This window comes from Bradyrhizobium sp. WSM2254 (assembly GCF_000472645.1).
Taxonomy (GTDB): Bacteria; Pseudomonadota; Alphaproteobacteria; order Rhizobiales; family Xanthobacteraceae; genus Bradyrhizobium; species Bradyrhizobium niftali.
Genome location: NZ_KI421445.1, coordinates 173,015 through 288,357, shown reverse-complemented (window position 1 = coordinate 288,357; position 115,343 = coordinate 173,015). Strand labels below are relative to the sequence as shown.

At 65.5% G+C, this 115,343-nt stretch carries 100 protein-coding genes (2 of these 100 running past the window's edge); 61 read left to right on the top strand and 39 right to left on the bottom strand.

Annotated elements, in window-relative coordinates:
• The 11 genes from A3M7_RS0140255 to A3M7_RS0140200 form a co-directional block, all read left to right on the top strand.
• Positions 1-983: the 3' portion of a pyridoxal phosphate-dependent aminotransferase gene (locus A3M7_RS0140255; RefSeq protein ID WP_027548965.1), read on the top strand. 163 nt of this gene lie to the left of the window's left edge; the window shows 983 of its 1,146 coding nt (coding positions 164-1,146); its start codon lies beyond the left edge, outside the window; it ends in the stop codon at positions 981-983.
• An 11-nt stretch (positions 984-994) separates the two neighbouring features.
• Positions 995-1,876, top strand: a complete 882-nt coding sequence (locus A3M7_RS0140250; protein WP_027548964.1) for an alpha/beta fold hydrolase — start codon at positions 995-997, stop codon at positions 1,874-1,876.
• A gap of 4 nt (positions 1,877-1,880) precedes the next feature.
• The gene (locus tag A3M7_RS0140245) at positions 1,881-3,134 is read left to right on the top strand and encodes a Zn-dependent hydrolase (protein ID WP_027548963.1); all 1,254 of its coding nucleotides are present in this window, start codon (positions 1,881-1,883) and stop codon (positions 3,132-3,134) included.
• A gap of 8 nt (positions 3,135-3,142) precedes the next feature.
• The gene (locus tag A3M7_RS0140240; RefSeq protein WP_049824007.1) at positions 3,143-3,673 is read left to right on the top strand and encodes a flavin reductase; all 531 of its coding nucleotides are present in this window, start codon (positions 3,143-3,145) and stop codon (positions 3,671-3,673) included.
• Between the two features lie 118 nt (positions 3,674-3,791).
• Positions 3,792-5,270 (top strand): PLP-dependent aminotransferase family protein, encoded by a 1,479-nt coding sequence (locus tag A3M7_RS0140235; RefSeq protein ID WP_245284436.1) that lies wholly within the window; start codon positions 3,792-3,794, stop codon positions 5,268-5,270.
• Positions 5,271-5,696: 426 nt separating this feature from the next.
• Positions 5,697-7,706 (top strand): hydantoinase/oxoprolinase family protein, encoded by a 2,010-nt coding sequence (locus tag A3M7_RS0140225; RefSeq protein ID WP_027548960.1) that lies wholly within the window; start codon positions 5,697-5,699, stop codon positions 7,704-7,706.
• Positions 7,703-9,283, top strand: coding sequence for a hydantoinase B/oxoprolinase family protein (locus A3M7_RS0140220; protein ID WP_027548959.1), 1,581 nt, complete (start codon positions 7,703-7,705; stop codon positions 9,281-9,283). The genes A3M7_RS0140225 and A3M7_RS0140220 overlap by 4 nt, the downstream gene beginning before the upstream one ends.
• Before the next feature lie 10 nt (positions 9,284-9,293).
• On the top strand, positions 9,294-10,589 hold the full coding sequence (locus A3M7_RS0140215) for an aminotransferase class III-fold pyridoxal phosphate-dependent enzyme (protein WP_027548958.1): 1,296 nt from the start codon (positions 9,294-9,296) through the stop codon (positions 10,587-10,589).
• The gene (locus tag A3M7_RS0140210; protein WP_027548957.1) at positions 10,586-12,268 is read left to right on the top strand and encodes a long-chain-fatty-acid--CoA ligase; all 1,683 of its coding nucleotides are present in this window, start codon (positions 10,586-10,588) and stop codon (positions 12,266-12,268) included. Before A3M7_RS0140215 ends, A3M7_RS0140210 begins: the two co-directional genes overlap by 4 nt.
• A 103-nt stretch (positions 12,269-12,371) precedes the next feature.
• On the top strand, positions 12,372-13,304 hold the full coding sequence (locus A3M7_RS0140205) for an N-carbamoyl-D-amino-acid hydrolase (RefSeq protein ID WP_027548956.1): 933 nt from the start codon (positions 12,372-12,374) through the stop codon (positions 13,302-13,304).
• Positions 13,305-13,309: 5 nt separating this feature from the next.
• The gene (locus tag A3M7_RS0140200) at positions 13,310-13,978 is read left to right on the top strand and encodes a flavin reductase family protein (protein WP_198033908.1); all 669 of its coding nucleotides are present in this window, start codon (positions 13,310-13,312) and stop codon (positions 13,976-13,978) included.
• On the opposite strand, the gene A3M7_RS0140195 is transcribed toward A3M7_RS0140200, so the two are convergent.
• Positions 13,975-14,637, bottom strand: a complete 663-nt coding sequence (locus A3M7_RS0140195) for an aspartate/glutamate racemase family protein (protein WP_027548954.1) — start codon at positions 14,635-14,637, stop codon at positions 13,975-13,977. The genes A3M7_RS0140200 and A3M7_RS0140195 overlap by 4 nt on opposite strands.
• Positions 14,638-14,693: 56 nt before the next feature.
• Here A3M7_RS0140195 and hydA point away from each other — a divergent pair, with 56 nt between their 5' ends.
• The 13 genes from hydA (at position 14,694) to A3M7_RS0140130 (ending at position 30,267) form a co-directional block, all read left to right on the top strand.
• Positions 14,694-16,163, top strand: coding sequence for a dihydropyrimidinase (gene hydA, locus A3M7_RS0140190; RefSeq protein WP_027548953.1), 1,470 nt, complete (start codon positions 14,694-14,696; stop codon positions 16,161-16,163).
• Positions 16,164-16,179: 16 nt separating this feature from the next.
• Positions 16,180-17,154 carry an NAD(P)-dependent oxidoreductase gene (locus A3M7_RS0140185; protein WP_027548952.1) on the top strand — a complete coding sequence of 325 codons (975 nt, stop codon included), beginning with the start codon at positions 16,180-16,182 and terminating at the stop codon, positions 17,152-17,154.
• A gap of 1 nt (position 17,155) precedes the next feature.
• Positions 17,156-17,905 carry an SDR family oxidoreductase gene (locus A3M7_RS0140180; RefSeq protein ID WP_027548951.1) on the top strand — a complete coding sequence of 250 codons (750 nt, stop codon included), beginning with the start codon at positions 17,156-17,158 and terminating at the stop codon, positions 17,903-17,905.
• Positions 17,902-19,338: an NAD(P)-binding domain-containing protein gene (locus tag A3M7_RS0140175; protein WP_027548950.1), complete on the top strand. Its 1,437-nt coding sequence runs from the start codon at positions 17,902-17,904 to the stop codon at positions 19,336-19,338. Before A3M7_RS0140180 ends, A3M7_RS0140175 begins: the two co-directional genes overlap by 4 nt.
• A gap of 119 nt (positions 19,339-19,457) precedes the next feature.
• A complete protein-coding gene (locus tag A3M7_RS0140170) occupies positions 19,458-21,077 on the top strand; it encodes an ABC transporter substrate-binding protein (protein WP_027548949.1) in 1,620 nt (539 codons plus the stop codon).
• Between the two features lie 28 nt (positions 21,078-21,105).
• Positions 21,106-22,140: an ABC transporter permease gene (locus A3M7_RS0140165; protein WP_027548948.1), complete on the top strand. Its 1,035-nt coding sequence runs from the start codon at positions 21,106-21,108 to the stop codon at positions 22,138-22,140.
• The gene (locus A3M7_RS0140160) at positions 22,137-22,985 is read left to right on the top strand and encodes an ABC transporter permease (RefSeq protein ID WP_027548947.1); all 849 of its coding nucleotides are present in this window, start codon (positions 22,137-22,139) and stop codon (positions 22,983-22,985) included. The genes A3M7_RS0140165 and A3M7_RS0140160 overlap by 4 nt, the downstream gene beginning before the upstream one ends.
• Entirely contained in the window at positions 22,982-24,652 is a 1,671-nt protein-coding gene (gene nikE, locus A3M7_RS0140155; protein ID WP_027548946.1) for an ABC transporter ATP-binding protein, read from the top strand. The genes A3M7_RS0140160 and nikE overlap by 4 nt, the downstream gene beginning before the upstream one ends.
• A gap of 142 nt (positions 24,653-24,794) precedes the next feature.
• Positions 24,795-26,399 (top strand): ABC transporter substrate-binding protein, encoded by a 1,605-nt coding sequence (locus A3M7_RS0140150; protein ID WP_027548945.1) that lies wholly within the window; start codon positions 24,795-24,797, stop codon positions 26,397-26,399.
• A 17-nt stretch (positions 26,400-26,416) separates the two neighbouring features.
• Complete coding sequence (locus A3M7_RS0140145) at positions 26,417-27,358, top strand: ABC transporter permease (RefSeq protein ID WP_027548944.1); 942 nt, start codon at positions 26,417-26,419, stop codon at positions 27,356-27,358.
• Positions 27,355-28,278 carry an ABC transporter permease gene (locus A3M7_RS0140140; protein WP_027548943.1) on the top strand — a complete coding sequence of 308 codons (924 nt, stop codon included), beginning with the start codon at positions 27,355-27,357 and terminating at the stop codon, positions 28,276-28,278. Before A3M7_RS0140145 ends, A3M7_RS0140140 begins: the two co-directional genes overlap by 4 nt.
• Positions 28,279-28,297: 19 nt before the next feature.
• The gene (locus tag A3M7_RS0140135; protein WP_027548942.1) at positions 28,298-29,287 is read left to right on the top strand and encodes an ABC transporter ATP-binding protein; all 990 of its coding nucleotides are present in this window, start codon (positions 28,298-28,300) and stop codon (positions 29,285-29,287) included.
• Positions 29,284-30,267 carry an ABC transporter ATP-binding protein gene (locus A3M7_RS0140130; RefSeq protein ID WP_027548941.1) on the top strand — a complete coding sequence of 328 codons (984 nt, stop codon included), beginning with the start codon at positions 29,284-29,286 and terminating at the stop codon, positions 30,265-30,267. Before A3M7_RS0140135 ends, A3M7_RS0140130 begins: the two co-directional genes overlap by 4 nt.
• 15 nt (positions 30,268-30,282) lie before the next feature.
• Here A3M7_RS0140130 and A3M7_RS0140125 read toward each other — a convergent pair whose 3' ends face one another.
• Positions 30,283-31,623, bottom strand: coding sequence for an aspartate aminotransferase family protein (locus A3M7_RS0140125; RefSeq protein ID WP_049823993.1), 1,341 nt, complete (start codon positions 31,621-31,623; stop codon positions 30,283-30,285).
• 24 nt (positions 31,624-31,647) lie between these two features.
• Positions 31,648-32,559 carry a GntR family transcriptional regulator gene (locus A3M7_RS0140120; protein WP_245284434.1) on the bottom strand — a complete coding sequence of 304 codons (912 nt, stop codon included), beginning with the start codon at positions 32,557-32,559 and terminating at the stop codon, positions 31,648-31,650.
• A 100-nt stretch (positions 32,560-32,659) separates the two neighbouring features.
• On the opposite strand from A3M7_RS0140120, the gene A3M7_RS0140115 reads away from it, so the two are divergent.
• The 5 genes from A3M7_RS0140115 to A3M7_RS0140095 are packed head-to-tail and all read left to right on the top strand — an operon-like array spanning position 32,660 to position 38,752.
• Positions 32,660-33,820: a C45 family peptidase gene (locus A3M7_RS0140115; RefSeq protein ID WP_027548938.1), complete on the top strand. Its 1,161-nt coding sequence runs from the start codon at positions 32,660-32,662 to the stop codon at positions 33,818-33,820.
• Entirely contained in the window at positions 33,820-35,385 is a 1,566-nt protein-coding gene (locus tag A3M7_RS0140110) for an ABC transporter substrate-binding protein (protein WP_049823992.1), read from the top strand. The genes A3M7_RS0140115 and A3M7_RS0140110 overlap by 1 nt, the downstream gene beginning before the upstream one ends.
• A gap of 9 nt (positions 35,386-35,394) precedes the next feature.
• Positions 35,395-36,339: an ABC transporter permease gene (locus A3M7_RS0140105; RefSeq protein ID WP_027548936.1), complete on the top strand. Its 945-nt coding sequence runs from the start codon at positions 35,395-35,397 to the stop codon at positions 36,337-36,339.
• Entirely contained in the window at positions 36,336-37,148 is an 813-nt protein-coding gene (locus A3M7_RS0140100) for an ABC transporter permease (protein ID WP_027548935.1), read from the top strand. Before A3M7_RS0140105 ends, A3M7_RS0140100 begins: the two co-directional genes overlap by 4 nt.
• Positions 37,145-38,752 (top strand): ABC transporter ATP-binding protein, encoded by a 1,608-nt coding sequence (locus A3M7_RS0140095; protein ID WP_027548934.1) that lies wholly within the window; start codon positions 37,145-37,147, stop codon positions 38,750-38,752. The genes A3M7_RS0140100 and A3M7_RS0140095 overlap by 4 nt, the downstream gene beginning before the upstream one ends.
• Positions 38,753-38,814: 62 nt before the next feature.
• Here the strand turns inward: A3M7_RS0140095 and A3M7_RS0140090 are convergent, their stop codons facing one another.
• From A3M7_RS0140090 to A3M7_RS0140080, 3 genes are all read right to left on the bottom strand, one after another.
• Positions 38,815-39,753: an acetamidase/formamidase family protein gene (locus A3M7_RS0140090; RefSeq protein WP_027548933.1), complete on the bottom strand. Its 939-nt coding sequence runs from the start codon at positions 39,751-39,753 to the stop codon at positions 38,815-38,817.
• A gap of 9 nt (positions 39,754-39,762) precedes the next feature.
• Entirely contained in the window at positions 39,763-41,181 is a 1,419-nt protein-coding gene (locus tag A3M7_RS0140085) for a cytosine permease (RefSeq protein WP_063629492.1), read from the bottom strand.
• A 288-nt stretch (positions 41,182-41,469) separates the two neighbouring features.
• Positions 41,470-41,964 (bottom strand): MarR family winged helix-turn-helix transcriptional regulator, encoded by a 495-nt coding sequence (locus A3M7_RS0140080; protein ID WP_027548931.1) that lies wholly within the window; start codon positions 41,962-41,964, stop codon positions 41,470-41,472.
• 158 nt (positions 41,965-42,122) lie between these two features.
• Here A3M7_RS0140080 and A3M7_RS0140075 point away from each other — a divergent pair, with 158 nt between their 5' ends.
• From A3M7_RS0140075 to A3M7_RS0140030, 10 genes are all read left to right on the top strand, one after another.
• Positions 42,123-43,400: an amidohydrolase/deacetylase family metallohydrolase gene (locus A3M7_RS0140075; protein ID WP_027548930.1), complete on the top strand. Its 1,278-nt coding sequence runs from the start codon at positions 42,123-42,125 to the stop codon at positions 43,398-43,400.
• 12 nt (positions 43,401-43,412) lie between these two features.
• Positions 43,413-45,803, top strand: a complete 2,391-nt coding sequence (locus A3M7_RS0140070) for a xanthine dehydrogenase family protein molybdopterin-binding subunit (RefSeq protein WP_198033910.1) — start codon at positions 43,413-43,415, stop codon at positions 45,801-45,803.
• The gene (locus tag A3M7_RS0140065; RefSeq protein ID WP_027548928.1) at positions 45,800-46,636 is read left to right on the top strand and encodes a xanthine dehydrogenase family protein subunit M; all 837 of its coding nucleotides are present in this window, start codon (positions 45,800-45,802) and stop codon (positions 46,634-46,636) included. The genes A3M7_RS0140070 and A3M7_RS0140065 overlap by 4 nt, the downstream gene beginning before the upstream one ends.
• A complete protein-coding gene (locus tag A3M7_RS0140060) occupies positions 46,633-47,832 on the top strand; it encodes a 2Fe-2S iron-sulfur cluster-binding protein (RefSeq protein ID WP_027548927.1) in 1,200 nt (399 codons plus the stop codon). The genes A3M7_RS0140065 and A3M7_RS0140060 overlap by 4 nt, the downstream gene beginning before the upstream one ends.
• 74 nt (positions 47,833-47,906) lie before the next feature.
• On the top strand, positions 47,907-49,061 hold the full coding sequence (locus tag A3M7_RS0140055; RefSeq protein ID WP_008140618.1) for an ABC transporter substrate-binding protein: 1,155 nt from the start codon (positions 47,907-47,909) through the stop codon (positions 49,059-49,061).
• Positions 49,062-49,131: 70 nt separating this feature from the next.
• Positions 49,132-50,004: a branched-chain amino acid ABC transporter permease gene (locus tag A3M7_RS0140050; protein WP_027548926.1), complete on the top strand. Its 873-nt coding sequence runs from the start codon at positions 49,132-49,134 to the stop codon at positions 50,002-50,004.
• Complete coding sequence (locus A3M7_RS0140045; protein ID WP_027548925.1) at positions 50,001-51,047, top strand: branched-chain amino acid ABC transporter permease; 1,047 nt, start codon at positions 50,001-50,003, stop codon at positions 51,045-51,047. The genes A3M7_RS0140050 and A3M7_RS0140045 overlap by 4 nt, the downstream gene beginning before the upstream one ends.
• The gene (locus tag A3M7_RS0140040) at positions 51,047-51,829 is read left to right on the top strand and encodes an ABC transporter ATP-binding protein (RefSeq protein ID WP_027548924.1); all 783 of its coding nucleotides are present in this window, start codon (positions 51,047-51,049) and stop codon (positions 51,827-51,829) included. Before A3M7_RS0140045 ends, A3M7_RS0140040 begins: the two co-directional genes overlap by 1 nt.
• Positions 51,822-52,526 (top strand): ABC transporter ATP-binding protein, encoded by a 705-nt coding sequence (locus tag A3M7_RS0140035; RefSeq protein WP_027548923.1) that lies wholly within the window; start codon positions 51,822-51,824, stop codon positions 52,524-52,526. The genes A3M7_RS0140040 and A3M7_RS0140035 overlap by 8 nt, the downstream gene beginning before the upstream one ends.
• Positions 52,519-52,869, top strand: a complete 351-nt coding sequence (locus A3M7_RS0140030; RefSeq protein ID WP_245284433.1) for a Rieske (2Fe-2S) protein — start codon at positions 52,519-52,521, stop codon at positions 52,867-52,869. The genes A3M7_RS0140035 and A3M7_RS0140030 overlap by 8 nt, the downstream gene beginning before the upstream one ends.
• Before the next feature lie 106 nt (positions 52,870-52,975).
• On the opposite strand, the gene A3M7_RS0140025 is transcribed toward A3M7_RS0140030, so the two are convergent.
• From A3M7_RS0140025 to A3M7_RS0140015, 3 genes are all read right to left on the bottom strand, one after another.
• Entirely contained in the window at positions 52,976-53,836 is an 861-nt protein-coding gene (locus A3M7_RS0140025; RefSeq protein ID WP_027548921.1) for an alpha/beta hydrolase, read from the bottom strand.
• A 123-nt stretch (positions 53,837-53,959) separates the two neighbouring features.
• Positions 53,960-55,495 carry a hypothetical protein gene (locus tag A3M7_RS0140020; protein ID WP_027548920.1) on the bottom strand — a complete coding sequence of 512 codons (1,536 nt, stop codon included), beginning with the start codon at positions 55,493-55,495 and terminating at the stop codon, positions 53,960-53,962.
• A 29-nt stretch (positions 55,496-55,524) separates the two neighbouring features.
• Positions 55,525-56,715: a glycosyltransferase family 4 protein gene (locus A3M7_RS0140015; protein ID WP_027548919.1), complete on the bottom strand. Its 1,191-nt coding sequence runs from the start codon at positions 56,713-56,715 to the stop codon at positions 55,525-55,527.
• A 276-nt stretch (positions 56,716-56,991) separates the two neighbouring features.
• Here A3M7_RS0140015 and A3M7_RS0140010 point away from each other — a divergent pair, with 276 nt between their 5' ends.
• Positions 56,992-59,088, top strand: coding sequence for a GumC family protein (locus tag A3M7_RS0140010; protein WP_027548918.1), 2,097 nt, complete (start codon positions 56,992-56,994; stop codon positions 59,086-59,088).
• 107 nt (positions 59,089-59,195) lie between these two features.
• On the opposite strand, the gene A3M7_RS0140005 is transcribed toward A3M7_RS0140010, so the two are convergent.
• Positions 59,196-60,542, bottom strand: a complete 1,347-nt coding sequence (locus A3M7_RS0140005; protein WP_027548917.1) for a lipopolysaccharide biosynthesis protein — start codon at positions 60,540-60,542, stop codon at positions 59,196-59,198.
• Between the two features lie 432 nt (positions 60,543-60,974).
• Between A3M7_RS0140005 and A3M7_RS0140000 the strand changes: the two genes are divergently transcribed.
• Positions 60,975-62,198 (top strand): NAD(P)/FAD-dependent oxidoreductase, encoded by a 1,224-nt coding sequence (locus A3M7_RS0140000; RefSeq protein WP_027548916.1) that lies wholly within the window; start codon positions 60,975-60,977, stop codon positions 62,196-62,198.
• Positions 62,199-62,228: 30 nt separating this feature from the next.
• Here the strand turns inward: A3M7_RS0140000 and A3M7_RS0139995 are convergent, their stop codons facing one another.
• Positions 62,229-63,365 carry a GNAT family N-acetyltransferase gene (locus tag A3M7_RS0139995; RefSeq protein WP_027548915.1) on the bottom strand — a complete coding sequence of 379 codons (1,137 nt, stop codon included), beginning with the start codon at positions 63,363-63,365 and terminating at the stop codon, positions 62,229-62,231.
• 222 nt (positions 63,366-63,587) lie between these two features.
• On the opposite strand from A3M7_RS0139995, the gene A3M7_RS0139990 reads away from it, so the two are divergent.
• Both A3M7_RS0139990 and A3M7_RS0139985 read left to right on the top strand, forming a co-directional pair.
• Positions 63,588-64,874, top strand: coding sequence for an O-antigen ligase family protein (locus tag A3M7_RS0139990; RefSeq protein WP_027548914.1), 1,287 nt, complete (start codon positions 63,588-63,590; stop codon positions 64,872-64,874).
• A gap of 20 nt (positions 64,875-64,894) precedes the next feature.
• Positions 64,895-65,920 carry a glycoside hydrolase family 5 protein gene (locus tag A3M7_RS0139985; protein ID WP_027548913.1) on the top strand — a complete coding sequence of 342 codons (1,026 nt, stop codon included), beginning with the start codon at positions 64,895-64,897 and terminating at the stop codon, positions 65,918-65,920.
• Between the two features lie 38 nt (positions 65,921-65,958).
• On the opposite strand, the gene A3M7_RS0139980 is transcribed toward A3M7_RS0139985, so the two are convergent.
• From A3M7_RS0139980 to A3M7_RS0139880, 21 genes are all read right to left on the bottom strand, one after another.
• Complete coding sequence (locus A3M7_RS0139980) at positions 65,959-66,585, bottom strand: FMN-dependent NADH-azoreductase (protein WP_027548912.1); 627 nt, start codon at positions 66,583-66,585, stop codon at positions 65,959-65,961.
• A gap of 3 nt (positions 66,586-66,588) precedes the next feature.
• The gene (locus tag A3M7_RS0139975) at positions 66,589-68,166 is read right to left on the bottom strand and encodes an isochorismatase family protein (RefSeq protein ID WP_027548911.1); all 1,578 of its coding nucleotides are present in this window, start codon (positions 68,164-68,166) and stop codon (positions 66,589-66,591) included.
• A gap of 74 nt (positions 68,167-68,240) precedes the next feature.
• On the bottom strand, positions 68,241-69,089 hold the full coding sequence (locus A3M7_RS0139970; RefSeq protein WP_011086154.1) for an MBL fold metallo-hydrolase: 849 nt from the start codon (positions 69,087-69,089) through the stop codon (positions 68,241-68,243).
• A gap of 31 nt (positions 69,090-69,120) precedes the next feature.
• A complete protein-coding gene (locus A3M7_RS0139965) occupies positions 69,121-70,005 on the bottom strand; it encodes an amidohydrolase (RefSeq protein ID WP_027548910.1) in 885 nt (294 codons plus the stop codon).
• Positions 70,002-71,123: a VWA domain-containing protein gene (locus A3M7_RS0139960; protein ID WP_027548909.1), complete on the bottom strand. Its 1,122-nt coding sequence runs from the start codon at positions 71,121-71,123 to the stop codon at positions 70,002-70,004. Before A3M7_RS0139960 ends, A3M7_RS0139965 begins: the two co-directional genes overlap by 4 nt.
• Positions 71,120-72,001: a MoxR family ATPase gene (locus A3M7_RS0139955; protein ID WP_027548908.1), complete on the bottom strand. Its 882-nt coding sequence runs from the start codon at positions 71,999-72,001 to the stop codon at positions 71,120-71,122. The genes A3M7_RS0139960 and A3M7_RS0139955 overlap by 4 nt, the downstream gene beginning before the upstream one ends.
• Before the next feature lie 10 nt (positions 72,002-72,011).
• Complete coding sequence (locus A3M7_RS0139950) at positions 72,012-73,034, bottom strand: xanthine dehydrogenase family protein molybdopterin-binding subunit (protein ID WP_027548907.1); 1,023 nt, start codon at positions 73,032-73,034, stop codon at positions 72,012-72,014.
• Complete coding sequence (locus A3M7_RS0139945) at positions 73,035-74,621, bottom strand: xanthine dehydrogenase family protein molybdopterin-binding subunit (RefSeq protein ID WP_027548906.1); 1,587 nt, start codon at positions 74,619-74,621, stop codon at positions 73,035-73,037. It lies immediately after the preceding gene.
• An 11-nt stretch (positions 74,622-74,632) separates the two neighbouring features.
• Entirely contained in the window at positions 74,633-75,109 is a 477-nt protein-coding gene (locus A3M7_RS0139940; RefSeq protein ID WP_027548905.1) for a (2Fe-2S)-binding protein, read from the bottom strand.
• A gap of 6 nt (positions 75,110-75,115) precedes the next feature.
• Positions 75,116-75,934 (bottom strand): xanthine dehydrogenase family protein subunit M, encoded by an 819-nt coding sequence (locus A3M7_RS0139935; protein ID WP_027548904.1) that lies wholly within the window; start codon positions 75,932-75,934, stop codon positions 75,116-75,118.
• Positions 75,935-75,936: 2 nt separating this feature from the next.
• On the bottom strand, positions 75,937-76,380 hold the full coding sequence (locus tag A3M7_RS0139930; RefSeq protein ID WP_027548903.1) for an SRPBCC family protein: 444 nt from the start codon (positions 76,378-76,380) through the stop codon (positions 75,937-75,939).
• 2 nt (positions 76,381-76,382) lie between these two features.
• Positions 76,383-76,820: an SRPBCC family protein gene (locus tag A3M7_RS0139925; protein WP_011086163.1), complete on the bottom strand. Its 438-nt coding sequence runs from the start codon at positions 76,818-76,820 to the stop codon at positions 76,383-76,385.
• 11 nt (positions 76,821-76,831) lie between these two features.
• A complete protein-coding gene (locus A3M7_RS0139920) occupies positions 76,832-79,732 on the bottom strand; it encodes a flotillin family protein (RefSeq protein WP_027548902.1) in 2,901 nt (966 codons plus the stop codon).
• Positions 79,733-79,759: 27 nt separating this feature from the next.
• Positions 79,760-80,593 carry a phosphoenolpyruvate hydrolase family protein gene (locus A3M7_RS0139915; protein ID WP_027548901.1) on the bottom strand — a complete coding sequence of 278 codons (834 nt, stop codon included), beginning with the start codon at positions 80,591-80,593 and terminating at the stop codon, positions 79,760-79,762.
• Positions 80,594-80,596: 3 nt separating this feature from the next.
• Positions 80,597-82,813 (bottom strand): ABC transporter permease, encoded by a 2,217-nt coding sequence (locus A3M7_RS0139910; protein WP_027548900.1) that lies wholly within the window; start codon positions 82,811-82,813, stop codon positions 80,597-80,599.
• On the bottom strand, positions 82,806-83,588 hold the full coding sequence (locus tag A3M7_RS0139905; RefSeq protein WP_011086167.1) for an ABC transporter ATP-binding protein: 783 nt from the start codon (positions 83,586-83,588) through the stop codon (positions 82,806-82,808). The genes A3M7_RS0139910 and A3M7_RS0139905 overlap by 8 nt, the downstream gene beginning before the upstream one ends.
• Entirely contained in the window at positions 83,581-84,663 is a 1,083-nt protein-coding gene (locus tag A3M7_RS0139900) for a branched-chain amino acid ABC transporter permease (RefSeq protein ID WP_027548899.1), read from the bottom strand. The genes A3M7_RS0139905 and A3M7_RS0139900 overlap by 8 nt, the downstream gene beginning before the upstream one ends.
• 1 nt (position 84,664) lies before the next feature.
• On the bottom strand, positions 84,665-85,675 hold the full coding sequence (locus tag A3M7_RS0139895) for a branched-chain amino acid ABC transporter permease (protein WP_027548898.1): 1,011 nt from the start codon (positions 85,673-85,675) through the stop codon (positions 84,665-84,667).
• 190 nt (positions 85,676-85,865) lie between these two features.
• Positions 85,866-86,693 carry an AraC family transcriptional regulator gene (locus A3M7_RS0139890; RefSeq protein ID WP_027548897.1) on the bottom strand — a complete coding sequence of 276 codons (828 nt, stop codon included), beginning with the start codon at positions 86,691-86,693 and terminating at the stop codon, positions 85,866-85,868.
• Between the two features lie 123 nt (positions 86,694-86,816).
• Complete coding sequence (locus A3M7_RS0139885; protein ID WP_027548896.1) at positions 86,817-88,067, bottom strand: ABC transporter substrate-binding protein; 1,251 nt, start codon at positions 88,065-88,067, stop codon at positions 86,817-86,819.
• Positions 88,068-88,299: 232 nt separating this feature from the next.
• Complete coding sequence (locus A3M7_RS0139880; RefSeq protein ID WP_027548895.1) at positions 88,300-89,058, bottom strand: SDR family NAD(P)-dependent oxidoreductase; 759 nt, start codon at positions 89,056-89,058, stop codon at positions 88,300-88,302.
• 166 nt (positions 89,059-89,224) lie between these two features.
• Here A3M7_RS0139880 and A3M7_RS0139875 point away from each other — a divergent pair, with 166 nt between their 5' ends.
• Genes A3M7_RS0139875 through A3M7_RS0139850 form a run of 6 tightly spaced genes read left to right on the top strand, consistent with a single transcriptional unit; the run spans position 89,225 to position 95,090 of the window.
• Entirely contained in the window at positions 89,225-90,484 is a 1,260-nt protein-coding gene (locus tag A3M7_RS0139875; protein WP_027548894.1) for an extracellular solute-binding protein, read from the top strand.
• A gap of 2 nt (positions 90,485-90,486) precedes the next feature.
• Complete coding sequence (locus tag A3M7_RS0139870; RefSeq protein ID WP_027548893.1) at positions 90,487-91,428, top strand: carbohydrate ABC transporter permease; 942 nt, start codon at positions 90,487-90,489, stop codon at positions 91,426-91,428.
• A complete protein-coding gene (locus tag A3M7_RS0139865; RefSeq protein WP_027548892.1) occupies positions 91,421-92,269 on the top strand; it encodes a carbohydrate ABC transporter permease in 849 nt (282 codons plus the stop codon). Before A3M7_RS0139870 ends, A3M7_RS0139865 begins: the two co-directional genes overlap by 8 nt.
• Positions 92,270-92,291: 22 nt before the next feature.
• The gene (locus A3M7_RS0139860; RefSeq protein ID WP_027548891.1) at positions 92,292-93,389 is read left to right on the top strand and encodes a Gfo/Idh/MocA family protein; all 1,098 of its coding nucleotides are present in this window, start codon (positions 92,292-92,294) and stop codon (positions 93,387-93,389) included.
• 10 nt (positions 93,390-93,399) lie between these two features.
• Entirely contained in the window at positions 93,400-94,044 is a 645-nt protein-coding gene (locus tag A3M7_RS0139855) for a ThuA domain-containing protein (protein WP_027548890.1), read from the top strand.
• Positions 94,041-95,090, top strand: coding sequence for a LacI family DNA-binding transcriptional regulator (locus tag A3M7_RS0139850; protein WP_027548889.1), 1,050 nt, complete (start codon positions 94,041-94,043; stop codon positions 95,088-95,090). Before A3M7_RS0139855 ends, A3M7_RS0139850 begins: the two co-directional genes overlap by 4 nt.
• A gap of 12 nt (positions 95,091-95,102) precedes the next feature.
• Here the strand turns inward: A3M7_RS0139850 and A3M7_RS0139845 are convergent, their stop codons facing one another.
• Positions 95,103-95,981 carry an IclR family transcriptional regulator gene (locus A3M7_RS0139845; RefSeq protein WP_084302935.1) on the bottom strand — a complete coding sequence of 293 codons (879 nt, stop codon included), beginning with the start codon at positions 95,979-95,981 and terminating at the stop codon, positions 95,103-95,105.
• 173 nt (positions 95,982-96,154) lie between these two features.
• On the opposite strand from A3M7_RS0139845, the gene A3M7_RS0139840 reads away from it, so the two are divergent.
• The 8 genes from A3M7_RS0139840 (at position 96,155) to A3M7_RS0139805 (ending at position 104,681) form a co-directional block, all read left to right on the top strand.
• Positions 96,155-97,789, top strand: a complete 1,635-nt coding sequence (locus tag A3M7_RS0139840) for an MFS transporter (RefSeq protein ID WP_049824005.1) — start codon at positions 96,155-96,157, stop codon at positions 97,787-97,789.
• Positions 97,790-97,852: 63 nt separating this feature from the next.
• Positions 97,853-98,815, top strand: coding sequence for a nitrilase (locus A3M7_RS0139835; protein WP_049823989.1), 963 nt, complete (start codon positions 97,853-97,855; stop codon positions 98,813-98,815).
• A 7-nt stretch (positions 98,816-98,822) separates the two neighbouring features.
• Positions 98,823-99,440 (top strand): flavin reductase family protein, encoded by a 618-nt coding sequence (locus tag A3M7_RS0139830; protein WP_027548885.1) that lies wholly within the window; start codon positions 98,823-98,825, stop codon positions 99,438-99,440.
• 104 nt (positions 99,441-99,544) lie between these two features.
• Complete coding sequence (locus A3M7_RS0139825) at positions 99,545-100,495, top strand: PDR/VanB family oxidoreductase (RefSeq protein ID WP_027548884.1); 951 nt, start codon at positions 99,545-99,547, stop codon at positions 100,493-100,495.
• 17 nt (positions 100,496-100,512) lie between these two features.
• Entirely contained in the window at positions 100,513-101,853 is a 1,341-nt protein-coding gene (locus A3M7_RS0139820) for a Rieske 2Fe-2S domain-containing protein (RefSeq protein WP_027548883.1), read from the top strand.
• Complete coding sequence (locus tag A3M7_RS0139815) at positions 101,850-102,326, top strand: aromatic-ring-hydroxylating dioxygenase subunit beta (protein WP_027548882.1); 477 nt, start codon at positions 101,850-101,852, stop codon at positions 102,324-102,326. Before A3M7_RS0139820 ends, A3M7_RS0139815 begins: the two co-directional genes overlap by 4 nt.
• A gap of 7 nt (positions 102,327-102,333) precedes the next feature.
• The gene (locus A3M7_RS0139810; protein ID WP_027548881.1) at positions 102,334-103,950 is read left to right on the top strand and encodes an ATP-dependent acyl-CoA ligase; all 1,617 of its coding nucleotides are present in this window, start codon (positions 102,334-102,336) and stop codon (positions 103,948-103,950) included.
• Between the two features lie 2 nt (positions 103,951-103,952).
• Positions 103,953-104,681: an SDR family NAD(P)-dependent oxidoreductase gene (locus A3M7_RS0139805; protein ID WP_027548880.1), complete on the top strand. Its 729-nt coding sequence runs from the start codon at positions 103,953-103,955 to the stop codon at positions 104,679-104,681.
• Positions 104,682-104,687: 6 nt separating this feature from the next.
• On the opposite strand, the gene A3M7_RS0139800 is transcribed toward A3M7_RS0139805, so the two are convergent.
• From A3M7_RS0139800 to A3M7_RS0139785, 4 genes are all read right to left on the bottom strand, one after another.
• Positions 104,688-105,170 (bottom strand): MarR family winged helix-turn-helix transcriptional regulator, encoded by a 483-nt coding sequence (locus A3M7_RS0139800; RefSeq protein WP_027548879.1) that lies wholly within the window; start codon positions 105,168-105,170, stop codon positions 104,688-104,690.
• On the bottom strand, positions 105,170-105,664 hold the full coding sequence (locus A3M7_RS0139795; protein WP_027548878.1) for a MarR family winged helix-turn-helix transcriptional regulator: 495 nt from the start codon (positions 105,662-105,664) through the stop codon (positions 105,170-105,172). The genes A3M7_RS0139800 and A3M7_RS0139795 overlap by 1 nt, the downstream gene beginning before the upstream one ends.
• 153 nt (positions 105,665-105,817) lie before the next feature.
• Positions 105,818-107,383, bottom strand: a complete 1,566-nt coding sequence (locus tag A3M7_RS0139790) for an indolepyruvate oxidoreductase subunit beta family protein (protein WP_027548877.1) — start codon at positions 107,381-107,383, stop codon at positions 105,818-105,820.
• Positions 107,380-109,539 carry an indolepyruvate ferredoxin oxidoreductase subunit alpha gene (locus A3M7_RS0139785; protein ID WP_027548876.1) on the bottom strand — a complete coding sequence of 720 codons (2,160 nt, stop codon included), beginning with the start codon at positions 109,537-109,539 and terminating at the stop codon, positions 107,380-107,382. The genes A3M7_RS0139790 and A3M7_RS0139785 overlap by 4 nt, the downstream gene beginning before the upstream one ends.
• Before the next feature lie 363 nt (positions 109,540-109,902).
• On the opposite strand from A3M7_RS0139785, the gene A3M7_RS0139780 reads away from it, so the two are divergent.
• Genes A3M7_RS0139780 through A3M7_RS0139765 form a run of 4 tightly spaced genes read left to right on the top strand, consistent with a single transcriptional unit; the run spans position 109,903 to position 113,117 of the window.
• A complete protein-coding gene (locus A3M7_RS0139780; protein ID WP_027548875.1) occupies positions 109,903-111,009 on the top strand; it encodes a cupin domain-containing protein in 1,107 nt (368 codons plus the stop codon).
• Between the two features lie 43 nt (positions 111,010-111,052).
• Positions 111,053-111,961 (top strand): fumarylacetoacetate hydrolase family protein, encoded by a 909-nt coding sequence (locus A3M7_RS0139775; RefSeq protein ID WP_027548874.1) that lies wholly within the window; start codon positions 111,053-111,055, stop codon positions 111,959-111,961.
• Positions 111,961-112,398, top strand: a complete 438-nt coding sequence (locus A3M7_RS0139770) for a thioesterase family protein (protein ID WP_027548873.1) — start codon at positions 111,961-111,963, stop codon at positions 112,396-112,398. Before A3M7_RS0139775 ends, A3M7_RS0139770 begins: the two co-directional genes overlap by 1 nt.
• A complete protein-coding gene (locus A3M7_RS0139765) occupies positions 112,395-113,117 on the top strand; it encodes a hypothetical protein (protein WP_027548872.1) in 723 nt (240 codons plus the stop codon). Before A3M7_RS0139770 ends, A3M7_RS0139765 begins: the two co-directional genes overlap by 4 nt.
• A 50-nt stretch (positions 113,118-113,167) precedes the next feature.
• On the opposite strand, the gene A3M7_RS0139760 is transcribed toward A3M7_RS0139765, so the two are convergent.
• Both A3M7_RS0139760 and A3M7_RS48040 read right to left on the bottom strand, forming a co-directional pair.
• The gene (locus tag A3M7_RS0139760) at positions 113,168-115,012 is read right to left on the bottom strand and encodes a caspase family protein (protein ID WP_027548871.1); all 1,845 of its coding nucleotides are present in this window, start codon (positions 115,010-115,012) and stop codon (positions 113,168-113,170) included.
• A 286-nt stretch (positions 115,013-115,298) separates the two neighbouring features.
• Positions 115,299-115,343: the 3' end of a tetratricopeptide repeat protein gene (locus A3M7_RS48040; RefSeq protein WP_156937119.1), read on the bottom strand. The gene runs 669 nt beyond the window's last position; 45 of the gene's 714 nt are visible here — the last part of the coding sequence; the start codon falls outside the window, past its right edge; it ends in the stop codon at positions 115,299-115,301.

The window sequence follows — 115,343 nt, the reverse complement described above, 5'->3', positions numbered from 1 at the left end:
CCTATGCCCCGCCGCTCGGCTTCGAGGCGTTGCGCGCTGCGATCGTCGCCGACCTCGGCACACCGGGCGCAGAGGCGCTGGTGACCGAGGGCGGCGTCAACGCGCTGGCGATGATCTGTCGCGCGCGCTGCAAGCCCGGCACGACGCTGGTGACGACCGATCCGACCTGGAAATGGCCGTGCCTGTTCGCGCGCCAGCAGGGCGCCGAGGTGATCGAGATTCCGATCTACGATCCGGCCTGCAGCTACCGCCTGACGCCCGAGGCGTTGAGGGCGAATGTCGATGAGCGCACCGCGATCATCTATCTCGTCGATCCCAACAATCCGCTCGGCATCCGCTACACGCGCGAGGAGATCGAGAGTTTTGCGGCGATTGCGCGCGATTGCGGCGCGCTGCTGGTGCACGACTGCACCTACCGCGATTTCGCCGATGGCCACACGCCGGCGCTTCACGTGGCGCCGCAAGGCTCGGTCGTTTCGACCAGCTTTTCGAAATGGCTCGGCCTTGCCGGCCTCCGCATCGGTGCTCTGGTCGCTGCTCCCGATCTGTTCGAGGAACTGGCGCTGACGTCCACGAGCGTGCTCGGCGCGAGCGTCATCGCCCAGCGCGCGGCGCAGGCGGGGTTGTCGGTCAAGGCCGAATGGATGAAGAAGGTCCGAAGCACCGACCGGGCCAACAAGGCGATGATCCAGGAGGCGGCTGCGGCGATTGAAGGATTGGCGCTGCCGATCATGCCTTCGCACGGAAACTTTCTGGTGCTGGAGACCATCGCGGCGGGCATCCGTCCCGAGGCGCTGGTCGAGTGCTATCGCCGGCAGGGCATCATGATTCGCCAGGGCACGTATCACACGCAGCGCTTCGGCGACCGTTTCGTCAAGATCAGCACCTCCGTGCCGCAGGCGTGGGTCGAAAAGCTCTGCACGCTGCTGCCGGACATGGTTGCACAAGCGCGCACGCTCAACGACCTGCCGGCGCAATTCTAGGGATGATGCCGATGACGATGATCTCCACCAAAGACGGTGTGAAGCTCCATGTGGAGGAGGCGGGCGAGGGCACGCCGATCCTCTTCATCCACGAATTCGGCGGCAATCACGAAAGCTGGGAGCCGCAGCTGCGTTATTTCAGCCGGCGCCACCGCTGCATCACCTACGCCGCGCGCGGCTATCCACCGTCGGATGTGCCTGACAGCGTGGAGGCCTATTCGCAGGCGATCGCCGCTGACGATGCGGTCGCCGTGCTCGATGCGCTCCGAATCGAGAAGGCGCACATCGTCGGCCTGTCGATGGGCGGCTTCTGCACGGTGCATTTCGGCCTGCGCACGCCGGAACGCGCCTTGTCGCTCACCGTGGCTGGCGCAGGCTATGGCTGTGAGAAGGAGTTCGAGGAGTATTTTCGCGGGGTCTCGCGCGAAGTCGCCGACCATTTCGAGAAACAGGGCGCCAGGGAATTCTCGAAGATCTATGCGCTTGGCGCGAGCCGCGTGCAGTTCCAGAACAAGGATCCGCGCGGCTGGCAGGAATTCGCCGATCGCCTCGCCACCCATTCCGATCGCGGCGCTGCCAACACCATGCGCGGCGTCCAGGCGCGGCGGCCGTCTTTCTACGATCTCGAAGACGGCTTGAAGAAGATGATGGTGCCGACGCTGGTCGTCGTCGGCGACGAGGACGATCATTGTCTCCAGCCCGGCATCTTCCTGAAGAAGACCATTCCGGCCTGCGGTCTCTCCGTCTTCCCCAAGACCGGCCACACGCTCAATCTGGAAGAGCCGGCGGCGTTCAACGCGCTGCTCGCCGAGTTCATCGCTCAGGTTGAGGCCGGGCGCTGGCTGCCGCGCGATCCGCGCGCGCTGCCGGGGCAGATCATGCGCACGAAGTAGGTCGATGGGATCGAGCACGTTGATCAACGCCGATCGGCTCTGGACCCGCCTCATGGCACTCGCCGAGATCGGCGCGACGCCCGCCGGCGGGGTCAACCGTCAGGCACTGAGTGACGGCGAGATTGCCGCCTGGCGCCGCGTCATCGGCTGGGCACGCGAGGCGGGCCTGACGCCGTCGACGGATGCTGCGGGAAATCTGTTCCTGACGCTGGCCGGGCGCGATCGCGACGCGCCGCCGCTCCTGCTCGGCAGTCATCTCGACAGCCAGCCGACCGGGGGGAAGTTCGACGGCGCGGCCGGTGTCATGGCGGCGTTAGAGGCGGCGGTCTCGCTCGTCGAGCAGGGTGACGCGCCGGCACGCGATGTCATCATCGTCGCCTGGATGAACGAGGAAGGCTCGCGCTTTGCCCCGGGCATGATGGGCTCGGAGGCCTTTACCGGCGAACGCGACATGGACGCAATCCGCGCCGCGCGCGATGCAGACGGCATCAGCGTCGGCGAAGCGCTCGATCGTCTCCACCAGGCCTTTCCTGATCTGCCGCACCGGCCGCTCGGCTTCGCAGTCGGGTCCTATCTCGAATTGCACATCGAGCAAGGGCCGCTGCTGGAGGCGGCCGCCTGCACCATCGGTGTCGTCACCGGCATCCAGGGCAAGAAGACGTTTCAGGTGGTGGTCGAGGGCGCCGAAGGACACGCCGGCACGCTGGCGCAGCAGGAGAGGCGGGATGCGCTCGCGGCCTTTGCCCGGATGGCGACCGCGCTCCATGCGGAGATCGGCACGGTCGATGCCGACATCAAGTTCACCATCGGCCGGGTCACCGTCACGCCGAACGCGCCGTCGGTGGTGCCTTCGCGCGTCAGCTTCAGCATCGATCTGCGCCATCCTGACAATGCGGTGCTCGATGCGGCGGGTGTGCACATCGTGGCTCTTTGCCAGGAGAATGCCGCACCTTGCACGGTCACGGTAACACCGCTCGTCGATGCGCCGTCAAACGTGTTCGATGCGCGCCTGCGGGCAAGCATCGCAGAGGCCGCGCGAGGGCAGGGGCATCCTGCGATGGCCATTCTCTCGGCCGCCGGTCACGACGCCCGCCATCTCGCCAAGATCTGTCCCGCCGCGATGATCTTCATTCCGTGCCGCGACGGCGCAAGCCATGTCGAGCACGAATGGGCTGAGCCAAATCATGTTGCCGCCGGCGCCTCCGTGTTGGCACAGGTGCTGCGCGAACTGGCGTTTGCGCCTGCCATCGAGGGGTGAAGACGCCGATGCAGGACGTGGCCCCACAGGACTACCGCGACGCGATGGCCTGTCTCGGTGCGGCCGTCAACATCGTGACGACCGACGGCAGCGCGGGTCGCGCCGGATTTACCGCATCCGCGATTTGCAGCGTCACCGACGATCCGCCGACGCTTCTGGTCTGCATCAACCGCGCGTCCTCGGCCTATGCCAGCGTGACGCAGAACGAGGTGGTGTGCGTCAACGTGCTCGCGGCCCGGCACGAGCCACTGTCCCGGCTGTTCGGCGGCAAGGTGCCCGCCGAGGAACGGTTTGCCGCGGCCGCGTGGTCGACACTCGCAACCGGTGCGCCGGTGCTGGCCGATTGCGCCGCGGCGTTCGACTGCCGGATTGCCGATATCGTCAATGTCGGCACGCATGACGTGCTGTTCTGCCGCGTCGTGGCCGTGCAACGATCCGGCTGCACCGACAATCTAATCTATTTCGGCCGCGCCTACCACACGGTCGGGGTGACTGATCCAGCCGAGGCTGGACCCGAATCCGCTCTTGACGCATCCTGAGGGAACGCTGGCGGCCATCGCCGGCCGATCCAACAGCCGCCTCCATGTGATGGACAGAGATCGTCAGCCGCACCAGCGCGTATCCCTAGCGGGGATGCATATCGACCGGAATTCGGCCGTGCCGCTGCACTTGCAGATCGCGGCCCACATCCGGGGCTGCATCCTGCGCGGCGTCTTTCCGGCCGGAACGCAATTTCTGGGATCGCGCGAGATCGCGCGGGAGTTGGGCTGCTCGCGCACGGTGGTGTTGACCGCGTGGGACCTGCTCTACGCCGAGGGCTATCTTGAATCGACCCCGCGCGGCAGCGTCATGGTGGCATCGGTCGCAACACCGCATGCGGAGCCGCCGTCGGTCGCGTCGCCCGCGGCCGCGCCTGCCCATATGTCGAAGCGCTGGCAATCGCTGCTCGCCTTCGACTACGAGACCAACTGGTCGTCGGAGTTCAGTCCCGGCGCGCCCGATATTTCGACGTTTCCCTTCAAGGACTGGTCGCGCCTGCTGCGCCAGGCCTGGCAAAATCCGCGCGAGCAGGAGTGCCTCGATCTCCCGCCCGAAGGTCATCCGCGGCTGCGCAGCGAGATCGCAAATTTCCTCGGCTCGGTGCGCGGCCTGGTCTGCTCGCCGGACGAAGTCGTGGTCACATCGGGCACATCAGGCGCGCTGGATTTCTGTAGCCGGATGATCCTCGATCCCGGCGATGAGGTCTGGGTCGAGGAGCCCGGCTTTGTCGAGGCGCGATGGGCGCTCACGGCGGCCGGCGCGAAGCTCGTTCCGGTTCCGGTCGACGACAAAGGGCTGGTCGTCTCGGAAGGTATCAGGCGCGCGCCGGGGGCGCGGCTGATCGTGGTCACGCCATCGCATCAATATCCGCTCGGCGTCAGCATGGGGCTGGAGCGGCGTCTCGAGCTGCTCGACTGGGCCAACAAGAACGATGTCTGGGTGATCGAGGACGACTACAATTCGGAGTTCAGGCATCAGGACAGCATGATCGCCTCGCTGCGCTCGCTCGATCGCGAGGGGCGGGTGATCTATTTCGGCGCCTTCTCGAAGATCATGATGCCGGCCTTGCGGCTCGGCTACATCGTCGCCAACAGGCATTTCATCGACGGGTTTTCCCGGGGCCGCGCGCGGATCGACGTCCACACCTCCGGCGTCGGTCAGCTGGCGCTGGCTGAGTTCATGCGCGAGGGGCATCTGCTGCGGCATCTGCGCGGGATGCGCCGGGTCTATGCCGTCAGGCGAAAGGCGTTGATCGATGCGATCGCCGCGCTGATGCCTGACGATCTGACCGTGTCCGCGGCGGTGACGGGACTGCATCTGGTGGCGCTGTTCACCGATGCGATGCGGGCGCGGATGAGTGATCGCGAGGCGGCCGCGGTCCTGAAGCAGGCCGGCATCCACGTGCAGCCACTGTCGCAGAATTTTCTGGCGCAGCCGACGCTGCAAGGCCTGGTGTTCGGCTACGGGCGGCTGCGCGTCGAGGATGCATCTCCGCTGCTTGCGAGAATCGCGGCTTGCATCGGCAGCGGCCGCCGCAATGCACCATCCGACCCGGCAATCTCGTCTCTGACTGTTCGTACAATAAAGAGAGGCTGAGGCGACCGCCGTGCATAGCTCATAGGCAGGCGAATATCCCATCATGCCGTTCGATCGCCTGCAAATTAGACAGACGATTTTGAGCGCTCCGATTGCGGTGCAGCAGGCGTCATGATTTGTGCGGAGAAATCCGTGGTGCGCTGCACTTTTCTCGCGTGGAACAGTCCTCATTGATGTGCTCCTTGCGCGGGCAGCGTTGCACCAAAACGTGCAGCAGGTGGCGCGGTGCGCGGCGTCGCTCGCGCGCTGGTCTAGTGGTTTGCGACAACTCTGGCCCTATCCCGCGCCCATCGCTCTGTCGCACGCTCGCTCATGGTGGCATGACAGGGGATGCATGATGAGCGGTCTCGGTTTGGCATTGGACGTTGCGATGGACGGGAAGGACCCGGCGTCCGGTCAGGACGTCATCCGTAGCTGACCCTGCACATGAGCGAATCCGAAAATCACTGGGAAGTCGGCACCGATATCGGTGGCACCTTCACCGATATCATCGCGATCCGGCGTGGCTCCGCGGAGGCACGGATCGCGAAGGTGCCGTCGCGCCCGCAGGCGCCCGTTCAGGCGATGCTCGAGGCCATCGAGGCGGTGGGCCTGCGCAAGAGCGAGGTCAAGCGCTTCGTCCACGGCACCACGCGCGTCACCAACGCCATCGTCGAGGGCCGGCTGCCGAAGGTGGCGCTGGTCGCGACCCAAGGCTTTGCCGATGTGCTGGAGATCGCACGTTATCGCCGCCGCGATCTCTATCGTCTCGACATTCCGCCGAAATCGCCGCCCCTTGTGCCGCCCGAACGATGTTTCGGGCTCGCCGAGCGCCTCGATCACGAAGGCCGGGTTCTGAAGGCGCTGGATGAATCGGAGATCGAGCGGCTGGTGGCGTGGCTGAAACAGACCGGCGTGCAGAGCGTCGCGGTGGCCCTGCTGCATGCCTATGCCAACCCCGTGCACGAAAAAATGCTCGGCGAGCGTCTCAAGGACGTCGTTGCCCACGTCTCGCTGTCGCACGAGGTCAATCCCGAGGCGCGCGAATATGAGCGGACCTCGGCAACCGTGTTCAACGCGGCCGCGATGCCGATCGCGGTGGAATATCTGAGCGAGCTGGAGCAGCGGCTGCCGATCGGCCCCGGCTTGCAGGTGTTTCATTCGGCCGGCGCGATGATCCCGATTTCGGCGGTGAAGCGGCGGCCGTTGGTGATGGCGATGTCGGGCCCCGCGGCTGGCGTTTCGGCCTCCGTCAGCATCGCGCGTCAGCTCGGCACATCACGCATGCTGACCTTCGACATGGGCGGCACCACGACCGACGTGTGCCTGATCGTGGACGGCCAGGCCGAGATGACCGACGGCCGCATGCTCGGTGACAAGCCGCTGCGCCAGCCGATGCTCGCGGTTCATTCCATCGGTGCCGGCGGCGGATCGATCGTGCGCAACGGTCCGGGTGGCCTGACGGTCGGCCCGGAGAGCGCCGGCTCCGAGCCGGGGCCGGCCTGCTACGGCCGCGGCGGCACCGAGCCGACGATCACGGATGCCAACGCGGTGCTCGGCTATCTCAATCCCGAAACAAAACTCGGTGACCGCATCGGGATCGATATCAAGGCCGCCGCTGATGTCATCGCCCCGATCGCCCGCGCGCTTGGACTGAGCCTGACCGAGACCGCGCTCGGCATCATCAAGGTCGCAAACGCGACGATGGCGCGTGCGCTCCGCCGCGTCACCGTCGAGCGCGGCATCGACGGGCGCGACTGCACGCTGCTCGCCTTCGGCGGCGGCGGCCCGATGCACGCCGCGGGCCTTGCCGATCTCTACGGGATTGCAGCGGTCGTCGTGCCCAGCGCATCGAGCGCGTTCTCGGCGCTGGGCTGCCTCACCGCCGATTTCAGCTTCCTCCAGCAGCAGACCTTTCGCGCGGCGCTCGATGGCATCGATCTCGCGCGCGTGTCGGAACGGATCGGGACCTTGATCGCCGATGCGTCCGCACCGCTCATCGCGAATGGGGTTGCGAAGGCGGAGATCCAGGTCGAGCTGGTAGCCTTGATGCGCTACGCGGCGCAGAACGACGCCATTCCGGTGCCATTCGCGTTGCCGCTCGACGTCGGCAGGCTCAAGAAGGATTTTCTGGCGCGGCATCACGAGCTCTTCGGCTACGCGACGAGCGAGCCCTGCGTCATCGAATCCGTGCGTGTGCAGGCGCGCCGCCCGTCGACGACCGTTGTCAGCCGGCCGGCGACCGTGGCCCGCGCGGTGTCCACCGGACAGCGTACCTGCTCGTTCGACGGCTTCCACGACATCGCAACCGCGATCATCGACCGCGCCGCAATGACCGACATCGTCAGCGGTCCCGCCATCATCGAAGACGCCTGGTCCACGGTGGTGGTGCCGCCCGGCTGGCAGGCGCGGCCCGATGCAACTGGCAATCTGTTCCTGACGCGGAGGGCGGCATGAAGCTCGATCCGTTCGTCGTCGAAGTCATCAGGCACGGGCTTTCCGCCGCCGCCGAAGAGATGAGCCTGGTGATGACGCGCTCGGCGCGTTCGCCGCTGCTGCGCGAGGCCGGCGATCTGTCGTCGGCGATCACGGACGGCCGCGGCGGTCTGGTCGGGCAGGGCCGCGACATCCCGATCCATCTCGGCGCGATGGCCTACACCGTTCCGGAACTTCTGAAGGTCGTGCCGATCGAGACCCTGAACGACGGTGACGTGCTGATCTACAATGTCGGCGCGCTCGGCGGCAATCATCTCAACGACGTCAAGGTCGTGCGTCCCGTCTTCGTCGACGGCGAGATCGTGGCGTTCGCGGTCAGCCTCGCGCACTGGCCCGATATCGGCGGCACCTGGCCCGGCAGCTATTTCGCAAAAGCCATCGACACGTTCCAGGAAGCGATGCGCATTCCGCCGGTGCTGATCGCGACTGCGGCCGGCGTCAACGCCCCGATCGTGCAGCTGCTCAAGGCCAACGTTCGCGATGCCGAATCCTGCGAGGGCGACCTGCTCGCGCAGATCGCGGCGACCAAGGCCGGCGAGAAGCGCATCGTCGAGCTCTGTCGCGAGCACGGCAAGGCGGTCTTCACGGCGACGCAGTCGCGCCTGCACGATCTCTCCGAGATCGAGATGCGCGAGGCGCTCCGCGCGCTGCCGGATGGCGTCTACGAAGGCGAGGATTACCTCGACGACGGCGGCGAGAACAACGCGCCCGCGCGCATCCACGTCAAGATCACGATTCGCGGCGATGAGGCGACCTTCGACCTCTCCGGAAGCTGCGACCGCGTCTCGAACTTCTGCAACACCACGCCGTTCATGGCGCGCTCGGCCGTCGCCTATGCCGCGCGCATCATGAGCGGACGCGACATGAACCAGAATGCGGGTGCACTCCGGCCCCTGACCATCATCACGCGCCCGGGCTCGATCCTGGAGCCGGGCTGGATGGCGTCCGTTGCCGCCGGCAACCACGAGACCTCCATGCGCATCGTCGATGCGATCTTCCGCGCGATGCAGGACACGATTCCCGAGCGGCTGTCGGCCGGCGGGGCGACCACCGCGGGCGTGCTGTTCTTTGCCGAGCCGCGGCCGAACGGTTCCTGGAAGATGCTCTACGAGGTCCATGGCGGCGGCGAGGGCGCGCGGCACGATCGGGCCGGCATGTCGGCGACCCGCGTGCATCTGTCCAACACGTCGAACACGCCGGTCGAGGTGATCGAGGCGAGCTACGCGATCCGCCTCGAGCAGCAGGCCATTCGCCGACGGTCCGGCGGCGCGGGGGCTCATCGCGGCGGTGACGGCTCCGTGCGCACCTATCGCATCCTCGCACCCTCGATGCATCTGACCACCTGCATCGAACGCATGGTGATTGCGCCGTTCGGCATGCAGGGCGGCGAGGCCGGCAAGGCCTGCCGCATCTCGCTGCTCCGGCAGGGCGCAAACGTTGCGATCGACGGCAAATCAAATCTTGTGTTGCAGCAGGACGATCTCGTCACGATCGAGATGTGCGGCGGCGGTGGCTACGGCGCCGTGGCCGCGGAATGAAGGGATTGCGATGAGCAGATTGTTGCGAACCGGGCTGAATGCGGGCGACAGCGCGCCGATGGCCGTGGTCGGCGGCGAGGGCGTCTACTTTCACCTCGCGGACGGTCGCAAGCTCATCGACGGCAGCAACACCGGCGGCGGTCTCGGGCATCGTCATCCCGCGATGGTGGAGGCGATCCGCCGTGCAGCCGATACGCCGGTCGTGAACGAAGGCTGGACCTGGGTCGGCCGCGAGCAGGCCGCCGACGACCTGATGACCACTGCGTTCAGGGGTGAAGAGGATTGGGTCGGCGCTGTCCGCTTCTGCATCAGCGGCAGCGAGGCTAACGACATGGCGCTCTCGCTCTGCCAGGCGCTGACGCAGCGTTCGGCATTGGCGACGCGCGAGCGCGCCTATCACGGCATCACCGGCCTGTCGCGCAGCATGACCGTGCAGCCGCAATGGCATGGCGGGCTCGCGGTGCACTCAGGCGGCTCGCAGCTGCCGGCACCGATGGCGCCGGTACGGATTTTGCCGGCGCCGGATGGCGCGATCTACGGCGCACCGGCCAACAATACGCCGCCGAGCGAATATCTGTCGGATGCCCCGCGCCTGCTCTCCGACACCGCGGCGACGATCATCGACTACACCCAAGGCGGCATCTATTACGACGGCGACTATCAGGACGAGGTGGCGCGCTGCGCGCGGCAGGCGGGCTCGTACTGGATTGCGGACGAGGTCGTGACCGGGGCAGGGCGCGCGGGACGCTGGTTCGCATTTCAGGGTGCCGAAAGCCGCCCCGACATCGTCACGCTCGGGAAGTCGCTCGGCGGCGGCGCGGCAGCGGTGGCCGCGGTCGTGGTGTCGAAAGATGTCGTCGAGCGGCTCAAGGGCACGAGCTGGCAGAATTACGGCACGCTGCGCGGCCATCCCATCAGCATGGCCGCCGTCAGCGCCTATCTGAAGGTCGTCAGCGACGACAGGATTTTGGATCGCGTAGCGAGCCTCGAAAAGCTGTTCGCCCGCCGCCTGCTCGCGATCGCGCAGAAGCATCCGAGCGTGCAGCGCGTGGCGGGGCAGGGGCTGCATTGGACGGTCGAGCTGCACGGTCCGGACTGGCGCACTTGGCATGCCGACACCACCGAGGTGCCGATCGCCTCGCGTGTCGCGGAGCGAGCGCTGGAGGCCGGCGCGGTGATCGGCACCAGCGGCGAGCAGACCTCACTGTTCCTGGCGCCGCCGCTGGTCATCTCCGAGCGCGAGGCTACGCTGCTGCTCGATGCGCTCGACCACGGCCTCGATATTGCCGACGAGGAGCACGGGTGAGCGCGGACCACGCAACTCCCCATCGCTCGCCGGCCTGGCCGGCGGATGAGCCCTGGCATCTCGTGATGCCGGAAGGGACGCTTTACGACGCACTGGCACGCGCGGCGAATGACCGGCCGTCCCATTCGGCGACGGTATTCTACGGCGCGAGCCTGAGTTACGCCGAGCTGCGCGCGCGCGTCGATGCCTTGGCCGGCTTCCTGCAAGGTGCTTGCGGCGTGAAGCGCGGCGACCGCGTCATGATCGCGCTTCAGAATTCGCCGCAATATGTCATGGCCTACTACGCGGTGATGCGGGCGGACGCCGTGATCGTGCCCGTCAGTCCCATGAACAAGACCGCCGAGATCGCGTATCTCGCCGAAGACAGCGGCGCCAGGGTCGCGATCCTGGGCAGCGAGCTGAGCGATGTGTTTGCGCCGCTGGTGGGTAACGCCATCACCCATGCGATCGTCGCGCAGTATCGCGACGAAGTTCCGGTCGCGACCCCCTATACGCTGCCGTCCTGCGTGACCGAAGCGCCGGCGGAGGTGCCGTCGTCGCCGGGTTGGCATTCCTGGTCGTCCGCAATCGCGCAAGGCCTGCGTCCCGGTGCAATGACCGCGGGGCCGGACGATCTGATGATCCTGCCCTATACGTCGGGCACGACGGGCAAGCCCAAGGCCTGCATGCACAGCCATCGCAGCGTGCTCTTCACGGCCGTGCTGCAGGCGCGCTGGTATAGGCTCGGTCGCGGCGACGTGATGACCGGCTTCATGCCGCTGTTCCACGTCGCGGGTATGCAGGGCTCGATGAATGCGGCGATGGTGACGGGCGCCACGCTGCTGCTGATGGCGCGGTGGGACAAGGATCTGCTGCCCGATCTGTTCGAGACCTATGGCGTGACGTTCTGGAACGCAGCCCCGACCATGATCGTCGACGTCCTCGCAAGCGCCCGGTTCCGCGACCGGTGTTTTGCGAAGCTGAAGGTGCTGACAGGCGGCGGCGCTGCGATGCCGGCGGCGGTGGCCGAGCGGCTGAAGGGACGCTTCGGCCTCGATTTCGTCGAGGGCTACGGCATGACCGAGACCATGTCGCCGACCCATCTCAACCCGATGACCGCGCCGAAGCGGCAATGCCTCGGCATCGCCGTGCAGGAGACCGACGCGCGGATCGTCGATCCCGAGAGACTGATCGAGCTGGACGACAGCGTGGTCGGTGAGATCGTCGTGCACGGGCCGCAGGTGCTGCAAGGCTACTGGAACCGCCCGCAGGCCGACGCTGAGGCGTTCATCGAACTCGCCGGCAAACGGTTCCTGCGCACGGGCGATCTCGGTTATCGCGATACCGACGGCTATTTCTTCGCCGTGGACCGCCTGAAGCGGATGATCAATGTCAGCGGCTTCAAGGTGTGGCCGGCCGAGGTGGAGGCGGCCATGTACCAGAACCGCGCCATCCGGGAGTGCTGCATCGTCTCGGCGCCGGACGATTATAGCGGCGAGACCGTCAAGGCCCTGGTGGTGCTGGACGAGGCGATGCGCGCGACGACATCGGCGGACGACATCGTTGGCTGGGCGCGTGGTGCCATGGCGAGCTACAAGGCGCCGCGCGCCGTGGTCTTTGTCGATTCCCTGCCGCGCACCGCGAGCAACAAGATCAACTGGCGGCTTTTGCAGGACGCCGAATGGGGGCGGACCGCATGAGGTGTGCCCGGCTGGAAATTCGGTGCGAGGCTGCGTTATGCTGCGCGCGTCGGACAATCATCGAAGCTGCGGCTTCGCCCAAGAGATCACCAGGAAATCGCTGATGCGTATCGTCAATGTTGCCGCCGCCCAGATGGGCCCGATTCAGAAAGCCGACAGCCGCGAGGTCGTGGTCAAGCGCATGATCGCGCTGATGGACGAAGCCAAGGCGAAGGGGGCCGACCTGATCGTCTATCCGGAACTGGCGCTGACGACATTCTTTCCGCGCTGGTACGTGGAGGACCGCGCCGAGTTCGACAACTGGTTCGAGCGCGAGATGCCGAGTGCGGCGACGAAGCCGCTGTTCGAGCGCGCTGCGCAGCATCAGATGGCGATGAATTTCGGCTATGCGGAGCTGACGCCCGACGGCCATCACTTCAACACCGCTGTTCTCACCGACAAGTCTGGCAAGATCGTCGGCAAATATCGCAAGGTCCATCTGCCGGGCCACGTGGAATACGACACCAAGCGCTCCCACCAGCACCTGGAGAAGCGCTATTTCGAGCCGGGCGATCTCGGCTTCAAGGTCTGGCGCGAGCTGGGCGGCATCATCGGCATGGCCATCTGCAACGACCGGCGTTGGCCCGAGACCTATCGCGTCATGGGCTTGCAGGGCGTCGAGATGGTGCTGATCGGCTACAACACACCGTCCGTGAATGCGGAGAAGAGCGAGGAGGGCGTCGAGAAGCGCCTGTTTCACAATCGCCTCTCGGTGCAGGCCGGCGCCTATCAGAATTCAACCTGGGTGGTCGCGGTCGGCAAGGCCGGCAATGAGGATGGCCACCCGCTGTTCGGCGGCAGCCTGATCGTCGATCCCAATGGCGAGATCGTCGCGGAGGCCAGGACGGAGGACGACGAGGTTCTGGTTCACGCGTGCGATCTCGATGCCACCATTTTCGGCAAGACCACGATCTTCGATTTTGCCCGGCATCGCCGTATCGAGCATTACGGCCTGATCACCAGCCAAACCGGCGCGGTGCCGCCGCCGGAGAAGTGACGCCGATGGCAGGCAAGGACTCATCGGGCATTCCCCTGCGCGAGCTCGATCCGCGCGACCGCTACAAGCTGCTCTGCGGCGTGGTGGTTCCGCGGCCGATCGCGCTGGTGACGACGCTGGACGAGAACGGGGCGGTCAATGCCGCGCCGTTCAGCTTCTTCAACGTCTTCTCCGAGAGCCCCGCGCTGATCGTGCTGGGGCTTCAGCACAAGGCGGATCACAGCCCGAAGGACACGACCCGCAACATCCATCGCGACGGCGAGTTCGTGGTTCACATGGTGGACGAGGGACTGTCGGGGGCAATGAACGACTGCGCGGTCGATTTTCCCTCCGGAGACAGCGAGGTCGCCGCGACCGGGCTTGCCACGCTGCCCTCCATCGATGTGAAGGTGCCGCGCCTTGCCGCGGCACCCTTTGCGCTGGAGTGCCGGCGCCACGTCGTGCTGACCTTCTCGCCCGATCGCGAACTGCTGGTCGGGGAGGTGCTCAGGATTCATGCCCGCGAGGGCCTCGTCGACGAGGCCAACATGTATGTCGATCTCGACGCCTACCGGCCGATCGGGCGCATGTTCGGCAATCTCTACACGACACAGCGGGACACGTTTGCGCTGATGCGCGAGAGCCACGCGCAATGGCTCGCGCGGCAGGACGCCAAAGAGCTGAAGGACGCCTAGTGAGCCGAGAACCGCACGGTACCCAGTGCCATGGTGACGGCCGCCTGTGTCGGGTCGATCACGGGAATACGAAGCGCGTCTTCCAACGGGCGGCGGTGGCGGGCCATGCCGGCGCAGCCCATCACGATGGCGCGGGCGCCGTCCTCGTCGCGCAGTGCGCGGCCGATATCGATCATCTTCGCCAAAGTGCCTTCGCCCGAGGCGGTTTCCGCAACGCTCATGTTGAGCGGCCGTTCGCCGGCGAGACGGTCGGTCAGTCCCATCTGCCTGAGATAGCGCATGTGTCGGGGGATCGAGCGCTGGGCAATGGCGATGACGCCAAACGTCTCGGCGCGCGCCAGCGCCGTCAGCACGCCGCACTCGGCGATGCCGAACACCGGCCGGTCGGTGCCCTCGCGGCAGACCTGAAGACCGGGATCGCTGTAACAGGCGATGACGAACGCAGCCGAGCTGTTGTCGCTTTCCACCAGCCGGCGCAGCGGCATCGCGACGCTGTCAACGTCGGCCTGGCTTTCAATGCCGAAGGGACCCTCCGCCAGGCTCTGGCAGACCAGTTCCGGCCCGCTCGCGAAACCGAGCGGCTTCAAGGCATCCTCCAGCCCTTGCGTCACCACGGGATTGGAGTTCGGATTGATAACGAGAATGCGTGGCCGGGGCATGCTGGTCTTTCTACGAAATTGCGATCACATGCCTCAAGCCTATCACGGAGTGCCTCATGACTGAACCCACCTACGACCTGATCATTCGCGGCGGCCGCGTCGCGACCACGACGGACGTGTTCGAGGCCGACGTCGCCATCTCCGGCGAGACGATCGCAGCCGTGGGCCGCGGCCTTCCGCCCGCCAAGCGCGAGATCGACGCGCGCGGCAAACTGGTGCTGCCCGGCGGCGTCGACAGCCACGCCCATATCGAGCAATTGTCCGCGGCGGGCATCATGAATGCCGATACGTTCGAGAGTGCGACCGTCTCCGCCGCGTTCGGCGGCACCACCACGGTGATCCCGTTCGCCGCCCAGCATGTCGGCATGAAGCTGCCGCAGGTGGTGGAGGACTATCACGCGCTGGCGAAGAAGGGCGCTGTGATCGACTACGCGTTCCACATGATCATTGCGGACGCGACCAGGGAGACGGTCGAGGAGCACATCCCGGCACTGGTGAAGCAGGGGCATGCCTCGATCAAGATCTTCATGACCTACGACCGGCTCAAGGTCGACGACGAGCCGCTGCTCGACATCCTCCTCGCCGCGCGGCAGTCTGGCGCGATGCTGTGCGCGCACGCCGAGAACCACGGCATCATCGCCTGGATGGTGAAGCGCCTGCTCGCGCGCGGCTACACGCTGCCGAAATACCACGCCGTCAGCCACGCCCGCGTGTCGGAGGCGGAAGCGTTCACGCGGCTGATCGGGATGGCGGCGCTGATCGATCAGCCCATCATGATCTTCCACGTTTCCACCGCCGAGGGTGCCAAGGTGATCCGCGACTCGCGCGGGCAGGGGCTCAAGGTCTTCGCCGAGACCTGTCCGCAATATCTGTTCCTCACCGCCGCCGATCTCGACAAGCCCGGCGCGGACGGCGCCAAATGGATGTGCAGCCCGCCGCCGCGCACGCATTCCGACCAGGAGGCGCTGTGGCAGGCGCTGTCGCTCGGCGATCTCCAGACCATCTCGTCGGATCACGCACCCTATCGCTTTGACGAAACCGGCAAGCTGCGCGCAGGGCCCAATCCCAACTTCAAGCAGGTCGCCAACGGCTTGCCGGGACTGGAGCTGCGCTTGCCGCTGCTGTTCGACGCGATGGTGTCGAAGGGACGCTTGGGCTTGGAAAAGTTCGTCGAGCTCACGGCGACGGCGCCCGCCAAGATCTACAATCTGCATCCGCGCAAGGGCTCGATTGCGGTTGGCGCAGACGCCGATATCGCGATCTGGGATCCCAACCGGGAGACCACGATCGCCGACGAGATGATGCACGACCTCGCCGGCTACACGCCGTTTGCAGGCCGCAAGCTGAAGGGGTGGCCTGTGTCGGTGTTGTCGCGCGGCCGCGTGATCATCGACGGCAATAAGTGCCTGGCGAGCGCCGGCAGCGGCAAGTTCCTCGCGCGCAGCGGCGGTGAGGCGGCCAGGCCCACCGGCCGGCTCGTCGCCGATATGGATCCGGAACGGAATTTTGGAGCGAAGTTGCTGTGACGGTGGATCGCTCCCGATGAAGATCGTCATCTTCGGCGGTACCGGCTTTGTCGGCCTCAATCTCGCGGAGGTGTTGCTCGCGCGCGGCCATGACGTGACGCTGTATGATCGCAAGCAATTGCCACCGGGAGCGGAACGATCCTTTGTCGATCACCGGGACCGGCTCACGGTTGTTCAGGGCGAGATCACGGACGTCGAGAGGATCGACGCGCTCGTCAAGCAGGGCTTTGATACGATCGTTCTCGGGGCCGCCATAACTGCCGGGGACCAGCTCGAACGGTCCACCACCTCGAGCATCCTCGAGATCAACGTGATGGCTCAAATACCGATCTTGAGCGCAGCGATCCGTCGTGGCGTTCGACGCGTGGTCAACCTCTCGTCCGCGTCCGCCTACGGTGCGGCGGGACAGCGCTATTCGGTATTGGACGAGGAGACGCCGTGCGATCCCGTCTCGTTCTACGCGATCAGCAAGTTCACCTCGGAGCGCTCGGTGGCACGGCTGGCCGAGCTATGGGGCGGCGATTTCCTCAGCGTCCGTCTGAGCGCCGTGTTCGGTCCGTGGGAGCGGATCGGAAAGGTACGCGACACGCCAAGCCTCCAGTTCCAGATTCTGGCCGAGTTCGCTCGCGGCGAACCGGCCCTCATGCCGGGACCCGGGATCAAGGATTGGATCTACGCTCCGGATGCGGCGGAAGCCGTGGCGGTGCTGATCGAAGCCGAGCGGCCGCGCCACCGGCTCTACAACATCTCGACCGGCGAGGCATGGTCGGCCCTGCAATGGGGCGAGGCCTTTGTGGCGCTGCACCCCGGCCTGCAATGCCGGCTGGCGGCGCCGGGCGAGAAGACGTTCATCAGGCTGCACGGCGCCGATCGCGCGCCGATGTCGGTCAAGCGGATGGCGGATGAGTTCGGCTGGCACGCGCGGTCCGGCTGCGCGGAGTCGGCCGCTGCGATGAGCGCCTGGTGGATACAGCACAAGGAAGGGATCTGACATGCGGCTGCAGGGGCGCACAGCCATCATCACCGGCGCAGGCTCCGGCATCGGCCGCGCCAGCGCGAAGCTGTTTGCGGAGGAGGGCGCCCAACTTGCTTTGGTCGATCGCGATGCCGCAGGTCTTCAGGAAACGCTGAGCCTCGTGCGCGAGGCAACGACGCATGTCGGCGACGTCGGTGATGCCGGTTTCGCCGAGAGCGTTGTCGGTGATGTCGTAGGGCGGCATGGACGGCTCGATATCCTCATGACGGCGGCCGGCTTCTCCTGCGGCGGCACGGTGCTGACGACGAGCCCGGACGATTGGGACGCGGTGTTCCGCACCAATGTCGGCGGCACCTGGCTGTGGGCGCGGGCCGCCGTGCCTCACATGCAGCGGCAGAAGAGCGGCTCGATCATCACGCTGGCGTCGCAACTCGCCATTGCCGGCGGCAAGGGTAACAGCGCCTATGTCGCCGCCAAGGGCGCGATCGTCAGTCTGACGCGGACGATGGCGGTGGATTTCGCCACCGACGGCATCCGCGTCAATGCGATTGCGCCGGGCGCGATCGACACGCCGATGCTTCGCCGCAGCTTTGCCCGTCACGCCAATGCGGAGGAGGTGCGCGAAGCCTCCCGCAACCGCCATGCCATGAAGCGGTTCGGCCAGGCGGAGGAAATCGCGCAGACGGCGCTGCATCTCGCCAGCGATGCGTCCTCGTTCACGACAGGCACCGTGATGGTGGTTGACGGAGGCTGGCTCGCGGCATGAGTGACGCGCTGACAGAGCTCGAAGCCGATATTCGCGCCGATCTCGCCATGATCGCGCATCCGGGCGCGGCATGGCTCGAACCGAAGATCGGGCCTGATGGCAAGCCGGCGCTGGACGTGCTCATCATCGGTGCCGGCCAATCCGGCATCGCCATCGGCTTCGGCCTCATGCGCTCCCGCGTCAGCAATATCCTGCTGCTCGACAAGGCCGCGGAGGGGAAGGAGGGCCCGTGGCTCACCTATGCCCGCATGCCGACGCTGCGCAGCCCGAAGGACTACACCGGCCCGGACCTCGATATTCCCAGCCTGACCTACCAGTCCTGGCACGAGGCCCGCTTCGGCAAGCAGAGCTGGCAAGAGCTCGGCCTGATCGAACGCGGTCATTGGGCCGAGTATCTGCTGTGGCTGCGCCGCACGGTCGGCTTGCCGGTGCGCAACGCTTGCGAGCTCCTGGAGATCGCGCCTGCGTCTGACGGCTTGCTCACCGCGCGCGTGAAACGGGCAGACGGTGTCGAGACGCTTTATGCGCGCAAGATCGTGCTGGCGACGGGGCAGGAGGGGATGGGCGACTGGATGATCCCGGAGCCGCTCCGCCATCTGCCATCAACCTCGGTCGCGACCGTCGCCGACGACATCGACTTCGAAAAGCTCCGCGGCAAGCGGGTCGTCGTGATCGGCGCCGGTGCATCCGCCTTCGACAACGCGGCGACCGCGCTCGAGGCTGGCGCTGCCGAGGTGCATCTGCTGTGCCGCCGCGCGCAGATCCAGGTGATCCAGCCCTATCGCTGGCTGACCTTTCGCGGCTTCCTGCGCCATCTCAGCGATCTCGACGATGCCTGGCGCTGGCGCTTCATGCGCACCATCCTCGAAATGCGGGAAGGCTTTCCGCAGCCGACCTATGATCGCTGCGCGCGTCATGCCAATTTCACATTGCACGAGGGCGCGCCGGTCGAGGCGGCCCGGGAGACGGGCAAAGGCGTCGAATTGCAGACGCCGCGCGGCGCTATCGCGGCGGATTTCGTCATCTGCGGCACCGGGATCGACATGAACTTTGCCGGGCGCGGCGAGCTCTCCACCTTCGCCGGCAACATCGCGACCTGGGCCGACCGCTATCAGCCGCCGGAGGGCGAGCGCAACCAACGGCTCGGCCGCTTTCCCTATCTCGCCGACGATTACGCCTTCACCGAGCGCGTAGCCGGCGAGACGCCGTGGATCTCCGACATCCATCTCTTCGCCATCGCCTCCACCATGAGTTTTGGCCCGTCGGGATCGTCGATCAACGCGATGACGACCGCTGTTCCGAAGCTGGTCCACGGCCTGACGCGCGGCCTGTTCCGCGCCGATATCGCGCGGCACTGGGCCTCGCTCAGCGCCTATGACGTGCCGCAGGCCGTGGTCACGCGGCCGGCACGAAAAATGGGGGAAACGCGATGATCATCCATGCGCCGCCGCGACGAAGCGCCCCCAGGAGCGCACCATGAGACTGGCGCGCAACTTGCTTGTTTCTTGACCTGCCTTGCTGGCGTTCTCTTTCGAAATTCAGGGAAAAACGAATGCGTTTTGTGTCTTTCAGGCCGGCATCCTCCGTGCTCGCCACTGTCGCGCTGCTGCTCATCACGAACGCACCTTCGCAGGCCCAAACCAGGGCGGAAACGCTGCGCTATGTGACGGGCGCATCCGTCAACACGCTTGATCCCAACATCCCCGGCTCGACGCGCGAGTCCTTCGCGCTGAGCATGAGCACCTATGACCGGCTGGTGGCGTTCGGCCGCAAGCAGCTCAACGGCAAATGGGTGTTCGATCTCGACAAGATCACCGGCGAGCTCGCCGAGTCCTACGACGTCAGTCCCGATGGACTGAAGCTCACCTTCCGCCTGCGCAAGGACGCCAAGTTCCAGGACGGCTCGCCCGTGACGGCCGAGGACGTGAAATGGTCGCTCGATCGCTGCGTCACCGCGCCGATCCTCGGCAAGGCGCAGCTCCTGACCGGCTCCTTGACGTCGGCCGATCAGTTCAAGGTGATCGATCCGCTGACCATCGAGGTGACGCTGCCGAAGCCCGACAAGCTCGCGCTGCCGAACTTGGCGACCGTCTACCCCATGATCATCAACTCGAAGTTGGCGAAAGAGCATGCGACCGCGGATGATCCCTGGGCCACCGCCTGGCTGAAGGAGCACACCGCCGGCAGCGGCGCCTATGTGGTCGAGACTTTCAAGCCGGGCGAGCAGGTCATCCTCAAGCGCGACGAGGCCTGGAACCGCGGCTCGGCCAACAAGCCCGCCTTCTTCAAGCGCGTGATCGTGCAATCCGTGCCGGAGCCGGCGACCCGCGCCAACCTGGTCGAGCGCGGCGATGCCGACATCGTCGTCGATCTCCAGGCCAGCGACGTGCAGTCGCTCGAGGCCAAGGGCAAGCTCAAGGTGATCTCCACGCCGCAATACAATGCGATCACCTTCGTCTCGATGAACAACCAGATCCCGCCCTTCGACAACGTCAATGTCCGCCGCGCCATCGCCTTTGCGCTGCCCTATGACGACATGTTCAAGGCCGCGCTGTTCGGCCGCGGCGCGCCGCTGTTCGGCGCGACCTGGGCGGACGGCAAGCCGGCGAACGGCATCTATCCGTTCCAGGCGCCGGTGAAGACCGATCTCGACAAGGCCCGCGAATATCTCAAGGCCGCCGGCCTTCCCGAAGGTTTTGCCACCACGTTCAGCTTCAATGTCGGCCAGGCCTCGACGGCCGAGCCGATGGCTTCGCTGGTGAAGGAATCGCTTGCGAAGATCGGGATCAAGGTCGACATTCAGAAGCTGCCGGATGCGCAGATGTCGACGCAGATCAACGAGAAGAAGCTGCCGTTCTTCACCGAGGGTATCGTCGCCTGGCTGCCCTCGACCGACTATTTCTACCGCAACTTCTACACCGGCAATCAGCGCTGGAATTACAGCTCCATCAACAATCCCGAGATCGCCGCGATCGCGCAGGAAGCCCGCTTCGAGCCGGACAAGGCCAAGTACGAGGAGGACGGCCGCAAGCTCAACGCCATCCACTTCAGCGAGATGCCGCAGATCCCGCTGTGGCAGCCCAACCAGGACGCGGTGATGGCGTCGTCGATCGAAGGCTATACGTACGAGTTCCATCGCCAGGTGGATTATCGCGACGTCAGCCGCAAGTGAGATCGGCAAACGAGAGAGGCTCCGAAAGGTGATGACCGGACTTGGCGCAACGATGGTGCGGGCGGGCAGGCGGCTTCTGTCGTCGCTGCCGGCGCTGTTCGGCGTGCTGGTCTTCACCTTTCTGCTGATGCGTGTCCTGCCCGGCGATCCCGCGGTGTTCTTCGCCTCCGGGCCCAACGCCGGCAAGGAGGAGATCGAGCAGATCCGCAAGCAGATGGGGCTCAACAGGCCGGTGCCGGAGCAGCTCGTGTACTATCTCTCCGACATCGGCCACGGCAATCTCGGCCGCTCCATGATGACCGGGCAGCCGGTGCTGAAGGATTTGCGCGAGCGGCTGCCGGCCTCGCTCGAGCTCACCTTCACCGCGCTCCTGATCGCGCTGATCGCGGCGGTGCCGCTCGGCGTCGTCGCGGCGCTGCGGCCGGGATCGGTCGTCGATCACGGCGTGCGGCTGTTCTGCGCGCTCGGCGTCTGCGTGCCGACTTTCGTCTCGGGCCTGCTGCTGATCTATGTCTTCTATTATCTGCTCGGGCTTGCGCCTGATCCCACCGGGCGGATCGACGTCTTCACCTCGCTGCCGCCGCAGCGCACCGGCTTTCTGTCGATCGATTTCCTGCTGGCCGGCGATTTCGAGGGCTGGTGGGCGGCCTGCAAGCAGCTGGTCCTGCCGGCCGTGAGCATGGCCCTGTTCGTCATCGCGCCGCTGGCACGGATCACGCGCGCCTCGATGCTGGTGTCGCTCGGCAGCGATTTCGTGCGCACCGCGCGCTCGGTCGGGCTGTCCTGGCGCAAGGTCGTCGTCACCTACGCGCTGCGCAATGCGATCCTTCCCGTCATCACCATCGCCGGCATCGTGTTCTCGACCATGCTGGGCGCCAACGTCCTGGTGGAGAGGGTGTTCTCCTGGCCGGGCGTTGCCTCCTACGCGCTCGATGCGTTGCTATCGTCCGACTATGCGCCGGTGCAGGGCTTCGTGCTGCTGATGGCCAGCCTGTTCGTGCTGGTCAATCTGGTCGTCGATGTCTGCTACGGCATCGCCGATCCCAGGGTATCGATCGAATGACCAGCGCCACTCTCCGTCATTCGGTCTGGATCCTGCGCGGCAATCCGCTCACGGCCGTCGCCGCGACCGGCGTTCTGCTGTTCATCGTGGTTGCGATCTTCGGCCCCTGGATCGTGCCTTACGATCCCGTGGCCTCCAACGTTTCGGAAGCGCTGCTGCCGCCGAGCGCGGCGCACATTGCCGGCACCGACCAGCTCGGGCGCGACGTGTTCAGCCGCCTCGTCATCGCGGCGCGGCTCGATCTCGCCATAGCAGTCTCGGCAGTGGGCATCTCCTTCGCGATCGGTGCCGTCGTCGGTGCGTTCTGCGGCTATGCCGGCGGCAGGCTCGACCGTGGCGTCGGCCGCTTCGTCGACGTCATGATGGCCTTTCCGCTGTTCGTGCTGGCGATGGCGATGGTTGCGGCCCTCGGCAACCGGATCGAGAACATCGTGATCGCGACCGCGATCATCAATCTTCCCTTCTACATCCGCTTCGCGCGGGCCGAGGTCAACGTCCGGCGCAATGTCGGCTGGGTCGAAGCTGCGCGCGCCTGCGGCGAGAGCCATTTCTCGGTGGTGCTGCGCTTCCTGCTGCCGAACATCCTGCCGGCGATGGCGGTGCAGATCTCGCTCAACCTCGGCTGGGCCATTCTGAATGCGGCCGGCCTGTCCTTCATCGGCCTTGGCGTCAAGCCGCCGACGCCGGAATGGGGCATCATGGTCGCGGAGGGCGCGCGCTTCATCTCGACCGGGCGGTGGTGGCTGGTGGCCTTCCCGGGCCTCGCGCTGATGCTCGCCGTGCTGTGCTTCAATCTGCTCGGTGACGGGATGCGGGACATTCTCGATCCCCGCATGCGCACATGAGCGAGGAACTGCTCAGGATCGACGATCTCCACGTCTCGTTCTCGACGCGGCGCGGCATGGTCGAGGCCGTGCGCGGCGTGACGCTCACGGTCAAGGCCGGCGAGATGCTCGGCCTCGTCGGCGAGAGCGGCTCGGGCAAGTCGGTCACCGGTTTTGCGACCACGCGGCTGCTGGATGCGGCCGGGCGCGTCACCGGCGGCAAGATCCTGTTTCGCGGGCAGGACGTGACAAAACTCCGGGGCGACGATCTCCGTCAGCTCCAGGGCGCCGCAATGTCGATGATCTTCCAGAACCCACGGGCGGCGCTCAACCCGATCCGGGCGATCGGCTTGCAGATCGCGGACGCGATCCTCACGCACAAGCGGATCTCGAAGGACGCCGCGCGCACCGAGGCACTGGAGCTGCTTCGCGCCGTCCAGATCCGCGACCCCGAGACGCGAATGAACGCCTATCCGCACGAGCTCTCCGGCGGCATGTGCCAGCGCGTCATGATCGCGATCGCGATCTCCTGCAATCCCGCGCTGCTGATTGCCGACGAGCCGACCACCGGCCTCGACGTCACCACGCAGAAGGTGGTGATGGACCTGCTGGCCGACATCGCCGCGGCGCGGGGCATGGCGACGATCCTGATCACGCACGATCTCGGGCTCGCGGCCCGCTATTGCCGCCGCATCGCGGTGATGGAGCGTGGACGCATCGTCGAGGAGGCTGGTCCCAGGACGCTCTTCTCCACGCCGCAGCACGCCTACACCAGGCGCCTCGTGGCGGCATCGCCGACCGCGACGTCACGGATCGAGGACCTCGTGACGGTGGAGGAGCGGGAGCGCCAGGCGACCTTTGTCAGCAAGCCCAGGCCGGAGCCCGCGCACGGGACGCCGCCGCTGCTGGAGGTGCGCAAGCTTGCGAAACGCTTCGACCAGGGTTCTGCGGCGGTCGCCGACTTCTCGATGACGATGGCCGGCGGCGAGAGCGTCGGCCTCGTCGGCGAGTCCGGCTCGGGCAAGAGCACGACGTCGCGGATGATCTGCCGCCTGATCGATCCGAGCGAGGGCGACATTGTGTTCGACGGGCAGTCGATCGGCCATGTGGCGTCGCGTGATTTTCACCGCTCGCCCTTGCGCAAAGACATTCAAATGGTCTTCCAGGACCCTAACGAGAGCCTCAACCCGCGCTTCACCGCCTTCGACTGCATCGCCCATCCCCTGATGCGGCTCGGCGGCATGCGGGTGGGCGAGGCGCTGCGCACGCGGGTCGAAGAATGCGCCGAGCGCGTGGGACTGCCGCTCGATCTCTTGCCGCGCTTTCCGCACCAGCTCTCGGGCGGTCAGAAGGCGCGCGTCGGCATTGCGCGCGCCATCGCCTGCCGGCCCCGGCTTCTGGTGCTGGACGAGCCCACCGCCGCGCTCGACGTCTCCGTGCAGGCGGTGGTGCTGCAACTGCTCGACCGCTTGCGGCGCGAGAACGACATCGCGCTGCTGTTCGTCAGCCACGATCTCAACGTGGTGCGCATGCTCTGCGATCGCACCATCGTGCTGCGCAATGGCGGCATCGTCGAGCAGGGCGAGAGCCGGGCGCTGTTCGACAATCCGAAGACCGACTACACGCGCAAGCTGGTCGAGGCGATCCCCCATATCGAGACCGGGCCGACGCTGGCGGCGGCGCTTTGAGGCCAGGATCGTCCAAAATGGCGGTGAGATCCCGCTGGCGAAGGCCTGGTTACTGGCATACCATTTGCACGCCAATGGGCTTCGGTTTCACCTGCTCTTGGCCAATGATTGGCCGGCATCACGGCATTACTGGGAGGACTTAATGGATCGCAGGACCGTATTGAAGGGACTGGCTGGCGCGAGCGGTCTGGCATTGACGGGTGGCCTTTCGGCCCCGGCGATCGCCCAGGGCGCAGCGGCGCGCACCCTGCGCTTCGTGCCGCAGGCCAATCTCGCCAATTTCGACCCGATCTGGGGCACGCAATATGTCGTACGCAACGCCGCGGCGATGGTCTGGGACACGCTTTACGGCGTCGATTCATCGCTCCAGCCGCAACGTCAGATGGTCGAGTCCGAGGAAGTCACCGACGACGGTATGACCTGGACGTTCAAGCTCCGATCAGGGCTCAAATTCCATGACGGCGAGCCGGTGCTGAGCAAGGACGTCGTCGCGAGCCTTGTGCGCTGGTCGGCGCGCGATCCGATGGGGCTCATGATCAAGGCGCTCCAGCAGGAGTTGACCGCCGTCGATGACCGCACCTTCAAGTTGGTGCTCAAGCAGCCCTTCCCGAAGCTGCTCTATGCGCTCGGCAAGAACAACTCGCCGTGCGCCTTCATCATGCCGGAGCGGATCGCGCAGACCGATCCGTTCAAGCAGATCACCGACTATGTCGGCTCCGGGCCGATGAAGTTCGCCAAGGGCGAATGGGTGCCCGGCGCGAAAGCGGTGTTCGAGAAGTTCGCCGACTACGCCCCGCGTCAGGAAAAGGCCTCGTGGCTCGCCGGCGGCAAGCAAATGCTGGTCGACCGCATCGAGTGGGTGGTGATGCCGGATCCGGCCACCGCTGCTGCGGCATTGCAGAATGGCGAGATCGACTGGTGGGAGAACCCGATCGCGGACCTCGTGCCGGTCCTGAAGAAGAACAAGAACATCAGCGTCGATATCGGCGATCCGCTCGGCAATGTCGGCTCGTTCCGCATGAACTTCCTGTATCCGCCCTTCAACGACGTGCGGGCGCGGCGCGCGGTGCTGATGGCGCTGAGCCAGGAAGACTACATGCGCGCAATCGTCGGCGACGACACCGCGCTCTGGAAACCGCTGCCGGGCTACTTCACGCCGGATACGCCGCTCTACACGGAAGTGGGCGGTGAGATCCTGAAGGGCAAGCGCGATCTCGACGCGGCCAAGAAGCTGCTCGCCGAGAGCGGCTATTCCGGCCAGCCGGTGACGTGTCTGGTGGCGCAGGACCAGCCGATCACCAAGGCGATGGGCGATGTGACCGCCGACCTCCTGAAGAAACTCGGCATGAATGTCGATTTCGTCGCGACCGACTGGGGCACAGTCGGCTCCCGTCGTGCGCAGAAGACGCCGCCGGGACAGGGCGGCTGGAACATGTTCCACACCTGGCATGCGGGTGCGGACTGCATCAATCCGGCCCCGTACACCGCCATTCGCGCCAATGGCGACAAGGCCTGGTTCGGCTGGCCCACCAGCCCCGGCACCGAAAAGGAGGTCACATCCTGGTTCGAGGCCAAGAACCTCGACGAGGAAAAGGCCACCATCAACCGCCTCAACAAGGCGGCGATGGATGACGTCGTCTATGCGCCGACCGGCTTCTTCCTGAGCTACACGGCGTGGCGCAAGAACGTCTCCGGCATCACAAAGGGGCCGTTGCCGTTCTTCTGGGGCGTATCGAAGTCCGCATGATCGTGCACTGAAGCCAGATGCTCTCCTACATCCTCCGTCGCATCGTCGCGACCTTGCCGGTGATGGCAATCGTCGCGCTGTTCGTGTTCAGCCTGCTTTACATCGCGCCGGGAGATCCGGCCGTGGTGATCGCGGGCGATCAGGCAAGCCCGGAGGATGTGGAGCGCATCCGCCAGAGCCTCGGTCTCGACCGGCCGTTCCTGATCCAGTTCGGAAGCTGGGTCTGGCGCATCCTGCACGGCGATCTCGGCACCTCGATCTTCACCAATCTGCCGGTCTCGACGATGATCGGGCAGCGTCTCGGACCGACGCTGTCGCTGATGATCGTCACGCTGCTGCTCACGATCGTGGTCGCGGTGCCGCTCGGCGTGGTGGCGGCGTGGAAAGCCGGCAGCCTGATCGACCGCGTCATCATGGGCTTTGCCGTGTTCGGCTTCTCGCTGCCCGTCTTCGTGGTCGGCTACATGCTTGCCTACATCTTCGCGCTCGAACTGGAATGGCTTCCGGTGCAGGGCTACACGCCGCTTGCCCAGGGCTTCTGGCCCTGGCTGGAGAATTTGATTCTGCCGGCGGTCGCGCTCGGCTGCGTCTACATCGCGCTGATCGCGCGCATCACCCGCGCCACCATGCTCGAAGTGCTGCAGCAGGACTATATCCGCACCGCGCGGGCCAAGGGCCTCGGGCAGGGCGGCATCCTGTTTGTCCACGCGCTGAAGAACGCGGCGGTGCCGATCGTGACCGTGATCGGGATCGGCATCGCGCTCCTGATCGGCGGCGCGGTCGTCACCGAAAGCGTGTTCGCGATTCCCGGCCTCGGCCGGCTCACCATCGACGCGATCCTGCGCCGCGACTATCCCGTCATCCAGGGCATCGTGCTGCTGTTCAGCTTCGTCTACGTCCTCGTCAATTTGATGATCGACGTCATCTATACGCTCGTTGACCCGAGGATCCGCTATTGACCGACACCACCGTCAATCCGCAATCGCTTCCGGCCGGCTTCGTCCTCGCGCCGCAACTGCCGGAGATCCTTCGGCCGGTCAAGATCCGTCGCGGCTTCATCGGTTTTCTGCGCGGTCATCCGACGGTCGCCATCGGCGGCGCGCTGCTGCTGATGCTGGTCCTGATCGCGATCTTCGCACCTTATCTCGGAACGGTCGATCCGACCGCGCTCGCGCCCGCCAAGCGCACGCGTGCGCCGTCGGCGGACTACTGGTTCGGCACCGACGTGCTCGGCCGCGACATCTATTCGCGCGTGCTGTTCGGCGCGCGGGTCTCGCTCACGGTCGGCCTGTCCGTTGCGATATGCGCGTCCGCTATTGGCCTTGCGATCGGCATCGTCTCCGGCTTCGTCCGCTGGGCCGACGGCATCCTGATGCGCTTCATGGACGGCCTGATGTCGATCCCGCCGATCCTGCTGGCGATCGCGCTGATGGCCTTGACGCGCGGCAGCGTCGGCAACGTCATTCTGGCCATCACCATCGCCGAGATCCCGCGCGTCTCGCGGCTCGTACGCAGCGTGGTGCTGTCGCTGCGCGAGCAGCCCTACGTGGATGCGGCGGTGGCGTGCGGCACGCGCACGCCGATGATCATCCTGCGTCATATCCTGCCCAACACGCTCGCGCCCATGCTGGTCCAGGCGACCTATATCTGCGCCAGTGCCATGATCACGGAGGCGATCCTGTCCTTCATCGGTGCCGGCACGCCGCCCACCATTCCGTCCTGGGGCAACATCATGGCCGAGGGCCGCGCGCTCTGGCAGGTCAAGCCCTATATCGTGTTCTTTCCGGCGGCCTTCCTGTCCGTCACCGTGCTTGCCGTGAATCTGCTCGGCGACGGCCTTCGCGATGCGCTCGATCCGCGCATGGCCAAGAGCCTCTGATGTATCGAGGCTGATCACCATGGCGTTGCTCGAAGTCGAGAACCTTCAGACCCACTTCCGGACGCCCAGCGGAATCAACCGCGCGGTCGACGGCGTGTCTTTCCATGTCAACGAAGGCGAGACGCTCGCCATCGTCGGCGAGTCCGGCTGCGGCAAGTCGGTGACCTCGATGTCGCTGATGCGGCTGATCCCGGAGCCGCCGGGCAGGATTGCCGGGGCCATCCGTTTCGCGGGCAGGGACCTCCTCAAACTGTCCGACCGCGAGATGCGCGCGATCCGCGGCAACGACATCTCGATGATCTTCCAGGAGCCGATGACGAGCCTCAATCCGGTCCTGACCGTCGGCCGCCAGATCCGCGAGACGCTGATGATCCACCAGGGCCTGGACAAGCAGGCCGCCGAAGCGCACGCGATCGAGATGCTGACGCTGGTCGGCATTCCCGAGCCGAAGCGGCGCGTGCGCGAATATCCGCACCAGCTTTCCGGCGGCATGCGTCAGCGCGTGATGATCGCGGTTGCGCTGGCGTGCAATCCAAAACTTCTGATCGCGGACGAGCCGACCACCGCGCTGGACGTGACCATCCAGGCGCAGATCCTGAAGCTGATGCTCGATCTCAAGAGCCGGGTCGGGGCTGCGATCATCCTCATCACGCACGATCTCGGCGTCGTCGCCGAGATCGCCGAACGCGTCATGGTGATGTATGCCGGCCGCAAGGTCGAGGAGGCGCCGGTCGCCGAGCTGTTTCGCTCGCCGCGGCATCCCTATACGCAAGGTTTGCTCGGCGCCGTGCCGCGGCTTGGCTCGTCGCTGACAGGCACCGCGAGACGGCTCGCCGAGATTCCCGGTCAGGTGCCGGATCTCCGCAAGCCCATCACCGGCTGCGTCTTCGCCGGGCGCTGTGCGCTCGCGACCGATCTCTGCCGCCAATATGCACCGGGGCTCGAAGAGAAGGCGCCTCGCCACGTCGCCGCCTGTCACTATGCGGCCAAGGGAGCCGTCGCGGCATGAGTCCTCCTCTGCTCCAGGTCAACGACCTCAAGAAGCATTTTCCGGTCAGCAAGGGTCTGTTCGGGCGCAAGTCCGAATGGGTCTATGCGGTCGACGGCGTGTCCTTCGAGATTGCGCGCGGCGAGACGCTGTCGCTGGTCGGCGAGTCCGGCTGCGGCAAATCGACGGTCGGCCGCGCCATCCTGCGGCTGTTCGACATCACTTCGGGCCAGGTCATCCTCGACGGCCAGCGCATCGACGACGCGCATCCGAGCACGATGCGCCAGATGCGCCGGCGCGTGCAGGTCGTGTTCCAGGATCCGTTCTCCAGCCTCAATCCGCGCATGCGTGTGCGCGACATTCTCGCGGAGCCGATCCGCAATTTCGGCCTCGCCAAATCCGCGGAAGATCTCGAGGTGCGCGTCACGGCGCTGATGGACACCGTTCGTCTGCCGCGCGAGGCGCTGAACCGCCGGCCGCACGAATTCTCCGGCGGCCAGCGCCAGCGCATCGGGATCGCGCGGGCGCTCGCGGCCGAGCCCGAGCTGATCGTCTGCGACGAGGCGGTCTCCGCGCTCGACGTCTCGGTCAAGGCGCAGATCGTCAATCTGCTCCAGGACCTCCAACAGAAATTCGGCCTCGCGCTGCTGTTCATCAGCCACGACCTCGCCATCGTCGAGCACATGACCCATCGCGTTGCGGTGATGTATCTCGGCAAGATCGTCGAGGTCGCGCCGCGCCGCGAGATCTTTGCCGCGCCAAGGCATCCCTACACCAAGGCGTTGCTCTCCGCGGTGCCGCTGCCCGAGCCGGGCGCCCAGCGCAACCCGATCATTCTCGGCGGCGACGTGCCGAGCCCGATCAATCCGCCGAGCGGATGCCGCTTCCACACCCGTTGTCCGTACGTGTTCGACCGTTGTCGCACGGAAGAGCCGCAGCTCCGCGCCGCCGAAGGCGATCAATGGGTGGCGTGCCATTTGGATGCATTGCCGGCGGGATGAGTCCCGGGAACGGCGTCAGCCGATGGCGGTCAGGGCCCGGCGGATGGCGGTGAAGATGTCGTTGATCTGCTCCTCAGTGATGATCAAAGGCGGCGAGACCAGGAGCGTATCGCCGCTGCCGCGGATCAGGATGCCGTCCTCATAGCAGCGGCTGGCGCACTCGGTGCCGCGCGCCCCCGGTGCGCCCTCGCGCGGCTTCAAGTCGATTGCGGCCAGCAGCCCGATGTTGCGGATGTCGACGACATGGGGAAGGTCGCGCAAGCCGTGCGCGTGGTTTTCCAGAACCGGCGCGAGGCGGCGCGCCCGCCCGAACAGGTCGAGATCCTGGTACACGTCGAGCGCGGCAAGACCCGCCGCGCAAGCGAGCGGATGGGCCGAATAGGTGTAGCCGTGGAACAGCTCGATCGCGTTGTCCGGCCCCTGCATGAGCGCGTCGTAGACCTTGCCGCTGACGATGACGCCGCCCATCGGCACGGCAGCGTTGGTCATGCCCTTGGCGCAGGTGATGAGGTCGGGCGTCACGCCGAAGGCGTTGGCGCCGAATGCGGCGCCGAGGCGTCCAAACCCTGTGATCACCTCGTCGAAGATCAGGAGGATGCCGTGCTGGTCGCAGATCTTGCGCAGCCGCTCGAGATAGCCGACCGGCGGCGGCAGCACGCCGCCGGAGCCGGTCACGGGCTCGACGATGACGGCGGCAACGGTCGAGGGATCGTGCACTTGCAGCAGCTTTGTCAGCTCGTCGGCAAGATGCGCGCCCCATTGCGGCTGGCCCCGTGAGAGCGCCATGTGCTCCGGATCATGCGTGTGCGGGAGGTGGTCGACTTCAGGGAGCAGCGGGCCGAAATCCCTGCGGTGGCGGACGATGCCGCTCACCGACAGGCCGCCCCAGCCCATGCCGTGATAGGCCTTGGCGCGCGAGATGAAGCGGATCCGGCTGGCCTCGCCGCGGGCGCGGTGATAGCCGCGCGCGATCTTCAGCGCGGTGTCGACCGATTCCGATCCCGAATTGGTGAAGAAGACATGGTCGAGCCCCGCGGGCGCGATCTCGGTGATGCGCCGGGCAAGCTCGAAGGCGGCCGGATGGCTCATCTGGAACGAGGAGACGAAATCGAGCTTCGCCGCCTGCGCCTGGATCGCCTCGACGATGCGCCGCTGCCCGTGTCCCGCGTTCACGCACCACAGCCCCGCCATGCCGTCGAGAATGCGCCTGCCGTCGTCGGTGATGTAGTGCATGCCTTCGGCGCCGACGAAGATGCGCGGCTTCGACTTGAACTGCCGGTTCGGCGTCATCGGCAGCCAGAACGGCTCCATGGCCTCGCGGGTGAGGGGGCTGTTGGAGGAAGCGAAGGCGCTCATGGGCATGACAACTCTTGTACGTGTTCAGGAGGATTTTGACGGAGCGGAATTGGCGGGGCTGCGTTTGAGCTTGGCGGCGCCTTCGAGATGCCGGCGCAGCAGGGCGGCGGCGGCCTCGTTCTGGCCGGCTTCGAGCTGGTCGAGGATGGCGAGATGCTCGCGGCAGTTCACGATCACGCGCTCATGGCCGAAGGTCCAGTCGTAGTTTCCGAAGCGCCGCAGCCGGTTCTGCTGCTGAACCGCGACCAGCAGATAGCGGTTGCCCGACGCGGCGGCGAGGCCTTCGTGAAAGGCCGCGTTCATCTCGTAGAGCGCGATGCTGACCGTGTCGCTCCACGGCATCGCCAGCATCTCCTGATGACGGCGGCGCATCTCGGCAGCCCATGCCGGATCGAGCTGAAATCCCGGCTCGAGCAGGCCCGCAGGCTCGATCAGCAAACGGTAGCGATAGCTTTCATCGCGCGCCTGTGAATCTGCGAGGGTGGGCTGGAAGCGCCAGCCATGTCCCGGCTTGCGCTGGACCGCGGCAACTTCGGCAAGCCTGGTGAGGACGCGCTGCACGATCGGCCGCGTCGCATCGTAGCGCTGCATCAGGTCGCGTTCCGAAACCTCATCGGGCAACCGGCCGGCGCGGCGATCGCGCGCGATGGCGAGGAACAACCGGTCGGTATCGTCGGGGCTTGGCTTCGGCGGCGTCTTGTGCGGGGCAGGTGCGGTCTCGGCGACGAAATAGCCGCGGCTGGCGCCGGCGTGGACGAGCTTGCGTCGTGCCAGGAACTTCAGCGCGGCGCGCACCGGCGTGCGTGAGACCTGGAGGCGCGCGGCCAGCGCAACTTCGGCAAGACGTGTTCCGGGTGCGAGCTGTTCGCTCCGGATCAGGTTCATGATCCCGGCGGACAGTTCGCGCTGAAGACGGCTTGGGGACGCTTTTTCCAAGGTCGATTTCGCGGCTGAAGATTTTTGTTTCATGTAATTACAAAATACATTAGGCTTCGCCGGAAAGCAAAAGGAACTTCAAGAAGGAATTTGGCGTCCCATGGTCGAGCCCTTTCCCCTCATCGAAATCTCGGGTCCTCCGCGCGAGCGTGGGCGTCAGTACGGGCAGAAGGCGGCGGGCCGCATCAAGAAGGGGACGACCCATTACTTCGCGCAGTTGAAGGAGCTTTCGCTCGATGCGAAGGGCGTGGCCGCGCTGGTGCGCGACTATCTGCCCGTCATCGAGGCGTTCGAGCCGAGCTATATCGAGGAGATGCGCGGCATCGCCGAAGGCGCCGACGTTCCGTTCGAGGACGTCGTCCTGCTCAACGCCCGCACCGAGATCATCAAGCTCGCCAACCCGGCCATCCGCGCGCGGCTGAAGACGCCCGACGAGCCCGACGGCTGCACCGGCGTCGTTGCGCTGCCGGCGGCGACCGCCAATGGTCGCCTGATCCATGCCCAGAACTGGGACTGGAAGCGCGAATGCGCGGAGACGGCGGTGGTGCTGAAGGTGCGCCGCGACGACGGGCCGGATCTGATGACCTTCACCGAGGCCGGCGCGCTCGGCCGCTGCGGCTTCAATGCCGTCGGCATCGCGATCACCGCGAACTATCTCCAGAGTGACCGTGACTATCGCGAGGTCGGCGTGCCGCTGGCGCTGATCCGCCGCAAGGTTCTGGAGCAGGAGCATCTCGCGCTCGCCATGCGTGCGGTCTACTGCACGAAGAAATCCGCGGCCAACAACATGATCGTCAGCCATCGCGAGGGCGTGGCGATCGATTTCGAATGTGCGCCGGATGAGACCTTTCAGGTGCATCCGCAGAACGGCCTGCTGGTGCACGCCAATCACTTCGTGAGCCCGGTTGCGCTTGGCAAGCTCAAGGACGCCGGTATCCAGGATACGCCTGACAGTCTCTACCGCGACATCCGCGTTCGCGATCTGCTCCAGCCTCACATCGGCAGCATCACTTTCGACACGGTCAAGAGCGCCCTGTTCGACGAGTTTGCCTATCCGTGGTCCGTCTGCCGCCCGCCGCGCCGCAATCTCAGCAACAATCTCAGCGCCACCGTCGCGATGATCCTGATGGAGCCGGCGAGCGGGCTGATGCAGGTGGCGCCGCTGCCGGCGCTCAATCGCGAGTTCACCAGCTACCGGCTCGAGATCGACGAGATCGGGCGCGCCGCCTTCGAGCGGTCGGCTGCGGCGGGGGCGGCGTGATGCGACGGCGTCGGCCATCGCCGGCGTGGGCGGTTGGTCTCGCCGCCTTGGCCCTGCTGGCCATGCTGGGGAAGGCCGGCGCTGAAACCTTGCTGCGGACGCGGCTCAACGCCGATATCCGGTCGACCGATCCCGGTACCAATCGCGACGCCAACACCGACGGCGTGATCGCGCATGTGGTGGAAGGACTGGTCGCTTTCCGTGACGACACTTCGATCGGCCCGATGCTCGCCGAGAGCTGGTCCGTGTCGAACGAAGGCAAGACCTACACGTTCCGCCTGCGCCAGGGCGTCAAGTTCCACAACGGCGCGACCATGACCGCGGATGACGTGATCTGGTCGCTGAAGCGCTGGCTTGATCCGGCGACGCAATGGCGCTGCCTGTCCGAGTTCAGCGCCACCGGAATCGCGCGGATCGAGAAGATCGAGGCGCCGGACCCGCAAACTGTCGCCATCACGCTCGATCAGCCGAGCGCCTTGTTCCTCCCCACTGTGGCGCGGCCCGATTGCGGCCAGACCGCGATCATTCACCGCGACTCTGTCGGCGCGGACGGCAAGTGGATCGCCCCTGTTGGCACCGGCCCGTTCAAGCTCGCCGAGTGGAAGCGCGGACAATATGTCGATGTCGTCCGCTTCGACGGCTACGTCTCGCGCAGCGAGCCGCGTAACGGCTACACCGGTGCCAAGGACGCCAAGGTCGATCGCGTGCGTTTCAACGTGATCCCGGACAGCTCTGCCGCGAAGGCGGGGCTGCTCAGCGGCTCGCTCGACGTCATCATGAGCCTGTCGATCCCCGATCTCGAGGAGCTCAAGTCTCGTCCCGAGGTGCAGCTCAGCATCACGCCCGCGCTCGGCCTCACCGGCATCCTGTTCCAGACCAAAGACCCGCTGCTGAAGGACGTGCGGATCCGCCGCGCCATCGCGCTCTCCATCGACACCGCGCAGATCGTCGATGCCGTGATGATGGGCACCGCGCGTCCGAACAATTCCGCGCTGCCGCTCGGCAGCCCGTTCTATGGTGAGACGCAGTCGCACGGTTATGCGCAGAATATCGCGGAAGCCAAGAAGCTGCTGCTGGAGGCCGGCTACCGCGGCCAGCCGATCAAGATGATCACCAACAAGCGCTACAGCTTCGTGTTCGATTCCTCCGTGCTGGTGCAGGCGATGGCGCAGACAGTCGGGATCAATATCGAGCTCGAGGTGATGGACTGGGCGGCGCAGCTCGACCGCTACAACCGCGGCGACTACCAGTCGATGGCCTTTACCTATTCGGCGCGGCTCGATCCCTCGTTGAGCTTCGAGATGCTGACCGGGCCGAAGGCGACGCAACCGCGCAAGGTCTGGGACAATCCGGAGGCGCAGGACATGCTGCGCCAGTCGATGATGATCGACGATGCCGCGAAGCGGCAGGCGCTGTTCGACGACATGCACAAGCGCTTCATCGCTGACGTCCCGATGATCGTGCTGTTCAACGGCGCCGAGCTAACGGCGCTGCGCAAGGGCATCAAGGGCTATGCCGGCTGGCTTTATCCGCAGCCGCGGTTCTGGGGTGTCACGGTCGAGTAGGGCGGCGCCATGTTGAGTTACCTCGCAAGACGGCTGGCGATGACGATCCCGACGCTGCTGCTGGTCGCGATCGCCGTGTTTGCGCTGGTCCGCCTCATCCCCGGCGATCCCGTGCAGGTGATGCTCGGCGATGCCGCCGATCCCACGCAGGCGGCGCAGCTCCGCATGCAGCTCGGGCTCGACCAGCCGATTCCAGTCCAGTTCATGCACTGGATCGCCAAGCTTGCGGCCGGCGATTTCGGGCACTCCATCACCAACAATCTCGCGGTGCTGCCGCTGATCCTCGACCGCTTCCAGGTCAGCGCGGTCATCGTGCTGGTGGCGGTTGCTGCGGCCGCCTGTATCGCCGTCCCGGCCGGTCTCGTTGCGGCCTGGAAGCAGAACAGCCTGCTCGATCTCTCCGTCGTCGGCGGGGCCACGCTGCTGCTGTCGATCCCGAGCTTCTGGCTCGGCCTGCTGTTGCTGCTCCTGTTCGGCCTCAAGCTGAATTGGCTGCCGGTGATCGGTTATGTGCCGTTTGCGGAGAATTTCTGGCAGGCGGCGACCTTCATCGTGCTGCCGATCGCGACGCTCACCATGGTCGAGATCGGTGTGCTCACGCGCATGGCACGTGCCGCCTCCATCGAGGTGCTCAGGCTCGAATATGTCACGCATGCCCGCGCCAAGGGCGTACCGGAATGGCGCGTGCTTGCCCGGCACGTCCTGCCCAACGCGTTCGCGCCGACCTGGACGCTGATCGGCCTCGTGCTCGGCCATCTCCTCGGCGGCATCGCCGTGATCGAGACCGTGTTCACGCTGCCCGGCCTCGGCCGGCTCCTGGTCGATTCGATCTTTGCACGTGACTATCCGGTGGTGCAGGGCTGTCTGCTCTTCACTGCCGTGATCTACGTCGTGGTCAATTTGATCGTCGATCTTTGCTACCCGCTGTTCGATCCCAGGGTGACGGTGGCATGAGGATGCGCGCCAACACCGCAATCGGCGGCGCGTTGATGGCGCTCCTGCTCGGCGCGGCCGTCACCGGAGCCTTCTGGACGCCGTTCGACCCGCTGCGCATCAATCTGCGCGCGCGGCTTCAGGCGCCGTCGCCTGTTCACTGGCTCGGCACCGATGAATTCGGCCGCGACGTGCTGAGCCGCATCATGGTCGGCGCGGGCGCCAGCGTCGTGATTGCGCTGGTCACGGTGATGCTGGCGATTGCGGCCGGCATGGTGATCGGCTGCACGGCCGGCTACATTCGCGGCTGGGCCGACCGCATCATCATGGCGGTGAATGACGCGCTGCTCGCCTTCCCCGGCATCCTGCTGGCGCTGGCCGTGATGATCGTGGTCGGCGCCAACAAGGTCGGGCTCATCCTGGCGTTGGGTCTTGCCTATATCCCGTCGGTCGTCCGCGTGGTGCGCGGCACGGTGCTGTCGATCCGCGAGAAGGAGTATGTCGAGGCGTCGCGCGTCATCGGCAATTCCGAGGTCTATTCGATGATCCGCCATGTGATGCCGAATGCGATTGCGCCGGTTGCGGTGCTCGCAACCAGCATGTTCGGCTGGGTGCTGCTGGCCGAGAGCGCGCTGAGCTTCCTCGGCCTCGGCGTGCCGCCGCCGGCGCCGACCTGGGGCAACATGTTGGCGGCGAGCCGTCCGTTCATGGAGACGGCGGCCTGGCTCTCGATCGCGCCGGGCCTCTGCATCGCGCTGACGCTGCTCGGCATCAACCTGCTTGGCGATTCCTTGCGCGATCGCCTCGACCCCAGGATGGCGCACGGATGACGCTGCTGTCGGTCGAGGATCTCGGTATCGAAGTGTCGGCCAGCAAGGCCGTGATCGTGGAGGGCGTCTCCTTCGCGGTCGAGCGCGGCGAGTTCCTCGCCGTCGTCGGCGAATCCGGTAGTGGCAAGACGGCGGCCGCGCGCGCCGTGCTCGGCCTGCTGCCATCAGGTCTTCGCCAGGCCGGCGGCCGGATCGTGCTCGACGGCATCGACCTCGCCCGCGTCTCGGCGCGACAGATGCGGGCGCTGCGCGGGCCGACCGTTGGCATGGTGTTCCAGGAGCCGATGGTCTCACTCAACCCCGCCATCAGCGTCGGCGCGCAGATGGCGGAGGGGCTTGGCCTGCATGAGCGGCTTGGCAAGCGCGAGATCCGGCGCCGCTGCCTCGATATGCTCGCGCGGGTTCAGATCCGCGATCCCGAGCGGACCTTTGACGCCTATCCGCACGAATTCTCCGGCGGCATGCGCCAGCGCATCATGCTCGCCTCGGTGATGCTGCTGAAACCGAAGCTGCTGATCGCGGACGAGCCGACCACGGCGCTTGATACCCTGACCCAGCGCGAGGTGCTCGACCTCATGGTCGGGCTCGCCCGCGATCACGGCACGTCGGTGCTGCTGATCACCCACAATCTTGGCCTCGTGTCGCGTTATGCGCAGCGCGCACTGGTGTTGCGCCAGGGCAGGATGGTCGAGACCGGAACGACGCGGCAAATCCTGTCCTCGCCGCGCGAAGCCTATACCAAACGGCTGGTCGAGGCCTTGCCGCGCCGCGGCACCACGACCAAGGCGCGGCAGGTCGGCGAACCCCTCGTCAGCGTGCGGGGCCTCAAGGTCGGCTTCGCCGGGCGGCAGCGATTGTTCCGGCGCGATGCCGGCGTCCCGGCCGTCAACGGCGTCGATCTCGACATCGCCGCCGGCGAAACGGTTGCGGTGGTCGGCGGCAGCGGCTCGGGCAAGACCACGCTCGGCCGCGCCATGCTGCGTCTCATTCCGACCTCGGGCGGAGAGATCAGGTTCCGGGGCAGGGACGTCACGTCAAGTGTCGACCGTGACTTCCGCCTCGCCTCGCAACTGGTGTTCCAGGATCCTTATTCCTCGCTCGATCCACGGATGCGCGTCGGCGAGATCGTCGCCGAACCGCTGCGCCACGTGCCGCAATTGACGGCGAGCGAGCGCGACAAGCGCATGGAAGCGATGCTGGAGGAGGTCGGGCTTGTGGGCCTCGGCAAGCGCTGGCCGCATGAATTGTCCGGCGGTCAGCGCCAGCGGATCGCGATTGCGCGTGCCATTGTGCGCGAGCCGGCCTTCGTCGTGGCGGACGAGCCGGTCTCGGCACTCGACATGACCATCCAGGCCCAGGTGCTGAAGCTGTTCGAGCGGCTTCAGGCGCAATACGGCTTCGCCTGCCTGTTCATCAGCCACGATCTCGCTGCCGTCGAGCAGGTCGCCGACCGGGTGGTGGTGATGCAGGGCGGGCGGATCGTCGAGCAGGGATCGCGTGACGAGATCTTCGATCGTCCGCAGCATGACTACACCAAGGCACTGCTCGCGGCCGCGCCCGTGCTGGACTTTGCGGGGGCGGCAACAGCACGCGCCTCGGGCTGAACAGGATCTTGCGTATGAAGCGTTTTGCCGATCAATCAGGGTCTTGAACCCGGCGGCATCGGTCACGGCATGCGGGATTTCGCCAGCACGCAGTGAATGCCCTTGTTGCCGTCGACCAGCTGCGTGACGCGCAGGTCTGCGGCGATCGAGCAGAGCGTATAGGCATCCTGGGCGCTGAGGCCGCTGTGCTCGCGGATCAGCGCGATCATGTCGCGCAGCGCGGCCTTGGCCGCGTCGTCGAGATCCTCGTCAAACCCCATGGTGATCCAGTCGGACGCCGTCTCGGCACGGGGCGAGGTGAGGCGAAGATCGCGGCGGACGTGGAATTCGAAGGTGCCGGTGAGCGCCGCCTCGATCGCAGTCAGGCAGACTTCGCCATCGCCCTGCAGCGCGTGGCCGTCGCCGGCGGAGAACAGCGCGCCCGGCACGAAGACCGGAAAATAGAGCGTGCTGCCGGCACCGAGCTCCTTGTTGTCCATGTTGCCGCCGAAAGCCCGCGGCTCCTTCGAGGACAGCCGGCCCCATGACGGCGGCGGCGCGACGCCGAAATTGCCGAAGAAGGGAGCGAGCGGCAACTCCTGCCCCCAGGGGAGTTTTGCGACGTTGCGCGCGCGGTCCAAGGGAATGTGGATGCGGCGGAACTCGGGAAAATCCTCAGGCAGCGTTCCGAGCGTCGGGACCTGGAGATTCCAGCCCCAATTGCAGCGCAGCTCGATGCTCAGCACGCGCACTTCGAGCACGTCGCCGGGCTCGGCGCCCTCGATGTGGACAGGTCCGGTGAGAAGGTGCGGGCCCGGACCGCGGAACGCGCTTGCCAGCACCTCCGCATGTCCGGGCACGCTATCGAAGCCGAGCGAGGGATCGGGCAGATCGTCCGGCTCGCCCGAGAGGGTCTCGATGGTGACGCGGTCTCCGGATGCGATCCGGAGCACCGGCTTCAGACGTCCGTCCCAGAGTCCCCACTGGACGTTTCCGGGGGTGGATCGCAGGACGAAGTCCATGGTCTGACGCTACCTTCCCGCGCTGCTCGCAACGATCGAGGAGGGCGACGTGACATGCTTGCCCAGCGCAAGATAGACCAGCCCCGAGACCCCGATCCCGAACAGCCAACTCAGATCGGCCCCGCCCAGGAGGTTGATCGAGACCGGCCCCTGGAGCGCGCCGACAAGGCCGTCCTCCACCAGCCATCCGGCGACGAGACCGGCGAAGAACGCGATCATGCCGGCCCAGTTGATGTCGCCATAGGCGCTGGTCTCCGGCGAGCGGTAGAGCTCGGCGACGTCGATCTTGCCCTTGCGCTTGAGGAAGAAATCCGCAAGCACCACGCCGGCCCACGGGCTCATCCACAACAACAGGCTGATCATCCAGTTGTCGAACGCCTTCGCAAAGGACGGCGCGAAGATGAAGTACAGCGTCACCAGATAGCCGGCGACGCCGACGATGACGGTGAGCCAGAAGCGCGAGAACTTCAGCCCCGCGCTCAGCGCCGCCAGTGTCGCCGAGTAGACGTTGAGGATGTTGGTCGCGATCGGGCCATGCAGCACCATCAGCAGAACGAGGATGCTGACCGGCCCGCCGAACACCGCGCTGACCATCTTTGCGGGATCGGTGTCCAGCGTCGTCGAGGCGATAGTCGCGCCGAGAATGCCGAGCCAGACCGTCGGCACGAACATGCCGACATAGCTGTACCAGAACACGGATTTCGATGGCACGCTTCGCGGTACGAAGCGCGAATAGTCGGAGGCCCAGGTGACCCAGGAAATGCCCCAGCCGACGCCGATCGCGGTCATGAGCAGGGTCAGCATCGCCAGATGCGCGCCCGGCGGCAGCGAGGTCGTCAGGCTCCAGTTGACGACACCGGGGCGCGTCCAGGCCAGCACGCTCATCAGCACCATGATGGCGATGGTGGGCGGCACCGTGTATTTCTCGAAGGTGCGGATCGCGTAGAACCCGTACACGCCGATCAGGACCTGCGCCGCCATCACCAGCGTGATGATGACGATCTCGATCAGCCACGTGTCGGGAACGCCGAACTGGCCGAGAATGCCGATTGAAACCTTCACCGGGAAGTAGGTGTTCACGCCGATCCAGCCCAGCGTCATCACGAACATCAGGATGCTGGGCAGGTAGGCGCCGCGGACACCGAACGCGGACCGGCTCAGCACCATCTGGTTGACGCCGGTCTTGTGCCCCATCGCCGTGAAGGTCGCGAAGATCGCGCAACCGACGATGTTCCCGAGCACGATGACCGCGATCGTCTCCATCAGTCCGAGCTTCAGGATGATGCCGAGCGCGCCGAGCGCCCAGTTGACCGGCGCGATGTTGGCGCCGGCCCAGATCCACATCTGCTGCGGCCCGGTCGAGTCCCGGTCCGCATCGGGAATTGGCTCGATGCTGTGAATATCAGCGCGAAGTTCGGAATCCGTCATGACATCCCCCAATGCGAAGCACGCTGCGTATCGTCGCAGCATAAATCGTGCCATTGGTCGCACAGCCGCCGGAGCAGGGCGTGCGCCGATGCCGGATGCGATATGGTTTGCGCCGGATTGCTGTTGAGATTTCAAATGCGATCGACGTCGCGCGCAGGCTTGTATCGGCTCATGTCGAGCCACCTGTTTGCAACCCGGCGACCGGCGCGGAGCCTCAGGGTCTTGCGCGCGCGAGCAGCGGTACGATGATAAATTGGGCAGCCCAACTCAAAAGTGCAGCAGCCGCTTCTAGTCGAATAGGGCAGCGGCGCTGTCGCGGCTGGGATTGCCGGCCACGATGCGCTGCATCATTTCGATGAAGAGCGCCTGTTCCCGCTCGCTCAAATCGCCGAGCGTCGCACGGTGCGCCCGTCGCGCCGCGCCCTCGATCTTGACCAGCAGGGCGGCGCCGGCAGGCGTCAGGCGGCACAATCGCGCGCGGCGATCGTCCTTGTTGATGGCGCGCTCGACCAGACCTCGTGCGGCGAGCCGCTTCAACGCGCCGGTCGTCGTCGTTCGATCGAGGGCGATATCGGCCGCCAAAGTGGTCTGATCGGCGGTTTCGCGCACCGCCAGCGCCGAGAGCAGGCTGTATTGCAGCGGCGTGACCTCGAACGCGCCGCAGGCTTCCTGAAACAGCGCGACATGAATCTGGTGCAGCCGCCGGATCAGATAGCCGGGACGTTGCGACAATGGCCAGGGGCGGTGCTTGCCCCCGCTGCGACGCGTCTTCCCTTGCCGCAATGCACGCTCTCCCAAGCTGGAACCCCGCCGCGCTTAGCTCGATTCGAGTGCGCCCGCCACCGTCAGATCATGGCACGAAGCTTGCTTTTGTCAAAATGCGAAGCATACTTCGTATTTCCGGGGCGAAGCAATCGCCGCCGTGAGGTGAGGAGAGCGCCATGTCCATCACTGCCAGCTTCGACCTTCTGCTGCGCGGCGGTCGCGTGATCTGTCCGGCCTCGGGCGTGGACGGCATCCGGGATGTCGCCATCCGCAACGGCAAGATCGCGGCGGTCGCGCCGGACATCTTGCCGACGAGTGCGAAGGAGGTCGTCGATGTCGGCGGCAAGCTCGTGCTGCCGGGGCTGATCGACACCCATGCCCATGTCTATCAATATGTCTCCGGCCGCTTCGGCATGAACCCCGACATGGTCGGCGTGCAGTCGGGCGTGACGACGGTGATCGACCAGGGCGGTCCGTCCTGCATGACGCTGCCGGGCTTTCGTCATTTCATCGCCGAGCCGTCCCATACGCGCGTCTATGCCTTCCTGTCCGCCTATCTCGTCGGCGGACTCGAGGGACATTATTATCCGCAGCTCTACAGCCCCGACGGCGTCGACATCGATGCGACCGTCAAGGCGGCGACGGCCAATCTCGACATCGTGCGCGGCATCAAGGCTCACGCCGAGATCGGCGGCTTTGCGCGCTGGGGCATCCGCGTCATCGAGATGGCGGCGGAGATCGGCAAGCGCGCCGATCTGCCGGTGTATGTGCATTTCGGTCAGCTCTGGGGCCTGCCCGAGAGCGGCGCCAATGGCGAGGATGCCGATACGATCCTCACGCGCGTGATCCCGCTCTTGCGCGAGGGCGACGTTCTCGCCCATCCGTTCACGCGCCATCCCGGCGGCTTCGTCAACCGCGAGGGCGAGGTGCATCCGGTGATCCAGGCGGCGCTCGATCGCGGCCTGAAGGTCGATGTCGGCCACGGCAGCCATTTCTCTTATCGGCTCGCGAAGAAGGCGATCGCCGCCGGCATCATTCCGACCACGCTCGGCGCCGACATTCACGGCTACAACACCCATGTGCCCGCGCCGGCCGGAACGCCCGACCAGCACGAGGACGAGGAGAACCATCCCTTCGCAGGGCAGGCCAAGTTCAGCCTGGTCCAGGCGATGAGCTCGATGATGGCGCTCGGCCTGTCGCTCGAGCAGGTGGTGCCGATGGTCACCGCCAATCCGGCAAAAATGCTCGGCCGCAGCGCGGAGATCGGCGCGCTCAAGGCCGGCATGGATGCCGACGTCTCCGTGCTCACGGAGCAGAGCGGCCGGTTTGTGCTGAAGGACAACGAGAAGAACGAGGTGATCGCCGAGCGCCTGCTTCAGCCGGCCTTCTGCCTGCGCGCCGGCGCGCGCTTCGACGCGGTCGCGCCGATCCTGCCGCAGGCCGTCGCGGCGTAAGGCCGCGCGGTGATGGAGAACGCCGGCGTGCGCAACGAGCGAGAGTTTCCTTCAGGCAGATCCGGGCAGGGCGTGGGTGCGCGGCTGCCGCGGAAGGAGGACGACCGCCTGATGCGCGGCCGCGGCCAGTTCGTCGCCGACATCAGGCTTGCGGGTCTTCAGGACGTCGCCTTCGTGCGCAGCCCGCTGGCGCATGCACGCATCCGCGGCATCCACGTGCCCGAGCGTCATCGTGGCAGCGTCTTCACAGAGGCGGACCTTGTCGGCGTCAAACCGATCCGCGCCGTTTCAGGACTTCCGGGTTTCAAGATCTCGGAGCAGCCGGTGCTCGCCGCCGGCAAGGTGCGCCAGGTTGGCGAGCTCGTCGCCATGTGTCTCGCGCCGACGCGGGCCGAGGCGGAGGACATCGCGGCCTCCGTGACGCTGGATCTGGAGGAGCTGCCCGCGATCACCGACATGCTGAAGGCGCGCGAGGCGGCTTCCGCGCTGGTGCACGAGCATTGGGGCGACAACGTCTTCCTGGAGACCAATTACGAGGTCGACATATCAGCCGCGCTCGACGCGCCGATCAAGGTGACGCGCGAGATTTCGACCGCGCGGCAATGCATGTCGCCGCTCGAAGGCCGCGGCGTGGTTGCGACCTTCGATTCCAGACTCGATCAGCTCACACTGCATTCGGCGGCCCAGATGCCGCATATCACGCGCAGCGGTCTTGCCGAATGCCTCGGCATGGAGGAGAGCCGGATCCGCGTCATCTCGCCCGATGTCGGCGGCGGCTTCGGCCACAAGGGCATTCTGCTGCCTGAAGAGGTCTGCCTGTCCTGGCTGACGATGCGCTGCGGCCATCCCGTGCGCTGGACCGAGGACCGCCGCGAGCATCTCGTCGCCAGCTCCAATTGCCGCGAGCACCACTACAAAATCACGGTCTATGCTAACAGCGACGGGACGTTGCGCGGCATCGATTGCGAGGCGACCGTGGATTCCGGCGCGTACTCGTCCTACCCGTTCTCCGCCTGTCTCGAAGCCGCGCAGGTCGCAAGCATTTTGCCCGGTCCCTACAAGATGCCGGCCTATCGCTGCCGCACCTTTTCGGTCGCCACCAACAAATGTCCGATCCTGCCGTATCGCGGCGTCGCGCGCACCGGCGTCTGCTTTGCGCTGGAGTTGATGCTCGACCTCGTGGCGGCCGAAGCCGGGCTCGAGCCCGGCGAGGTGCGGCTGCGCAATCTGGTACAGCCGGAACAGATGCCGTTCGACAACATCACCAGGAAGCATTTTGACAGCGGCGATTATCCGGAGGCGATGCGGCGCGCGCTCGCCGCGATCGATGTTGAGGCCATTCGCGCAAAGCAAAGCCAGGGCGAGACCGGTGGCCGCCGTATCGGCGTCGGCGTTTCCATCTATTGCGAGCAGGCGGCGCACGGCACCTCGGTCTATTCCGGCTGGGGCATCCCGATGGTGCCGGGCCATGAGCAGGCATCGGCGCGGCTGACGCCCGACGGCGGCCTCGAGCTGCGCGTCGGCGTGCATTCGCACGGGCAGGGCATGGAGACGACGCTCGCCCAGGTCGCGCATGAAATGCTGGGAATAGACGTCGCAAAAATCCGCATCATCCTCGGCGATACCGCGATGACACCCTATTCGACGGGCACCTGGGGCTCGCGCTCGATGGTCATGGCCGGCGGTGCGGTGGCCACCGCCTGCCGCGAGCTCGGCGAGCGTGCAAGGCGCATCGGTGCCAAACTGCTGCAGCATGACCCGGCTTCGGTCGTCCTGCAGAATGGCGAGGTGCGCGGCGTCAATGGCAGCGTCAGCCTGAAGGCGATTGCTCACACCTGGTATCGCCGCCCGCAGGATCTGCCTGTCGATGTCGATCCCGGCGGGCTGGAAGTGACGCAGGGCTACAAGCCGGTGCGCGACAGCGGGACGTTCAGCTACGCCGCGCATGCTGCCGTCGTCGCGGTCGACCCTGATCTGGGCGAGGTCGAGATCCTCGATTACGTGATCGTCGAGGACGGCGGGGTGCTGGTCAACCCGATGGTCGTTGACGGCCAGATCTATGGCGGCCTCGCCCAGGGCATCGGCACCGCGCTCTACGAGGAAATGCCGTTCGATACCTCCGGCCAGCCGCTGGCGACGACGCTGGCCGACTATCTGCTGCCCGGCGCGACCGAGGTCCCGGCGGCGCGCCTCGATCACATGGAGACGCCGTCGCCCTATACGCAGTTCGGCGTGAAGGGCATCGGCGAGGGCGGGGCGATTGCGCCGCCCGCCGCGATCGCCAACGCCGTCAACGACGCGCTGCACCCGCTCGGTGTCGAGCTGATGCAGTCGCCGATCACACCCCATCGTGTCGTTGCGGCCGTGCTGGCCGCGCGCGCGGCCGAACGGAGCGCGGCATGAAACCGGCTCCGTTCAGCTACGAGCGCCCGCGCGATCTTAATTCGGCGCTGTCGATGCTGGCGGCAAGCAATGGATCTGCGAAGATCATCGCCGGCGGCCAGTCGCTCGGGCCTATGCTCAATCTGCGGCTGGTGCAGCCGGAGCTGATCGTCGACATCTCCGGCCTTGCCGAGCTCAAGCAGGCCGGGCTTTCCGGCGGCGAGCTGGTGCTCGGGGCCCTGGTGACGCATGCCGACATCGAGGACGGGCGCACGTCCGACGTGACCCGCGGCGCCATGCGCGCCGTCGCGGCCAACATCGCTTATCGCGCAGTGCGCAACCGCGGCACGATCGGCGGCTCGCTCAGCCATGCCGATCCCGCCGCGGACTGGGTTTCCGCGCTCGCGGCCTTGGGTGCGCGCGTCACGCTGCGCAGTCTTGCCGGTGCGCGCTCGATGGCGATCGAGGCCTTCGTCGTCGGTGCGCTGGAATCGGCGCTGCACGCCGGCGAAATCGTCGAGGCGATCCATGTGCCGGCCCGCGCTGTCTCGGCGCATTGGGGCTATGCCAAGAGCTGCCGCAAGACCGGCGAGTTCGCCCATGCCATCGGCGCGGTCCTTGTCGATCCCGCCGCCGCCTCGGCGCGCGTCGTGATCGGTGCGATCGATACGGCGCCGATCGTCGTGACGGATGCGGCGGAGCTGTTCGGCGGCCGGATTGCGGCCGACTACAAGCAGCGTTTCGACATCAGGGTCGCCGATACTCTCCTGATGAAGGCCGGCATCGACGATGTCGCGCAGCGCCATATCCATGTCAGCGTGTTGAAGCGCGCAGTCCTGGAGGCCGCCGCATGAATACGATCGCGCTTCATGTCAATCGCCGCGCGGTGGAGGTGTCGGCCGAGCCGCGCACCAGCCTTGCCGATTTCGTGCGCGACAAGCTCGACCTGACCGGCACGCATCTCGGCTGCGAGCACGGCGTCTGCGGCGCCTGCACCGTGCTGCTCGACGGCGTGCCGGCGCGCTCCTGCATCACCTATGCGGTGGCCTGCGAGGGCGCCGACGTCACCACGATCGAAGGCCTCGACGAGGACGAGGTCACGACCGAGCTGCGCGCCGCCTTCACCCGTGAGCATGCGCTTCAATGCGGCTATTGCACGCCCGGCATGCTGGTTTCGGCGCGAGACCTGGTGTTGCGTCTGCCTGACGCCGACGAGCGGGGCATTCGCGTCGGCCTCAGCGGCAATCTCTGCCGCTGCACCGGCTATGTCGGCATCGTGCGGGCCGTGCAGTCCGTGATCGAGGCGAGGCGCGCGCGCAACATCGCGCCGCAGGCCGATGGCGGCCGGACCAGTCTCGGCCCCGCCGGATCGGGGCGAGCCACGTCAGATCGAAGCGAGCCTCAGCCTGCGCGGCAGGCGTTGGCCGCGGCATCAGACCGCGCCGCGGCAGGCACCATTCCCGACTTCACTCCGGCGACCATTCTCGATCAGCGCTTCACGCTGCCACACCCGCCGGCAAAGGTGTTTGCGATGTTCGACGATATCGCCGGCATCGCAGCCTGCCTTCCCGGCGTGTCGCTGACGGCGCCGCCAAGGCCCGAGCGCGTCGAAGGCGTGATCCGCGTCCGGCTCGGGCCGATCGCAGCAAGCTTCGAGGGGGCCGCGCGCGTCGAACGCGATCCCGCGACGCTCTCCGGCCGCATCAATGGCATCGGCACCGACCAGCGCAGTCATTCGGCGACACAGGGCGAGATCCGTTATCGCCTGGTCCCGCTCGAGGGCGGCACCGCGACCGCCGTCGAACTGTCGATCGGCTACACGCTCACGGGCATGCTGGCGCAGATCGGCCGGGCGGGCCTGGTGCGGGATCTCGCCAGGCGCCTGGTTGCGGAGTTCGCGGCAAATCTCGACCGCCACGTGTCGGGCGCGTCGTCGGCGCAGGCGGCCCCGGCGGAGCTCAGCTTCTGGTCGCTTGCATCAGACGTTTTGCGCGCCCGGCTCGCGCGCATCCTTGGCCGCGTCTTCACCGGAAAAGGTGGAGCGGAATGACCGGCGCGCGCGCGCCGCAGAGTGACGAAGCCTGGACTGCTAGACATCAACAGCGTGGGATTTGGAGAGACAACATGACACGAGCACTCGGACTGGTTGGGACAATCGCGCTGGCGACGGCCCTGGTCGGCGGCACGGCAGGGGCGCAGACCATCAAGATCGGTGTCAACGAACCGCTCACCGGCGCGTTCGCGGCGTCCGGCACCTACGTCGTCAATGGCGCCAAGATCGCGGCCGACGAGATCAACGCCAAGGGCGGCATCCTGGGCAAGAAGATCGAGCTCGTGATCGAGGACAACAAGAGCAACCCGACCGAAGCGGCCGCCGTTGCCGAAAAGCTCATCACCAGCGACAAGGTGCCGGTCCTGATGGGGGCCTGGGGCTCGAGCCTGACGCTCGCGGTGATGCCGAAGCTGATGGAATACGAGACGCCGATGGTGGTGGAGACCTCGTCCTCGGGCAAGATCACGACGACGGGCAATCCCTTCATCTTCCGCATCTCGCCGCCCTCGGCGGTCGAGGCCGCGGCGTTCAAGGGTATCGTGGACAAGCTCGCCCTGAAGAAGGTCGACTTCCTCGTCATCAACAACGACTGGGGCCGCGGCACCGCCGAGGACTTCAGCAAGATGATGAAGGACAAGGGCATCACCATCGGCCTCGTCGAGACCATGGACCAGGGCGCGCAGGACATGAGCGCCCAGCTCTCCAAGATCAAGAGCTCTGATTCCGAGACCGTCATCGTCACGACCGCCGTCGACCAGCTGACGCTGATCTTCAAACAGGCCGCTGCGCTCGGCCTGAAGAAGCGCATCATCACCACCGGCGGCTCGCAGAATCCGGACCAGATCATCGCCCAGGCGGGTGCCGCCGCCAACGGCACCATGCATCTGACGACCTTCCTGCCGTGGTTCCCGGACAAGACGCCGAACCCTGAGGCGACCAACTACTTCATCACGGAATGGAAGAAGCGCGGTTTCGAATTCGCCGGCTGCACCGAAAGCTTCCGCGGCTATGACGGCATCCGCACCGCGGCGGCCGCGATCGAGAAGGCCGGCAAGGCCGAGCCGGCTGCGATCAAGGCGGCGTTCTGGGACATCAACATCAAGGGGCTCAACGGCGACATCGTGTTCCGCAAGTCCGGCCCCGAGGGCAAGGAGAGCGGGCAGAGCCAGCCGAACGTCTATCTCATCGAGATCAACGACGGCAAGGTCGAGATGAAGACGCTCTGACGTCGACCAGCCCTGGGCGAGGGCGGTACATCGCGACCCTCGCCGACATCTGAATCAAACGGGAACAGCCTTGAGCGAGTTTCTCCAGCATCTGGTCAACATGCTCGTGCTCGGCGGCACCTATGCGCTGCTCGGGATCGGGCTGACGTTGATCTTCGGCATCATGAACGTGGTGAACTTCACGCATGGCGTGCTCTACACGTTCGGCGCCTACATCATGTTCATCGTGGTGCAGCAGGTCGGGCTGAACTTCTTCCTGGCGTTGCCCGTCGCCGTGCTGGCCGGGTGGCTATTGGGGGCGGCTATCGAGCTGACTTTGCTGCGGCCGCTCCGCGGCTCCGACATCGACACCACGATGCTGGTCATGATCGGCGCGTGGATCGCGATGCAGTCGGGCTCCCTGTGGATCTGGGGCGGCGTCGCCAAATCGGTGGCGACGCCGTTTCCCGAGGCGCCGCTGGTGCTCGGACCCGTATCCGTGTCCTGGCTGCGGCTGTTCGTGCTTGCCGCCGCGGCACTGCTGATCCTGGTGACGTACCTGCTGATCAACAGGACGAGCCTCGGCCGCGCGATGCGGGCAACATTCCAGGACCACGACACGGCCTCGCTGATGGGCGTCAATGTCGATATGATCTACACCTCGACCTTCGCGATCGGCTCCAGCCTTGCCGCCGCCGCGGGCGCTCTGCTCGGGCCGGTCTACGTGATCTTCCCGCAAATGGGCGATCTTGCCGCCGTCAAGGCGTTCGCCATCGTCATCCTCGGCGGTCTCGGCAACATCACGGGCGCGGTGATCGGCGGCTTCATCCTGGCTTTGGCCGAGGAGCTTGGCGCGGGCTACGTTTCGTCCGGCTATCGCGATGCGATGGGCTTCGTGATCATCATCGCGGTTCTCATCTTCAAGCCGACCGGCCTGTTCGCGCGCGCGGAGCGCGTCGGATGAGAATAGCCCTCACCATTCTCGCCGTCGCAGCCCTTGCCTCGGTGCCGCTCTGGCTGCGCGATCCCTATTTGCTGAACGCGCTGATCACGACCGGAATCTTCGTCATCGGCGCGATGAGCCTCAATCTGCTGCTCGGCTTCACCGGCCAGCTCAGCCTCGGCCACATCGCCTTCTTCGGCATCGGTGCCTATGTCAGTGCGCTGACATCGCTCGGCTTCGACGTCGGCCTGCCCGGAGGCTTGCGTCTGGTTCACGCGCCCTGGCCGCCCATCGTGGGATTCGTGCTCGCGATCATCATCGCCGGATTGTGCGGCTATTTCGTCGGGTTGCTGTCATTCCGCGTCCGCGGCGCTTATTTTGTCATCGTCACGATCTCCTTCGCCGAGGTCGTGCGGCTGGTCGCGCTGAACTGGGTCGAGCTGACGCAAGGTCCGCTGGCGCTGACCAACATTCCCTCCATCGGGCTGCCGTTGCCCGGCCTTGGCGAACTGACGCTGCGCACCAAGCTGCAGAACTACTATCTCGTGCTGGTCGTGGCTCTCATCGCCTATCTCCTGATCGCGCGCCTCGTTCGTTCCCATTTCGGCCGCGCCATGCGCGGATTGATGGAGAATGAGACGCTCGCCGTCTCCGTCGGCATCGACGTGACGAAGACGCTGACGCTGGCGGCGGTGATCTCGGCCGCGATCGCGGGCGCGGCCGGCAGCCTCTATGCCCACTACATCCGGATCATCGACCCCGAGGTGTTTGCCTTCATCAACACCGTCACCATGGTCATCATGGTCATCAGCGGCGGCAAGGGCTCGCTGGCCGGTCCCGTCGTCGGTGGCCTGATCTTCGGGCTGCTGCCGGTCGCGCTGCGTCCGGTCATGGCGCCGGAGGCGCAGTGGATCGCCTATGGCGGCGTGCTGATCGCCATCCTGTTCGTGCTGCCGCGCGGTATCGTGCCCTCGCTCGCGCAGCGATTTCGTAGGAGTCGGAGCGGCACGACGGCGCTGGCGCCGGTGGCCCTCACCGAGACAGCCGTCAAGGAGCGGGCGTGATGACGGCGCGCAGCGTTGCCATGACGATCGAGCAGGTCGCAGTCCGCTTCGGCGGGCTCGTCGCGATCTCCGACATGAGCTTCACCGTGGGCGAAGGCGAGATCGTCAGCCTGATCGGGCCGAACGGCGCCGGCAAGACCACCGCCTTCAACGTCATGACCGGCTTTCTGGAGCCGAGTGCAGGGCGTGTCACCTATCGTGACACCGCGCTCAACGGATTGAAGCCGCATCAGATCGCGGACCTCGGCCTGATCCGCACCTTCCAGCGCACCAGCGTGTTTCCCAACGATACCGTCTACGACAATCTCCTGATCGGGCTGCACCGCCAGGGCCGGGTCCGGCTGCTTGACGCCATCCTCGGCCTGCCGGGGGCGCGCGCCTCGGAGCGCAAGCTGCGACAACGGGCGAGCGAGCTGATCGAATGGGTCGGTCTCGAACGCCGTGCCCACGATGCGGCCGGCTCGCTCTCCTACGGCGAGCAGCGCCTGGTCGGCGTCGCGCTGGCGCTCGCGGCGGAGCCATCGATGCTGCTGCTCGACGAACCCGTCTCGGGCATGAATGCCTCGGAGACGCACCGGTTTGTCGAGCTCATCCGCAGCATCCGCGACCGCGGCATCACGATCCTGCTGGTCGAGCACGACATGCCGATGGTGATGACCGTTTCGGATCGCATCGTGGTGCTCAACTACGGCCGCATCATCGCCGAGGGGACACCGGACGTGATCCGCAACGATCCCGCCGTGATCGAGGCCTATCTCGGGCATGGAGCGGCACGTGCTTGAGATTCGCGACATGGTGTGCGGCTATGGCGGCGTCACCGCGCTGCGCGGCATCTCGCTTGACGTGAAGGCCGGGCAATTGGTGGCGCTGATCGGGGCCAACGGCGCCGGCAAAAGCACGACGCTGCGCGCGATTTCCGGCCTCGTGCCGCCGCGCGCAGGCCAAATGCGGTTCGAGGGCATCGACATCACCGGGGCGCGGCCCCCGCGCGTGCTGGCGAGCGGGATCGCGCATTGTCCGGAAGGGCGGCGCGTGTTTCCGCACATGAGCGTCGAGGAAAATCTCGACATGGGGGCTTACCTCCGTCGTGGTTCAGGCGAGATCGCGGCCGATCGCGATCGCATCTATACGGAATTTCCGCGGCTCGCCGAACGACGCCGGCAGGCAGCGGGCACGCTGTCCGGTGGCGAGCAGCAGATGCTCGCGATCGGGCGTGCGCTGATGTCGCGGCCGCGGCTGATCATGTTCGACGAGCCCTCGCTCGGCCTTGCCCCCAACATCGTCGAGCGCACCTTTGCGATCATCCGCGGCATCCGCGATGCCGGCACCACGGTGCTGCTGGTCGAGCAGAACGCGTTCGCTGCGCTGGAGATGTGCGACCACGCCTATCTGCTCGAGAACGGCCGCATCGTGCTGTCCGGGGCCGGCTCTGAGCTGATCGAGAACGAGCATGTGCGGAAGGCCTATCTCGGTGGATGATCCGGCGGTCCGTCCGGACGAGCCGGCGTGGATTCCGGTCTGTGACGTCAGCCGGCTGAAGGCAGAGACCATCGTTCGCGTCGCCGGGCGCGACCTGCTGGTGATCTGGAACGAGGGCGATGTCATCGCGTGCGAACGCGCCTGTCCGCACGAACAGGCGGATCTCGGCTTGGGGCAGGTGGCAGCGGGCCGGCTGTATTGCCCGCGCCATGCGGCGTCGTTCGATTTGCGCGACGGGACGATTACTTCGGGATGGCCGAGCCCACCGTTGCAGCTCTATCCGGTCAAGGTCACGGGAGAGCAAGTCTGGGTTGAAGCGCCTGAGCGGCGATCGGGGCGATGATGCGACCATGCCCCTGTCTTGCCCGGCGTGTCAAAACGGTCCGCGTCGTAGATTTTGCCTTTGGAAACAACGGCGTTCTACTGTGAATGGGGTTGTTTTCGCGTTTTTAGTCCAGCAATCGGCGGGCGGCGTCGACCAGACTGCCGTCCGGCCGACGCAGCGCTTCGAGGATGGTGAAATGGTCGGCGCCTGCGACCGGAATGAGCTTGCCGGGCGCCTGCGCGGCCGCACGCTTCTCATGAAGGTTGATTGAATCCATCACCAGCGCCGGCAACTCGTTGCTGCCATAGGCGATGTCGAGCCGCTTTGGCGTCACGGGCAGGCGAAGCGGCGAGAGCGTGGCGATTTCGTCGTCCGTCAGTTTCAGCGCGTTGTTGAGGCCGGTATCGCGGATCGGCGCCAGGTCGTAGACACCTGATATCGCAAGCCCGGCATGGACGCGCGGATGGTCCAGCGCCATCGCCACGAGATGGGCGCCAGCGGACCAGCCCGACAGGACGACCGGTCCGCCGACGCCATAGGATTCGCCATGCGCGGCGAGCCAGTCGAGCGCACGCGGGATTTCAGCGACGATGTCAGTGAGGGACACCTCGGGCGCCAGCGAATAGCCGGGAATCGCAACCGACCAGCCATGTGCGGCAACGCCTTCGACGAGCATGGCGAACAGCTCGCGGGAATTGCGCTGCCAATAGCCGCCGTGCACGAACATCAGGCAGGGCGCATCGGGCTTTGCGGCGGGGTAGAGATCGATCTTGTTGTTCGCCCGCTCGCCGTAAGGCAAATCGAGATGGGACTTCAGCGTACCGCGCAGCCGGCTGGAGGCTTCGTTGCGCTCGGCGATCAGGGCAGGGCTGTTCTTGACCGCCGCATTGTTGTCATAGGCGGCGCTGCGTTCCGCCTGGGACAGTTCGGCCCATTTGCTGCGGGGGTCGAACGGCCGATGTGTCGAGCTTGTGTTGTTGACCATGGAGTCTCCGAGCGGCCGGTCGTGGCAATGACCGGCGTCGCTCGCTCCTGTCTGCCACGAATCCCGCTTGAATTGCACATCGCTTGCGCTCAGACGAGGGATGCGCCGTTCGCGGAACTTGTTTCAGCAGGCCGTGGATGGACGGGTCCGCGGCGGCAAAACCGCCGATGGAAATTGACGCGCAAAGGCACTCGTCTTCGGTTGAACACGCGATCCATCGATCACCTCGAGCCGGCCGCAGCGGTTCAGGGTGTGCAGCTTTCGGCCGGGCCATGTCGGTCCGGGCTTGAGCGAGTGGCGGACGATCTGCTTGAACGTCGTCGGCGACAGTTCGACGACTTCCGCGAGGCCAAGCGCCGCGCCGTATCCGTCGGAACAATTCTGCACCGGTCGCCACAGCCTGTCGTTGATGGTGACGAAATTCCCAGCCGGTCGCGTACTCGCGCGATCGATCAGGACCGGGTTGCTGGCATGAGGCAGCCAGGGGCCGAGCAGGCGGTCGGCGTGGAAGATCGCAAGCGAATCCGAATAGCCGCCGGTTCCGTCGCGCCAGGCGCCAAACAGATAGTTCAGGCCGTTGTGCCGCGTGATCGTCACGTCGGCGAGCTCGAGGCCCGACAGCAGCGTCGCGTGCCGCTCCCATTGATCCGGAAACCGAACGCATTTGTAGAGGGCGACGTCCCCGTTGATCGAGCTCTCCGGGATCATCCACAGCTCGCCATCGTCCTCGATCAGGAACGGATAGGACAGGTGCCAGGGCTCTTCCAGCACGGGCACGACGTCGCCGACTGGCCCGGTGTCACTGAACTCGATCGCCGAAATGATTCCCTTGCCGACCCGGTGATCGAGATCTTCAAAAAAGACGAACGTTCGTCCACGCCAGGTGACGGGAAAGGGATCGGCGTAGAAGTGGTTTCCCGGATCTCCCAGGACGTTCCAGCGAGGCCCGGAGAGATCTCCCGTCTGCCAGACGCCTGCGCCGTCGTTGAAGCGCCATCCGATATGCCAATGCGGGGCGTAGCAGCAGAGGCGATAGATCTCCTTGGCGATCGAGGCGGCGAGGCCGCGCGCGACGTAGCCAAGCGGTCCGCGGCGACTTGCATCGCCGGCGGGGCGCGCCAGTTGCGGCAGGATGCGTGGCCGTCCCGACAGGATTGCAGCCACCATGGTCAGGGTTCGCGCCATGACCGTTTCGAGCGCACCGCTCAGGCCGGCGGCAATTTCTCCCGACGGGTGACCGCGATCGAGCACGGCGCCGTCGATCTCGTTGACGATGTCGATCACCGGCAGCTCGCCGCCGAGAATGGCGGCGAGCGCGGCGTTTTCCCCTGCCGCTCCGTTGAAGAGCGGGCGCAGATACAGCGGAGCCGAACAGTCCCGATCCCGCGCGCCGCTTGTAAAATCGACGATCACGTTGGCCGTGCCAGTGCGAGCCTGCGTCCGCTCCGGAATGATCTTCAGCCTGTCGGCGCCGCTGGGTTTGCCCTTGTGCAACACCACGCGTTCGAGCGCGAACAGCGCGTCGAGACCTGCGGGACGTGACTCCGCCGTCGTCGTCCAGGCGATTTGGACCGGAACGTCCCGCCCGTCGATCGACAACGTCTCGCGGCGCATCCACCGCCGCGCATGCTCTCGTTCACAGCGAAACTCGATGATCATGTCGAGCTATTCCATTCCAGCGGATCAGGTCACGTGACCTGGCCGAGAATTCGAACGTATTCCTCCACCATGGCGTCTACCGAGTACCGCAACTTCAGGCCTTTGGCGTTTTGCCGCAGTTCGTCGCGCAGGGTTTGGTCGGTCAGGAGTCTCGAGACGGCGGCCGACAGCTTCGCATAATCGGAGGCATCGACGAACAGGGCTGTCGGCTTTCCTTCGAAGGACAGCACCTCGCGCAGGACGGGTAGATCGGTGACGACGGAGGGAACGCCGGCGTTTGCAGCTTCGACCGCGGCGAGGCCGAAGGTCTCGGCCTGTGTCGGAAATACGAACACGTCCAGGCAGGCCAGAAAATCGGCCATCTGACGCGGGGCGATTTCCCCGAGCAGATGCAATCTGTCCGATACGTTCAAATCGTCCGCCAACTGCCTTAGCCGGACCTCGTCGGTTCCCTGGCCGGCCAATGCGAGATGCCAGGACGGCTGATCCGGCAGGAGGCGTATCGCCGCATCGAGCCGCTTGTGCGGGTGCAGCCTCGCGGCGCAGCCGAGCAGGATGCGGTCGGTCGGCAGTTTGAACTTCTCTCGCGCAGCTTGCCTCGGCAGAGTGAGCGCCTTGTCGTCGAAGCCGTGTGGCACATGCACCATGCGCGACCGGTAGGCCGCGGGGTAGCGCGAATATTCGCGCTGCATGTCCAGCGAGTTCAGCGTGATGCGATCGAAGAAGCCGAGGCTGCCCATGACGATGTCGGCCGTGCGGACCGGCCAGCTCATCGACAGCGCGGACGACACCTGATTGGCGATGACGGGTGCGCGGCAGACGAGGCGAGACACGCCGGCGCCGATGACGTTGCCGAAATGCTGAAAGGTCAGAACGGCATCGGGCCTGGTGGTCCTGATGTGACGGCCGAGCGTCCGCAGCATTTGCAGCAGGGCCAGCGGATGTCCCGGCCGGCTCGATGCGCAGTAGAGCGTATCGGGCGGCTCGTCGAAGGAATCCGACTTGCGGAAGAAGAACAGATTGGTGACCCGATAGCCGCGTGCGGTCAGGCCGGCGCCGAGCAGCCTGGAGATCTCCTGGGCGCCCGCATTCTCGGCCTGGGTCTGGACCAGAAGCACGTGCAGCTTGGGTCCGCCGCCGCCCCGACTTGCGAGTGCTGCTGCAGTCGACGGCAGCTTCGGTGCCTCGCCCAGTTCTGCGCCTGGCTGGTAATGCAGCACGGATTCCGACCTGCTAATCAAACGTTCACCTTCTTGATGCCGTACCTAACATGCGAGCCTCGGGCGGACACCGACTAGCAATAAACGGAGTTAATGCGCTGGCCGCCGGACCGCATCGTTCACATCAGAATGACGGGGGTTCCGCACGGAGCGAGGCGCGCGCGTTAACCAATTGGTCATCTTCGCGTGGCGGCAGGTAACTGCGGATTAACCATAGATATTTACGGTGGAGCAGGCCACTGAACAGTGCTTGCCAGTTGAATCCGAGTAAAGTCCATGACGTTCGGTCGCCGCGCAGACCCGACAAGTTCCGGATCGACCGGTGTCTCCGCGTCGTGGCAGACTCAAAATGCGTCGAACGGTGAGACTGACGGTGCCGCAACACGTCTTGGCGGTGTGCTCACTGCCGCAGGCGCGCTCTCCTTCATTCGGGACAATGCTCGCCGCATCCTGACGCTCGCTCTCGCGATCTTCGCCCTCGGCGTCGTCGTTCTGCTGGTGATCCCGGTTCGATTTGCGGCGACCGCGCTGGTCGTTGTCGATCCCCGGGAGCAACGCGTGACTGCGGACCAGGACGTTCTGCCGGGCATAGGGCAGGACAGCGCCGCGCTGCAGAGCCTGGTCGAAGTGGCGAAGTCCGACGGCTTTCTCAAGCCGCTGATCGAGCAGCTCAAGGTTCAGGACGACGAGGACATTTCCGGGGGACATACCGACCCCGCGCGCCTGCTCGAGAGATTCCGCAACCGTCTCGACATTTCCCGCCGCGGGCTCACTTACGTCATCGCCATCCGCTTCACCTCGAACCGTCCGGAACGGGCGGCCTATTATGCGAATGCGATAGCGGAGTCGTTTGTCGCGAGTCAGACGCGCAACCGCACCGAGGCGACCGACGATGCGGCCGATTGGCTCAGCGGGCGGCTGAAGACGTTGAACGACCGGCTGAGGGCGTCAGAGGACGCCGTGGCCACGTTCAAGCTCGAGCACAGGATCGTCAACGCGGGCAAGGATGCCACGACCCAGCAATTGCGCGTGACCGAGCTGTCGCAGCAGGTTGCCGCCGCGCGCGCCCGGACCGAAGAGGCGAAAGCGCGCTATGAGCAGGCTCAGCGCGACCTGAAGGCGAATGTCGAGGGACCCGTCAAGCAGGATCTCCTGAGCGCGCTGCGCGCGCAGCGGTCGGCGCTCAATGATCAAATCGCGCAGAAGCGGGCGGTGTTCGGCGATCGCCATCCCGACCTCGTCATGTCCTACAGTCAGCTGAACGATCTCAACAGGCAGATCGAGGTCGAGCGGACAAAGGGCATCGACACCGCAAAGTCGGAATACGAGGCCCAGCGCGAACAGCAGAAGGCGCTCGAAGGCCAGATGAAGGCGGCTGAATCGCAGATCCTGGTCGACGGTCAGGCCCTGGTCCGGCTCCAGGAGTTGCAGCGCGACGCCGAGGCCAACAGAAACATCTACGAACAGTTCCTCTCGCGCTCCAAGACGACGAACGAGCAGCGTCTCTTGCAGAGCTCCCAGACCAAGATTGCTTCGTCCGCCATTCCGCCGCTACGCTCGACGCTTCCGCCGCTGCCCTTGCTGCTCGCCGCGCTCGCGATCGGCTCGCTGCTGACATCGACGGCGGTCGTTGCGGCAACCGGACGCGGATCGGACAAGGCTGCCGAAGACGCTCGTTCTCCCGATCCGGCTCCACGCCAGCCCGTGTCGTCGCCACGCCCGCCCGTGTGGGCCCGCATTCCCGACCTGCTGCCGAGCGATGTGCCCAGAAACATCTGGCAAGGACCGGTCTCCGCGACGGCTGAGCTCGATCTCGGTCCCCATTTGCGCCCGCTGCTCGACCGGCTGGAGAAATTGCCGGGAGCCCGGGGTAAGGTCGCGCTCGTGATGTCGGTCGGCAAGCGGGCCGGCGGCAACACCGTCGCGCGGTCGCTGAACCGGTGGGCTGTGAACAGGGGGAAGCTGAGCGTCCTGATCCGGGTCGAGCCGGACCTCGGCGGTGCCGGGGCTGGCCTTGCCAAGGGCCAGTCGGACGGCATGACCACGGCGGATTTTCGCAGCGTCGATGCGCTTCTGGGCGCCGGCAAGCGGCCCGAGGCATCGCCCGCGGACGACATTCGCTCGGAGTTCGATCTGATCGTCGTCCATGCCACCTCGCTGGCCTTGCAGCCGGAGGCGGCGGCGCTGGCCGCTCACGCCGATCTGGTCGTCCTGGTCGCTTGCGAAGACGCGGTCGATTCCGCTGCAATGCGCAGGGCAATGGCTGCGCTCTCCCGCTTTGGCGGCGTGCCGACCGGGCTCGTCATCAATCGCGTCCCGGCCGATCCGTCGGCGGCGCGCCGTCGAGGCGAAGTGTTGGGCCTGGCCGGTTGATCCGCGCCTAGAGCGTTTTCGAGCGAAGTGGATACCGGTTCGCGTAAAGAAAACGCGTCAAAACAAGAATCGAGAGCCCCGTTCCGATTCCATCGGAACGGGAAGGGCTAGTCGCCGGAGTCGGCGCCGCGAACGGCGAAGGCGCCGCGTTTCGATGCCGAGAAGCGCAAGAGCACGAGAATTGAAGGATCGACTCCGGTTCGCCGGCGACACAGGACGTTGAGCGCGATGGTCGCGAGCGCCAGCGACACCGTCGCCGAGATCGCTGCGCCAAGCACGCCGAGCCAGGGAATCAGGACCAGAAATCCGACCAGCCGCAGCGCCACGTTCGCCGCGACGACGGGGACATAGACGCGCTCATGGCCGGTCAGCTGCAGGATCGCCGCGGATGGACCGCCCGCCGCCTGGAAAGCCGTGCCGATCGCGAGCACGATCAGGACCCAGTGCTGTTCGGCGAAATGGGGCCCGAACAGGTTGAGAAGCTGGGGGCCGCCGATCCAGATCAGGAGAAGTCCACTGGCCACGCAAAGCCCGGTCACTTCCGCCATGAGCTGCAACGTTCGCCCGAACTCCTGGTGGTTCTTGCTGAAGTACAGCGAAGGAAGCCGGCGCGCCCCGAAACTGTACAGTGCTGCCGAGACCATGGCGAAGATGTTGGCCAGGCGCGAAGCGGCAAAATAGATTCCGGCGGTCGTCGGATCCAGCATCCAGTAGACCAGGATGACGTCGAAATACTGGTTGGCGGCTTCGAGGATGGACGCGACCCAGAAATGAAGCGCGCTCGATCTCCAGCGTGAGGTCTCGGAACTTGCCGCTGTGCTGCGCAAGTCGGGCAGGGCGCGGGCAATCGCAACTATCTGCGCGACCAGGCCCACCGACATGGCGATCGTCATCACGGCGAACAACTCGGCGGGATCGAGCTGCCGGTGGCCGAACAACATGGCAAGCAGAAACAGGACGACGATGACCCGCCAGAAGAGCTCCCGGTTGCCTTCGCCCATGAGAATGCTGACCAGCGAGCGGGCGATCTGGCTGCCGAGCATCAGTCCGGCATTCACCGCAGTGTAGGCCGAGAGAGCAAGGATCAGAAGCCACCAGTCGCCCCTCAAGCTCGCGGCCAACGCGACCGCGGCGATCGCGATCAGCATCGCGACGGAGGTCATCCTGAAGCTCGACAGGAGGACACCTTTGATGAGGTCGGGCCTGTCTCCGACCTGATACTCGTTCAGGAATCGCACCAGGAGCGATTCCTGGCCGACCAGCCCCACGACCGCTGCGATCTGGGCAACCGAAAGCCAGGTCGCAAAGATGCCGAATCCATCAGGCGACATCGTTCGCGCCGCCAGCGAGAACAGCGCAAACGCAAGCGCGCCGCTGCCAACCTTGAGGAGGATGGTCCCGACAACACCGCGCGTCACGTCGCGCCGCAGGAACTGGACGATGGATTCGATCATGGACGTTGCGGGACGACTTTCCCCTGGAGATACGCGTTACGATAGCGGTGACAGCCTAGCATGGTGAAAAACCGCGAGTGTTAATGGGGGCCTCTGGAGTCCTTTTGGTCGCGGCCGATATCGGCGAAACGCCCGCTGCGTCACGGTGGGACACATTCGTTCCGCCTGTCCCGGATAGAGCGAAGGCCGGCTCTGTCGAAAGCGACGTGATGTCGCTCTGACGCGAAGCAGCCATGCATTCCACCGTGGCATTGCCGAAGACCGGCCCTTGTCGAACATCCTGAGCAAGACGCGTGCCGGGATATCATCCGGCCGATCGAGTCTCCGGTTCATTAACCTCGATCGATGGAAATGATCGCGCTCGGTCCTGCGATGCGACATCAGGCGGGATAATTGCACCTGGAACCACCGTTAACCGTGGGAGCCTGGACCATGACGGCGGATAGCACCGTGACCGAGCCGATCGCCGCAGCTGCGACCACGACGACGTTCGCGGACATCGCGATTGTCGGAGGTGGCCTTGCGGGTTCGCTCGCGGCTTCCGTCCTTGCGCGGGTGGGGCATCGCGTCGCGCTGGTCGACAAGCGCGCGGTCTATCCGGACGAGTTTCGGGTCGAAAAGATCGGAGGCCAGCAGCTGGAGATGCTCCGCAGGCTGGGCTTCATCCGTGGCCTCGCGAGCGTCGCCTGTCCATACGATCGCGTGCTCAATGTCAGGGAAGGCAAGGTGGTCGATGTCAGCGTCGGCCAGGCCTACGGGCTTCCCTATGCCGGTCTCGTTGCCATGGCGCGCGGCCAGATGCCCGATCCGTCCAGTCTGATCCTCGACGAGGTCACCGCAATTACCTGTAGCGACGACATTCAGCATCTCGAGCTTGCCTCCGGACGCCGCCTGAATGCGCGTCTTGTCGTTCTGGCGACGGGCATGGCGGGAGCTCTCGGATACAAGCTGGGCATCAGGCGGCGCGTGCTGGCCGCAGGCCACTCGGTTTCCTTCGGCTTCACGATCGCTCGCCGGGACGGCGCGCCGTTCGATTTCAAGGCGCTGACCTATTACGGCGAGCGCACCTCCGACGGCGTCGATTATCTCAGTCTGTTTCCGGTACCCGCCGGCATGCGGGCCAATCTCTTCATGTTTCGCGACCCGACCGATCCGGTCATGCGCGATCTGCGTCGCGACACGGAAGCGACAGTCCTGCGGCTGCTGCCGGGATTGCAGCCCTACCTCGGTGATTTTCGCGTAACGGGCCGGGTCCGGAACTGGGTGATGGACCTGTCCGTCGTCGAAGGACACCTCCAGCCCGGAATCGTGCTGATCGGCGATGCGTTTCAGACCAACTGTCCTGCTGCCGGAACGGGCGTGGCCCGCCTGCTGGTGGACGTCGAGCGCCTCTGCACCGAATATGCGCCGCGGTGGCTCGCGACCGAAGGCATGGGCATCGAGAAGATATCGGAGTTCTATTCCGATCGCGACAAGATCGCCGCGGACCAGCAGTCACTGAAGATGGCGCGCTTCCGCCAGGCGCTGACGTCCCGCGACGATATCGGCTGGGATGTGCGGCGACGGCTGCACTTCCTGAGGCGCAGCATCACCCATCGGGTCGATCAGATGCGGCCGGGCTGGCTTGCGCAGGTCCGCAGCGCATTGCGCGCCTGAGGGCTGCAATCCGCCGGCGCCTCGCGCCGGTCAGCGCGTCGGCGTCGAGGTGCGGGTTGGCGAGAGCCGCAACTCCGAAATTCGCTTGGCGGCAAGCTTGAGCCAGGGTGCCTGCTTCAATGCGAACAGCGATATCGCGCCTGTGGTGCTGCCGGCGTGCGTGACCGCCCACATCGGCGAGGGCTGCCCGCCGAACAATTTCTTGTATGGCTCGTCACCAATGGTGAAGTCGAGCATCTGATCCCCGCGCTCGATGCAGTCCTTCGCCACCTGCTCGAACATCAGCGCGCCGAGGGATTGGCTCTTGTATCCGGCAATGTCGAAGGCACTCATGATGACGAGGAAACTGTCGCGGTGGTGCAATCCGAGCACGGCGGCGATCACCTCGCCATCCATCTTCATGGCATAGAGCCGCGCAAGGGAGCCGAGACCACGGACCGCGATGTCGGAATAGAAGTCGTAATATTCGGGCCGCTGGAGCAGGTCTCCGTCGCCCTGCGACTGGAACCGCGGGCCGCGAAACTTCCTCATCACGTCCAGCGCCTCGAGGACGGCGGCGCTGTCGTCGCAGCACGAGAAGCTCAGCGCGCCCTTCTTCTGGAGCTGCCGATACTTCTTTGCGAGCTCCTTCTGATAGGAGCGCTCCATCGCACTGGTCCGCCATTGGGCGAATGGGGCGAGCAGAACCGTTGCGTAGGCATTGGTGTCCATCGCGACGCGGCGGGGCGCACCCAGAAGGTTCTCGATCGGGAGCCGCCCGTCCGGCAGCTTGGTCATTCGGAGCAGGTCGAAAGGGCGAACGATGCGGCGAATCTCGGCGCATGCATCCGCATCCCTGAGCAGCTCGGAAAACACCATTGGGCTGCAAACCGGCGCCAGATAGTCGGAGACGCGCAGGTCGGCGAATTCGACGGTCCGTATCGGGCCGCGCCGGATCCGCAGCAAGGGCAGCACCATCGCAAGGGCGCCCGTCGCGCGGTGGCGAACCACGACGACAAGAGGTGTTGCTCCGGCATGCGACGCAAGCCTGCCGTAGAGGCTATGCAGCCAAAGCGGATGCTGGAACGCGGTGGCAGCCGAGTGATCGAACAGCTCTGCATAGTCCGGCGACAGGAAGTCGAATGCCGGTTCGACGGCGATATCGAACGTGTTGCCAGGCGTGTTCATGCGTAACCAGGGAAACCGGATAATTCGGGAGTGCTCGATCGAGCTCAGGGCTTATAGCAGGGGAGTGACGGTCGAGATACCGCGGTGGTACGATTTGCATCAATGGACTGAGCCGGTCTCGTATCGTTACCGAAGTCTAAAGATTTCGCGGCCGCGACGGCTCGGATGTCGAGACCTGGCCGCGCTAGCAAATAATTAACCGCGTTTAAGGAAGGTCAATTCATGGCCAGCCTACAGACCGAGGTGGACTCCGGGGCTCCCGGGAGCGCGATCTGGAAGACGCGCAGCGTTGGCGTTGAGAAGATTGCCAGGGCTGCAATTGGCTGTTCGATCACCATCAACGTCGTCGCGTCGATGGGCACCTTCAATACCGCGCTGTTACCGGCGGAGCTGACCTATCTGCAGCAGGCCGTCGCGATCCTGATGTGGGGCGTCCTGATCTATGCCAGCGCGTTCGTGCGCCCGCGGCTGCGTTTGCAGTTCAATCCCGATTTGATCGTCCTGGTCGCATTCTACGCCTTCGCCGTCACTTCGGTGTTCTGGACCAGCCTGAACGCTGCTGCCATCATGAAGAGCCTGGCGCTCGCGATGACGACCTTCGGCGCATTCTGTCTCATCACGCGCATCGACATGGACGAGGTCGTCAGGGCCACGGCCCTTGGGCTTTTCATATTGGTGGCCGCATCCGCCTTCTGCGCGCTCGCCGTACCCGATATCGGGATAGACCACAGCTGGATGCATAACGGTCAATGGCAAGGCGTCTATGAATCGAAGCAGACCCTCGGTTTCGTCGGCGCGTATCTGATGTTCTTCGCCTGCTATCTGAAGATGAAGGGGCAGGGGTGGTCGGCTTTCCTCCTGGTGTTCCTTCTGGCGTCCACATGTGTCCTCGCGTCTGAATCGCGAGGCGCCGGTGCCGTTGCCCTGGCCGCCTGTGCATTGCTCGTGACCTCGATGTGGTCGGTCACCTGCATGAGAATCTATGCGCTCCTGCCGTTCGTCATGTGCTTGCTGGCCGGCGCGCTGATCTTCTATTTTTACGCAACGGGGTATGAGGCGATTCATGTCGGTGATGCGTCCATCGATCTGACCGAGCGGACGTTCATCTGGCATTACGCCATCAGCCATTTCGATGACGCACCGCTGCTCGGCTTCGGGATCAACGGCTTCTGGACGATCCCGTCGATCTACGACTATTTCGAACAGAACCACGGCTGGGTGCTCGACAATTATCACAGCGGCTATATCGCGATCCTGATGGAGACGGGGTTTCTCGGCTACTTGCTTTTCGCCGCGAGCGTCCTTCTGTTCTCGAACAAGGTTCTCCATCTGATTTCGGCCCGCGCGATCGACCGGTCGCACTGCGCGCTCATCATCGGATTTGTCGCTCTCAGCTTTCAGACCAACTTTACCGAGACGACGTTCCTTCGCTCGACGATGTTCACGTCGGTGCTGCTGGTGGCGTTCTTCTTTGCGACGTGCAGGCCTGTGCCGCAGACCGATTTCTAGTCTCAACGAATGGAAGCAAGATGAGAGCCATCCGCGCTCGCTGGACGAGAAGCTTCAATGTTGCGGCAACGGCTTTTTTCCTCGCGTCGTCTTGCTTCCATGCCCATGGGGCCGGGCAGGCGGCGTCCCGTGACCTGCCGAAATTGGGGCGCGGCATCAATATTCTCGGCTATGACGGGATCTGGGAAGGCGGCCGGAACGCGCCGTTCCGCCTGGACAATCTCACCGCAATCAGGAAGGCCGGATTTTCGCATGTCAGGATCAACTTCTTCGGCTTCAAGTTCATGGGCGAGGGAAACGTCCTGGACGAGATCGTTCTGAGGCGGCTGGATGCCGTCATCGAGGAAGTCCTCGCAAGGAACCTCATTCCGATCGTTGACGAGCACGACACTCATGTTTGCCAACGCGACGTTTCCGGATGCCGCGAGAAGCTCAGGGCGCTCTGGCGGCAGATCGCCGAGCGCTATGCCGGAAAATATCCCGCGCTGGTCTTCGAGGTCCTGAACGAGCCCGGCGGGCAAATGACGTCCGCCGACTGGAATTCACTCCTCAACGAATGTCTTGAGATCATCCGCCGCACCAATCCGGCGCGGCCGGTCATTGCCGCGGTTCTCAACACGGACGACATCCCCGTCGACGACCTCGCGCTGCCGGCCGACGACAGGAACCTCATCGTCACGTTTCACTATTACGCGCCGATACGATTCACGCATCAGGGCGCGCCGTGGTCTTCGACGTTTTCGCGGATCGGACCGCTGGATTGGGGCGGTCCGGACGACGAAGCGAAGGCGGCCGCTGACTTCAGGAAGATGGATCTCTGGGCGCAGAAGGAGAAGCGCCCGGTTTATCTCGGCGAATTCGGGGTGTATGAGCGTGCGCCATCCGACAGCCGCGCGAGATATTTGTCGTTCATGGCAGGAAGCGCCGACAGGCTTGGCTGGTCATGGGCCTATTGGCAATTCGACCATGATTTCGCGGCCTTCGACAGCGCGCGGCAGGCCTGGAAGCCGGACATCCTGCGTGCGCTGATCCCGCCGCAGCGTTGAAGCTCGTAAATCGCCTAGCGTAGCGCGGCACCAATCGATCAGAACCATGTGGCGATCTCCCCGAGGCGTCGATACGCCGTCTCGCGCGCGGCGAGGATCGGGGCCGCCGGACCGGTGGTCGGCCCGATCGGCACGAAGCGCACGTCGCTGATGCCGATGAAGCGCAGTGCCTCGCGCAAATAGGGTGTCGCCATGTCGGTGCGACCGCGATTCATGCCGGTGACGAAGTCGCTGCCGCTGGCGAGGATGACGATGGTCGGCCGGTCCTTTAGCAGCGGAAGATATCCCGACGCCGGGTCGAACCGGAAGGTAAGCCCGGGCTGGACGATGATGTCGAACCACTGCTTGAGCTTGTAGGGGATGCCGAAATTCCACATCGGCGTCGAGATCAGCACGCGTTCCGCGAGCGACAGGCGCGTCGCCATGCGCTCGGCCTCGGCAAAGCTGTCGCGCTGGGCGTCGTCGAAAGCCTGGGCCTTCATCCGCGCATATTTGGCCTCGACAATGGGTCCCGCAAACTCCGGCATCCGCTCCCGCCAGAGATCCATGACATCGATGTCCCAGTCGGGACGCGCCTCGCGAAATCCGTCAAGGAAGACGCGCGCGCCGGCGCTCGACTCCGAGTCGGGACGCGGCGAGCATGAGAGGTGCAGGAGCTTTGCCACCGCTCATCCCAGCGCTCTGATGACGGCATCCGCACGCGTGACGATGGCGACGTTCTGCATGGCAAAGTTGATCGAGGCGGAGTGCCAGTCGGCATTCATGGTCGAGCAGCAATCCTCCGGCACGATCATGAAATAACCCTTGTCGGCGCCGGTGCGCGCGGTGTGCTCGACCGACATGTTGGTCCAGGCGCCGGTGTTGATGATCATGTCGCGGCCGGTGGCCTTCAGGATCGTCTCCAGCCGCGTCCCCTCCCAGGCGCTCATCCGCATCTTCTCGACGACGAAATCGCCGGGTCGCGGCTCGAGGCCCGAGACCGGCGCCGCGCCCCAGCTGCCCCGTACCATCGCCTTGCTGTCGACCAGACCCTCGAACAGCGGCGCGTTCAGCGTCACGCCGGGGGCGCCGGGCTCGACCACGAACCAGACATGGATGATGGCGACGCCGCGCGCCCGCGCGGCCTCGGCAAGACGCCGAACATTCTCGACGACATGCTGCTGCTTCGCGTGACCAGGCGCGCCTGACTCGGCGAATGCGCCGCCATCCATGATGACGTCGTTCTGAAGGTCCTGGATGATCATGGCGCAGCGCTGCGGATCGAGCTGCATCTCGCCGTCGGTGAGGATGGGCGCTGCGGCCGCGGGGCCGGCGCTTGCGCCGCCGCCGCCGCCGCGCTTGCCGCTCATATAGGGCTCGTGGCGCGGTCCCACCTTGGTAGGGATGGCATAGACCGAATGCGTCGAGGTCAGATAGAGCGTGCGGAAATCCGGCCCGCCCCAGGCGAGGTTGGCGACGAGCTCGGGCACACGAACCTTGCCGAGCAGTTCGCCGCGCGGCGTATAGACCCAGACGCCGCCGGGTGCGGTGACCCAGATATTGCCGTGCTGGTCGCACTTCATGCCGTCGGGCAGGCCAGGCTCGAGCTCGGACTTGATTCCGCTTGCGAACACGCGCGCGTTCGAGAGCGTGCCGTCGGCGTTGACGTCGAACACGCGGATCAGGGCCTGCACGGTGTCGTTGACATAGAGCAGCCGTTCGTCGGGCGAGAAGCACAGCCCGTTCGGCTGGTCGAACAGATTGCGCTCGACCACGAGCCTCGGCTCGCCGCCCGGCATGACGCGATAGACGCCCTGGAAGCCGAGCTGCCGCGGCCGCTCGACGCCATAGACCGGCATGCGGCCGTACCAGGGATCCGAGAAATAGATTGCGCCCGAGGAGTGCACGCAGACGTCATTGGGGCTGTTGAGCTCCTGGCCTCCGAAATGCGAGGCCAGCACCTCCCGCCGGCCGTCCGGCCGCTCGCGGATCAGCGACGAGGTGGCGTGCTCGCAGATGATCAGGTTGAGCTCGGCGTCATAGGTCATGCCGTTGCATTTGTTCGACGGGCGCTTGACCTCGGTCACGCCGCGCCGCGGGTCCCAACGCCGGCGAACGTCGCCAGGCATGTCCGAGAACAGGAGGTAGTGATCGACCGGATGCCAGATCGGGCCTTCCGTGAAGTCAAAGCCCGTTCCGACCTGTGCGACCGGCGCATAGGGATCGATCAAGGTCTCGAATTCACTTCGCAAGGTGACATGCGTCATCGGTCGATCCTCGGAAGCATGATCCGGAAAAGTGTGGAGCGGTTTTCCGAAAGGATCATGCGTGAATAAAAGCGTCAGGCCGGGAACCAGTTGCGCGGGGGCAGCGACTGCACGATCGGGCCGGGGACCTGGTCGTGCAGACGGCCGACGACCATGCCGCCCTCGATCTTGGCCGGCCTGTCGTGCACCGGCAGCAGATAGCGCGAATTGCTCAGCAGCTTCTTGATCGAGGCCTTCTCCGCCCGCTTGCTGGTGCCGTGGTTGCCGGTCGTCCGCGGCTCCCAATCGTGAATCTCGTTGAACGGCGTGACGATCTGGTCGTTGAAATCGTAGATCACGTCGCCGCAGATGGTTGCGATGCCATCGGCAGTCTCGACGATGATGTTCATCGAGCCCTCGGTGTGGGCGTTGGCGGCGTCGCAGTAGACGCCGGGCATCAGCTCGATCGGCCCGGTAATCTCCAGGTCGAGGAAACGCAGCGCGCTCTTGGTGTGCAGGCGGTCGATCAGGTGCTTGATGTCGGGCGCCGGATATTGCGGATGCATCAGGCCGGAGACCGAATATTCCAGCTCCTTGCGGTTGAGGACGACGGTCGTGTTCATCGGGAACAGATCGTCCTTGCCGGCGTGGTCGATGTGCAGATGGGTGTGGCAGACGAAGCGCACGTCGCCCATGCGCACGCCATGGCGGGCAAGCTGGTTCTCGATCATGTGCTCGTGGTACTGCAGCCCGCGCATGCCCAGCGTTTCCATGATCTGGTTGGAGCGGTAGCCGGTGTCGACCACGACAGGATATTTGCCGCCGAGGATCAGAAAGCCGAGCGTGAGGACGCGGCGGGTGCGGCCGCAATCGCGGCCGAGAACCAGAAAGCTCGATTCCAGCTCGATATCGCCGTAGTCCAGGATCTTGATCTCCAGCGCCATCCGTGTCTCTCCCTGTCTCGTTTCTTGTCCGTCAAAGCCGATAGACGCGCGCTGCGGTGGTCCGGAAGATCGCGTCCTGTTGCTCGGTACTCAGCGGAGCGGCCGCCGCGCGAAACGCGTCGATGAGCTCGCGATAGCTGGTCCACAATTTCTCGATCGGGAAATTCGATCCGAACAGGCAGCGCCCGGCGCCGAAGATCGCGACCGTGTCGGTCAGCACCGCCGCGATATGCGCGGGATCGTTGCGGTGAATGAACGTGCCGAGCCCGGACAGCTTCGACACCACGTTGGGACATGCGGCGAGGCGTGCCATTCCAGCGCGCCAGGCCGCGCGGCCTGCCGGCGAAAGATCCTCCGGCATCCCGGCGTGCTGGAGGATGAAGGTTACCTTGGGGAAGGCCTCGGCAAGGTCGGCGGCGCCCGGCACTTGCGGGGCGAACACCTGAAGGTCGAAACTCCAGCCGTAGTCGGCGAGGTGTCCGATGTTGCGGCGGATCGAGGGGTCGAGACAGAGATCGGGCCGGGCGGCAAAACGATAAAGCGGGTTCTCGTGCCAGTGCAGCTGCATCCGCACGCCGCGCACGAGCGGGTAACGCTTGAGGTGGTCGAGCTGCGGGCGGACGTCGTCGACGGCGAAATTGGCGTAGGCGACGATGGCATGGGGCCAGCCATGCGCGTCCGCGGTCTGCTGCACCCAGGCCGCCTCGTCCTCGAAACGGTCATTGGCCCAGTTGGTCTGGACGTAGACGGAGCGACTGACGCCGCTGCCCTTGAGGTCGTCGAGATATTCCTGGATCGGATAGTCGCGCCGGATCGGCTCGTAGGGTCCGAAGATGCGGGGCTGCATGGGGCCGATCAGCCAGGGCAGGTCCGCCTGCCGCCAGATGTGATGATGCCCGTCGACAATCTCGGTCACGCAACTCTCCTACGTCCCAGTGCCAGCACGTGCGCGACGATCGACGCGCTCGACCCGCCGTCGACGAGATCGTCGACGAAGCGTTCGATGGCGACGAGCGCTTCGGTCTGCGGGCGAAAGCCGGGGCTCGTCGCGAGCGGCGTCAGCCAGCTCAGGCGCCAGGCCCGCCGTGACAGCTTCGCCACTGCGTCGCGCAGCGCCTCGGGTGCGCCGCGCTCCAGCCCGTCCGAGACGACGATGACGGCCGCCCCGCGCGCATAGCCGCCGAACCTGGGCACCGCGAGGAAGGCTTGCAAGGCATCGCCGATCCGGGTGCCGCCGTCCCAGTCGCTGACGAGATGGGCGGCTGCATTCAGCGCCTGTTCGCGCCGCTTCATCCGTAGCGCGCGGGTGACGCGGGTCAGGCGCGTGCCGAAGGTGAAGACCTCGACATTGGGCGCGGCCTGCACCAGCGCGTGCGCGAGCTTCATGTTCTCCTCGGTGCGGCTTTTCATCGAGCCCGAGACGTCGATCAGCAGCAGAAATTTTCGCGGGCGCTGCCTGCGCTTCAGGTGTCTGAGATGCAGGACCTCGCCGTCGCTGCGCACGGAGTCGCGCAAGGTGCGGCGGAGATCGGCGAAGGGACCGCGACGCGCCTGCCTGCGCCGGTGGCCGCGTCGCCTGGGTAGACGCCGTGGCGCTTCGCGGGTCAGGCGGCGGAGCGCATCGGTCGAAGAGAGTTGCGCGAAGCGGCGCTCGACCAGCGCCTCGCTGCGGGTCGCGGTGAGGCCGGATTCGTTGGCGTCGTCGGAGAGCAGCGGCTCCTCGTCGCCGCGGCCTTCCTCTTGAAGCCGGACGGTCTCGTCGTCCTCGCCGTCGTCATCGCGCGTGATGGCCTCGCTGCCACGGAAATGGAGGTCGAACAGCCGGTCGAAGGTCGCGCGTCGCTCGGGCGGCGGGGCGAGGGTGGCCAGCGCCGCCTGGCGGATATCGCCGAGGTCGCGCGGGCCGAGCAGCTCGATCGCGGTGAGGAATATGGTGGTCTGCTCCGGCGCGACGGCAAAGCTGTTGGCGCGCAGCAGTGCGACGAAGGAGACGAACACGCGCGCCGCCTGCGGCAGTTGCAGTTCGACACTCATGCGGTCGCCTCCGCAAGCATCGCGTCGAGCCGGGGCGAGATGAAGTGCAGGTCCTCCTCGTCCTTGAGCGCCACGCCGATCGAGCGCTTGAAGGCCTCCGGCCAGCGCGCGCCGCCCTTGTGCAGCAAGGTCGCCGCCTCGGCCCAGTCGACGGCTTCGGCGATGCCCGGCGCCTTGCTGAGCGGCTCGCGCCGCAACTTTCCGACCGCCGCGACGACCGCCCGCGCGGTCGCCTCCGCAACGCTGGAGGCGCGCAGCATCACGATGCGCGCCTCGCGCTCTTCGGTGGGATAGTCGATCCAGTGATAGACGCAGCGGCGGCGCAGCGCCTCGTGCAGGTCGCGCGTCCGGTTCGAGGTCAACACCACGACGGGGCGTTCCGCCGCGCGGACCGTGCCGCGCTCGGGAATGGAGATCTGGAAGTCGGACAGGAATTCGAGCAGGAAGGCCTCGAACTCCTGATCGGCACGGTCGATCTCGTCGATCAGCAGCACGGTGGAATCGGGCGCGCGCAGCGTGGCGAGCATCGGCCGTTCGATCAAGAACGTCTCGCCGTAGATGTCGATGCTCTCATCGCCGGCCTGGCGGATCGCGAGCATCTGGCGCGGGTAGTTCCACTCGTAGAGCGCAGCGGAGGCGTCGATGCCCTCATAGCATTGCAGCCGGATCAATCGCCGCCCCAGCACGGCGGCGATGGCCTTCGCCGCCTCGGTCTTGCCGACGCCCGGCGCGCCTTCGAGCAGCAGGGGCTTGCCGAGGGCGAGGCCGAGATAGGCGGCGGTCGCGAGTCCCTCGTCGGCGAGGTAATAGGCCGCGCGTAGCGCCTTCTCCAGCGCTTCGGGGCTGTCGATGCCGACGATGTTGCTGCGGACCGCCATTCCAAGTCCTCTAGCGCCGTGCCTGCGGTCGCGCGCCGCCCTGCGTCTTGATCGCGCGCAGCACTTTTTCCGGCGTGATCGGCAGATCGTCGATGCGGACGCCGACCGCGTTGAAGATCGCGTTGGCAACGGCCGGCAACACCGGATTGGCGCACATCTCGCCGGGGCCCTTGGCGCCGAACGGGCCATCCGGCGCAGGGCGCTCCAGCACGGCGATGTCGTGCGGGCAGATATCGCCGGGGCCGGGCATCAGATATTCGACGAAATCGCGGGGGCCGTGAACGGGATCGGGATAGTAGGGCTCCGGCGTCTCGTACAGCGCATGGCTGACGCCCATCCAGGCGCCGCCGACCAGCTGCTGCTCGACCAGGCGCGGATTGAGCGCGCGGCCAAGCTCGTAGGCGGAGTCCATGCGCACCATCGCGACCTCGCCGGTCTCGTCGTCCACCTCGACCTCGGCGACCAGGCAGGCATGGGCGTAGCAGGTTGCCGGCGACATCTCGCCGGTCTCCGGATCGACGTTGGAGAGAGGGACGAGGAAGATGCCGCGACCGGAGATGGTCTTGCCCTGCTTGAACTGCGCGGCGATCGCGACGTCCTTGGTCGAGATCGAGCGGTGCGGCGCGCCCTTGACGTGGATGTTGCCGCGCCCGTCGGTCTCGAGATCGGCGGCGTTGACCTCCAGCTCCTCGGCGGCGGCCTCCATCATCACGCCGCGCGCCTCGCGGGCCGCGGCCATCACGGCGTTGCCGACGCGGTGGGTGCCGCGCGAGGCGAACGAGCCCATGCAATGCGGGCCGGTGTCGGAGTCCGCCGTGTCGACATAGACGTCCTCCACCGGCACGCCCAGCGTCTCCGCGCAGATCTGCCGCGTCACCGACTTCATGCCCTGGCCGAGGTCGATCGACGACAGCGCCACCGTGAACTTGCCGCTCGGATTGGAGTGCACCAGCGCCTGGCTGGGGTCGCCGCCGAGATTCATGCCGATGGGATAGTTGATCGACGCCATGCCGCGTCCGCGATGCCGGGTCATCTAGCGCCTCCTGGTGCCGAAGACGGAGGAGAAACGGGTCGCGCCATGCGAGGGCGCAGCGGGCCGCGGGGGAGGCGGCGCCGGTGGTGGCGGCTCACGCGGCGGTTCGCGGGTGACCGTCGGCGGAAGCCGGTCATAGGTCGTGCGCTGCTGCGCGGCCACCGCCGGCCGGCTGCGCGAATCCGCCGGGGTCGGCGGGATCACCGCGCGGCTGCCGCCGCCGTCCTTGCGCGAGGACGCCCGCTTGAACTCGTCGCGGATCGGCCATTTGGCCTTTTCGGCCGCAACCTGGACACATTCGATCAGCGCGGTGTTCTTGGCTTCGCGCCTGTGCGCCTTCATGTCGCCGTCGCGATAGGCGTTCAGGATGCGGAACTCCATCGGGTCCATGCCGACGAGGTTTGCCAGCTTGTCCATCTGGCATTCGATGGCAAAATCCATCGCCGTGACGCCGAAGCCGCGCATCGCGGTTGCAGGCGTCCGGTTGGTGAAGACGCAATAGACGTCGCCATAGACGTTCGGGATGGTGTAGGGGCCGGGCAGGTGCGCGGCGCATTTCACGGCGGCGTAGCTGGACAGCCGCGTATAGGCGCCGCTGTCGAAATAGGCGCGGATCTTGCGCGCGACGATGCGGCCGTCGCGCATCACGCCATCCTTGATGTAGATGCGCTCAGCGCCGCGCGGCGGGCCGTATTGCATCTCCTCCTCGCGGCCGAACACGTAGCGCACGGGGCGTCCCGTCAGCATCGCCCCCAGGATCGCGAGCGGCTCGGTCAGCGTGTCCACCTTGCCGCCAAAGCCGCCGCCGACGGTGCCGCCGATGAAGTGGAAGGTGTTGGACGGCACGTCCAGGATCTTGGCGCAGGTATCGACCGAGAAGAACAGCGCCTGCGTCGAGGTGTAGACGACGTAGCGGCCGTTGGTGTCGGGCGCGGCGATCGCGCCGTTGGTCTCGGTCGGCGCGTGCTCGATCGGCGACATCTGGTAGCGCTGCTCCAGCACGTGATCGGCGGTGGCGAGCGCCGCATCGGCGTCGCCGAAGCGCAGGCGCTGGTGATCGTAGACTTCGTGATAGGTGAACGTGTTCTTCGGGTAGGTCTCGTTGACCACGGGCGCGCCGGGCTTCAGCGCGTCCTCGACGTCGAACACCGACGGCAGCACCTCATAGTCGACCTTGACCTTGGCGATCGCCTCGAACGCCTCGCGCTCGCTGTCGGCGACGATGGCGACGATCGGCTCGCCCTTGTAGCGGACCTTGTCCACCGCCAGCGACGGCTCGTCGTCCTTGCCGAAATTGATCAGGCTCAGCAGCGTATTGAGATTAACCGGCACGTCGGTGCCGCGGATGATCCGGCGCACGCCGGCCGAGCGCTCGGCCTCGGTGGTGTCGATGCGGCGGAGCCTTGCATGCGCCTCGGTCGAGCGCACGACCTTCAGGTGCAGCATGCCCTGGAGCTTATGGTCGTTGAAATAGCTCGACGTGCCCGTGACGTGGCCGAGCATGTCCTGGCGCTGCGTCCCCTTGCCGATTTCCTTCAAATTATCGTCGCGCTCGTCGGCGAAGATGTCTTTGCGCAGTTCCAGCATGATGGGGATCCTCAGGCACTCGCTCGGCTGCCGGAAGCAGCGAGGATGGCGTCGATGATGGGCTCGTAGCCGGTGCAACGGCAGATGTTGCCGGAGATGGCCTCGACCACCTCGGCGCGGCTCGGGGCGGGGTTGCGGTCGAGCAGGGCCTTGGCGGCCATCAGCATGCCCGGCGTGCAATAGCCGCACTGGGCGGCAAAATGGTCGGCAAAGGCGCGTTGGAGCGGATGCAAATTCGGGCCCTGCTTCATGCCGTCGAGCGTCTCGACCGCGCGGCCCGCTACGGTCTCAGCCAGCGTCAGGCAGGAAAGGTGAAGTTCGCCGTCGATCAGCACGCTGCAGGTGCCGCAGCCGCCCTGGCCGCAGCCGAATTTCGGCGTCATGTCACCGATCAGCTCGCGCAGCGCGACCAGCAGATTGGTGCCGCCGTCGACGAAGATTGCGACGTCGCGGCCATTGTGGCGAAATTGCAGAGGTATCTTGGACATGACTATCTATTCCTGGCCGGACAGCAGACGCCGCAGATGAACGCCGACGATCTCGCGGCGATACCAGGCGCTGCCGAGCGCGTTGTCTGTTGGCGATGTTCCTTCGGTCGCTGCGGATGCGGCGGCCGCGATGGTCGCGGCATCCAGCGAGCGGCCCTCGAGCGCGCGCTCGGCTGCGCGGGCGCGGATCTGCGTCGGGGCCATCGAGCCCAGCGCGATGCGGGCGCCCGCGATCCGGCCGCCGCTGACCGGCAGGTGCGCGGCAAGGGTGATGACCGAGCCGCCCTTCGGCTTGATGCGCGCGATCTTGCGATAGCGGAAGGCCTCATTGCTGGCCGGCCGGGTGCAGGACACCGACAGCACCAGTGTCCCGGCCTGGCGGTCGCGCGCCTGCAGGAACTCTTCGATCGGGACATCGCGCGCGCCAAAGCCGCCTTGCACGGCGACGGTGGCGTCGAGCGCCAGCAGCGCGACGGTGAAATCGCCATAGGGATTGGGGGCGAAGAGATTACCGCCGACGGTGCCCATGTTGCGCACGGCGGGACCGCCGATCGAGCGGGCAGGGGCATGCAGGAAGGCGAGGTCCCGTTCGGCGAGGATTCGCGCGAAGGTGACGCCGGCCCCGAGCGTCACGCGCGGACCGGATGCGTCGGTCCGGGTCAGTGCCTGGTCGTGGGCGCGAACGACGGTCGAGATCGTGACGTCGCCCTCGTTCAGCGCGCGCATTACCAGCGTGCCGCCACCGAGATAGCGCGCGCTGCGGTCCGAGGACAGCGCCCCGGCCGCTTCGCTGACGCTCGAAAAAGTCTTCACTGTCACGGCCATGACTATGCGGCCTCCTTCAAATGCCGCCGGATCGCCTCGAACCCGGCCTGGTAAATGTCTTCCGCGACCATGTGGGTGATGCGGTCCTTGTCTTCCGGCCTGGTCGTGAAGCGCGACTCCCAGTGCCAGAAGGTGCGATCGCCGTCGGTGACCGGCAGCAGCCGGACATGGGCGACGTAATTGAACATCGGCACGGGCGTATCGAGCAGGCAGTAGCTGAAGGACTGTTCGAGGTCGGACAGCGCCAGGAGCTGCTCCCGCAGCTCGGAGCCGTCCTTCAGCTTGAAGCGCCTCACGCAGCCGATCTTGTCGGAGGATTGTGCGCGCTCGATCGTCGAGGTCGCAACCGCCGGGTGCCAGCGGTCGTGCCCGTTGAAATCGCGCAGCACGGACCACGCCGCATCGGTCGGTGCGTCCAGGATCGTGCTCTTGACGATATGCGGCACCGTCAACCTCCGAACACGCGCTTCAGCGCGTCAAACCCGCCCTGGAACACGCCGCCGCCGATATTGTTGACGAGTTCGGTCTCGCGCTCCGGCGCGCAGTCGAACTCGGCGGTCCATTCCATAAACGTCTGGTCGCCGTCGGTGACGGGCGTGAGCCGCAGGGTGGCGACGTAGTTCTCCACGCCCATCGGCGATTCCAGGATCGAGTAGGTGCAGAACATGTCGTAGTCGGAGAGGCCGAGCAGCTTCTCGCGGATGCGGTCGCCGTTGCGCAGGCGAAAATCTCGCACACATCCGATCTTGTCCGAGGGCTCGCCGCCTTCGATCCGGCTCTCGGCGATGGCGGGATGCCAGTTCGGCAGGCCGTTGAAATCACGCACCCGCGCCCAGACGCGGTCGTTGCGGGCATTGACGACGGTGGAGACGTAGACGCGGGCCATGAACGCGATCCTCAGCTCTTCTTCCGCGGCCCACGCTCGGCCGGCGGTTCGCCTTCGGCGGAGGGCGCTGCGGCGGGCTTGTCGCCACCCCCACCGCCGCTCTTGCGGGCGGACTCCTTGATGCCCTGCATGTCGCGCGCTTCGCGGATCAGGCCCGGCATCTTGGCGAGGCTGCCGCCCTCGACGCCGATATCCGACAGGAGGGAATCGATCAGCGGCGCCTGGACGCGGTAGCGCAGCGCCGAGTCGATCACCTCGTCGGTGGCGCTGCGGCCGCCATTGCCGCCATGGCCGTTACCGTTGAGCCCGTCGACCTGGAGGATGCGGATACCCTCGATCTTCTCCATCGGCTTGACGCTTTCGCGCACGATGCCCTCGATGCGGTCGAGCAGCTTGCGGCGGAACAGCGAGTAGCGCGCCTGATCCGTGAGGACGTTCTCGGCCTCGTTGAGCATGCGCTGCGCTTCGGCCTCGACGGTGGCGCGGACGCGCTCGGCGTCGGCCGCAATCCGGGTCTCCTCGGCCTGCTTCTCGGCGAGCAGCACCTCGACCGTCTTGCGGCGCCTTGCGATCTCGCTCTCGCGCGCGGTGATGACGCGCTCGGTGGCCTCCGTCGCGTGGATGCGGGCTTCCTCCGCAGCAGCGCGCGCTGCGGATTCTTCCAGCGACTTCTGATGAATGGCGATGGCCTTCTCCATCAGGACCGTCTCGACGTCCTTCTCGCGGTTGACCTCGAGCTTGCGCAGCTCGCGCTCGCGGCCGATGCGAGCCTCGTCCAGGCCGCGATCCGACGCGATCCGCGCGCGCTCGACCTCCTCGCGCGCGGCAATCTCGGCCTCCTGGAGCGACTGGACGCGGGCGACCTCGAGCTGCTCGATGGCGCGGCGGCGCTCGATCCGCGCCGCTTCCAGCGCCTGCTCGCGCGACACGTCGGTGGTCTCGACGTCCTTGCGCGCGACGATCTCGGCCTGCTTGACCTGGCGGTCGGCATCGATCCGTTCCGAACGCTTGGTGGAGAGCGCGATAACGCGGTCCTCGTCCGCGATCTCGATCGCTTTCTTCTGCTCGATATTGAGCACTTCGCGCTTCTTGGACGAGTTGATTCGTTCGGCCTCGAGCGCGAGATCGACGCCGATGCGCTGGCGTTCGATCGCGTCGCGCCGCTTCAGCTCGGCCGCCTCCAGAACGCCGGTGCGCTCGATCTCGAGGGCGCGGGTTTCGCGCTCGGCCTGGATGCGCTCGGCCGCCACGGTCTTCTCCTGCGCAATCCTGGCGGCCTCGATCGCTTCGCGCGAGGCGATATCGGCTTCCTCGACGGCGCGATTGCGGGCGATCTCCAGGGAGCGCACCCGTTCTTCCTGGGCGATGCGGGAGGCCTCCGTGGCCTCGCGCGCGACGATGCCAGCGACGTCGAGGGTCTGGTTGCGCTCGATCTCGAGCTGCCGCGTGTTCTGCTCGGCAGCGATGCGCTCGGCGGCCAGCGTCCGTTCGCGGGCGATGCGGGCGGCCTCGACCGCGCGCTGCGCCTCGATCTCGGCCTCCTGGATGGTGCGGACCTGCTGGATTTCCAGGGCGCGGGTACGCTCGTCCGAGGAGATGCGCTCGACATTGACCGTCATGGTCTGGGCGATGCGAGCCTTCTCGGTGGCCTCGCGTGCGGCGATCTCGGCCTCCTCGACGGCGCGGGTGCGCTCGATCTCGCGGCGCCGCGTCTCCTCCTCATTGGCGATGCGGGCATCGGTGACGACGCGGTCCTGCTGGATACGGGCCTTCTCGATCGATTCGCGTGCGGCGATCTCGGCTTCCTCGACGGTGCGCATGCGCTCGATCTCGCGCTGGCGCACCTCACGCTCCGAGGCAATGCGGGTGGTGTCGATCGAGCGCTGGTTGGCGATCCGGGTCTTCTCGATCTCCTCGCGCGCCAGCAGCTCCTTTTCCTCGATGGTGCGGGTCCGCTCGATCTCCTTCTGGCGGGTCTCCCGCTCCGAGGCGATGCGGGCCTCGGCAATGGCCTGGTCGTTGGCGATCCGCGCGCGTTCGATGGTCTCGCGCGCTGAGATCTGGGCCTGTTCCGCCTCGGTCTCGCGCAGTGCGCGTTCGCGGGCGACTTCGGTGCGCTGGAGCGCGCGGCGCATCTCGATGTCGCGTTCCTGCTCCAGCCGCGCGGTCTCGCTCTCGCGCTCGATCTCCAGCGCCTGTCGCTCGGCTTCCAGATTGCGGGAGCGGATCCTGATCATCGAGTCCTGCTCGATGTCGTTGCGCAGCTTCCGCTTCGCCTCGATGTCCTCCATCAGGCGGGTCAGGCCTTCGGCGTCGAACCGGTTCGAGGGATTGAAGAATTCAAGATCGGTCTGGTCGAGATCGGTGATCGCAACGGACTCGAGCTCGAGTCCGTTCTGGGCAAGTGCCTCCGCCGCATTGGTCTTGACGCGCACGACATAGTCGCCGCGCCGTTCGTGCATCTCCTCCAGGGTCATTTCGGACGCGACCGACCGGATTGCGGAAATGAACTTGCCGGCCAGCAGCGCGTGGAGCCGTTCGGGCTCCATGGTGCGGCGGCCGAGTGTGGCGGCCGCGATCGAGACGGCCTCCTTGGTGGCCTGGACCCGGACGTAGAAGTCGGCCTCGATGTCGACGCGCATGCGGTCGCGGGTGATCACGGCGTCCTGGCGGGAGCGGACGATGCCCATCGGCAGCACGTTCATGTTGACAGGCGTGTAGTCGTGGATGAACGGCAGCACGAAGGCGCCGCCGTTGATCACCACGCGCTCGCCGAGGAAGCCGGTCCGGACGAACGAGGTTTCCTTGGAGGAGCGATGGTAGAGCCAGTTCACGATGTAGACCGCGACGACGATCACGATGATCGCGACGATCAGCCAGAGGATCAACTCGCCGACCAATATCCCTGACATCTTGTCCTCCCTCGAACCTTAAAGGCGTTATCGCGCGCCGATCGCCTTGAATTGCCGTACCTGTTCCGTCAGAGCCCGCTCCACGGGCAGTCGCTCCATCGAGGAGGCGCCATAGAAGCCGTGACAGTTGCGGGTGTTCTTCATGATGAAATCGGCGTCCGCGGGATCGGCTATCGGCCCACCATGCGCGAGCACCAGAATGTCCGGATTGACGCTGAGCGCGGCCGAGGCCCAGGTGTCGATGCGCGCCGGGCAGTCCTTCAGTTTCGGCGCCGTCTGCGCCCCGATCGTGCCGCCGGTGGTGAGCCCGAGATGGCAGACGATGATGTCGGCCCCGGCTATCGCCATCGCCGCGGCTTCCTTTTCGCTGAAGACGTAGGGCGTGGTCAGCAGGTCCTTCTCGCGCGCCTTCGCGATCATGTCGATCTCGAGCGCATAGGACATCCCGGTCTCTTCGAGATTGGCGCGGAACACGCCGTCGATCAGGCCGACCGTCGGAAAGTTCTGCACGCCGGCAAAGCCGAGTGCCTTCAACTGGTCGAGGAACACGTCCATGTCGCGGAACGGATCGGTGCCGTTGACGCCGGCGAGCACCGGCGTCTTGCTGACGACAGGCAGAACTTCGCCGGCCATCTCCAGCACGATGGCGTTGGCGTCGCCGTAAGCCATCAGCCCGGCGAGCGAGCCGCGGCCGGCCATGCGGTAGCGGCCGGAATTGTAGATGACGATGAGGTCGACGCCGCCGGCCTCCTCGCATTTGGCCGACAGGCCGGTGCCGGCGCCGCCGCCGACGATGGGCTCGCCGCGTCGTGCCATCTCGCGGAACCGCTTCAACAATGCTGCGCGTTCAAACCGGGCCATCGGTCACCTCGCTAGTCGCCGGCGCGCCCCAGCGCGGCCGAACAGCGTTCGGAACGCAGCTGCGATGGTGGAGGCGAACTCGGGATCGTTGATGTTCTTGGGGACACGAATGAGCTGACGGTTGGCGGTCTGCCGCACGGACCGCTCCAGCGCGCGGAACAGCGCTGCGTCGGCATCTGGATCCCAGAATGGCTGCCCTCGCGCGTCGAGCGCGGAGACGCCGCCCTCGGGCAGGAAGAAGCGCACGGGCCCATCCATCTGGTTGAGCTTTTCGCCAATCCAGCGGCCGATGCGCTCGTTCTCTTCCGCCGTGGTCCGCATCAAGGTCACCTGCGGATTGTGGACGTGGAACTTGCGGCCGCGGTAGCGCTCCGGGATGGTGTCGGGCGCGCCGAAATTGACCATGTCGAGCGCGCCGACCGAACCGACATAGGGGGCGCGTGTGCGGATGATCGCACCGAAGCGGTCTTCGGTGGCAGGAAAAACGCCGCCCATCAGGAGGTCGCAGACTTCGGTCGTGGTCAGGTCGACGACACCCGCGAGCTGGCCGGTCTCGACGAGCTTCTCCATCGAGCGGCCGCCGACGCCGGTGGCATGGAAGACGAGGCACTCGAACTCCTCGCGCAAATCGGCGGCGATCTTCTGCACGGCCGGCGTCGTCACCCCGAACATGGTGATGCCGATCGACGGCAGGCTGACGGCGGTCGCGCGCTCCCTGGCTTCGCGCTGATCGAGGCGCGCCTTCACCATGCCGGCGATGGCATTCGCGCCGTTCGACAGCACCGCGCGCGAGATCGCGTTGAGCCCCTGCACGTCGGTGACCGAATACATCATCGTGATGTCGGCGGGCCCGACATAGGGGCCGACATCGCCGGAGGCGACGGAGGAGATGATCAGCTTCGGCACGCCGACGGGCAGGGCACGCATGCCCGGCGCAACGAGCGATGCCGCACCCGAGCCCCCGGCCGTGATCACGCCGGCGACATTGCCTTGCCGCCGCAGCCAGTTGGCGAACGCATCCGCCATCGCGGTCACGGCGGCGCCGCGGTCCGGGCCGAACACGGCCGAGCCGCCGCGTCCGTGGTTCAGCGCAATCTCCTGCGCGGAGACGTCGCAGCTCGCTTGCCTGCCGCTGGTGGAGACGTCGACCAGCCGTGTGCGCAGGCCGCTCTCCGCGATGATGTCGCGGATGAAGCGCAGCTCGGCGCCCTTGGTGTCGAGCGTGCCGACGACCAGCACCACCGGCGGCCCGGATGCCTGTGCCGTCACCGGCTCGCGCTTGCGCCGCGCGGTCTCGTCGAGACGCGCAACCTGCGTCGAGAGCGTGCGCGCGGCGGCTTCGATCCGCGCGATCGGGACCGGCTGCGACCAGCGCGTCGGCAAGGTGGGATTGGAGACGTAGATCCGGATCGGCCCGCTCGGCCGCGACGGCTGCGGGACCAGCTTCGCCTCGGCGCCGGCAGCGGGCGCGTCGGTATCCGGCTCGAGCGCCGCGTGCAGGCCGACGCCGAGCAGGCGCTGCTGGAGCTCGCGATCGGCAGCAAGCCGCGCCGAATCGATGATGCGGTTGATGCGGCCGTTGACCATGATCGCGACATTGCGCGAGACCGCGGTAGCGACGCCGATGTTCTGCTCGATCACGAGCACGGCCATGTCGCCGTCCTCGCCGAGCCGCAGCAGCATCTCCTCGACCTGTGCCACGATGACGGGCGCGAGCCCCTCGGTCGGCTCGTCCATGATCAGCAAATGCGGATTGGTGAGCAGCGCGCGCGAGATCGCGAGCATCTGCTGCTCGCCGCCGGAGAGCTGGCCGCCGCCATGGTCCTTGCGCTCGGCGAGACGCGGGAAGGTGTCGTAGATGCGCTCGACGGTCCAGGCGCCGGATCGCATGCTGCCGGCGAGGCGCAGATGCTCGTCGACGCTGAGCGAGCGCCAGAGACGGCGGCCCTGCGGCACATAGCCGACGCCGAGGCGGGCGATGTGGGCCGGCGAGCGCCGCGTGATGTCCTCGCCGCGGACGCGGATCGATCCGCCGCTCACGCCCACCAGACCCATGATCGCCTTGCACAGCGTGGTCTTGCCCATGCCGTTGCGGCCGACGACGGAGAACACGCCGCTCTCCAGGGTGAGGTCGACGCCTTGCAGCGCGTGCGAGTGGCCGTAGTAGACGTCGAGGCCGCGAACCTCGAGCGCGGCGGCTGTGCGGCGGACCTCATTCATGGCCGCCTCCGAGGTAAAGCTCCTGCACCTCGGGATCGGACTCGATCTCCTGCGGCAGGCCTTCCTTGAAGACGCGGCCGTTGTGCATCATCGTGACGCTCTCGACGACGCGCAAGGCAACGTCCATGTCGTGCTCGATGATGATGTAGCCGATATGGGCCGGCAGCGAGGTCAGGATCTCGATCAGCTCCTGCCGCTCGGTCGGCGAGAGACCCGCGGCCGGCTCGTCGAACAGCACGAAGCGCGGGGCGCCGGCGAGCGCGAGCGCGATCTCGAGCTGGCGCTGCTGGCCATGCGCGAGCTCGGCGACGCGCTGGTCCTTCACCGCGGTCAGGTGCACGGCCTGCACGAGATTGTCGGCGGCGTGCATCAGGGCGTCGTTCTGTCCCGGGCGCAGGAACGAGAAGCGTCCGCGCGAGATGCCGCGGCAGGCGAGATAGACGTTGTCCTGCACGGTGAGGCCGGGGAACAGCGCCGAGATCTGGTAGGTCCGGCGCAGCCCGCGGCGGATGCGTTCATAGGGCGGGAAGTGCGTGACGTCCTCGCCGAAGAAGCGGATGGTGCCGGAGGAGGGCGGGAAGTCGCCGGTGATGCAGTTGAACAGCGTGGTCTTGCCGGCGCCATTCGAGCCGAGCACGGCGCGCCGCTCGCCGGGACGCACGGTGATGGTGACGTCGGTCAGCGCTGCCAGCGCGCCGAACAGCCGCGTGACGCCGCGCAGCTCGAGTGCGGCGCCGGCGCCGACGGCGGAGAGGCGTTGGGCGACGCTATCCATGGCCGTGTGCTCCGCCCGAACGGCCCGTCGTGGGGCGATGGTTCTGGCGCCAGCGCTGCCACAGGCCGATCACGCCGTCCGAGGACCAGAATACGATGGCGAGGAAACCGAGCCCGATCAGCAGCCGGAAGCGGTTGCCGTCGAGCCCGAACTTGATCAGGACATCGAGCGCGAAGGTGCGCAGCAGCACGAAGATCAGCGCGCCGATGAAGGGACCGATCGGGCGCGTGATGCCGCCGACCACGGCGATGATCAGGATGTCGATGCAGGCGCTGACGCTGACCGAGCCCGGCGAGATCTGGCGGTAGTTCCAGACCTGGAGCACGCCGGCGAGCGCCGCGACGAAGGACGCGAAAGCATAGGCCGCGACGCGGTGCGCATTGACGTTGAAGCCGAGCGCGGCCATGCGGCGCGGATTGTCGCGCACGCCCTGCAGCGCCAGGCCGAACGGTGCGCGGGAGATGTAGTCGACCGCGAAGTAGCACAGCGCGGCGACCGCGAGCACGATATAGTAGAAGGGAATGTCGGCGCGCCAGTTGACGCCCCAGAAATGCGGCGTCGCGACGGTGTTGATGCCGGTGTGGCCGTTGAAGATCGCCCAGTTCTGGTTGGTGAAGTAATAGAAGGCCGCGCCGATCGCGAGCGTGATCATGATGGTGTAGATGCCTTCAGTGCGGACGGCCAGCGCGCCGCCGAGCGTGCCGAAAATGGTCGCGAGCGCGAGCGCCATCGGGACCGCGAGCCACCATGGCCAGCCGAGGCTGATATTGGTGTTGGCGCTGACGCCGAACACGGCGACCATGTAGGCCGCAAAGCCGGCGATGGTGAGCTGCATCAAGCTGACCATGCCGCCATAGCCGGCCAGGAACATCAGGCTCAGCGCAATGGTGCCGAGGATCAACGTGGTGGCGAAGATCTCGATCAAGAAGAAGCCGTTGGCGATAAGCGGCATGATCAGGAGAAGGACCGCGACGATCCATGCGGCGGGATTGTCGATCTCCGGCCATGCCCGTGCGGAAGACTGCGCCGTGGTGGCGGGGCGGACGGCAACGCGGGCGTCGTGGGCGAGGGACATGTCAGCGCCTCGCCAGCAGGCCCTGCGGCCGGATCGCCAGCACCAGCACCATGATCAGGAAGGTCACGACGATGGCGTAGGTCGGGATGTAAACCGAGCCGAGCTGCTCGGCGAGGCCGATGATGAGCGCGCCGAGCGCCGCACCGGGGATCGAACCCATGCCGCCGACGATCACCACCACCAGCGAGGCGAGCAGGAAGCGGATGTCCTCGCCGGGGGACAGCGACTGGAAGGTGCCGCCGACGACCCCGGCGATGCCGGCAAGCCCGGCGCCGAACGCGAACACCAGCACGAAGACGAGCTGGATGCGGACGCCGGTGGCGGCCAGCATGTCGCGATCGTCGACGCCGGCGCGGATGATCATGCCGATCCGGGTGCGGTTGAGCGCGAGCCACATGCCGACGCCGATCACGACGGACGCTGCGAAGATCACCAGCCGCACCACCGGATATCGGAGGTAGACCGGCTCGCCCGAGGATTTCACTGCCGTGATCAGCGGCAGGTCCATGGGCCCGACCAGCCAGCTCGGGGTCTGGATCTGGTAGAAGTCGCCGCCGCAGGCCCAGAGCATCAGGTCGGCAAACACGATCGAGAGCCCGATCGTCACCATGGTCTGCCTGAGGTCCTGGCCTTCCATGCGCCGGAACACGATCACCTGGAGCAGCACGCCGACCAGTGCAGTGAGGACGAAGGCAAGGATGAAACTGAGGAGCCAGGAGCCAGTGGCTGTGCTGATGGCGTAGCCGACATAGCCGCCGAACAGATAGAGCGAGCCGTGCGCCAGGTTGACGTTGCGCATCAGGCCGAAGATCAGCGTGAAGCCGCTCGCGACGAGGAAGTAGAGCCCGCCGAGCGTGACGCCGTTGAATACGGCGTTGAGGAAGACGCGCTTGCGGCCGATCGCCTCCTCAAGGCCCGGCGGCCAGACTGCGAAGACCAGCCAGAGCGCGACGGCAATCGCGATGATCACGATCAGCGCCCAGACGGGATGGCGTTCGATGAAACGGCTCATGGGCGCCACCCGCTTGCGAAGGCCGCGCGCCGAAGCTCCACCGAATGCAGGTCAGACAGCCTTAGCGCGGCTGCTTGCCTCGCCATGAACGTGCGCTCCCGTCGTCGCGACCATCTCGGGATCGCGTTGCGCTCATCCTAGCCGGGCTTGGAGAGGGACGTTTGATCGTGAGTATCTTTTCGCGCGGCGGTCAGGCGCGCAAGACCTTGGCGGCGCGACGATAGTCGGTCGGCGCCATCCCCACATTGGCGGCGAAGAAGCGGGTGAAGCCGCTCTGCGAGGAAAAGCCGAGATCGAAGCCGATATCGGCGATCGGTGCCTCGCTGGCGACCAGCGCTTCGAGCGCCTGTTCCATGATCAGCGTGTTGAGATAGAGGTTCGGCGTGACGCCGGTCTGGACGCGGAACAATCGGTAGAAGTGCGGCCGCGACAGGCCGGACTCGCGCGCGATCGTGTCGAGCTCGATCTCGGCGCCGGGGCTCTCCGACATCATCTTGATGCATTTGCGCACGCGAAAGTCGGTGACGGAGCCCTTTGCCCGCGGATCGCGCGCAGTCTCGGCCTGTTGCCAGCTTTCGTCATAGCAGTTGTCGATCAGCCGCCGGAGCTCGGAATCGAGGCTGGAGAGCGATGGTGCGCCGCACACCAAGGCGGCGGTCCGCCGGATGTGCTTGTCAAGCGCGACGGTGCGCTTGAACTGCGTGCGGCCGAAGCGCAACCGGTCGGAGCCCGGTGCATCCGGCGCAAACCATTCGGGATTGACGTAGAGCACGAAGAAGATCGCGCCGCCGTCGAGGTCGGTCGGCAGAAAATTATGCGGCTCCCAGGGATTGACGGCAACGACGGAGGTTTCGCTGAGATCGTAGTGGCCGGCGCAGACATCGATGCATGCGGGCATGCCGCCGACATGGAAGATCAGATGACCTTCACGATGGGCGTGGATATTGAAAGGGCGGTTCAACTGATAAACCGTCGCCCGACCGAAGCGGCCGTGGAAGACGGCGAGCGCACGGCTCATGCCTTCCCTCCCGAATGTTCTTGTCTTTTCAGCCAGCGTTCAACAACGCCGCGGAGATTGCAAGAGCGGAGAGCACCCGCGTCAGCAAGTCGCTCCCCGCTCATGTGCTGTCGATGCGATGCGTCAGTATTTCTTACATTCCGGCACGCTACGGCTCGGGAGCCCGATCTTCGAGAACACGGCCGCATCGTAGCCGAGCGTCTGGTTCACGTTCGGGATCACCTTCACGACCTTGCTGAACAGCGCGCCCTTGCCGTCATCGACGACCTCGGTGACGAAGTTGGTGCCGATCGCCTGACGATTGGAGTCGAGCTTGATCTTGCCGTTCGGCGCGTCGAGCTCGATTTTCGCGAGCGCAGTCCTGAACTTCGACTGGTTGTCGCTGAGATCGCCCTTGACCTCGCGCAGCGCCAGGATCAAGGCCATCGTCGAGCCGTAGTAGTTGGTCGCAAGCAGTGACGGGCTTGGAAAGCGCTTGTTGGGCGGGAAGGCGTCCTGATAGGCCTTCACGAACTTCTGCCAGCCCGGATCCTCCCAGGTATCGGCCTGGCCGCTCGCCGCGATGGTGCCGATCAGCGCGTTCTTGGCATTCCCCTTTGACGACAGGATGGTCTGGTCGATCATGATGGAACCTCCCATCAGATGCGCCTTGCCGCCGGCCTGCTGATACTGATTGAGGAAGTTGACGGCGTCCGCGCCGCCAAGTCCGAGATAGATGGCATCGACATCGTCGGGCAGCGCGGCGATGACGGAGGCAAAGTCCTTGGTGCCGAGCGGCACCCATTGCCGGTTGGTGACCTGGCCGCCGGCGCCGCAGAATTCGAGCACGAGGCCGAACACCTGGGTGTAGATGAAGGAGTAGTCTTCGCCGACGGTCGCGATCTTGCGATACTTCTTTTCGTCAAAGGCGTATTTGCCGAGGCCGACCTGCCACTGCGCGCCGTCCATGTTGTAGCGGAAGAAGTTCGGGGCAGGATCGACATAGGTCGTTTCCTGGGCGCCGGACGCCGCATTGATGAAAGTCAGCTCGGGATGGGTCTTAGCAAAGTTCTTCACCGCGATGCCCTCGTCGCCGGAGAGCGGCGACAGCAGGATCTGCACCTTGTCCTGCTCGATCAGCTTGCGGACGGCGCGCACAGCCGAATCCGGCGTCGCGTCGGTTGACGCGACGATGAACTCAAGTTCCTTGTCGCCGATTTTCTTGCCCAGCACGTTGAGTGCCGTCTGGTGGCCGCGCATGCCGTCCTCGCCGAGCACCGTGTAGGTGCCTTCGAGTGTAGCGGTCACGCCCACCTTGATCTTTTCCTGGGCGATCGCCGCGCCCGAAAGAAACAGGCTGCTCAGCGCGAGCAGTCCCACACTGCATTTCGACATTGTGCTCCTCCCTGTGTCGTCGCTTTGCCGCGCCGATCCCGGCGCGACGCCGGTGGCTCTCGAACGGCCCCGGCTTTGGAGGGAAGCTAGCCGAAGTCGAATGCGGTGCCTGCGTGCGCACCTCGTCCGGTTTGACGGGCAGTCTCATTTTTGAATGCTGCGGCGCAAGTGGTGTTGCGGTGCAATCGGCGGGTGTGCCGCGCCCTGATGCGCCCGCGAGCCTCAAAGCGCCTCACACCCAGCCGCCATCCACGATGTAGTGCTGAGCGGTGCAGGCGGAGGCCTCGTCGGACGCGAGGAAGACGGTGAATTTCGCGACCTCGTCCGGAACAAGCCGGCGCTTCAGGCACTGTCGCTGCTGCAGTTCGATCTCGCCCGCCGGCGTCATCCATTTCTCGAGCTGGCGCTCGGTCATGATCCAGCCCGGCGCGATCGCGTTGACGCGGATGTTGTAGGGGCCGTAGTCGCGCGCCAATGAGCGCGTCAGGCCGATCACGCCCGATTTGCTGGCGGTGTAGGCGGCCATGCCGCCTTGCCCCGCGATCCACGACACGGAGCCGAAATTGATGATGGCCCCGGCACGCGCCGCCTTCATGTCCGGCAGCACCGCCTGCGACGCGAAGAACTGGTGCTTCAGATTAACCGCGACGCGGTCGTCCCAATATTCCGGCGTCATCTCCTCGGTGTTGTGCCGCTCGTCATGTGCTGCGTTGTTGATCAGGATGTTGATCGCGCCGTGCGCCTTGCGGGCCTCGACTACGCCGGCGCGTAGCGCGGGGATGTCGGTCAGGTCGACGCGCTGGAAATGCGCAGCCAGTCCCTGATCCGAGAGCTCGCGGGCGAGGCGCTGGCCCTCGTCGACCTTGATGTCGAAGAATACGACATTGGATTTCTGCTGCGCGAAGTGCCGCACGATCGCAGCGCCAATTCCCGCAGCGCCACCGGTGACGAGAACGACCTTGTCGGCGAGGTCGGAATAAATGGCAGCCATGGGCACCTCTCGAGTTGCGTTGGGGGCAGTGCGACGCACCGTCCAAGTCTCCCCGGACCTTAGCCACTCCCGCCGTGAGGTCCATAGATCAGAATTTTAGTTGCGTACCTCAAAAATCGAAGGCAGGATTGCAGCCAACGAATAAGAGCCGATCGGGAGGAATGTGATGAGACTGCTCGGGAAGCTGGGACTCGCCGCTGCCGCATGCCTGCTTTGGGCCAACTCTGCCGCAGCCGACACGACGGTGAAATGGCTCCACATCGAGGTCAATCCAGCCCAGGTGAAGATCTGGGAGGAGGTCGCGCGCGCCTATGAGGCGTCGCATCCGGGCGTCAAGGTCGAGATGCAGTTTCTCGAGAACGAGGCCTACAAGGCCAAGCTGCCGACCATCCTGCAATCCAAGGATCGGCCGAACATCATCTACAGCTGGTCCGGTGGCGTCCTGAAGGCGCAGATCGAGGCTGGTGTCCTCGACGACATCACCGATTCCGTGAAGGGTTACAGCGACAGCCTGACGCCGGCAGCGCTCGCCGCCTTCACAAGCAATGGCCACGTTTATGGTCTGCCGACCGCGCTGTCGCAGGTCGGCTTCCTCTGCAACAGGGAGCTGATGGCCAAGGCGAAGGTCGATCCCGCAGGGATCAAGAGCTGGGATGACCTGCTTGCCGCCGTCAAGACGTTGAAGGCCGCCGGCGTCACGCCGATCGTGGTCGGCGGCGCCGACAAATGGCCGTTACACTTCTATTGGACGCATCTTGCCGTGCGCATCGGCGGCAAGCCGGCCTTCGACGCGGCGCTGCGCGGCGAGAACGGCGGCTTCGCCGGCGAAACCTTCCAGAAGTCCGGCGAGCTGTTCAAGCAACTCGTCGATCTTCAGCCGTTCCAGAACGGTTTCCTGGGCTTCAAGAATCCGCAGGCGGTCGGTTATTTCGGCGACGGCAAGGCGGCCATGACGCTCGCGATCAGCTCCGTCTATCATCTGCAGCGCGCGCTCGCCGCCGACAAGGTCGGCCTCTCCGAGGACAAGATCTGCTGGTTCGACTTCCCGGTCGTACCGGGCGGCAAGGGCGCGCCGACGGACACGCTCGGCGGCATCACCGGCTGGCTGATCACCAAGGGCTCGCCGAAGGAGGCGGTCGATTTCCTGAAATACTTCATCTCCAAGGACGTGCAGACGCGGCTTGCGGCGAACAATTTCATCATTCCGGTGGTGCAGGGCGCGGATGCCGGCCTCAACAACGCCTTCATGAAGCTGATCGCGGCTAATCTGGCGAAGTCGAACTACCACCAGAACTTCTATGACCAGAGCCTCGGCCCCTCGGTCGGCCGCGTCGTCAATGACGTGGCTGCCGAAATCGCCGGCGGCAGCATGAACCCGCAGGATGCTGCCAAGGCGATCGAGGCGGCCTGGAAGCAGGGCAACTGACGGTGGCGCGGCGGATCGCGAGCGCGCCGGCGATGAGCGTCGCGCCGACGTCGTTCTCGTCGACGGCGGTGCGCGGTCCCGGCTGGGACGGCCGCTTCACGGTGCTGATCCTGTTCCTGCCGCCGGCGCTGCTGCTGTTCACGCTGTTCGTGGTGCTGCCGATCGGCGAGGCCGCCTGGTACTCGGCCTTCAACTGGAACGGCTTTGGCAGGCCGACCAACTGGATCGGCTTCGACAATTACCGCTTCGTGCTGGAGACGCGCGCCTTCTGGCTCGCGCTGCGCAACAACGGGCTGATCATCGCGGTCTCGCTGCTGGTACAGCTGCCGCTTGCGCTCACGCTGGCCTTGCTGCTCGCGGAGCGCTTTCGCGGCGCAGTGGCGCTGCGCATGCTGTTCTTCATGCCCTACATTCTGGCGGAGATCGCAACCGGGCTGATCTTCTCGTTCGTCTATGACGGCGATTATGGCCTGGTGGCCTCGATCTGGCGCACCTTCGGCGCCGAGGCGCCGCATCTGCTGGCCTCGACCGACACGGCGATGCTGGCGGTGCTGATCGTCATCGTCTGGAAGTATTTTGGCTTCCACATGATGCTGTTCATCGCCGCACTCCAGGGGCTCGACAAGAGCCTGGTCGAGGCGGCCACCATCGACGGCGCGACGCGGTCGCAGACGCTCCGCCACGTCGTCATCCCCTTGCTCTATCCGACGATCCGGCTCTCGGTGTTCTTCGCCATCATCGGCTCGCTGCAGCTATTCGACCTGGTGATGCCGTTGACGCGCGGAGGACCTGCGGATTCCTCCAACACGATGGTGAGCTTCCTCTACAACAACGGCATCTCCCGCATGCGCGTCGGCTATGGCAGCGCCATCGGCGTCATCCTGTTCGTGATCTGCGTGACCTTTGCCTTCACGTACAAGCGATGGTTCATGCGCGATGAATGACGCCGAGACCACCCGCACCCCGTTCGATCCCGCAATATTGTTCAAGGCGCTGTTCCTCGCCGTGATCGCCATCTTCGTGCTGGTGCCGCTGCTCGCGACCCTGCTCGGCGGCTTCAAGTCGCTCGGCGAGCTGCGCGTCAATCCGTTCGGCCTGCCCAGGCACTGGGAATGGCAGAACTATGCCGACATCCTGTTCTCGACGCGCTACTGGCAGCTGCTCCGCAACTCGCTGGTCATCTCGACGCTCGCGGTGATCCTGACCCTGATCACGGCCTCGATGGCCGCGTTCACCTTCGCCCATGTCAGGTTCTACGGCTCATCGATGCTGCTGAGCTACCTGACGCTCGGCCTGCTGTTTCCCGCCGCGACAGCGGTGCTGCCGCTGTTCATCAAGGTGCGCGATCTCGGGCTGCTCGATACGTATTTCGGCGTCGCGCTGCCGCAGGTCGCGTTCAGCCTGGCCATGAGCGTGCTGCTGCTGCGGCGCTTCTTCAAGGACATTCCCTATGAACTGCTCGAAGCCGCGCTGGTCGATGGCTGCAGCTATATCAAGTTCTTTCGCTACGTGACGCTGCCGCTGTCACGGCCGATCCTTGCCACCGTCGGCACCATCACCTTCGTCAACAGCTGGAACGCCTATCTGCTGCCGCTGGTGATGCTCAACACCGATGCGCTGTATCCCTGGCCGCTCGGCATCATGGTTTACCAGGGCGAGTATTCGTCCGAGTGGCACCTGATCCTGGCCTTCATCACGCTGACCATCCTGCCGACGGTCGTTCTCTTCCTTCTGGCGCAGAAGCACATCGTCGCCGGCCTCACCGCAGGCGCGGTCAAGGGATGAACGGTATTTCACGGAGATCACAATGAGAAGAATAGGCATCGGAATCATCGGCTGCGGCAATATCAGTACCGCCTATCTGAAGGCGGCCCAGCGCTTTCCTTTCATGGAGGTCAAGGCGCTCGCCGACATGCGCAGCGATGCCGCCGAGCGCCAGGGCGCGGCCTTCGGCCTGCCCGGGATGCGGGTCGATCAGTTGCTGAGGCGCGACGACGTCGAGATCGTCATCAATCTCACCGTGCCGCTCGCCCACACCGACGTCAGCCTCGCCGTGCTCAATGCCGGCAAGCATGTCCACTCGGAGAAACCGCTCGGCATCAACGTTGAAGAGGCGCGCAAGGTGATGGATCTCGCCGCGCAGAAGAACCTCCGCGTCGGCTGTGCGCCGGATACGTTCCTCGGCGGCGGACACCAGACCGCGCGCAAGCTGATCGACGACGGTGCGATCGGCACGCCGGTCGCGGGCAGCGCCTTCTTCGGCTGCCCCGGCCACGAGCGCTGGCATCCGGCGCCAGGCTTCTATTACCTGCGCGGTGGCGGGCCGATGCTGGACATGGGGCCGTATTACATCACTGATCTCGTGCAGCTGCTCGGCCCGGTCGCAAGCGTGATGGGCTCGACCGCGCGTCCGAAATCCGAGCGCGTGGTCACCAGCCAGCCGATGAACGGCACGCTGATTCCGGTCGAGGTATCGACCCACGTGGCGGGCACGCTCGAATTCGAGAGCGGGGCGGTCGTCTCGATCGCGATGAGCTTCGACGTGCCGAAGCACCGGCACGCGCCGATCGAGATCTATGGCGACAAGGGCAGCATGCTGGTGCCGGACCCGAACCGCTTCGGCGGCGAGGTGCAGGTGGCAAAGACCGGCGGTGAATGGGAGACGGTGCCGCTGACGCACGGTCATGTCGACGGCGAGTTCCGCTCGATCGGCGTCGCCGACATGGCCGCCGCGATCCTGAACAACCGGCCGCACCGCGCCAGCGGGGCGCTTGCCTTCCACGTGCTGGAGGTGATGGAGGCGTTCCAGACCTCCGCCGACGAAGGCCGGCGCGTCAGGATCGAGAGCCGCGTCGAGCGGCCGGCGATGCTGCCGGCCGGACGCGAAACCGGACAGATCGACTGAGGACAGAAACATGCGCAAGGCAATGATTGTTTGGGGCGGCTGGCCGGGACACGATCCGGATCTCTGTGCCTCGATGATCCGCGGCTGGCTGAAGGCGGAAGGCTTCGAGGTGCGGATCGAAACCACGACGGCGGCGTTCGCCGATCCCGCGATTCACGATCTGTCGCTGATCATCCCGATCTACACCATGTCGAAGATCGAGAAGGCGGAAGCGCTCAATCTCTGCGCGGCGGTGCGCGACGGCGTCGGGCTCGCCGGCCATCACGGCGGCATGTGCGACGCGTTCCGCGATTCCGTCGACTACCAGTTCCTGTGCGGCGGGCAGTGGGTCGCGCATCCCGGCAACATCATCGACTACAAGGTCGACTTGACGAAGCCGGATGACCCCATCATGAAGGGTCTGAAGAGTTTCGAGCATCGTTCAGAGCAGTATTACATGCATGTCGACCCCGCCAACGAGGTGTTGGCGACGACGACCTTCACCGGCGAGCACGCGCCCTGGATCGAGGGCGTGGTCATGCCCGTGGTGTGGAAGAAGCGCTACGGCGCGGGCAGGGTCTTCTACTCCTCGCTCGGCCACCGCGCCTACGAGCTCGACGTCCCGGAGATCCGGACGATGATGACCCGCGGCATGCTGTGGGCGGCGCGCGAATGACAGGCGGCGCGGCGCAGCCGGTGCTTCGCGCCACGCTCGAGGATGTCGCGCGCGCGGCGGGCGTTTCGCTCGCCACCGTCGACCGCGTCGTCAACCGGCGCGAGGGCGTGCGCGCCAAGACGGTCGCGCGCGTCGAGGCCGCGGTGGCAAAGCTCGGCTATCGTGCCGATGTCGCGGCCGCGCGGCTCGCCCGCGGCCAGACGTTCCGCTTCGCGTTCGTGCTGCCGACCGGCAGCAACAGCTTCATGACCAACCTGACCGAGCAGGTCCAGCGCGCCGCGGACTGGCTCGCCGGCCAGCGCGGCTTCATCGACATCCTCCATGTCGACGTGTTCGATCCGGACGTGCTGGCCAGTGCGCTGGAAAACCTGTCGCCGGCCTATCAGGGCGTCGCCGTCATCGCGCTCGACCATCCGAGGGTGCGCGCCGCGATCGACGAACTCACAGGCCGCGGGGTCGCCGTGGTGACCCTCGTGTCGGACGCGCCGAGCTCGCGCCGCCTGCACTATGTCGGTATCGACAACCCGGCCGCGGGGCGGACCGCGGCCACCCTGATGGGACGTTTCCTGGCCGGCCGCGAGGGAGCGGTCGCCGTGATCGCGGGATCGCTGTCGCTGCGCGATCATACCGAGCGGCAGTTCGGGTTTTACCAGATCCTGTCCAGCGAGTATCCGGATTTGCGCGCGCTGCCGGTCATCGAGGGCCGCGACGACAGCGCACGCACGCGGAAGCTCACAGCTTCGCTCCTCGCGCGCCATGCCGATCTCCGCGGCATCTATTGCTGCGGCGCAGGGAACCGCGGCATCGCCGATGCGCTCGAGGCCTCGGGCCGCGCGCGCGAAGTGGTCTGGATCACCCATGAGCTGACCCAGCACACGCGGCGCTTCTTGGTCCGCGGCACGCTCGATGCGATCATCAACCAGGACCCCGGCCACGAGGCGCGGTCTGCGGCGCGAGTCCTGCTCGCGCATTGCTCGGGCGAGCCCATCAGCCCCGACCAGGAACGCATTCGCATCGACATTTTTCTGCGGGACAATCTGCCGTAACTCCCGGGCGGTTCAGCCTCCGCCTTGCCAGCCGGCGGTCGCGGAGACGGCGCGCGCGTGGGCGCTCAGGGCCGTCGCTGTCGGACCCTTCAGGTCATCGTCGAGAATACCGATGGGTCCCATCATCGTGATGGCTGCGATCATGAACCCGGCCTGGTCGAAGATCGGTGCGGACAGGGAGGTGAAGTTCGGCAGAAGGGCGTCGCGACAACGGCTGATGCCATCGCGCCGGATTGTGTCCATCATCTCCTCCACCTCGGCCTTGGTGGTTGGCGCGTCATCCACCCGCGTCTCGCGCGATCGTTCCTCCTTGAGCTCCTGATCCAGCATTTCGCCCGTCAGCGAGCGCGGCAGATGTGCAAGGAAGTTTCGCCCGAGCGCAGACCGCAGCAGGCTCAGGACGCTTCCGACACGCAGCTCGATGATGGGCCGGCTGGCTCCGCCCTCGACGCGATAGATGATGGTCGGGCCGCGATTGCCCCACACGCCGAGAAATACGGTGTGGCCGATCGTCGTTGCGAGTTCGGTCATGGCCGGCCGCGCGACGGCGAAGACGTCGAATTGCTCGATGGCCGCCATGCCGAGCTTCAATGCGTAGGGGCCTAGGGCATAGCAGCCGGTGTCGCTCTCCTGCCGGACGATGCCCACCGCCTGAAAGCTCACGAGATAATAGTGGACGTTGGCCGCGGACATTCCGGTGTTGGCGGCGATCATCTTCAGCGGCACGGGCCGCATTTCGGTCCTGAGGTAGTCGAGGATCTTGAAGCCGATCTCGATCGACTGAATGCCGCGCCGTCCGGGCCGTTCGGGCTTGCTGATTTTGCCGGGTTTGGCTCCTCGTGCGGATGCAGGCGCCGGATCCGGCGGGCGGGGTCGGCGCGGCTTCTTCACTGAAAATCCTTATAGATCAGGGTGTTATGGCGGGTGTCGTGCTGTCGCATTATTGGGCGCGTCGCGCCGGATATTCAAGCTTACCGTATTTGACGACATCATATGTATATGACTAAATAAAATTGCCTGAAGCGGGGCTGGGTCTGGCCGCGGGCGCAAACAGGGGAATGACGATGGATGCACGAGCGACGGCGGTACCCGCCGACCAGAATCTGACGCGCAGCGAGGAGCGGCAGGTCGTTCTCGCCTCGACCCTCGGCACCGTGTTCGAGTGGTACGACTTCTTCATCTACGGCTCGCTGGCCGTGTTCATGAGCTCGGTATTGTTTCCGCCGGACAACCCGACCGCCGCCGTGCTTGCTTCGCTCGGTGCTCTTGCGGCCGGCTTCGTGATCCGGCCGATCGGCGCAGTGGTCTTCGGCCGCATCGGCGATCTGGTCGGTCGAAAATATACCTTCCTCATCACCATCGTGATGATGGGAGGCGGCACGGCCTTGATCGGCTTCCTGCCCACCTATGCCAGCGTGGGTCACGCTGCATGGATTTCGCTGGTCATGCTGCGATTGATCCAGGGCCTCGCGGTCGGCGGCGAATATGGCGGCGCCGTCATCTACGTTGCGGAACACTCGCGCCCGGATCGGCGCGGGCTTCTGACCGGCTGGATCCAGATCACATCGTCGGTCGGGCTGGCGCTCTCCATCGCGGTCATCATCGGGACGCAGAGCGCCATGAGCGAGGCCGATTTCAAGGCCTGGGGATGGCGCGCTCCGTTCATCATCTCGATCGCGATGCTGGCGTTCTCGATCTACGTCCGAGCCAGGCTGCACGAATCGCCCGTCTTCGCGCGTCTCAAGGCGGAGCGCCGCCTGTCCAGGAGCCCGGTCAGAGACACCTTCGCCCGGTGGTCCAGCCTTCGCCTGGTGTTGATCGCGCTGTTCGGCGTGACCGCGGGGATGGGGTCAACCTACTTCACCGGCCAGTTCTACGTGATGATCTTCATGCAGCAGATCGCAAGGATCGACCTGCAAACATCCTACACCCTGATGGCCATCGGCCTCGTCATCGGTGCTCCCGCGTTCGTCTTCTTCGGCTGGCTGTCCGATCGGGTTGGACGCAAATGGTTGATGATGACGGGGCTCGTGCTGTCGGCGTTGTGCTACCGGCCGATGTTTTCGTCGCTGCTGGAGGCTGCAAATCCGCAGCTCGTGGCTGCGACGCGCAGCGCGCCGGTGATAGTGCATGCGGACACCACCAGCGAAGCGTGCAAGTTCGGCCTTGTGGCCGCGCTGCTGAGCTCGCACGGCGATCATGGCAAGCCCTGCGTCCAGGCCAAGAAGCTGCTGATCGGAAGCGGCATCAACTTCAGCTATGCCGCTCCGGTCGACGGCCAGGCCGTATCCATGACGGTCAATGGCAAAACGATTTCCGGATACGATGCGGCGGCTTATCGCAAGGCCTTGTCCGAGGCGGGTTACCCCGCCAAGGCGGATCCCGCAAAGGTGTCGTCGGCCTACATCGTCTTTCTGCTGGTCGTCATGACCGTCATCGTCGCGATGGTCTATGGGCCGGTGGCGTCGTTCCTGGTCGAGGTGTTCCCGGCGAACATCCGATACACGGCGCTTTCGTTTCCCTACCACATCGGCGCCGGCATCTTCGGTGGCTTCCTGCCGTTCTTTGCGACCTATCTTTCGCTCGCGGTCGGCGACGTGTTTGCGGGGCTGTGGTATCCGGTCGTCATTTGCACGGTCGTTGCCGTGGTCGGATCGATCATGCTGCCGAACCGGCCGCAAATCGAGACTGATCACTGAGTGTGACATGCTGGCGGGCCGCAGTAGCGGCCCGCTCTCCGTTTCCGTGCCCGGGATGACGTTATGGATATCAATCGACCGAATACGTACAAGGCGGCCGTCGTTCAGGCCGCGTCAGATCCGACAAGCTCGCTGGCGTCGGCACAAAAGGCGGCGGCCCTGATCGAGAAGGCCGCCGACGCCGGCGCCAGGCTGGTCGTTTTCCCTGAAGCCTTCATCGGCGGCTATCCCAAGGGAAATTCGTTCGGCGCTCCCGTCGGCATGCGCAAGCCCGAAGGACGTGAGGCGTTCCGTTTGTATTGGGAGGCGGCGATCGATCTCGATGGCGCGGAGGTCGAGACGATCGCCGCGGCAGCGGCCGCAACCGGTGCCTTCACGGTCATCGGCTGCATCGAGCGAGAGCAGGGCACGCTCTACTGCACGGCGCTGTTCTTCGACGGGGCTCGTGGGCTCGTCGGCAAGCACCGCAAGCTAATGCCGACCGCGGGCGAGCGGCTGATCTGGGGTTTCGGCGACGGCTCGACCATGCCGGTGTTCGAGACCTCGCTCGGCAATATCGGCGCGGTGATCTGCTGGGAGAACTACATGCCGATGCTGCGCATGCACATGTACAGCCAGGGCATCAGCATCTACTGCGCTCCAACCGCGGATGATCGCGACACCTGGCTTCCGACCATGCAGCATATCGCCCTGGAAGGACGGTGCTTCGTCCTGACGGCCTGTCAGCATCTCAAGCGCGGCGCCTTCCCGGCGGACTACGAGTGCGCGCTGGGTGCCGATCCCGAGACCGTGCTCATGCGCGGCGGCAGCGCCATCGTCAATCCGCTTGGCAAGGTGCTGGCGGGGCCATGCTTCGAGGGTGAGACCATCCTGTATGCCGACATTGCGCTCGATGACGTGACGCGCGGCAAGTTTGATTTCGACGCCGCGGGGCACTATTCCCGTCCGGACGTTTTCCAGCTCGTCGTCGACGATCGACCGAAGCGGGCAGTATCAACCGTCAGCGCCGATCGCGCGCGCAATTGAGGGACCGATGCTCTTCGATATGGGCCAGCTTCCGGCGGATATCCGCTACAAGATTCTCACCGCGACCGTTACGCCGCGCCCCATCGCGTGGGTAACGACCCGCTCCCGGGACGGTGCCGCCAATGCCGCGCCCTTCAGCTTCTTCAACGTCCTCGGGCATGAACCGCCGACGGTCGTGCTCGGCCTGCTGCGCCATCCGAACAAGGGCTTGAAAGACACGGCGCAGAATATCGTCGAGACGCGTGAGTTCGTCGCTCACCTGGTGTCGCACCAGATGGCTGAAGCCATGAACGCGACGGCCGTCGATGCTCCGGCCGGCGTCGACGAGATGGAGATTGCGGGGCTTCAAACACTGCCTTCGCAGATGGTTGCGCCACCGCTCATCAAGGGGTGCCCGGTGGCGTTCGAATGTCGCTCTCTCTCGGTTCAGGAGACCGGGCCCCGGCAGATCGCGGTGATCGGCGAGATCGTCTGCGCTCATGTGGCGGAGCAGTTCGTGATCGATGCACAGCGAGGCTATATCGATACGGTCGGCCTCGACCTCATCGCCCGCATGCACGGGTCGGGCTGGTATGCGCGGCCTCGCGATCTCTTCCAGCTGGTGCGGCCGGCGCCGATCGAGTAGGGCGGCCGGCGCCGGGGCCTCCGGGTCGCCCCATGCGGCCGATTGACATCCAATTATTACATGTCTAAAAATATGCAAATTCATATAATTCGTGAGATGCCTGAATGGACGCGCATCCGCTCAAGCTCAAGGTCAGGTCGTATGCCGCGGAGACGCCGTTCATACGGAGCCTTGTGTTTGACGTGGAGGACGGCCCCGTGCCGCGATGGCAGGCAGGCGCCCATGTTCGCGTGGCGCTCCCGAACGGAGGTGACCGGCCGTACTCGCTGATGGCCTTGCCGGGCCTCCCTGAGGGTACGCTGGCGCTCGGGGTGCTGCGCGAGGAGGCCTCGACCGGCGGCTCGCAGTTCATGCATGCGCTGAAGATCGGCGATGTCGTGAGGGCAAGCGAGCCGGTGAACAATTTTCATCTGCACGAGGGGCCGGCGCCCGCGCTGCTGTTTGCCGGCGGCATCGGTGTCACGCCGATCCTGTCGATGGCGGCAGAGCTCACCGCCCGCGCAAGTCCGTTTCGCCTGCACTACGCGGGCCGTACGCAAGGACTTTTGGCGTTCCTGCCGCATCTGCGGGACATTTGCACCAAGGGCCTGTCCGTTCACTACGATAGCGACGAGTCCCGTCTGGATATTGTTGCGGCGCTCAGGGAAGCGGCCGCAAACTCCCACATCTACGTCTGCGGTCCTGCGGGGATGATCGACGCGGTGAAGGCGGCCGCGCTTGCCGGGGGCGTCCCGGCGGACTGCATCCACTACGAACTCTTCAAGGCGGAGCAGCCGTCCTCACCCGACCTGCCGTTTGAGGTCGAGATCAGATCGACCGGACAGGTCGTCGGCGTCGCAGCCGGCCAGACCATCATCCAGGCGCTGGAGGCGGCGGGCCTCGACGTGCTTTATGACTGCCAGCGCGGCGATTGCGGCATCTGCCAGTGCGGCGTGGTCGAAGGGGTGCCCGACCATCGCGACGTCATCCTCAGCGACGACGAGAAGGCCTCCAACAAGGTCATGCAGATCTGCGTGTCGCGCGCGAAGTCGGAACGTCTGGTACTGGATTTGTGAGGGAGGCGAGGGACGCCATGGCGAAATACGGAAGGGATGCCCACGCGATTGCCGCGCTGGTGCGCGAGGCCGAGGTTCATCGCGACGTCTATGTCGACCCCGAGATCTTCGAGCTCGAGATGGAGCATCTGTTCCCGAACAGCTGGGTCTATGTCGGGCATGCCAGCCAGTTGGCGAAGCCCGGCGATTTCATCACCGCCAATATCGGCCGGCAGCCGGTGCTGGCAAGCCGCCATACCGACGGCTCCATCCACGTGTTCTACAATCGTTGCCCGCACAAGGGCACGAAGCTCGCCTCCGAGCCCTGCGGCAACACCGGAAAGTTCTTCCGCTGTCCCTATCACGCCTGGTCTTTCAAGACTGACGGCTCGCTGCTCGCGATCCCCCTGAAGAAAGGCTACGAGGGCACCGGCTTCGGCGATACCCAGGCGAATGAGGGGCTGTCCAGGGTCAAGAACGTCGTCATCCATCGCGACTTCATCTTCGCACGGCTGAGCGACAGCGGCGTGTCCTTCGAGGACTATTTCGGCGAGAGCCTTTCGACAATCGACAACATGGTCGACCGCTCGCCGGAAGGGAAGCTCGCCGTCATGGCGACGCCGATCCGCTACATGCACACCTGCAACTGGAAGATGCTGGTCGAGAACCAGACCGACACCTGCCATCCGATGGTGGCGCATGAGAGTTCGGCCGGCACCGCGGTCAAGGTCTGGAAGCGCGAGCAGGGCGATTCCACGGAGACGCCCATGGCGGTGCAGCTCTACGGTCCCTTCATGAGCCCGTACGAGTTCTACGAGCAGAGCGGCATCAGGATCTGGCCGAACGGCCACGGCCATACCGGCGTCGCCAACTCTATCCATTCGAACTACTCGGATATCCCGGGCTATCTCGACCAGATGGTCGCGGCCTATGGCGAGAAGCGGGCGCACGAGATCCTTGGCGAGGTCAGGCACAACACCGTCTATTTCCCCAACATCATGGTCAAGGGCGCCGTCCAGATCCTGCGCAACTTCATCCCGATCGCGGTCGACAGGACGCTGGTCGAGAGCTGGGTCTATCGCCTGGTCGGCGCGCCCGACAAGCTCTACGAGCGGGCACTGATGTACAACCGCTTCATCAACGCGCCGACCTCGATCGTCGGACACGACGACCTCGAAATGTATGAGCGGGCGCAGGAAGGCCTGAAGTCCAACGGCAATCAATGGGTCAATCTGCAGCGGCTCTACGAGAGCGATGAAGAGCAGGACGTCACGGCCGTGATCAACGGCACCTCCGAGCGCCAGATGCGCAACCAGTTCCACGCCTGGGCGAAATTCATGACCATGGACATGGACAAGCGCGTCGAGGCCGCGGAATGATCACCGAGAAGACGATTGCCGACTTCATCTATCGCGAGGCCGATCTGCTCGATACGATGCAATGGCAGGCCTGGCTCGATCTGTTTCACCCCGAAGGGCGCTACTGGATGCCACTGGAATGGCAACAGCAGGATCCGGTGCTCCAGCCTTCGTTGATGTACGAGGACCTGCTGCTCCTGAAGGTGCGGGTCGAGCGGCTCGCCGGCGAGCGCACCTTCAGCCAGAAGCCGAAGAGCCGTTGCCATCATCTTTTGCAGGCGCCGCAGATCGTGGCGTGCGACACGGCTGCCGGCGTGTTCAAGGCGCGGACGTCTTACATCTACACCGAGACGCGCGGTGACATGCTGGAGCGCTATTCGGGATGGGCCTCGCACGATCTCGTTCAGGTCGGCGATGCCCTGAAGATCAAGCTCAAGCGCGTCGATCTCGTCAATTTCGACGCGCCGTTCGGCAACATCCAGCTCTTCATGTGAGACGAATTTGACCGCTGCGACCACAGTCTACGCCCGCTTTCGCGAGACCGCGCTTCGCCGCGGCGAGGCGGGCTTCCTCAACGTGCTGCCGGAGACGGCTGGCATCTACGGCATCGCGGCGGAGGAGATCTCCTATCGCGCCATGCTCGATCGCGTCGAGCGCTGGCGCGCCGCGTTCGCAAGCTGCGGCTATGGCGAAGGCCACCGGGTCGGGCTGCTGCTTCAGAACAGGCCGGTGTTCGTCGAGCTGTGGTTCGCGCTCAACGCCCTCGGCGTCTCCGTGGTGCCGATCAATCCGGATCTGCGGTTGAGCGAGCTCGAATACATCATCGCGCATTCCGAGATGAACGCGGCGTTCGTCCTCGCCGAGCGGCGCGACGAGGTGGAGACGGCGGCGCGCCAGGCCGGCCGGCCGATCCCCGTCGTGACCAGCGAGGACGATGTGCCCGCGCCATTCGGCGGCTTGCGGCAGGCGAGCACGGGGGACGGCGCGACCGAATGCGCGCTGCTCTATACGTCGGGGACGACCGGGCAGCCCAAGGGCTGCGTGCTCACCAACACCTATTTCCTGCATTCCGGAAACTGGTATCGCGACGTCGGCGGACTGATCGCTCTCAAGCCGGATGGCGAGCGCATGATCACGCCGCTGCCGCTGTTCCACATGAACGCGATGGCGGTGTCGCTGATGGCGATGCTGTCGGTCGGCGGCAGCCTGACCATGCTCGATCGCTTCCATCCGCGCAGCTGGTGGGCTTCCGTGCGCGACAGTCGCGCCACCTGCCTGCATTATCTCGGCGTCATGCCCTCGATGCTGATGAGCGCGCCGCCGTCCGGGCAGGACCGCGCGCACACCGTGCGCTTCGGCTTCGGCGCCGGCGTCGACAAGCAGCTGCACGCGCCGTTCGAGCAACGCTTCGGCTTCCCGCTGCTGGAGGCCTGGGCGATGACCGAGACGGGCAGCGGCGGCGTCATCGCCGCCAATGTCGAGCCGCGCAAGATCGGCACCAGCTGCTTCGGACGGCCCGCACCCGAGGTCGACGTTCGTATCGTCGACGACAGCGGCAATGACGCCCCAAGCGGGACGCCGGGCGAGCTGCTGGTGCGGCGGGCAGGCGCCGATCCGCGCTACGGCTTTTTCCGCGAGTATCTGAAGAACCCGCAGGCGACCGCCGAGGCATGGGACGGCGGCTGGCTGCACACCGGCGATATCGTGTCGCGCGATGCGGATGGCGATCTTCATTTCGTCGACCGCAAGAAGAACGTGATCCGCCGTTCCGGCGAGAACATTGCCGCGGTCGAGGTCGAGTCGGTCCTCAACCGCCATCCCGCGATCCGGCAGGCCGCGGTTGCGGCGACGCCCGATCAGGTGCGCGGCGACGAGGTTGCGGCGGTCATCATCGCTGAGGAGGCCGGCGCCGGCCGCGCGCTCGCCGAAGACATCGTCTGCTGGAGCCTGGAGCAGATGGCCTATTACAAGGCGCCGGGCTGGATCTGTTTCGTCGACAGCCTGCCGCTGACCGCAACCGAGAAGATCCAGCGCGGCGGGCTGAAGGATTTTGTCGCAAGGCTGATGCGCGATGGCGCGTTCTTCGATCTGCGCGACCTCAAGAAGCGGCAGGTTTGATCATGGGCGAGATTCGCACGACACTCATCACCGGCGGCAATTCCGGGATCGGCGAGGCGCTGGCGAGAAAGCTCCTCGAGCGCGGGCAGCGCGTGGTCTCGGTCGGGCTGGAGAAGCCGGACTGGACCCATGATCTGCTCGCGGCCTATCGCGCCGACCTGACCAATCTCGAGGAGACGCGCGCGGTCGCGCAGGAGATCGGCCGGGATCACGCCATCGATTGCCTCGTGCACAATGCGGGCGTCATCCTGCCGAACCTGCTGCCCGATGCGAAGCCGGAAGACATTCTGATGCTGGCGCAATTGCACCTGGGCGCGCCGATGCTGCTGACCCAGGCGGCGCTGGAGGGGATGCGGTCGCGCCGCTTCGGGCGCATCGTGTTCGTCTCTTCGCGCGCCGCGATGGGCGCGGCGACGCGCTCGGCCTATTCGGCCACCAAGGCCGGCGTGCACGGCATGGCGCGGACCTGGGCACTGGAGCTTGCCGCGAGCGGCATCACCGTGAACGTGGTCGCGCCGGGGCCGATCCTGACCGACAATTTCTGGGGCGTCATCCCCAAGGGCTCCGAGCAGCAGGAGCGGATGGCGCGCAACGTCCCGGTCGGGCGGCTCGGCTCGCGCGAGGATGTCGCGCACGCGATCAGTTTCTTCCTCGACGAGCGCTCGGACTTCGTCACCGGCCAGGTGCTCTATGTCTGCGGCGGCACCAGCCTCGTCGGGCTCGGTCCCTGACGCGCCCTAGATCTGGTTCTGGCGGATGTTCTCGACCATCCTGGCCAGCACGCGCGCGCAGACCTCGATGTCATCAGGATCGATGCCTTCGATCAGCTTGTCGTAGTTGTCCGCCATGACCGGCCAGATCTTGCGCAGCAGCGCCTCGCCGTCCGGCGTCAAACCCACGACGCGGCGGCGCTGGTCTTCCTCCGCGATCTCGCGCTTGACGAGGCCTGACGACACCATGGACTCGACCATGCGGCTCGCCGTCGACTGCTCGGTCACCGCGAGCACGGCGATCTCGTTGACGGTGAGGGTCTTGTAGATGAACAGGACCGACAGCGTCCGGAACACGACATTGTTGACGCCGTGTTCGCTGAGGTCGCGGTTCTGGTCGAGGTTCCAGCGATTGGCGAGCCGGTTGAACAGATACGGGATGTAGGTTTGCAGCTGGTCCCTGGTCCTCGGCGGACCCGACTTCCATCTGCTCTTGGATTCTCTGGCCATTATCTCTTGCGACTTTGCTTCTTGCTCTCGGTACGAAGTTTTGACGAGAGCGATTTCAACACGGACAGGGCGATGTCCAGCTCCTGGGCCGAAAGGTTCTCGAGCCGTTTGCCGAGATGCTTCTTGTGGACGTCGGCAGCCTTCCTGAACAGCGCTTCGCCCTTCGGCGTCAGGCGCACGATGAAGGAGCGCCGGTCCTCGCTCGACATCTCCCTGCTGATGAGGTCGTCGGCGAGAAGACGTTGCACGAGGCCCGAGACATTGCCGCCGGTCACTTTGAGGTTTTGCGACAGCTGCCCGAGCGCAAGTCCGTCCCTGTAGCGATCGAGCAGGGCCAGCACGTCGAATTTTGCGAGCGACAGGCCGAACTCGGAGTTCAGCATCGAATTCAGCGAGGCGAACAGCTCGCCATGCAGCGACAGCAATTGAAGCCAGAGCCGGGTCTCGATCTGCCCAGGGACGGGAACAATGTTCTCTTTGAGTGCTGCCGGCATCGCATGACCATCGAGTACAGAATGTCTCGTCGATTGGGGTGAATTATCGCGGGTCTTTCGCTCCGATTAGCAACCTGAGAATCGTAGTCAAGATTGATCCTGACGTCCTGCGAGGCGAACGGCAATCCAATCCTGCGTCCCGCTCCGATGGAATCATGCAAAAGTCTTGATGGTCTGGATCACGCCGTCGAGCTCCTTGCCGGCGCTGTCCTTGAGCGCCGCCTCGCGCAGGCGGCGCGCCCAGTCGGCGGCATCCTCGCGTCGCTCCACCAGCTTGATGGCCGCCAGCGTCTTGTCGAATTTCGACAGCCCCCGGCTGTGGGTATCGGAATAGCCTTTCACGAGGCGGCGGCATTGCAGGATCTCGACACCGAGCTGGTAGTTGGTGCCGACCGCGTCGGTCGCGGCCTTGAGCCATCCGTCCCGGTGAGTCGTCTCGATGGCGTGACGCAGCGAGCGGCGGCGCAGGCCGCGCAGGCCGGCCACGACATAAAGCGTCAGGAACCACGGCAGCGAGTAGGTCCGCACCCGGCGCCCCCGGTTGACGCGGCGATCGAGCCAGCCGAGCAGGCGAGGCTGTCCGCCAAGCCAGCGGCTGAAGCCCGCGGGCAGCACGCCCATGACCTCCTCCATGCGCGGATGCATGAATTCGGTGGTCTGGAGCAGCTGTCCTTCCGACATCTCGAGCTCGTTCTCGATGCGCGCGCGGCGACCGGCGCGCGTCTTGAGGTCAGCGACGCGGATGACGTCGTCATAGGTCATGGCGTTGGCGAGGTACTTTGCCGCGGCTTCCGTGAAGGCATAGGCCCGCGCGCCACCGCCGGCGTTCCGGTCGGCCGTGTGCAGCGTCCTGAGAATGTCGAGATACTCGGTGCCATAGGCGACGTCCTGGAAGTCGACCACCTTCTTCAGGCCGGCGCGGGCCATGGTGAGCGCGGGCTCGGGCAGCTCCTGCTTCAGCCTTGCGACGAGCGCGGTGAGATCCGGATCGGGCGTTGCGGGAGAGGGGAGATTGCCAGCCTGTTTCGGTTGCGGCGGCGCCGCAACGTCGGCAGCGCCGGTCTTGACCCGGTCGAAGGCGGCCTCAAACGTCCCGACGCTGGCCTTCGCGCCTTTCCCGCCCGCGCGGATCACGTCGAGATAGCTGTCGCGGCTGAAGGGCAGCACGCCGGCCGCGGCGAGCGCGCCGAACATCGCGGCCGAGATGACGCTGCCATGCGCGATCGCCAGCGCGTTCAGGTCGAAGATGATCTCGGTCTTGGCGGCGATCCCGATGGCGCCGGTGACGGCGCCACCGTCGGCGATGCCGTTGCCCGGCGCGATCTTCTCGCCGATCGCAAAGGACCGGTGGTTGGAGGCGATCAGCGTGGTGCGGTCCGGCGTCACAAGGCCGCGCAGGATGGATCGGCCGGCCTCCATGAACTCCGCCGCCATCACCACGTCGACGTCGCCGGGCGTCGGCATCAGCGACAGGATCGGCTTGCGGCCGTCGAGCGGCGGCATCGCCTCGATATAGTAGATCGTGGCGCCGGTGCGCTGTGCGACGCCGGGCACCGAGGTCGACTGCGCGACCCAGCCATGGTTCTCGGCAAGCTGCACGATCCAGTCGGTCAGGACGCCGCCGCCCTGGCCGCCCATCGCGACGATCGCGATCGAGATCGGCCGCTCGGTTGCCTCGCCCGCGGCGGGGAGGGCCAGCCGGATCGTCTCGTCCCTCATGCCAGTGCCTCGAGTGCCGGGCGCCGGCGATCACGCCGCCGTTGCAGCCAGCCGATCACGGCCATGGCGACCCTGGATTTGAAAATGTCCCAGCGGGTCGGATTGTGAATGACGTCGGCGCGGTAGAACGAGGGGCAGAGCACGGCGGCCTCGGCGACCTCGCCGCAATTGCCGCAGCCGACGCAGGTATTGTCGATCGCCGCGACGGGATCGTCGCGCAAGGGATCGTCGAGCTGTTTCACCGACAGCGACGGGCAGCCGGAGAGGCGGATGCAGGCATGGTCGCCGGTGCACACGTCCTCGTCGACGCCGAAGCGCTCCTTGACGATGCGCACCCCGTCCTTGATGGCCTTGTTGATCTGCGGCTTCACGCGGCGCTGCTTGTTCAGCATGCATTCGGAGGACGCAACGATGACCTTGGGGCCTTCGTCCTTGGTCGTCAGCGCTTCCTTCAGCGTGTCGCGCATCTTGCCGACGTCATAGGTGCGGTCGAGCTGACGCACCCACTGGCCGCCGATGCCCTTGACGGCTTTGACGATCGAATTGTTGGTGTCTCGCCGCTTGTTGATCGCACGCGACGACAGGATGTCCTGACCGCCGGTCGCCGAGGTGTAGAAATTGTCCACGATGACGAACACGCCGTCATGCTTGTTGAACACGGCATTGCCAATGCCGCTGGTCAGTCCGTTGTGCCAGAAGCCGCCGTCGCCCATCACCGCGATCGAGCGCTTGTCGGCCTTGACGTTGAAGGCCGAGGTCGAGGCCGGGCCGAGGCCGAAGCCCATGGTGGTCGCGCCAATGTTGAAGGGCGGCAGGATCGAGAACAGGTGACAGCCGATGTCGGCCGAGACGTGATGCTGGCCGAGCTCTTCCTCGACCAGCTTCATGGCGGCGAAGATCGGTCGCTCCGGACAGCCGGTGCAGAGCCCGGGCGGACGCGCCGGCACGACCTGCTTGAGCTTATCGATCGCGGGGTGATTGAGCACGGGCGCTGCGTCCGGCGCCGGCGGCCGGTTGCCGAGCAGCCGCGGCTCGGTTTTCTCCAGGAACTCCCTGACGCCGCCGAGCAGGACCTGCGCGGTGTAGTCGCCGCCCATCGGCAGCACGTCCTTGCCATGGATGCGCGCCTGGATGTCCCTGCGGCGCAGCACCGTGTTGATCGCCTGCTCCAGATATTCCGGCTGGCCCTCCTCGACGATCAGCACGGCATCCTTGTCGACGCAGAATTCCGCGACCTCGGTGTCGATCACGGGGTAGGTGACGTTCATGACGTAGAGCGGGACTTGCGTGTTGCCATAGGCATCCGACAGTCCGAGATATTGCAGCGCGCGGATGACGTTGTTGTACATCCCGCCCTGCATGATGATGCCGACCTTGCCGTGCTTCGGTCCCATCCACTCGTTCAACTTGTTGTCCCGGATGAATCCGATAGCCGCGGGCATCCGCGTCTTGATCTTCTCCTGCTCGTGCTCATAGGCCGCCGGCGGCAGCACGATGCGGCCAACGTCGCGCTTGGGATTGTTGAGCGCATCCTTGATGGTATGCGCCGGCTTGACGTTGTCCTTGCACGCGAAGCTGCCGTGCATGTGACAGGCGCGGACGCGAACCTCGAGCATCACGGGCGTGTTCGAGACCTCGGAGAGCTCAAAGCCCTTCTCGATCAGGTTGACGATGCATTCATGGTCGGGGCGCGGGTCCAGCAGCCACATCTGCGATTTCATCGCAAAGGCATGGGTGCGCTCCTGCATGATGGAGGAGCCTTCGCCATAGTCCTCGCCGACGATGATCATGGTGCCGCCGGTGACGCCGCCCGAGGCGAGATTGGCGAGCGCGTCGGAGGCAACGTTGGTGCCGACGGTCGACTTCCACGCCACCGCGCCGCGCAAGGGATACATCACCGAGGCTGACAGCATCGCCGCCGCGGCCGCCTCGTTGGCGGAGCTCTGGAACACGACGCCGAGATCGTCGAGCACGTCCTTGGCGTCGGCGAGCACGTCCATCAGATGCGAGATCGGCGAGCCCTGGTAGCCGCCGACATAGGCGACGCCCGATTGCAGCAACGCCTTGGTGATGGCGAGGATGCCTTCGCCGCGGAACGTATCGCCGTCGCCGAGCCGGAGATCCTCGACTTCGCGAGCAAAAGACCGTTCAGCCATTGCACCCTCCAGAAATATGCGTTAGCATACGTTTATATGTGAAGTAAGTCAACGCCGCGCCATGCTATCACGCTTGCGGACCTGCTCCGGCAAGGCGATCATGAGCCGGCGACAGGGCAGGGCCAATGCTGAAGCCGCCTCGCTTTAGAGCCGCCGCCGTCCAGGCTTCACCCGTCTATCTCAACGCCGGCGCGACCGCCGACAAGGCGGCTTCACTGGTCCGTGAAGCGGCAGCGAATGGACGATATCGTCGATCTGCGGGTCAATCGGCGTCCGCTGGCGCCGCTTGGCCCGCGCAAACCGGAATGAAGGTTCGGGACGCGTCGCACCGACGACGCCACGAGACAGGACTTGGAGGATAGGATGCGCGAAAACACCGTCGGCCGGGCCAATGTCGAGGACACCCCCGAGCTCAAGGCCTATTACAAGGACCTCGAAAAGTACGAAGCCGGCGCGCTGTGGACGGTCGCCAACAAGATCGAGCCATGGGCTCCGCAATCGGCATCCGTTCCCGTGCTCTGGCGCTACAACGATCTGCGCGAGCACGTGCTGCGCTCGGTGGAGCTGGTCTCGCCGGAGAAGGCGGGGCGGCGGGTGATCTACCTCAACAATCCCGGCCGCCGCGATGTGTCGGCCGCGGTCGGCTGGCTCTATTCGGGATTGCAGGTGATGCATCCCGGCGAGGTCGCATCGGCCCACGCGCACTCGGCTTCGGCCCTGCGCTTCATCATGGAGGGGGCGGGCGCCTACACCATCGTCGATGGTCACAAGATGACCCTGGGGGCGCGGGATTTCGTGCTCACGCCGAACGGCACCTGGCACGAGCATGGCGTTGATGCGAACGGTTCGGTCTGCATCTGGCAGGATGGCCTGGACATCCCGCTCGTCAACGCGCTGGAGGCGAATTTCTTCGCGGTCCATCCCAAGGTGCAGCAGGAAGACTCCGGCTATCCCGTGGACGACATGACCAAGACCTGGGGCAATCCCGGGCTTCGGCCGGCGGATTCGAAATGGTCGAAAGGCTATTCCCCCATGTTCAAATACGAGTGGGAGCCGACCTACGAGTCCTTGCGGAAGTATGCCGCCGCGGCCGATGGCTCACCCTACGACGGCATTCTCATGAACTACGTCAATCCGATCACCGGCGGGCACGTGATGCAGACGATCGGCGCCAGCATGCAGCTGCTGCGGCCGGGCGAGAAGACGAAGTCGCATCGGCATACCGGCAGCTTCATCTACCAGGTCGCCAAGGGCCGTGGTTATTCGATCATCGGCGGCAAGCGTTTCGCGTGGGAGGAGCGCGACATCTTCTGCGTTCCCTCCTGGGCCTGGCACGAGCACGGCAATGCCTCGGACAGCGAGGATGCCTGCCTGTTCTGCTTCAACGACCTGCCTGTCATCGAAGGCCTCGGCTTCTACCGGGAAGAGGCCTATGGCGACAATGCGGGCCACCAGCCAGTGGCGGCCTGACGTCACCCGCACAATTCAACCGAAAGAGCCGGATAGAGATTCGATGCGCCTTGTTACCTACACTTTGGGCTCCAGCGGTGCCCGCCTCGGGGTCCTCGTTGATGGATTGGTCGTGGACGTCGAGCACCTCGGTGCGTCGCAAGGCTTTGCATGGCCGAGCGACATGCTCTCGTTCATCGACAACAGCGTGACACTGTTGCCGGCGCTCAGGGAATGCCTGGACAGTACCAATGGACGCTTGCCGGCCGGCTCCGCCGTTCCGGTCGAGGACGTCAAGCTGCAGGCGCCGATCCCGCGTCCGCGAAAGAACATCTTCGGCATCGGGCTGAACTATAGCGCGCACGTGGCGGAATCCGCCAAGAGCCTGGATACCGACAAGGACCTGCCGAAGCAGCCGGTCGTCTTCTCCAAGCCGCCGACTTCCGTGATCGGCCCGGGCGCGGCGATCCAGCACAACGCGAAGATGACGCAGCAACTCGACTGGGAAGTCGAGCTCGCCGTCATCATCGGCAAGACCGCAACCCGCATCGCGGCCGACAAGGCGATGGATCACGTCTTCGGCTATTCGGTGATGATCGACATTTCCGCGCGCGACAATCGCCGCGCCGGCCAGTGGATCTTTTCCAAGGGCATGGACACCTATGCACCGTTCGGCCCGTGCATCGTCACCGCGGACGAAATTCCGGATCCGCATGATATGCGGCTGTGGCTGACCAAGAACGGGGTCATGAAGCAGGACTCCAACACCAAATACATGATCTTCGACATCCCGGTGCTGATATCGGACATTTCGTCGGGCATGACGCTCGAGCCGGGCGACATCATCGCGACCGGAACGCCCGAAGGCGTCGGCGCCGGCATGAGCCCGCAGGAATGGCTGTGGCCTGGCGACGTGGTCGAAGCCGGGGTCGACGGCGTCGGCGTCATCAGGCACCCCGTCGTTGCGATCTGATGACGAACTTCTCGTTCGATCGCGAGCTCAGGTTCGGCGATTGCGATCCCTCGGGCATCGCGTACTTCCCGTCCTACCTGAACATCCTCAACGGAGTCGTCGAAGACTTCTGGGCGACGGTCGGTTTTCCCTGGCCGGAATTGATCACGGTCCGGAAGATCGGGACGCCCACGGTGCACCTGACCTGCGACTTTTCCCGGCCGTCGATGTTCGGCGATCGCCTGACGTTCGACCTGCGCATCCGCAGGGTCGGCGGATCGTCGCTCCATCTGGAGCATGTCGTCTCCGGCGCGAATGGCATGCGCTGGCGCGCCCGCCAGATCCTTGCCGCGACCTCGCTGGTGGATCACCATGCGATCCCATGGCCCGATGATATTCGTGCCGCGCTCACGGCGCATGTGAGCGTGGGCGAGGGCGCTGAGGCAACGCCGGCATGATCTCGCTCTTCATGACGTTCTCCACTTCCACAGGCGAACGGCGGATTCATCCCGACGAGGTTGCCGCCGTGGCTGAGCTGGTCGGATCGATCCCTGACATGACCGAGGGCTTGCTGTTCACGCCGCTGGAGGAGTCGGTCGATCATCCCTACAAGGCCGACGGCTCCGGCCCCGTTTTTGCGCTTCAACTACGCTTTCCCGACCTGTTCGCGTGCGAGGCGGCGATGGATCGCAGCGGAAACCTTGCCCGCCTCGCGACGGGGGCAGGCTTGCCGGGCCTCTCCGGACTGGATGTCACGCACCAGGCGATGCTGACGCGCTCCTTTCCCGTCGATGTCGCGGCGCATCCGGAAGGCACCACCGCCCCGTGCAGCTACCTCGTGCACTATCCCGGTCCGGCCGAGGACATGAACGCCTGGAACCTGCATTATCTGGAGCACCATCCATCGATCATGCGAACCTTCCCGGATGTTCGCCAGATCGAGATCTACACCCGCATCGATTGGGTCGACCGGCTGCCGTCGCTGCGGGTCGCGCACATGCAGCGCAACAAGCTGGTGTTCGACAGCCCGCAAGCCCTCGCGCACGCGCTCGGCTCCGACGTGATCAAGCGCATGCGTGCTGACTTCGTGAAATTCCCGGCGTTCGCAGGCGGCAACAAGCATTTTCCGATGCTGACGCGAGTGGTCAGGCCGAAGGCTTGGAGAACCGGGAGCTAAACAGCAGGGCGCCAGCGCACAAATTCAGAGGGATCGCCAGATGAATCGAGCTAGTTGCACTCCTCTTGTGGCTGACCGGTGCTAACGGACCCGTGCTTGAACTGTTGATAGGGCACCACCCGGCATCCAGGCTTTACCGGACGGCAGCCCGCACTATTGCAAATCAACTGCCCAGTCGCCTGCGGCTTTGCGGGCGCGGCTTCGCTCTTCTTTCTCTCGTCGTCCCGCGGCTTGGCGTCCTCGCGGGTCGCGACGGGCTTCTTGTCCTGAACCTTCTCGCACTCATTGTCGCTGTTGACGCGATAGCTCGCGCGGCAGGTGATTTTCACACAAGCGTCGCCATCAGCCTTGAAGCCGCGGTCGCAGACCAGCGGGCAGACGCGTCCTGGCTTGCTCTTGATGGCATCGAGCACGTCGAAGCTGGCCAGCTTGGTGTCGTACTTCGTCCCGGCATGCTGGTTGAACAGCGCCAGCGAGCGCTGTGAGGCCGCGTTCCAATCTCCGTCAGCGGCGCCAGTCAGACAACCGACCCGACGGAGTTCTGACTGCACCAGTTTGGCCGTCTCCTGCGGCGAGAGGCTGGGCGGCGATTGCGTCGGGGCAACGGCCGCGACCTTTTGCTCGCCGTCACGCTGAGCCTTCTCAGTCGCCTGCTTTGCTGCCAGCTCGGAAGCCGCCTTGTCGTTCGCGATCTTGTCGGCGAGCGCCTTCTCGGCAGCCTGCTTGTCGGCCAGCGCCTTGGCCACGGCGGCCTCGGCATCCTTCCTGCGCTGCTCGGCTGCGGCCGCCTTGGCTTCCTCGATCTGCTTGGCCTTCTCGGCNGCGAGCCGGGCATCCTCGGCGGCCTTGGCGGCGGCTGCCGCCTTATCCTGCTCGGCCTTCTTCGCGCGTTCGGATGCCAGCCTTGTCTTCTCCTCCTCGGCCAGCCGCGCCTTCTCAACCGCTACGGCGCGGGTTTCTTCCGCGGCGATCCGGTTCAACTGCCCCTTGGCCAAGCTGGCGTAGAATCCGTCTGCGTACTTTGCGAGGAATGCGGTCCAGACCTCGCGAGTGCCGATTTGCAGGGCCAGCTCATAGTCGCGACGGACCGCCTCATCGGGGTTCGCCTGTGGTCCCGTCGCAACCGGCTTCGTTACGACCAACGGCAGGTCATCGCCGCCGAGCGAGCCGTAGACATAGGGCTCCTGCTTGTTGCCGGTATTTTTCAAGACATCGTCGCGGACGAAGCCAAAGGCCTTGCGCAGATCGAGCCCCGGCGTCGGGAGGCGCTCGACCAGGGCCGCCGCGAACGGGCTGTTTCTGGAATCGCCATCTGACGCCGTCGAGCCCGCCTTCGCCGCGAAAGCAATCATGGTGTTCGGGCTCGTCGGCTCGATCTTGGCGAGGCCGCGCCCGATGGCGCGCGAGGCGATCGTCCGCTTCATCGTCTTGGCAAACGGATTGTCGCGGCAGGCATCGAGAATGATGAGGCGGAGCTTCTTCGCGGGGTCGACCGCGAACAGCGCGCGGTCCAGAGCAATCGTTTCGTCGAGAACGTCGCTATCCCTCTCCAGCGTTGCGTCCGTGGGGATCAGATAGTTGGTGCCATCAAGTTCGATGCCGTGACCAGCGTAATAGATCACGGCGACCTCGGCATCCTTCGTCTTGTCGCCAAAGTCACGCAGTGCCCTTCGCATCTCCGCGACATTGAGGTCGAGCTTGATGTCGACAGCATCGAAACCTGCCTTCTTGAACATGCTGCCAACTAAGGTGGCATCGTTCGCCGGGTTGGTTAGCCGGGCCACGCTCTTGTACGCCGAATTTCCGATCACCAGCGCGACGCGTCGTTCGGCCATGGCCGGTCCGCATCCGAGCCACACGGCAAAAACGAACAAAAGAAAACGAAGCGCGCCCATTACAGCCCCAAATCAAACGTGAGCAGCGTATTCATAGCCTGCCTAAAGGCAAGGGGAGGGTATGTGAGGTTGGTCACAAAGGCGCAGTCAGTCCAATGCACTCGGGATTGGCACGTTGTCTAATGTCTGAAGCGGGTCAAACTGAGAAGTCCGGGCGCTCAGCCGGCAGGTCGGCTTTACCCCCAACTCCAGACAAACGCTGCATCGGACTAACTGACGCGATGGGCCATTTCCGGACTTTTGCCCCAGGCATACTTTGAGCAGATCGAGGATCGCCACCCGATAATCATTTCTCTTTTGGAAGTTTTGCTCCTGTCCGGGCTACTGCATC

Excerpts from the sequence above, each read along its gene's own strand:
- A3M7_RS0140205 (WP_027548956.1), top strand. The coding sequence starts at position 12,372 with ATGCGTATCGTCAATGTTGCCGCCGCCCAGATGGGCCCGATTCAGAAA.
- A3M7_RS0139960 (WP_027548909.1), bottom strand. The coding sequence starts at position 71,123 with ATGAGTGTCGAACTGCAACTGCCGCAGGCGGCGCGCGTGTTCGTCTCC.
- A3M7_RS0140055 (WP_008140618.1), top strand. The coding sequence starts at position 47,907 with ATGACACGAGCACTCGGACTGGTTGGGACAATCGCGCTGGCGACGGCC.
- A3M7_RS0139770 (WP_027548873.1), top strand. The coding sequence starts at position 111,961 with ATGACGAACTTCTCGTTCGATCGCGAGCTCAGGTTCGGCGATTGCGAT.
- A3M7_RS0140145 (WP_027548944.1), top strand. The coding sequence starts at position 26,417 with ATGCTCTCCTACATCCTCCGTCGCATCGTCGCGACCTTGCCGGTGATG.
- A3M7_RS0140215 (WP_027548958.1), top strand. The coding sequence starts at position 9,294 with ATGAGCAGATTGTTGCGAACCGGGCTGAATGCGGGCGACAGCGCGCCG.
- A3M7_RS0139900 (WP_027548899.1), bottom strand. The coding sequence starts at position 84,663 with ATGTCCCTCGCCCACGACGCCCGCGTTGCCGTCCGCCCCGCCACCACG.
- A3M7_RS0140105 (WP_027548936.1), top strand. The coding sequence starts at position 35,395 with ATGTTGAGTTACCTCGCAAGACGGCTGGCGATGACGATCCCGACGCTG.
- A3M7_RS0139945 (WP_027548906.1), bottom strand. The coding sequence starts at position 74,621 with ATGCTGGAACTGCGCAAAGACATCTTCGCCGACGAGCGCGACGATAAT.
- A3M7_RS0139890 (WP_027548897.1), bottom strand. The coding sequence starts at position 86,693 with ATGAGCCGTGCGCTCGCCGTCTTCCACGGCCGCTTCGGTCGGGCGACG.
- A3M7_RS0140175 (WP_027548950.1), top strand. The coding sequence starts at position 17,902 with ATGAGTGACGCGCTGACAGAGCTCGAAGCCGATATTCGCGCCGATCTC.
- A3M7_RS0139885 (WP_027548896.1), bottom strand. The coding sequence starts at position 88,067 with ATGTCGAAATGCAGTGTGGGACTGCTCGCGCTGAGCAGCCTGTTTCTT.
- A3M7_RS0140070 (WP_198033910.1), top strand. The coding sequence starts at position 43,413 with ATGGAGAACGCCGGCGTGCGCAACGAGCGAGAGTTTCCTTCAGGCAGA.
- A3M7_RS0140170 (WP_027548949.1), top strand. The coding sequence starts at position 19,458 with ATGCGTTTTGTGTCTTTCAGGCCGGCATCCTCCGTGCTCGCCACTGTC.
- A3M7_RS0139785 (WP_027548876.1), bottom strand. The coding sequence starts at position 109,539 with ATGGCTGAACGGTCTTTTGCTCGCGAAGTCGAGGATCTCCGGCTCGGC.
- A3M7_RS0139915 (WP_027548901.1), bottom strand. The coding sequence starts at position 80,593 with ATGGCCCGGTTTGAACGCGCAGCATTGTTGAAGCGGTTCCGCGAGATG.
- A3M7_RS0140135 (WP_027548942.1), top strand. The coding sequence starts at position 28,298 with ATGGCGTTGCTCGAAGTCGAGAACCTTCAGACCCACTTCCGGACGCCC.
- A3M7_RS0140115 (WP_027548938.1), top strand. The coding sequence starts at position 32,660 with ATGGTCGAGCCCTTTCCCCTCATCGAAATCTCGGGTCCTCCGCGCGAG.
- A3M7_RS0139985 (WP_027548913.1), top strand. The coding sequence starts at position 64,895 with ATGAGAGCCATCCGCGCTCGCTGGACGAGAAGCTTCAATGTTGCGGCA.
- A3M7_RS0140085 (WP_063629492.1), bottom strand. The coding sequence starts at position 41,181 with ATGACGGATTCCGAACTTCGCGCTGATATTCACAGCATCGAGCCAATT.
- A3M7_RS0140040 (WP_027548924.1), top strand. The coding sequence starts at position 51,047 with ATGACGGCGCGCAGCGTTGCCATGACGATCGAGCAGGTCGCAGTCCGC.
- A3M7_RS0139800 (WP_027548879.1), bottom strand. The coding sequence starts at position 105,170 with ATGGCCAGAGAATCCAAGAGCAGATGGAAGTCGGGTCCGCCGAGGACC.
- A3M7_RS0139925 (WP_011086163.1), bottom strand. The coding sequence starts at position 76,820 with ATGGCCCGCGTCTACGTCTCCACCGTCGTCAATGCCCGCAACGACCGC.
- A3M7_RS0140095 (WP_027548934.1), top strand. The coding sequence starts at position 37,145 with ATGACGCTGCTGTCGGTCGAGGATCTCGGTATCGAAGTGTCGGCCAGC.
- A3M7_RS0139920 (WP_027548902.1), bottom strand. The coding sequence starts at position 79,732 with ATGTCAGGGATATTGGTCGGCGAGTTGATCCTCTGGCTGATCGTCGCG.
- A3M7_RS0140100 (WP_027548935.1), top strand. The coding sequence starts at position 36,336 with ATGAGGATGCGCGCCAACACCGCAATCGGCGGCGCGTTGATGGCGCTC.
- A3M7_RS0139765 (WP_027548872.1), top strand. The coding sequence starts at position 112,395 with ATGATCTCGCTCTTCATGACGTTCTCCACTTCCACAGGCGAACGGCGG.
- A3M7_RS0139855 (WP_027548890.1), top strand. The coding sequence starts at position 93,400 with ATGCGCAAGGCAATGATTGTTTGGGGCGGCTGGCCGGGACACGATCCG.
- A3M7_RS0139830 (WP_027548885.1), top strand. The coding sequence starts at position 98,823 with ATGCTCTTCGATATGGGCCAGCTTCCGGCGGATATCCGCTACAAGATT.
- A3M7_RS0139775 (WP_027548874.1), top strand. The coding sequence starts at position 111,053 with ATGCGCCTTGTTACCTACACTTTGGGCTCCAGCGGTGCCCGCCTCGGG.
- A3M7_RS0140110 (WP_049823992.1), top strand. The coding sequence starts at position 33,820 with ATGCGACGGCGTCGGCCATCGCCGGCGTGGGCGGTTGGTCTCGCCGCC.
- A3M7_RS0140160 (WP_027548947.1), top strand. The coding sequence starts at position 22,137 with ATGACCAGCGCCACTCTCCGTCATTCGGTCTGGATCCTGCGCGGCAAT.
- A3M7_RS0140150 (WP_027548945.1), top strand. The coding sequence starts at position 24,795 with ATGGATCGCAGGACCGTATTGAAGGGACTGGCTGGCGCGAGCGGTCTG.
- A3M7_RS0139780 (WP_027548875.1), top strand. The coding sequence starts at position 109,903 with ATGCGCGAAAACACCGTCGGCCGGGCCAATGTCGAGGACACCCCCGAG.
- A3M7_RS0139935 (WP_027548904.1), bottom strand. The coding sequence starts at position 75,934 with ATGGCCGTGACAGTGAAGACTTTTTCGAGCGTCAGCGAAGCGGCCGGG.
- A3M7_RS0140065 (WP_027548928.1), top strand. The coding sequence starts at position 45,800 with ATGAAACCGGCTCCGTTCAGCTACGAGCGCCCGCGCGATCTTAATTCG.
- A3M7_RS0139950 (WP_027548907.1), bottom strand. The coding sequence starts at position 73,034 with ATGACCCGGCATCGCGGACGCGGCATGGCGTCGATCAACTATCCCATC.
- A3M7_RS0140225 (WP_027548960.1), top strand. The coding sequence starts at position 5,697 with ATGAGCGAATCCGAAAATCACTGGGAAGTCGGCACCGATATCGGTGGC.
- A3M7_RS0139795 (WP_027548878.1), bottom strand. The coding sequence starts at position 105,664 with ATGCCGGCAGCACTCAAAGAGAACATTGTTCCCGTCCCTGGGCAGATC.
- A3M7_RS0139880 (WP_027548895.1), bottom strand. The coding sequence starts at position 89,058 with ATGGCTGCCATTTATTCCGACCTCGCCGACAAGGTCGTTCTCGTCACC.
- A3M7_RS0140090 (WP_027548933.1), bottom strand. The coding sequence starts at position 39,753 with ATGGACTTCGTCCTGCGATCCACCCCCGGAAACGTCCAGTGGGGACTC.
- A3M7_RS0139940 (WP_027548905.1), bottom strand. The coding sequence starts at position 75,109 with ATGTCCAAGATACCTCTGCAATTTCGCCACAATGGCCGCGACGTCGCA.
- A3M7_RS0140045 (WP_027548925.1), top strand. The coding sequence starts at position 50,001 with ATGAGAATAGCCCTCACCATTCTCGCCGTCGCAGCCCTTGCCTCGGTG.
- A3M7_RS0140060 (WP_027548927.1), top strand. The coding sequence starts at position 46,633 with ATGAATACGATCGCGCTTCATGTCAATCGCCGCGCGGTGGAGGTGTCG.
- A3M7_RS0140195 (WP_027548954.1), bottom strand. The coding sequence starts at position 14,637 with ATGCCCCGGCCACGCATTCTCGTTATCAATCCGAACTCCAATCCCGTG.
- A3M7_RS0140220 (WP_027548959.1), top strand. The coding sequence starts at position 7,703 with ATGAAGCTCGATCCGTTCGTCGTCGAAGTCATCAGGCACGGGCTTTCC.
- A3M7_RS0139970 (WP_011086154.1), bottom strand. The coding sequence starts at position 69,089 with ATGGCGCTGGAGATCAAGATCCTGGACTACGGCGATATCGAGCTGGAA.
- A3M7_RS0140185 (WP_027548952.1), top strand. The coding sequence starts at position 16,180 with ATGAAGATCGTCATCTTCGGCGGTACCGGCTTTGTCGGCCTCAATCTC.
- A3M7_RS0140000 (WP_027548916.1), top strand. The coding sequence starts at position 60,975 with ATGACGGCGGATAGCACCGTGACCGAGCCGATCGCCGCAGCTGCGACC.
- A3M7_RS0140125 (WP_049823993.1), bottom strand. The coding sequence starts at position 31,623 with ATGAGCGCCTTCGCTTCCTCCAACAGCCCCCTCACCCGCGAGGCCATG.
- A3M7_RS0140130 (WP_027548941.1), top strand. The coding sequence starts at position 29,284 with ATGAGTCCTCCTCTGCTCCAGGTCAACGACCTCAAGAAGCATTTTCCG.
- A3M7_RS0139910 (WP_027548900.1), bottom strand. The coding sequence starts at position 82,813 with ATGAATGAGGTCCGCCGCACAGCCGCCGCGCTCGAGGTTCGCGGCCTC.
- A3M7_RS0139825 (WP_027548884.1), top strand. The coding sequence starts at position 99,545 with ATGGACGCGCATCCGCTCAAGCTCAAGGTCAGGTCGTATGCCGCGGAG.
- A3M7_RS0139995 (WP_027548915.1), bottom strand. The coding sequence starts at position 63,365 with ATGAACACGCCTGGCAACACGTTCGATATCGCCGTCGAACCGGCATTC.
- A3M7_RS0140010 (WP_027548918.1), top strand. The coding sequence starts at position 56,992 with ATGACGTTCGGTCGCCGCGCAGACCCGACAAGTTCCGGATCGACCGGT.
- A3M7_RS0139815 (WP_027548882.1), top strand. The coding sequence starts at position 101,850 with ATGATCACCGAGAAGACGATTGCCGACTTCATCTATCGCGAGGCCGAT.
- A3M7_RS0139875 (WP_027548894.1), top strand. The coding sequence starts at position 89,225 with ATGAGACTGCTCGGGAAGCTGGGACTCGCCGCTGCCGCATGCCTGCTT.
- A3M7_RS0139820 (WP_027548883.1), top strand. The coding sequence starts at position 100,513 with ATGGCGAAATACGGAAGGGATGCCCACGCGATTGCCGCGCTGGTGCGC.
- A3M7_RS0140250 (WP_027548964.1), top strand. The coding sequence starts at position 995 with ATGACGATGATCTCCACCAAAGACGGTGTGAAGCTCCATGTGGAGGAG.
- A3M7_RS0139865 (WP_027548892.1), top strand. The coding sequence starts at position 91,421 with ATGAATGACGCCGAGACCACCCGCACCCCGTTCGATCCCGCAATATTG.
- A3M7_RS0139905 (WP_011086167.1), bottom strand. The coding sequence starts at position 83,588 with ATGGATAGCGTCGCCCAACGCCTCTCCGCCGTCGGCGCCGGCGCCGCA.
- A3M7_RS0139850 (WP_027548889.1), top strand. The coding sequence starts at position 94,041 with ATGACAGGCGGCGCGGCGCAGCCGGTGCTTCGCGCCACGCTCGAGGAT.
- nikE (WP_027548946.1), top strand. The coding sequence starts at position 22,982 with ATGAGCGAGGAACTGCTCAGGATCGACGATCTCCACGTCTCGTTCTCG.
- A3M7_RS0139990 (WP_027548914.1), top strand. The coding sequence starts at position 63,588 with ATGGCCAGCCTACAGACCGAGGTGGACTCCGGGGCTCCCGGGAGCGCG.
- A3M7_RS0139895 (WP_027548898.1), bottom strand. The coding sequence starts at position 85,675 with ATGAGCCGTTTCATCGAACGCCATCCCGTCTGGGCGCTGATCGTGATC.
- A3M7_RS0140075 (WP_027548930.1), top strand. The coding sequence starts at position 42,123 with ATGTCCATCACTGCCAGCTTCGACCTTCTGCTGCGCGGCGGTCGCGTG.
- A3M7_RS0140180 (WP_027548951.1), top strand. The coding sequence starts at position 17,156 with ATGCGGCTGCAGGGGCGCACAGCCATCATCACCGGCGCAGGCTCCGGC.
- A3M7_RS0139805 (WP_027548880.1), top strand. The coding sequence starts at position 103,953 with ATGGGCGAGATTCGCACGACACTCATCACCGGCGGCAATTCCGGGATC.
- A3M7_RS0140005 (WP_027548917.1), bottom strand. The coding sequence starts at position 60,542 with ATGATCGAATCCATCGTCCAGTTCCTGCGGCGCGACGTGACGCGCGGT.
- A3M7_RS0140240 (WP_049824007.1), top strand. The coding sequence starts at position 3,143 with ATGCAGGACGTGGCCCCACAGGACTACCGCGACGCGATGGCCTGTCTC.
- A3M7_RS0139835 (WP_049823989.1), top strand. The coding sequence starts at position 97,853 with ATGGATATCAATCGACCGAATACGTACAAGGCGGCCGTCGTTCAGGCC.
- A3M7_RS0140025 (WP_027548921.1), bottom strand. The coding sequence starts at position 53,836 with ATGGTCAACAACACAAGCTCGACACATCGGCCGTTCGACCCCCGCAGC.
- A3M7_RS0139975 (WP_027548911.1), bottom strand. The coding sequence starts at position 68,166 with ATGACGCATGTCACCTTGCGAAGTGAATTCGAGACCTTGATCGATCCC.
- A3M7_RS0140200 (WP_198033908.1), top strand. The coding sequence starts at position 13,310 with ATGGCAGGCAAGGACTCATCGGGCATTCCCCTGCGCGAGCTCGATCCG.
- A3M7_RS0139955 (WP_027548908.1), bottom strand. The coding sequence starts at position 72,001 with ATGGCGGTCCGCAGCAACATCGTCGGCATCGACAGCCCCGAAGCGCTG.
- A3M7_RS0139860 (WP_027548891.1), top strand. The coding sequence starts at position 92,292 with ATGAGAAGAATAGGCATCGGAATCATCGGCTGCGGCAATATCAGTACC.
- A3M7_RS0140020 (WP_027548920.1), bottom strand. The coding sequence starts at position 55,495 with ATGATCATCGAGTTTCGCTGTGAACGAGAGCATGCGCGGCGGTGGATG.
- A3M7_RS0140245 (WP_027548963.1), top strand. The coding sequence starts at position 1,881 with ATGGGATCGAGCACGTTGATCAACGCCGATCGGCTCTGGACCCGCCTC.
- hydA (WP_027548953.1), top strand. The coding sequence starts at position 14,694 with ATGACTGAACCCACCTACGACCTGATCATTCGCGGCGGCCGCGTCGCG.
- A3M7_RS0139790 (WP_027548877.1), bottom strand. The coding sequence starts at position 107,383 with ATGAGGGACGAGACGATCCGGCTGGCCCTCCCCGCCGCGGGCGAGGCA.
- A3M7_RS0139840 (WP_049824005.1), top strand. The coding sequence starts at position 96,155 with ATGGATGCACGAGCGACGGCGGTACCCGCCGACCAGAATCTGACGCGC.